Below are 108,677 nucleotides of genomic sequence, written 5' to 3'. Positions count from 1 at the left end.
GGGGCTCGGGCCTCAAAGCCCGCGGGTCGGGTCCGCGGTGGGGGCTCGGGCCTCAAAGCCCGCGGGTCGGGTCCGCGGTGGGGGCTCGGGCCTCAAAGCCCGCGGGTCGGGTCCGCGGTGGGGGTGGCCTCGGTGCTCGGGGCTGCGGCGCCGTCACCCTGGTCTGTCGGGCGTGGGTTCGAGGAGCGCCGCTCTGACGCCCCTTCGCATCCGAGCCCACCCCCACCGCTCGGCCGTCGGCCCACCACGGCCCGGCGATCGGCCGACCAGGCCGTCCCGGCAGGCCTAACTGGCGACCACAGCTCGACAGACACCAGGACGGACCGAGACCTGTTCGGCGGGATGTCGCGACGACAACGTCGCGTCGTGACCCACGACACGCAGCCGCGGGGGGCGGGGAGGCGGTGCGGCAGGTCGTGCCGAGGCCGGATGCAGCCCCGGGAACTTGGATCGCGAACGGACACCACGGGAAGTCGCCCGGGTGAGCGCCGACCGGGGCGAGACGACGCCGGTCGGGGTGGGTGGTGGTGCCGCGTCGTGGCGGGCCTGGAACGAGGGATCGTCCGGAGTGAGCTTGCGAACGCAGGATGATCCCGACCGAGAAACACGGGAGCCGCGAGGAACGAGCGGCGGATGGTAGACGCGGCAGCACCGCCCACCCCGACCACCCAAACCCGACCACACGCCGTCGAGCACAAGAACCACGGCTTTGTCTGACGCGACCAGGGCGCTACCTCGGCGGGGTGGCCGGGCGCCAGTGCTGGATCTTGTCGACGTCGCGGACGACGACGTCGAGGCGGGAGAGCTCGCGCCGCAGGTCGGCGGCGTCGGACGTCTTGTCGGCCTGGAGCATCGCCGCGCGGGCGCGCAGGACGGCGTCGGCGCTCGGCGGGAGCGACGGGTCGCCGGGGACCCAGCGCCGGAACTCCTCTGCCCACGGGTCGCCGTCGTGCCAGGGCCAGTCGTGCGACCGGAACGCGTCGGCGAGACGGTGGGTCGCGAGCTCGGTGCGGACGTTCAGGAGCTCGACGACCGGTGCGTCGTGAGCGTCGCCGTCCACGGTGTCGGCGGCGGCGCCGTCGGGTGCCGTGCGCGCCGCGGGCGACGTGGGCCGGTCGGTGGCAGGCGAGGTCCGACGGCCGAGCACGACGAGGTCCTTGCGGTCGACGAGCACGGCGGTGACGTGGTCCCGGTCCAGCGCGGTGCGGTCGCCGCGCCGGTCGACGGCTGCGTGCGCGGCGTCGAGCGTCACGACCGCGATGTCCCGCACCGCGTGCGCGGCGAACACGAGCCCGGCACCGACCCCGAAGGCGAGGCAGATCGCGACGCCGAGGGTTCCCCGCTCGCCGAGGAGCTCGTCGATGGCGCGCGCAAGACCCTGGAACGGCGCCCACGGCAGTCCCGCCATCCATCCGGCGAGGTGGAGCGCCCCGTACGCGAGCAGCGCCCCGAGGACCGGAGACCCGCCCCAGAGGAGCCAGCGGTCGAGCGCGGTCGGTCCGACGACGGTCGGCGCGTGCGGCGCCGCCGTCCCGTCCGGGGACGGGATCGGGGCAGGCGTCGGGGTCGGGGACGGCGTCGGGGCAGGTGTCGGCTCCGGGGCGGACTCGGTGAGGTCGGCCGGGACGAGGTCGGGCGCAGGGCGAGGGGCGGCGTCGGGCACCCGCCGATCCTCGCCTGCGCTGGCCGCGCGGGACGTCGCCCGGGAGGATGATCGCGAGACGCGCACGTCGGCCGTGCGGGGTATCCCCCGTAGAATCGAGGGCGGTGTGCCGGGAAGTCTGGTCGGCCACGGTCTCGCGTCCGCGGGCCGTGCGACTCGACAGCGACCCCGGGAGCACGATGACCCACGCCACCCCGCCCTCCGGCACCCACCCCACCCCGCCGGCCGATCGGCCGTCGCCCCGGGCGCGGCTGCGCCGCTGGGTCAGCAGGGAGACCACGGGCGGCGCGCTGCTCATCGGCGCGGCGCTGCTCGCGCTGCTGTGGGCGAACTCCCCGTGGCGCGACGCGTACACCACCCTCTCGGAGACGGTCGTCGGGCCGGCCTCGATCGGCCCGCTGCCCCTGCACCTCGACCTGAGCCTCGAGACGTGGGCCGCCGACGGGCTGCTCGCGATCTTCTTCTTCGTCGTGGGCGTCGAGCTCAAGCAGGAGTTCGTGGCGGGGAGCCTGCGGAGCCCGCGGCAGGCCGGGGTGCCGATGCTCGCCGCGGTCGGCGGCATGGCCGTGCCAGCGGTGATCTTCACGGTGGTGGTGCTGCTCGCGGGCGACGACGCCGCGCTGCACGGCTGGGCGATCCCGACGGCGACGGACATCGCGTTCGCGCTCGGCGTGCTCGCCGTGTTCGGGCGCGGGCTCCCCGCCGCGATCCGCACGTTCCTGCTGACGCTCGCGGTCGTGGACGACCTGCTCGCGATCGTCGTCATCGCGGTCTTCTACACGGAGGACCTGCGCATCGGGCTCCTCGGTCTCGCGCTCGTCGCGGTCGCCCTGTTCGCCGTGCTCGTCCGCGCCCGGCGCACGCGCTGGTGGCTCCTGCTGCCCGTCGCGGTGGTCGCGTGGGCGCTGGTGCACGAGTCCGGCGTGCACGCGACGATCGCAGGCGTCCTGCTCGGCTTCACGGTCCCCGCGCTCGCGCTGCACGGCGAGGCCGAGTCGCGCACCCACCGGTTCGAGCACGCCCTGCGCCCGTTCTCCCAGGGGATCGCCCTGCCCGTGTTCGCGTTCTTCGCCGCGGGCGTGACGTTCGTCGGCGGCGGGGGCGACGTCCTCGGCCAGCCGGTCGTGCTCGCGATCGTGCTCGGCCTCGTGCTGGGCAAGCTCGTGGGCGTGCTCGGGGTGACGGCGCTCGTCACGCGGTTCACCCCGCTGCGCCTGGCACCCGGCATCGGGGTGCGCGACCTGCTGCCCGTCGGCCTGCTGGGCGGCATCGGGTTCACCGTGTCGCTCCTCATCGCAGAGCTGTCGTTCCCGGACTCGACGCACACCGACGCCGCGAAGATCGCCGTCCTCGCCGCCTCGACGATCGCCGCCGCCCTCGCGGCGGTCGCGCTGCGCTGGGACGCCCGGCGCGCGCGCACGAACGACATGAACCTCGACGACCTGCCGGACGACGTCACCGACCACATCGGCGACGCGAAGGACCGCCTGGAGCACTGACCCGCGCGTCCCCGCCGCCCACCGAACCGAGGCCTCGGCCCTCTGTCTCGTCGCCGAACCCGGGGTTGCGGGCGAGGTGAGGGCCCAGCCCGCCGGTATCCCCGGGTTCGGCACCTGAAGGTTCCCGCTCAGCAGGTCGTCGCGACCTCGTAGCGGCCGGGCGCGGCCTCGCGCAGCGTCGTGACCGTCGTGTCGCCCTGGCCGAGGTACGCGAGCGAGCCCACCGCGTAGTACGGGTTGTACGGGTTCACGCCGTAGGAGATCGCGCGGCCGGCCGCCTGGTGCTGGGCGTTCGTCGCCGTCCCGCACCACGGGCCGGACGGCACATGGACCGTCACGGTGACCTGCGCCGTCGTCGCGTTGCCCGCGGCGTCGACCGCCCGTGCTGCGAGCACGTGCGTGCCCGCACCGAGCGCCGTCGTGTCCCAGTCGTCCGCGTACGGCGCGCTGCGCAGCGTCGCGAGCGCCGCGCCGTCGACGCTGAGCTCGACCCGGTCGACGCCACGGTCGTCCGCCGCCGCGACCCCGACCCGGACGGTGCCCGTCACGGTCGAGCCCGCGGCCGGCGACGTGATCGCGACGGTCGGCGCGACGACGTCGGGGTCAGGACCGGTGCCCGGGTCGCGATCGACCCGCCGGTTGTTCTCGAACAGGAAGTCCGTGAGGTAGGACGGGTAGTCGATGCTGTTCGTCGACACGTACGACCCGCCCGGGCCTCCGCCGGCCGGCCACGCGTGAGCGAGCCCGGTGTTCTGGACGAGCGAGACGCGCGGCCCGTCGGCGTCGGACCACAGCGACCCGGAACCCGCGGTGTTCGTCCCCGCGAGCCCGGCGAGAGAGAACGACGACGTCGTCCCGGCGCCGTAGAGGTCGGCCATGACCTGGGCGTTGAGCGTCCCGTACCCGGTCGCGACGGTCGTGTCGGCGCTGCCGAAGACGACGGACGCCACCTGCGAGCCGAAGCCTGCCGCGTGCGTCCCGGCGAACGACCGGCACGTCGAGCGCGCCTGCGCGAGCGTCGTCGCGACGCTCCCGATCTGGCCCGACGTCGTCCCGACCGTCGGACCTGCCGCGATCCCGACGCCGGCGAACACGTCGGGCGCGAGGCAACCCATGACCATGGCCTGGCCGCCGCCGGACGACAGCCCGCTGACGTAGACCTGGTCCGGGTCGATGCCGAGCGAGGTGTCGGCGAGCAGCGCCGAGACGAGGTCGAGCAGGTTGTCGTCGTGGCGCGCGGGGTTCGTGCGGCTGTGGTTCGCGTCGTAGTAGTCCCAGCAGCCGAGCAGCACGCCGCCGTTCGGCGCGGCGGGGACCGCGACGACCATGCCGTGGTCGTCGGCGGTGGCGGCCCAGTTGCCCGCGTTCTTGAGCACCTGCGAGGTCTGGACGCAGCCGTGCAGCGAGACCATGAGCGCCCGACCGCCGGGGAGCGCGGGCTCGGTCGTCGGCCGGTACAGCTCGACCGTCATGCCGCCCGCCGAGCGCTGGGACCAGGAGCCCGCCGCGGACGCGGGCGTCGTGACGAGCGGCGCGAGCACGACGGCGAGCGCCGTGCCGAGGGCGAGCGCGGCCGCGGACCGGCGGGCGCGGCCGTGCCGCCTGAAGGAGTGCCTGACCATCTGAACCTCCACGTCGAGGTCGGGTCGCCGTCAGCGCCGGACGCGCTGCGGCGCGCACCGTCGCGCGCCGGACCCGGGCGAACCGGACGTTACGTGTGACCTGAATCACCTGTCAACATCGCGTCGTCGGCCCCGTCGCCGGATCGTGACCGGCGCAGGTTGACACCGCGTCGGTCGCGGATCCATGATTCCCGCAACCTGAATCGCCTCTCATGTTCGAGCGGCGCTCCCCCAGGACCACCCAACGAAGGGCGAAGTCATGCGGACGAAGAAGTCCCAGCGGCCGGCACTCGCCGTCGCCGCGCTCGTGGCCGCGAGCCTCGTGCTCGCCGCGTGCGCGCCGACCGACGCGACCGGCGGCGACAGCACCGGAGGCGAGAGCAGCACGAGCTCCGACCCGGTCGACGTCGGCATCATCTACTCCAAGACCGGGCCGCTCGCGGCCTACGGCGAGGCCTACTACGAGGGTTTCCAGGCCGGTCTCGACTACGCGACCGACGGCACGGGCGAGGTGGACGGCCGCCCGGTCAACGTGACGTTCCACGACGACGGCGGCGACCCCGACAAGGCGGTCGGCCAGGCGAAGGACCTCATCGGCAAGGGCTACCAGATCCTCGGCGGCACGGTCGTGTCCGGCGTGGCGCTCAAGCTCGCCGAGCAGGCCGAGCAGAACAAGGTCCTCTACATCTCCGGCCCCGCCGCGGTCGACGCGCTCACCGGCATCAACGACTACACGTTCCGCTCGGGCCGCCAGTCGCTCCAGGACGTCGCGACGGCGGGGACGTTCGTCGACCCCGACGGCGCGAAGGTCGTCGTGTTCGCGCAGGACAACGCGTTCGGCCAGGGCAACCTCGCCGCGGTCGAGGCCGTCCTGGGTGCGCAGGGTGCCGAGGTGACGAGCGTGCTCGTGCCCGAGGACGCGACGGAGTTCACGCCGTTCGCGCACCAGATCGTCGACGCCGCGCCCGACCTCGTCTTCGTCGCGTGGGCCGGGGCGACGTCGGGCGCGATGTGGCAGGGCCTCGACCAGCAGGGCGTGCTCGACTCGACGACGGTCGTCACCGGCCTCGGCGACGTCGCCACCTACGGCGCGTACGGCGCCGCGGCGAGCAAGGTCGACTTCCTCAACCACTACTTCCCCGGCGCCGCGGGCACCGAGGTCGAGGCCGCGATGCTCGCGTCGGTCGAGGCGGCCGGCAAGCAGGCGGACCTCTTCACGCCCGACGGCTTCGTCGCGGCGCAGATGATCGTCCACGCGATCGAGGAGGGCGGCGACGACGTCGACGCCATGGTCGACGCGCTCGAGGGCTGGAGCTTCGACGGGCCCAAGGGCACGACGACGGTCCGCGCGTCCGACCACGCGCTGATCCAGCCGATGTACCAGGTCAAGCTCGTGGCCGACGGCGACGCCTGGGTCCCCGAGCTCGTCACCGAGGTGCCGGGCGAGGACGTCGCCCCGGCCGAGGCGGGCTGACGTGGGCGAGCCGCACACCCTCCCCGCGCTCGAGGTCCGCGACCTCGGCCTCCAGATCGGCGGGGCGCGCATCCTCCAGGGCGTCAGCCTCGCCGTCGGGCAGGGCGAGATGCTCGGGGTGATCGGGCCGAACGGCGCGGGCAAGACGACGCTGTTCAACCTGGTCTCGGGCATCCACCGCCCGACGAGCGGGTCGGTGCTCCTCGAGGGCGCGGACGTGACGACCACCTCGGTGGCCGCGCGCGCCCGCGCCGGGCTGGGCCGCACGTTCCAGACGTCGAGCCTGTTCCCGCGCCTGAGCGTCCGGGAGAACGTGCGGCTCGCCGCGCAGGGGCGCCTCGGCGGCGCCCTGTCCGTGCTGCGCTTCCCGCGTCGTGGCGACGCCGCGACGCGGGAGGCGGACCGGCACCTCGGGACCGTCGGTCTCACCCGTCGCGCCGAGGTCGCTGCGGGCGACCTGTCGCACGGCGACAAGCGCAAGCTCGAGATCGCGGTGCTCCTCGCGACGGAGCCGCGGGTCGTGCTGCTCGACGAGCCCATGGCGGGCGTGTCGTCGGCCGACGTGCCGGGCCTCGTCGAGGTCATCCGCGACCTGCACGCGACCGGCTGCACCGTCCTCATGGTCGAGCACCACATGGACGTCGTCCTGGGGCTCGTGGACCGCGTCGCCGTCATGCACCACGGCGAGCTGCTCGCGTGCGACACCCCGGACGCCGTCATGGCGGACCCGACGGTGCAGAGCGCCTACCTGGGCGTCACGGCAGGAGAGGCAGCATGAGCGGCCGCAGGAACGGCACCGCCCACGAGGGGGCGTCGAGCGACGTGCCCGTCCTCGAGGTACGTGGGCTGTCCGCGCGCATCGCGGGCCAGCAGGTCGTCGAGGACGTGACCTTCTCGGTCCCGTCGACGGGCGTCACGGCGGTACTGGGGCGCAACGGCGTCGGCAAGACGTCGACGCTCAAGGCCGTGCTCGGGCTGATCGAGCGCCGGGGCGAGGTGCTCCTCGCGGGCGAGCGGGTCGACGGCGACCGCACGGATCGCATCGTGCGCCGCGGCGTCGGGTACGTCCCCGAGGACCGCGAGGTGTTCGCCGGCCTCACGGTCGCGGAGAACCTGCGGCTCGCGGAGCGCGACGCGCACCCGCGCCGCGAGCTCGTCGCGGATCTGTTCCCCGACCTCGTGCAGCGCTCCGCGCAGCGCGCGGGCACGCTCTCGGGTGGCCAGCAGCAGATGGTGTCGCTCGCGCGCGCCCTGCTCAACGCCAACCGGCTGCTTCTCGTCGACGAGCCGACCAAGGGCCTCGCGCCCCGGATCGTCGGCGAGGTGTCCGACGCGCTCGCGGAGGCGGCGCGCACCGTCCCGATCCTGCTCGTCGAGCAGAACCTCGAGGTCATCGAGCGGCTCGCCGAGCGCGTCGTCGTCATCGACGCGGGCCGCGTCGTGCACTCCGGCCCCGCGCGCGAACTCCTCGACGACCCCGACCGCGTCCAGCAGCTCCTCGGCGTGCACGCCGGGGACGCACACCACGAGAACGAAGGGGCGGCTGCCCGGTGAGCACGATCGTCCTCCTCCTCGTCACGGGGCTCGGCCTCGGGGCGCTGTACTTCCTCGTCGCGTCCGGCCTGTCGCTCATCTACGGGCTCATGGGCGTCCTCAACTTCGCGCACGGCTCGTTCCTCACGCTCGGCGCGTTCGGCGGCTGGTTCGTCGCACGGTCGCTCGGCGCGGACTCGTGGGGCGTGTTCGCGCTCTCGCTCGTCGCCGGGGCAGTCGTCGGGGCCGCCGCCGCGGCGCTCACCGAGCTGCTGCTCATCCGGCCCCTCTACGAGCGGCACATCGAGCAGGTGCTCGTCACGGTCGGGCTCTCGCTCGCGTCCGTCGCGCTGTTCGAGGGCATGTGGGGCTCGGACCCCGAGTTCATCTCGGGCCCCGCGTGGCTCAAGGGCACGACCGACCTCGCGGGTGCCCCGGTGCCCAACGACCGGTTCGTCGCGATCGCCGCGGCGGCGCTCGTGCTCGGCGCGATCGTCCTGTTCCTCAAGCGCACGCGCTACGGACTCATCATCCGCGCGGGCGTCGAGAACCGGTCCATGGTCACGGCGCTCGGGATCGACGTGCGCAAGGCGTTCACGCTCGTGTTCGCCCTCGGCGGCGCCGCCGCGGGCCTCGGCGGCGTCCTCGCCTCGCAGTACTTCGGCTACGTCTCGCCGCACCTCGGCGGGTCGCTGCTCATCTTCGCGTTCATCGTCACCGTCATCGGCGGGCTGGGCTCGCTGACCGGGGCCGCGGTCGCGTCCGTGCTCGTCGCGGTCCTCCAGCAGTTCGCGAACTACTACCTCGGCTACGGCGACCTCATCGTCGTGCTGCTGCTCGCGCTCGTGCTCCTCGTCCGTCCCACCGGCCTCCTCGGGAGGGCAGCCGCATGACCACCCAGACCGCTCCCCCGGCCTCGGCCGCTCCCGCCGACGACGCGCCCCAGGTCGAGCGCCCGGCCCGCCGCGCGCCGTCGGGCACGCTGGTCCGCACCCTCGCGGGCGCCGCGCTCGTCGCGCTGCTCGCGTGCCTCCCGCTGCTCGCGATCCACGTGCCCGGCGTCCTGCCCGGCCCGACGTACACGCCCGGCGCGCTGCAGATGATGGCGCTGTGCTGGCTCATCGGCGCGCTCGCGCTGAGCTACCACCTGCTGTTCGGCGTCGCGGGGCTGCTGAGCTTCGGCCACGCGCTGTACTTCGCGGCGGGCGTGTACGGGCTCGCGATCGTGCTCGACACGACCGAGATCCCGCTCCTGCCCGCCGCGGCGCTCGTGCTCGTCGGCGGGATCGTCCTCGCGCACGTGGTCGGCGCGATCTCGCTGCGCGTCACGGGCATCTCCTTCGCGATGGTCACCCTCGCGTTCGCCCAGGCGGGCAACGTGCTCGTGCGCCGCAACCCCGGCGGCGCGACCGGCGGCGAGGAGGGCCTCGCGCTCGCGACCGGCAACGTCCCCGACGCTTTCGTGGGCGTGCTCAACACGCGCAACCTCTACTGGCTCGCGCTCGCCGTGCTCGTCGTGGTCTACCTCGTGGTGCTGTGGGTCGAGCGGTCGCGCGCCGGGCACGTCGCGGCGGCGACGCGCGAGAACGAGATGCGCGTGCGCGTCATCGGCGGACGCCCCTACCTCGTCAAGCTCCTCGTGTTCGTGCTCGCGGCGACGCTCGCGACGGTCGTCGGCATGGCCTACCTGCTGCTCCAGTCCGGCGCGGTGCCGCGCGCGACGTCCGCCGACTTCACGCTCACGCTGCTCGTGATGGTCGTGCTCGGCGGCGTCGGGTCCCGGTGGGGCGCGATCGTCGGCGGCGTGCTCTACACGATCCTCGACCAGCGGCTCGGGACGCTCGCGAGCTCCGCGGCGGTCGCCGACCTGCCGGCCGTCCTGCGCGTCCCGCTCAGCGAGCCGCTGTTCCTCCTCGGGACGCTGTTCATCCTCGTCGTGATGTTCCTGCCGGGCGGCATCGCCGGGGCCGCGTCGCGCCTCGCCGCGCGCCGCCGCCCGCGGGAGGATCGGGAGGGAGCCCGCGAGCGCCTCGAGGAGGTGGCATGACGACGACGCAGCACCGGCCCGGCGCGCAGGACGGCCTGCACACCCTCGGGCGCTGGACGCGCGACCGCGCCCTCGCGACGCCGGACCGCGTCGCGGTCGACGACCGGGGTGTCACCCTGCGCTACCGCGACCTGCACGAGCGCGCGAGCGCCCTGGCGGCGGCGTTCCGCGAGGCCGGGTACGGCGTCGGCGACCGCGTGGCCACGGTGACGGGCAACAGCGCCGACCAGGTCGTGCTGTTCTTCGCGTGCGCGCAGGCGGGACTGGTGCTCGCGCCGCTGTCGTGGCGCCTGTCGCCCGGCGAGCTCGCGGCGCAGCTCGAGCAGGCCGACCCGGCGCTCGTGCTCGTCGAGCAGGAGTTCTCCGCGCTGGCCGACGCCGCCCTGGACCGGCTCGTCCTCGCGCCGCGGCGCACCGAGCTCGGCCGGAGCGGCGTCGAGGCGCGGGTTCCCGCGCCGTCGCACCGCCCGCGGTTGACCGACGGCGCGCGTGGCACGGGCGGCGCGGACCGGGCCGCGGTCGCGCCCGCCCCCGAGCGCCGGGCCGTGCGCGACGACGACCCGCTGCTGCTCGTCTTCACGTCCGGGACGCAGGGCACGCCCAAGGGCGCGCTGCTCACGCACGCGAACTGCTTCTGGACCAACCTCTCGCTCTCGCGCACGGTCGAGCTGACGAGCCACGACGTCGTGCTGAGCGTCCTGCCGCAGTTCCACGCGGGCGGGTGGAACATCCAGCCGCTGCTCGCGTGGTGGACCGGCGCGACGGTCGTCCTGGAGCGGACGTTCGAGCCCGAGCGCGTGCTGCAGCTCGTCGCGGAGCGCCGCGTCACGACGATGATGGGCGTCCCGACCAACTACCTGCTCCTCGCGGAGCACCCCGGCTTCGCGGGCGCCGACCTGTCGTCGCTGCGGCACGCCGTCGTGGGCGGCGCGCCGATGCCCGAGCCCCTGCTGCGCTCGTGGCACCGGCGCGGCGTCGCGCTCTCGCAGGGGTACGGGCTCACCGAGGCCGGGCCCAACGTGCTGTGCCTGCCCGACGACCAGGCGCGCGAACGCATCGGGTCGGCCGGGACGCCGTACCCGCACGTCGAGGTCGCCGTCGCCGACCCGGTGACCGGCCAGCACCTCGACGGACCGGCGTCCGGCGAGCTGCTGGTCCGCGGACCCGGGGTGTTCGCCGGGTACTTCCGCGACGAGGCCGCGACGGCCGCCGTCCTGCACGACGGCTGGCTGCGCACCGGCGACCTCGTCGAGCGCGACGCCGACGGGTACTACCGCGTGGTGGACCGGATCAAGGACGTCTTCATCGTCGGCGGCGAGAACGTCACGCCGTCCGAGGTGGAGGCCGTGCTCCGGCGCCACCCCGGCGTCGCGGACGTCGCGGTCGTGGGCGTCCCGGACGACCGGTGGGGCGAGGTCGGCGCGGCCTTCGTCGTCCCGCGCCAGGGCTTCCCCACCGACGCCGAGGATCTCGAGGCGTTCTGCCGCCGCGAGCTCGCGCACTTCAAGGTCCCGCGCCGCTTCGACCTCGTCCCGTCCCTGCCCCGCACGTCGCTGCACAAGGTGTCACGCCGCTCGCTCGCCGAGCGCGTGACCGTCCCGGAGGACTCATGAGCACCCAGCCCCGCACCGCCCGCGGCAACCGCACGCGGGCCAAGATCCTCGCCGCGGCCGAGCAGGTGTTCGCCGAGGTCGGGTACCACGACGCGTCGATCGTGAAGATCACGGAGGCGGCGGGCGTCGGGCAGGGCACGTTCTACCTGTACTTCGAGTCGAAGATCGACGTGTTCGACGAGCTCGTCGACGACCTCAACCGCCGCGTGCGGCACGCGATGATCGAGGCGAGCTCCCAGGCGGGCTCGCGGCTGGCCGCCGAGCGCGCGGGCTTCGAGGCGTTCTTCCGCTTCACCGCCGAGCACCCGGCGCTCTACCGGATCGTGCGGCAGGCCGAGTTCGTCTCGCCAGGGGCCCTGCGCCGGCACTACTCGCGCATCGTCGAGGGCTACATGACCGGGCTCGACAAGGCGCGTGCGAACGGCGAGGTCGGCCACGACGTCGACCCGGAGGTCGCCGCGTGGGCGCTCATGGGGATCGGCGAGATCGTCGGCATGCGCTGGGTCCTGTGGGGCGGGCGCTGGGACGAGGGCGCGGAGCCGCCGTCGTACGACACCGCGGCCGCCGAGGTCCCCCCGCACGTCTTCGAGCAGACCATGCAGTTCATCGAGCGCGCGCTCGCCGCACCGCGACCCGCTGCCGAGGCCGGGACCACGACCCAGACCGGAACCACGACCGAAGGAGACGCGCAGTGACCGTCCCCGCCACCGTCCACGCCGCGTCCACGCCCGCGGCCCCCCCGCTCGCCGGGCGGCGCGCGCTCGTCACGGGCGGCGCGAGCGGCATCGGCGCGGCGTGCGCGCGCGAGCTCGCCGCGCGCGGCGCGCACGTGACCGTCGCCGACGTCGACCCCGACGGCGCGAAGCGTCTCGCGGACGAGCTCGGCGGCGAGGCGTGGGTCGTCGACCTCGCCGACACGCGTGCCCTCGACGACCTGAGCCTCGACGTCGACGTCCTCGTCAACAACGCGGGCGTGCAGCGCGTGAGCCCCATCGAGGAGTTCCGCCCCGACGACTTCCGCCTGCTCCACGCGATCATGCTCGAGGCGCCGTTCCTGCTAATCCGCGCGGCGCTGCCGGGGATGTACGCGCGCGGGTTCGGCCGCGTGGTCAACATCTCCTCGGTGCACGGGCTCGTCGCGTCGCCGTTCAAGTCGGCGTACGTGTCCGCGAAGCACGGGCTCGAGGGGCTGTCCAAGGTGACGGCGCTCGAGGGCGGGCCGCACGGCGTGACGAGCGTGTGCGTCAACCCCGGGTACGTGCGCACGCCGCTCGTGGAGAAGCAGATCGCGGACCAGGCGCGCGTGCACGGCATCCCTGAGTCCGAGGTGCTCGCGACCGTGCTCCTCGCCGAGTCCGCGGTGAAGCGGCTCGTCGAGCCCGAGGAGGTCGCGTCGCTCGTCGGCTGGCTCACCGGCCCGGACGCGTCGATGGTCTCGGGCGCCTCGTGGACGATCGACGGCGGCTGGAGCGCGCGGTGATGGCGGGAGCGACAGCGGGCACGACGGCGGCCCCCACGTCCGCACACCCGACGGCGGACGCCGCACCCGCACCGCACGACGTGACCGCCGCGACCCACACCTACGCGACGCTCGACGTGCCCGTCGCGGGCGGGCGGCTGCGCGTCGGCGTGTGGGACCCGGTCCCCGCACCCGGCGCACGGCTCGACGACGGTGCGCGCCGCCGCGAGCACGCGCGGCTCGACGACGCGGGGCCCGACGCGCGGCCGCATGCGAGGCCGGATGCGATGACCGTCCCGACCGTCCTCGCGGTGCACGGCATCACGGCGTCGCACCGCGCGTGGCCGGCCGTCGTCGCCGCGCTGCCGGGCGTGCGCGTGATCGCGCCGGACCTGCGCGGGCGCGGGCGCAGCAACGGGCTCCCCGGCCCGTACGGCATGGGGGCGCACGCCGACGACCTCGCGGCGGTGCTCGACGTGCTGGGGATCGAGAGCGTCGTCGCGCTCGGGCACTCGATGGGCGCGTTCGTGTCCGTCGTGCTCGCGCACCGCCACCCCGGCCGCGTGTCGCGGCTCGTGCTCGTCGACGGCGGGATCCCGCTCCCGCCGCCCGCGGGCCTGCCCCCCGACGCCGACCACGACCAGGTCCTGCGCGCCCTGCTCGGGCCGGCCGTCGAGCGGCTCGAGCGGACGTTCGCCGACCGCGAGGAGTACCGCGGCTTCTGGCGCGCGCACCCCGCGTTCGCGAGCGCGTGGGACGAGCCGTGGGGCGACGTCGTCGCGGGGTACGTCGACTACGACCTCGTCGGCGAGGCGCCCGCGCTGCGCCCGGCGTCGTCGGGCGCGGCGGTCTCCGCCGACTCGCTCGAGCTCTACGAGGGCGGGCCGCTCGCGGACGCGCTCGCGGGCGACCACCCGCTCGACGTGCCGCTCGTGCTGCTGCGCGCGCCGCGCGGCCTGCTCGACGAGCCCGAGGCCCTCTACTCCCCCGAGCACCTCGCGGCGTGGCGCGCGCGACTGCCGGGGCTGCGCACCCGCGACGTAGCGGGTATCAATCACTACACGATCATCATGAGCCCGCCCGGCGTCGAGGCCGTCGCGGGCGAGACCCTGCGGGCCCTGGCCGCCGTCACGAGCGGTGGACCGGGAACCGCGAGTGACGAGGAGGTCACGGCATGAGCCCCACGATCGCGTCCCCACGAGGGACCGGGCTGGACAAGGTGGTCGCGTCCGCGGCCGAGGCCGTCGCCGACGTGCCCGACGGCGCGTCGCTCGCCGTCGGCGGGTTCGGCCTGTGCGGCAACCCGATCGCGCTCATCGAGGCGCTGCTCGCCCAGGGCACGCGCGACCTGTGGGTCGTGAGCAACAACTGCGGCGTCGACGACTGGGGCCTCGGCGTGCTGCTCGGGGCGGGCCGCATCCGGAAGATGACGAGCTCGTACGTCGGGGAGAACAAGGAGTTCGAGCGGCAGTTCCTCTCGGGCGAGCTCGAGCTGGAGCTCACGCCGCAGGGCACGCTCGCGGAGAAGCTGCGCGCCGGCGGCGCGGGCATCGCCGGGTTCTGGACCCGGACGGGCGTCGGCACGCAGGTCGCCGAGGGCGGCCTGCCCCAGCGGTACGACGGCGCGGGCGGCGTCGCGCAGGCCAGCGCACCCAAGGAGGTGCGCACGTTCGGCGTCGGGCCGCGCGGTCGCGACGGGTCGTTCCCCGACGATGCCGAGTTCGTGCTCGAGGACGCGATCACCACGGACTACGCGCTCGTGCACGCCCTGCGCGGCGACCGGCACGGCAACCTCGTGTTCCACCGGTCGGCCCGCAACTTCTCCCCGCTCGCCGCGATGGCGGGCCGCGTGTGCGTCGCGCAGGTCGAGGAGCTCGTCGAGCCCGGCGAGATCGACCCCGACGAGGTCCACCTGCCCGGCGTGTTCGTGCACCGCGTCGTCGAGGTCGGTCCCGACGTGCCCAAGCGCATCGAGCGCCGCACGGTGCGCCCGGGCGCCGGACCCGACCAGCCCGCGCCCGCGCCGTCGGGCACCGCGACCAGCGTGAAGGAGGGCTGAGACATGGCGCTCACCCGTGACGAGATGGCCGCGCGCGCCGCGCGCGAGCTCCAGGACGGCTGGTACGTCAACCTCGGCATCGGCCTGCCGACGCTCGTGCCCAACTACGTGCCGGAGGACAAGCACCTCGTGCTCCAGTCGGAGAACGGCATCCTCGGCGTCGGGCCGTACCCCACCGAGGACGCGGTCGACCCCGACCTCATCAACGCCGGCAAGGAGACCGTCACCGTCCTGCCGGGCGCCGCGTTCTTCGACTCCGCGCTGAGCTTCGGCATGATCCGCGGCGGCAAGATCGACGCCGCGATCCTCGGCGGCATGCAGGTCTCCGAGACCGGCGACCTCGCCAACTGGATGATCCCCGGCAAGATGGTCAAGGGCCCCGGCGGCGCGATGGACCTCGTGCACGGCGCCGGGCGCGTCATCGTGCTCATGGAGCACGTCGCGCGCGACGGGTCGCCCAAGATCCTGCGGTCGTGCTCGCTCCCGCTCACCGGGCGAGGCGTCGTGCACCGGATCATCACCGACCTCGCCGTGATCGACGTGACGACCGACGGCCTCGTGCTGCGCGAGAGCGCGCCCGGCGTGAGCGTCGACGACGTGCGCGCCGCGACCGAGCCCGACCTCGCCGTCGCGCTCGACGACGCGCCGCTCGACGTCACCGACGCCGGGCCGGGACCGTCCACGCAGGCCGCCGGGACGCCGTCGTGACGCGCGACGCGCTGCCGCGTGACGTGCTGCACCGCGACGTCACGACCCCGCGCGGGCGCGAGCACGTGCGCGAGGTCGTCCCGGTCGACTCCGCGCGCGCGACGGTCCTGCTCGTGCACGGCAACTGCTCGTCGTCGGCGTTCTTCGACCCGCTGCTGCGTGCGCTGCCCGCCGACGTGCGCGGCGTCGCCGTCGACCTGCGCGGGTACGGCGACGCCGAGCCCCGGCCCGTCGACGCGACGCGGGGCGTGCGGGACTACGCGGACGACGTCGCGGCGGTCGTCGACGCGCTCGACCTCGCGCACCCGCTCGTCGCGGTCGCGCACTCCGCGGGGGCGGGGGTCGTGCTCCAGCTCGCGACGGACCGACCCGACCTCTTCGACGCGGTGCTCCTCGAGGCGCCCATGTCGCCGTACGGGTTCGGCGGCACGCGCGACGTGGACGGCACGCCGCTCTCGGCCGACTTCGCGGGCTCCGGCGGCGGGACGGCCAACCCTGCGTTCGTCGCGGCGCTCGCCGCGGGCGACCGCAGCGAGGACACCGGGTCACCCCGCGACGTGCTGCGCCGGTTCTACGTCGCCGACCCGGCCTCGCTCGGCGAGCCGCTCGGCGCCCTGGAGGAGCTGCTGCTCGACTCCGTGCTCTCGACGCGCACGGGCGACGGCAACTACCCGGGCGACCAGACGCCGTCGGACACCTGGCCTGGCGTCGCGCCCGGGACGCGCGGCATGAACAACGCGATCAGCGCGAAGTTCTGCGACCTGTCCGGCTTCGCGACGTCCGGCGCGACGGCGCCCGTGCTGTGGGTGCGGGGCGACGCCGACGCGATCGTCTCGGACACGTCGCTGTTCGACCTCGCGCAGCTCGGCGCGATCGGCGCCGTCCCCGGCTGGCCCGGGGCCGAGACGCACCCGCCGCAGCCGATGGTCGCCCAGACCCGCGCCGTCCTCGACGCCTACGCCGCCGCGGGCGGGCGGTACCGTGAAGAGGTGCGGCCCGGCGTCGGGCACAGCCCCCACCTCGAGGAGCCGGACGTGTTCCTCGGGCTCCTGCTCGGGCTCGTGGACGGCGCCGTCGCCAGCACGACCACCGTACGAGCGGTCGCCACACCCCCGGCGCCCGCGCAGACATCGCCGTCCGCACCCCTGGAGGTCCAGCCGTGAGCACCACCACCCCGCACTCCCCTGACGACGTCGTGGTCGTCGCCGCCGCCCGCACCCCGCAGGGGCGGCTCAAGGGCTCGCTCGCTGCGCTGACCGCGGTCGAGCTCGGCGCCGTCGCCGCGCGCGCCGCGATCGAACGCTCGGGACTCGGCGCGGACGCCGTCGACGCCGTGGTGTTCGGCCAGGTGCTCCAGGCCGGGGCGGGGCAGAACCCCGCGCGCCAGACCGCCGCGGGCGCCGGCGTGGGCTGGGACGTGCCCGCCGTGACGGTGAACAAGGTGTGCCTCTCGGGGCTCACCGCCGTCATCGACGGCACGCGCATGATCCGCTCCGGCGAGGCCGAGGTCGTGCTCGTCGGCGGCCAGGAGTCCATGACCAACGCGCCGCACCTGCTCCCCGGGTCGCGCGCCGGGTTCGCGTTCGGGGACGCGACGCTCGTCGACGCCGTCGCGCGCGACGGGCTCACCGACGCGTTCGACCGCGCCTCCATGGGCGTCTCGACCGAGCGCACCAACGTGGGCGACGTGTTCGTGTCCCGCGAGGAGCAGGACGCCGTCGCGGCGGCCTCGCACCAGCGCGCCGCGGCCGCGGCGAAGGACGGCCTGTTCGACGCCGAGCTCGCGCCCGTGAGCGTCCCGCAGCGCCGCGGCGAGCCGGTCGAGGTGCGCGACGACGAGGGCGTGCGCCCTGACACGAGCGTCGAGGGCCTCGCGCGCCTGCGCCCCGCGTTCGACCCCGAGGGCAGCATCACCGCGGGCAACGCGTCGCAGATCTCCGACGGCGCGGCCGCGCTCGTGCTCACGACGCGTGCCCGGGCAGAGTCCGCGGGCGCGCCGGTGCTCGCGACCGTGCGCGCCTGGGGTCAGGTCGCCGGTCCCGACACGTCGCTGCACTCCCAGCCGGCGCGCGCGATCCGCCAGGCGCTCGACCGCGCGGGCTGGACGGTCGAGGACCTCGACCTCGTCGAGATCAACGAGGCGTTCGCCACGGTCGTCGCGGTGTCCACGCGCGTGCTCGGCGTCTCGCCGGACGTCGTCAACGTGCATGGCGGCGGCATCTCGCTCGGCCACCCCATCGGGGCGTCCGGCGCCCGCCTCGCCGTCCACGCGGCGCACGAGCTCGCGCGTCGCGGCGGCGGGCGCGTCGCCGTCGGGCTGTGCGGCGGCGGGGGCCAGGGCGAGGCGCTGCTCCTGGAGGCCTGACGGTCGGCGACGGGGGCGCGGCCGGTTCGAGGGGACGGTTCGAGGCGCCTCGCCTACGCTCGCGATGTGCAGCCCACCGTGACGGAGACCCGCGCCCCTGAGCCCGTCGACGAGGAGCGGCCCCGGCACGGCGTGTGGGGGCGGTGGTTGCGGCGGTTCTCGGCGACCGGTCTGGTGCTCGCGCTGCTGTGGTTCTGCCTGTCGTTCACCCCGTCGCTCATCCCGCGCGCCTGGTACTACCAGGCCGTGATCTCGGGCGTGAGCGCGGTCGGCGGGTACGGGGTCGGGGCGTTCGTCGAGTGGTTCGCCGTGAAGGTCGGCCTGCGCATCCGCTGGACGGCGCGCGCGAGCCGCGTCGCGTGGTGGGTGCTCGCCGGGGCGACGGTCGTGCTCGTGCCCCTCTCGCTGGTCCTCGGCGCACGCCGCCAGATCGAGCTGCGGCACCTGTTCGGCATGTCCGAGGACGTCCCCGGGCGTGAGGTCGTCACCCTCCTCGTGGCGCTCGCCGTCGCGCTGCTCGTGCTGCAGGCCGGGCGGGGGCTGCGCCGCGTCGCGCGCTGGGTCGCCCGGCTGGTCGGCCGGGTCGTGCCTGCTCCGGTCGCGCGGTTCGTGAGCGGCGTCGCGGTCGCGGTCGTCGTGGTGCTCGTGTTCAACGGCGTCGTCTGGTCGGGCGCGATGAGCGCGCTCAACTCGATCTACTCGGCCGCGAACGCCGACGTCGACCCCCGTCTGTCTCACCCGGCCCAGCCCGAGCGGTCCGGGTCGGCGGCGTCCCCCGAGACGTGGGACTCGCTCGGCGCTGAGGGCCGCAAGTTCGTCGTGTCCGGCCCGACCGTCGACGAGCTGCGCGTGTTCGCCGAGGCGGGCGACGTCGTCGACCCCGCGGACGTGCGCGAGCCGATCCACGCCTACGCGGGCCTCGACGCCGACGGCGACCTCGACGCCACGGCGGCGCGCGTCGTCGACGAGCTCGACCGCACCGACGCGTGGGACCGGTCCGTCCTCGTCGTCGCGACCACGACCGGGACCGGCTGGGTCGACCCGGGCATGGTGGAGGCGCTCGAGCTCATGCACGGCGGCGACACCGCGATCGCGAGCATGCAGTACTCGTACCTGCCGAGCTGGATCAGCTTCGTCGGCGACCGCTCGACCCCGCCCGCGGCCGGCAAGGCGCTCTTCGAGGCCGTGTATGCGCGCTGGTCGGAGCTCCCCGAGGACGCCCGCCCGCGCCTGCTCGCCTTCGGCATCTCGCTCGGGTCGTTCGGCATGCAGGGCGCGTTCAGCGGGGTGCAGGACGTCGAGGCGCGCTCCGACGGCGCGATGTTCACCGGGACGCCCGGCTTCACCCCGATGTGGCGCGAGCTCACCGACGCGCGCGACCCCGGGTCGCTCGAGTACGCGCCCGTGCTCGACGACGGCCGGCAGGTCCGGTGGGGCGACCCGGTCGCGACCGGGGTGGCCGACCTGTGGGGCCCCGGCCCGCGGTGGGACGAGCCGCGCGTCGTCTACCTGCAGCACGCGTCCGACGGCGTGACGTGGTGGGGACCAGAGACGCTGTGGTCCGAGCCAGACTGGCTGCGCGAGCCGCGCGGCCCCGACGTGCTGGGCGACGTCCGGTGGTACCCGTTCGTCACGTTCTGGCAGCTCACGGGCGACCTGTTCGTCGCGGCGGCGTCGGACATCCCGCCGGGCCACGGGCACGTCTACAAGCTCGAGTACGCCGACGGCTTCGCCGCACTCCACGCCCCCGACGGCTGGTCGGACGCCGACACCGAGCGCCTCAAGGCCGCCATGGACGCGCCGACCGAGGGCGGCTCGATCGGCTGAGCCGACGCGCGCACGGGTCCCGCCGCTGCACGGAGGCGACGGCGTCGCTCGCTCGGTCCGTCACCCGGACCGCTGACGACGGCGCCCGAGACAGCGCTTCTCGGGCTCGTCGCCCGTGCTCGGGTGTCTAGAGGGTCAGGACCTCGGCACCGTCCTCGGTGATCGCGATGGTGTGCTCGCTGTGCGCCGTGCGGCAACCGGTCGCGCTGCGCAGCGTCCACCCGTCGGCGTCGGTCACGAGCCGGTCGGTGTCCGCCATCACCCAGGGTTCCAGAGCGAGGAGCAGGCCGGGGCGGAGACGGTACCCACGGCCCGGGCGGCCCGCGTTGGCCACGTGCGGGTCCTGGTGCATCGTCGACCCGATCCCGTGACCGCCGAACTCGAGGTTGATCGCGTATCCGGCGTCGGACAGGACGGTGCCGATCGCGTGCGAGAGGTCGCCGACGCGCGCGCCGGGGCGCGCGGCCGCGATGCCCGCGGCGAGCGCACGCTCGGTCGCGTCGATGAGCGCGACGCTCTCGCGCGGACGGGTCTCGCCGACGAGGAAGCTCACGGCGGAGTCGGCGGCGAAGCCGTCCTTGACGACTGCGAGGTCGAGCGTGAGCAGGTCGCCGTCGACCAGGTCGTGATCGTGGGGCATCCCGTGGAGCACGGCGTCGTTGACGGCGGTGCACACGTGGTGACCGAACGGTCCGCGCCCGAACGACGGCGCGTAGTCCACGTAGCAGGACCGCGCCCCGGCCTCGGCGATCAGCTCCCGCGCCCACCGGTCGATCTCCAGGAGGTTCGTGCCGACCGACACACGGCTCCGCAGGGTCCGCAGGACGTGCCCGACGAGCGCGCCGGCGCTCCGTGCGCGGGGCAGCTCCGCCGGGGTCAGGATCTCGATCACGTGCACCGTCCTCGCTCTCCGATAGATATACCGGTAATTCTATACCGGTACTATCATCGGAGGATGGTCCGGCTTCCTCTCACGCCCGCCGACGTCGACCGGGGTCGGCGCCTCGGCGCGCTGCTCCGGCGCGCGCGCGGCTCACGCTCGATCCTCGAGGTCGCGCTCGACGCCGGCATCTCTCCGGAGACGCTGCGCAAGATCGAGTCCGGGCGCATCGCCACCCCCGCGTTCTCGACCGTCGCAGCGATCGCCACGACGCTCGACCTCTCGCTCGACGCCGTCTGGGCCGAGGTCGGCGGGACGGCCGGGACCGACGACGGGCAGCTCGCCTCCTAGGAATACGCCGCACGCCGGCCGATGGCCGAGGAGACGCTCCTCGCCCGGCCCGTCGCGTCAGGGCGTCGGCGCGTGCGCCTCGAGGAACGAGAAGACCTCGGTCGTGTCCACGCCGGGGAACGCGCCCGTCGGCATCGCGGCGAGCATCGACGCGTGCGGCCGGGCGCTCGGCCACGACTGCCCGGCCCAGCGGTCGGAGAGCGCGTCCGGCGGGCGACGGCAGCACGCGCCGTCGGGGCACCGGGAGACCAGGCGCTCGGTCGTGTCGCGGCCCAGGAACCACTTCACGTGCGCGAACGGCACGCCGACGCTCACGGAGAACTCGCCGTCGGCGGACGCCTGGACGCGCGACGTGCACCAGTAGGTGCCGCTCGGGGTGTCCGTGTACTGGCTGAACGGGCTGAGCCGGTCCTCGACCGCGAACACCGTGCGCGCGGTCCAGCTCCGGCACACGTACTGCCCCTCGACGGCGCCGAGCGGGTCGGCGGGGAAGCGCACGCCGTCGTTCTCGTACGCCTTGTGGATCACCCCGGACTCGTGGACCTTCATGAAGTGCACCGGGATGCCGAGGTGCTTCGTCGCGAGGTTGGTGAACCGGTGCGCGGCGGTCTCGTACGACACGGCGAACGCGTCGCGGAGGTCCTCGATCGAGATCTCGCGCGCCTCCTTCGCGGCCCGCAGCGCCTTGACCGCGTGGCGCTCCGGCAGCAGGAGCGCCGCCGCGAGGTAGTTGGCCTCGACGCGCTGGCGCAGGAACTCGCGGTAGTCGCGCGGTTCCGCGTGCCCGAGCACGTGCGGCGCGAGCGCCTGGAGCAGCGCCGACGTCGCGTTGGACCGCCCGCGCATCCCGTCGCTCGGCAGGTAGACGCGGCGGTGGCGCAGGTCGAGCACCGAGCGGGTCGAGTGCGGCAGGTCCCCCACGTAGTGCAGCGTGAAGCCCAGGTGGGCGGCGATGTCCGCCGCGACGCGCTGGGGCAGCGGGCCGCCCGCGTGCCCGACGCCGTCGAGCAGCTCGGCCGCCGCGTCCTCGAGCTCGGGGAAGTAGTTGTCCTGCGCGCGCATGGTCGCGCGCAGCTCCGCGTTGGCGCGGCGCGCCTCCTCGGGCGTCGCGGCGCGCTCGGTGTGCAGCCGCTGGAGCTCGCGCTCCAGCGCGACGATCGTCTCGAGCGCGTCCGTGGGCAGCGACTTGCCGACCCGCACCGGACGCAGCCCGAGCGCGTCGAAGAGCGGGCCGCGCTGGGCGCGCTCCAGCTCGATCTCGAGCGCGTCCCGGCGCGACGGCGCCTCGGGCGACAGGAGGTCGTCCAGGCTCGCGCCGAGCGCCCGCGCGACGGCCTGGAGCTGGGCGAACTTGGGCTCGCGCTTGCCGTTCTCCAGGAGGGACACCTGGGACGGTGCGCGGCCGATGGCGGCGCCGAGCTCGTCGAGCGTCATGCCGCGCGCGGTGCGCAGGTGCCGGATCCTGCGGCCGATCGTCAAGGCGTCGGGCTCGCTCTCGAGCGGGATTTCCGCATGTTCCGCGATTCCGGCCGGTCGCGTCGTCGGGATAGCCATGACTGAGAGTGACACGCGCCACTCCTTCCGCACAAGAGAAGAAGTGCGATTCTTTCGCTCGATCTGGCTTGAGACGGGGTCGTCAGCGGGAGGAAGGTCGAAGCACGGACCTCGCCGAGGTCCACCGACCGGCCCGTCCGGTCCGCGCAGCGCGGACCGGCGCACCACCAGGAGGCACCCGTGAACAGGCCCACCATCGTCAGCCGCCGCTCCCCGTCCGAGTACGCGGGCGGCGCCCGTCCGCTCGGCGCCGTCGCGACGACGGCGGACGTCGCGGGCCGCACGCCGGGTCGCGCCGGAAGCGCAGGCCCCCGCCCCGGCGACCAGAACCAGACGGCCGCCGAGATCGCCGAGCAGTGGGCGACCGACCCGCGCTGGGCCGGGCTCGACCGCGACTACACCGCCGAGGACGTCGTCGCGCTGCGCGGCTCAGTGCGCGAGGAGCACACGCTCGCCCGTCGCGGCGCCGAGAAGCTGTGGGACCTCATCCACACCGAGGAGTGGGTCGCCGCGCTCGGCGCGTTCACCGGCAACCAGGCCGTGCAGCAGGTGCGCGCGGGCCTCCAGGCCATCTACCTGTCCGGGTGGCAGGTCGCGGCCGACGCCAACCTGTCCGGCCAGACGTACCCCGACCAGTCGCTCTACCCCGCCAACTCCGTGCCCGCCGTCGTGCGCCGCATCAACAACGCGCTCCTGCGCGCGGACCAGATCGAGACGGCGGAGTCGGGTGCGCCCGGCCGCGACTGGCTCGCCCCGGTCGTCGCCGACGCCGAGGCCGGGTTCGGCGGCCCGCTCAACGCGTACGAGCTCATGCACTCGATGATCGCCGCGGGCGCCGCGGGCGTGCACTGGGAGGACCAGCTCGCGTCGGAGAAGAAGTGCGGCCACCTCGGCGGCAAGGTGCTGGTCCCCACGAGCCAGCACATCCGCACGCTCAACGCCGCACGCCTCGCGGCCGACGTCGCGGGCGTGCCGTCGGTCATCATCGCCCGCACGGACTCGCTCGCCGCGGACCTGCTCACGTCCGACGTCGACGAGCGCGACCGCCCGTTCCTCACGGGCGAGCGCACCTCGGAGGGCTTCTACCGGGTGCGCCCGGGGCTCGACGCGGTCGTCGCGCGCGGCCTCGCGTACGCGCCGTACTCCGACCTCATCTGGGTCGAGACGGGCGAGCCCGACCTCGAGCTCGCGCGCAGGTTCGCCGAGACGATCCACGCGCAGTACCCGGACAAGAAGCTCGCCTACAACTGCTCGCCGTCGTTCAACTGGAAGAAGCACCTCGACGACGCCCAGATCGCGAGCTTCCAGAAGGAGCTCGCCGCGATGGGCTACGCGTTCCAGTTCATCACGCTGGCCGGCTTCCACGCCGTCTCGCACTCCATGTTCGAGCTCGCGCGCGGCTACAACGAGCGCGCCATGTCCGCCTACGTCGAGCTCCAGGAGGCCGAGTTCGCCTCCGAGGCCGACGGCTACACCGCCACCCGCCACCAGCGGGAGGTCGGCACCGGCTACTTCGACCGGGTCGCCACGGCTCTCAACCCCGACGCCGCCACCCTCGCGCTCGCCGGGTCCACCGAGACCGCCCAGTTCCACTAAGCCCTCCCCCTCCCGCGAGAGAGAACCCGCGCGCCCGAGATAGAGCTCGCAGCGCTCTACCTCGAAGCTCGGGGTTCTCTCTCGCGGGAGCACGACCTTCGGAGCACGCCATGACCACGCTGACCACGACCACCTCTCCCCCTCCGACGTCCCCCTCTGCGGCGAGCAGCCCGCGTGTCACCGGCACGCTGCGCGTCACCGGGACGCTGGGCGAGCGCTACCGCGAGATCCTCACGCCCGAGGCGCTCGACTTCCTCACGCTGCTGCACGACCGGTTCGTGGCCCGCCGCCACGAGCTCCTCATGGATCGCCAGCAGCGCCGGCAGGATGTCGCGGACGGGATCGACCCCGACTTCCGCGCCGCGACGCGGCCCGTGCGCGACGACCCGTCGTGGCGCGTCGCCGGTTCGACCGGTGCGCCCGGCCTCGAGGACCGCCGCGTCGAGATCACGGGCCCGACCGACCCCAAGATGACGATCAACGCGCTCAACTCCGCCGCCAAGGTCTGGCTCGCCGACGCCGAGGACGCCTCCAGCCCGACGTGGCGCAACGTCGTCGAGGGCCAGCTCGCGCTGCACGACGCGATCCGCGGGACGCTCACCCACACGACCGGCGCGGGCGACCACCGCAAGGAGTACCGCCTGCGCTCGACGACGCTCACCGACCTGCCGACGATCGTGTTCCGTCCGCGCGGGTGGCACCTCATCGAGAAGCACATGCGGTACGTCGACCGGGCTGGGGTCAGCGTGTCGGCGTCGGCGTCGCTCGTGGACTTCGGGCTCTACGCGTTCCACAACGCGCGCGAGCTCGTCGAGCGCGGCCGAGGGCCATACTTCTACCTGCCCAAGCTCGAGGGCTACCGCGAGGCCCGGCTGTGGAACGACGTGTTCGTGCTCGCCCAGGAGTACCTGGGGCTGCCGCAGGGCACGATCCGCGCCACGGTCCTCATCGAGACCCTGCCCGCGGCGTTCGAGATGGAGGAGATCCTCCACGAGCTGCGCGAGCACTGTGCCGGGCTCAACGCCGGGCGGTGGGACTACCTGTTCTCCGTCATCAAGGCGTTCCGCACGCGCGGCGACTCCTACGTGCTGCCCGACCGCGCGCAGGTCACCATGACCGCCCCGTTCATGCGGGCGTACACCGAGCTGCTCGTCGCGACGTGCCACAAGCGCGGCGCGCACGCGATCGGCGGGATGAGCGCCTTCATCCCCGACCGGCGCAGGCCCGACGTCACCGAGCGCGCGTTCGAGCAGGTGCGCGCCGACAAGCGCCGCGAGGCGACCGACGGGTTCGACGGCACGTGGGTCGCGCACCCGGACCTCATCGAGGTCGCGCGCGGCGAGTTCGACGCGGTGCTGGGCGACCGCCCACACCAGGTGTCGCGGCTGCGCGACGACGTCGAGGTGGGCCAGCACGAGCTGCTCGACATCGGCTCGGCCCGCCGCGCCGGGGCGACCGTGACCGCCGCGGGCCTGCGGTCCAACGTGTCCGTCGGCGTGCGTTACCTCGAGTCGTGGCTGCGCGGCGTCGGGGCTGCCGCGATCGACCACCTCATGGAGGACGCCGCGACCGCCGAGATCTCGCGCTCGCAGGTCTGGCAGTGGATCGCGTCCGGCACGCGCACGGAGAACGGCGTGCCGATCACGCGCGACCGCGTCGAGGCGCTCCTCGCCGAGATCGTGGACGACCTGCCGCGTACGCCGGGCAACCGCATCGACGACGCGGCGAACGTGTTCCGCGCCGTCGCGCTGGCCGAGGACTTCCCGACGTTCCTCACCATCGGGGCGTACTCGCAGTTCCTGGTGGGCTCGGACGCCGACCAGCCGTAACTCGGGCTCCGCCGAACACGACCTTGGTGTCGTTATCCGCGCGATAACGACACCAAGGTCGTTCTCGGGGGCTGGTGACGTCGTGGTCGACCGCGTGCCCCGGCGAGCGTGGTGGCGCGCGGAGGTCGCGGTGTGGGAGCATCCGGCCACGCGCGGCGACACACCTGTCGTCCGGGCGCTCGTCCGCAGGAGCCCGGAGCACCATGAGCAACCCCTTCGCGCCGCCGAACCAGTCGATGTCGGGCCCGTCCGGCCCGCCCCCGGCGGCTCCCGGATCACCCCCGCCTCCGCTCCCGGCGCCCGGGCACGCGGCCGCCCCGCTCGCCGCCGCACCGGTCCCCCTCGCGCCGACGCCTCCGCAGGCTCCTCCCGGGTACGGGCCCGCCCCGATCGGCCATGGCCCCGTCCCGCCGGGGACCGCGCCGACAGCACCGCTCCCTCCGGGCCCAGGCCCGACGTACCCGGTCGCCGGGCTCCCCGGCCTGCCCCCGCCCGCCGCACGCCGCGGGCTGTCACGCACCGCCGTCGGGCTGATCGTCGGCGCGGCGTGCCTCGCCGTGGGCGGCGGCGTCGGCTTCGCGGCTGGGGTCGCGAGCGACGCGGGCGGGCAGATCGCCGCGTGGTACACCGCGCCGACCGACGACTGGTCGGACGAGGACTGGTCCGACGAGGACTGGTCCGAGGGTGAGTGGGAGGGCTCCGGCACGCCCGACGACCCGTGGTTCTTCGACGGCTACACGATCGGCGGGGAGGAGTGGGAGGTCCTGCTCGACCCGCCGTACGAGGCGACAGCGGAGGTCCTCGCGCACAGCGACGTCAACGCCGCGCCGCCGGAGGGCACGGAGTACTGGATCGTGCCGGTCACCGCGACCTACCTCGGCCCGAGCTCACAGGTCACCGCGTCGGGCGCGATCGACCTCGGCTTCGTCGGCGACGACGGCGTCGTCGCCGACGGCCAGTGCGGCGCGGTGCCCGACCCGCTCGTCGGGACGGGCATCATCGGCACCGACGACACCGTGACGGGCAACGTCTGTCTCGCGGTCCCCTCGGGTGCCCCCGGGCTGTGGACGCTCTCGCTCGAGGGCTACGAGCCCTGGTACCTCACGGCGGACGACCCGCTCGCGAGCTGACCGGCGTCCGGGGCGCGGGCGTCGCCGCGTTGCTGTGGTCGCCCTGCCCCTGCCGTGCCAGAGTCTCCCCATGGCGCAGCCGCGGGAGACCCGATGAGCCTGCGGCCGGTGCGCGCCGTCCACGCCTGGTGGGACGGTGTCCGACCCGCTCCGGGGACGTTCTGGCGCTCGGCCGGCGCTGGTGTGCCGGGCGCCGTCGGCGGGGTTCCCGACGGCATGGCGACCGCGACGCTCGTCGGCGTCTACCCGATCCACGGCCTCTATGCGACGGCGATCGGCCGCATCGCGGGCGGTCTCACCGTCGACTCGCGTCTCATGATCGTCACGACGACGAGCGCCGCCGCCCTCGCCGCCGGATCGGCTCTCGAGGGCGTCGCCGACGAGGACCGGCTCGCGGCGCTCATCCTCCTCACGACCCTCGCCGGGGCGTTCATGGTCGTCGCCGGGATCGTGGGGCTCGGCCGCCTGACGGGCTTCGTCTCGCACTCCGTGATGACGGGGTTCCTCACCGGTGTCTCCGTCAACATCCTGCTCGGCCAGCTCGACGACCTCACGGGCGCGGACCCGACCGCGTCGCTCGCCGTCGCGCAGGCCTACCAGGTGCTCCGGTCTCCCGGGACGTGGGACCTGCCGACGGTCGCCGTCGGCCTGGGGTCGGTCGTCCTGCTCCTCGTCCTCGGCCGGACGCGTGTGGCCCCGTACGCCGCGGTCGTCGCGCTGGTGGCGTCGGCCGTCGGGGTGTGGTCCCTCGGCGCGACGTCGGTGCAGCTCGTCGGGGACGGGGGCGAGATCCCTGCCGGCCTGCCCTCCCTCGCGCTGCCCGACCTGGGCGTCGTCTCGGTCGATGTCGCCGTGGGCGCGCTCGCGGTGGCGGCGATCGTGCTCGTCCAGGGCGCGGGGGTCGCGGAGTCCGTCCCGAACCCCGGCGGGCGCCGCGCCGACCCGGACCGCAACTTCGTCGGGCAGGGCATCGCCAACCTCGCGGTGGGGTTCTTCCGCGGCATCCCGGTCGGAGGGTCGGTCGGCCAGACGGCGATCAGCACCTCCGCGGGGGCGCGCGACCGCTGGGCGGGGGTCATGTCCGGCGTGTGGGTGCTCGTCGTCCTCGTCGCGCTGTCCGGGCCGGTCGGGGCGGTCCCGTCGGCGACGCTCGCGGCGCTGCTCGCGGTCGCGTCGGTCGGGTCCATCCGGCTGTCCGCCATGGCGACGGCGTGGCGCACGGGCAGCCAGTCCCAGGTCGCGATGGCGACCACGTTCCTCGCGACCCTTCTCCTGCCGGTCGCGGCCGCGGTCGGCATCGGCGCCGCCCTCTCGATCCTGCTGCAGGCGAACCGCGAGTCCCAGGACCTGCGGATCGTCCGCCTCGTCCCCCTCGCGGAGGGCCGCTACCGCGAGGAGCCGGCGCCGAAGCGGCTCGACGACGCGACGGTCACCGTGCTCGACGTCTACGGGAGCCTGTTCTACGCCGGTGCCCGCTCGCTCGAGGCCGCGCTGCCGGAGCCCGCCGACGCGCACGACGCCGTCGTCGTGCTGCGCCTGCGCGGCCGTGCGAGCCTGGGCGCGACGGCCTTCACCGTGCTCGCGCACTACGCCGACCGGCTCGGCGAGGGCGGTGGCCGGCTGTACGTGAGCGGCGTCGACCCCGAGCTCGCGGAGAAGTTCGAGCAGGTCATCGACCTGCGCCTGCACGAGCGGATCGCGGTGTTCCCGGCGCGACCCGTGATCGGCGAGTCGACCGCGGACGCGACGCGGCACGCGGAGGCGTGGCTCGTGCGCGGTGTCGAGACGACCGAGATCCCCGTCGTGCGCCCGGACGGGCCGATGAAGCGGCTGTGGTCGCGCGTCCGGTCGGCCCTGCACCGCGACTGACCGGCCGGCGGCGGGGCCGCGGGGCGTCGCCGCAGGGCCCGGGGGCTCAGCCCGCGGCGGTGCCGCGCGCGTCGAACCGGTCCCGGTGGTCGCGGATGGTGGTCGTGTTCTCGAGCGCCCACTCGACGAGCGCGAGCACGGGCGGCAGGAGGGTCGCGCCGAGGTCGGTCAGCGCGTAGTCGACGCGCGGCGGCACGACGGCGTGCACCGTGCGGCTCACGAGCCCGTCCCGCTCGAGCTGGCGCAGGTTGAGGGTGAGCATGCGCTGCGAGATCCCGTCGATGCCGTGCAGGAGCTCGGTGAACCGCTGCGGGCCGCCCGAGAGCATGCCCAGGATGAGGACGCTCCACTTGTCCCCGACCCGGTCGAGCACCGAGCGCACCTCGCTCGTCGCCTCGGCCGCGGCGCAGCCGCGGTCGACCGGGATGCCGTGCCGCTCCGCGAGCTCGCGCACCACGGGGACGTCCGTGCTCGGCGTCGTGGTCATGGGGTCTCCGTCTCCTCGGCGTGCGGCTCCGTGTGCCTCACGCACACGGGTGTGCCTTTTGTAGCGCCGCCCATGGTTACCCATCATGTGCCCAGGCACAAAGAGTGACCGGCCGCCCTGAGCCGTCGCCGCCTCCCCCTCGAAGGACTCACGCATGAACGTCGCCCTGTGGATCGCCTCCGGTCTGCTCGCCCTCGCCTTCCTCGGCGCCGGGCTCATGAAGGCCCTGCGCCCGATCCCCGTGCTCCAGGAGCAGATGCGGTGGGTCACGCCGGAGCGCACCGCGGGCGTGCGCGCGATCGGCTGGCTCGAGGTCGCGGGCGCCGTCGGCGTGATCCTGCCCTGGGCGCTCAGCGTCGCGCCGGTCCTCACCCCGATCGCGGCGGTCGGGCTCGCGCTCACGCAGGTCGGCGCGATCCCGCTGCACGTGCGCCTCGGCGAGGCCAAGGCCGTGCCGGCGAACGTCGTGCTGCTCGCCCTGTCGGTGTTCGTCGCCGTGGGGCGGTTCGCCGCGCTCTGAGCGCCGAGCCGCCCCTGGGCGGCGCCCGCTCCACGCGGGACTCGCGCACGAGCATGCCCCGCCGCGCGCGGGGCACGCTCAGCGCAGCGCGCGCACGAAGTCGACCCGCTGGGCCGCGAACCACGCCTCGTCGTCGCGGATGGCGTCCCCGACGCCGTCGTCCCACATGCGCTGCCAGCCGCCGCCCCGCGTCTGTGCCGCGTGCCGCATCGCGTACCAGCTCCGCGCGAACCGCTGCGCCAGCACGTCGAGCAGCGCGAGCCGCTCCGAGCGGTCCAGCCCGTACGCCTCGGTGAGGATGCGCGCGCGACGTGGCGCGTCGAGGCCCCGCAGGACCTCCGGCCGCCTCTCGGGCGCGCTCGCCGGCGCCCAGTAGCGCAGGGTCGTCGCCACGTCGAGCAGGCGCGTGGTCGGTGCGGCGAGGTCGAAGTCGACCACGCCGACGAGCCGGTGCGGACCCCGCGGGTCGTCGCCGGCCGGGACGAACAGCGCGTTCTCGACCGTGAGGTCGTTGTGCCCGACGACGTCCGGCACGTCGAACACGTCCGGCACCTCCGGGAACTGCGCACGCTCCGGCCACGCGACGCCGTCGGGCAGGACGACGTCGCGCGACACGGCGTGCAGGTCCCGCAGCCACTCCCCGAGCTGGACGAGCACGTCCTCGTCGGTCGCCCACGCGTGCGGCGGGCGTCCACCCATCTCGCCCCGCAGGAACGTCACGACCTCCCGACCGTCGTCGTCGATCCCGAGGAACCGCGGCGCACGCTCGAAGCCCGCGCGCTCCAGGTGCAGCAGGTACGCCTCGACGGCCGGGCTGTGCGGGCCGCGCGGACGGCGGACCGTGTCGCCGCGCCGGACGATCCCGTCCGACACGTCACCGCCCAGCAGGGGGACCTCGACGTCGTCCGCGTCGTCGCGGTACGGGAGCAGATCGGTCATACCCGACACCCTCGCACGCGCGGCGGGCCCTTGACCAGGCCCGCCGCGCCGTCGCGCTACGCGACCGCCCCGAACGGGTATCTCCGACGCAGGACGAGCCGCTGCACGAGCGTCCACGTCACCGTCACGAGCAGGTACACCCCCGCGGCGAGCGGGACGAAGCACGCGATCACCGCGGTCATGAACTGCAGGACGCCGAGAGCGTTCTGCAGGGCGGGTCCCGACAGGGCGCCGGGCGTACCCGACGCGACGCCGGGGCTGGTCGGCGTCCGGGGCACGGCGAGGCGTCCACCGGGCAGGCTCGCCCGACGCGTCAGCTCCCCGACGAGCGCGATGAGGAGCACGACCGCGCCGGCGACCGCAAGGGTCGGGAGGGCCGCCGCACCCGCACCGAGCGAGCCGACGAGGCTCGAGCCGAGGGGCGCGCCCCACAGCGTGTGGCCCAGCAGCGCGTTCCCGTGCCCGGCGATCTGCGCGTGGAGGAACAGCGCGTAGACGACGCCGACCACCGGCGCCTGGGCGAGCATCGGCAGGCAGCCGGCGAACGGCGTCGTGCCCTCCGCGGCGTAGAGGTCGAGCGTCGCGCGCTGCAGCTTCTGCGGGTCGTCCCGGTGACGACTCTGGAGCTCGGCGAGCCGGGGCGCGAGGCGTGCGCGGTCGCGCTCCGCCTTGGCCTGCGAGACACCGACGGGGACGAGCAGCGCGCGGACGGCGAGCGTCAGCAGGACGACGGCGGCCGCGGCCGCGGCGCCTCCGGCGACGGGTTCGAGCAGGTCCGACAGGCCCATCAGGGCGCGGTAGGCGGCGTCGAGCACTGTGGCGACGAGTGGGAGGTCGAGCAGGTTCATGGTGGTGTCCTCGGTCGAACGTGCGGGGTACGCGTTCGCCGATCACCCTGCGCCGGGCAGGCAGGGGCACGCCGCGACGTGGAGCGCGCGGGGTGCGGTGGAGAGACCTCGGCCGGGTGATCAGCCGAGGGGTCGGCCGGGTGCCCGTGGCCGGGCACGGCCGGGGGCGTCCGGGTCGCTCTGCGTCACGGCAGGACCGACGTCGACCGTCGCGCGCAGTCGGCCCGCCGGCCGGGTGGCCACGCCGAGCACGAGGGGCGCGCCCCAGCGCGCGGACGCCGCGGCGACGGCCGCGACGAGGGCGGTGGCGCCGAGGAGGAAGAGCGTGGCCGTGAGGGTCGACGTGCCGAGCAGGAGCGTGAGCGCGGAGGCGAGGTCCCGCACGACGACGAGAAGGTCGTTCATCGCGCCCCTCCTCTCCGGTCACGGGCTGCCGTGGCCCCAGCCTAGGACACGTCCAGCGCCTCCCACTCGTCGTCGGTGAGCAGACGCGAGCGGATGATGAAGCGCACGCCCTCGGGCGCCTCCACGCTGAACCCGGCGCCCCGGCCGGGAACGACGTCGATCGTCAGGTGCGTGTGCTTCCAGTACTCGAACTGGGCGCGGCTCATCCAGACGGGCACGGTGAACGTGCGCGCGCCGCCGGGCTCGCCCGGTCCGCCGTCGTCCGGGACGACGGCCAGGTCGCCGAGGTGCACGTCGGCGTCGCCGAGCAGGAAGTCGCCCTGCGGGTAGCACATGGGCGACGACCCGTCGCAGCACCCGCCGGACTGGTGGAACATGAGCTCGCCGTGGACCGGCCGCAGCCGCGCGAGCAGCGCCGCGGCGTCGTCGGTGAGCGCGACCCGCCCCGCGGGCGGACGGGCCGAGTGGGGCGAGGGGACGTCGTCGGGCACGAGGAGACCTCCTGGGCACGGGACGAGAACGAGATTGCGAGCCGCCGAGAACGGGGTCGCTGTCGTTCCGGGCATCAGAGCGACAGCAACCCCGTGTTCGGCGGGGTCGGGGGTCGTGGTCTAGAAGAAGCCGAGGCGTTGCGCCGAGTAGGAGACGAGGAGGTTCTTCGTCTGCTGGTAGTGGTCGAGCATCATCTTGTGGTTCTCGCGCCCGACCCCGGAGCCCTTGTACCCGCCGAACGCGGCGGCGGCGGGGTAGGCGTGGTAGCAGTTGGTCCACACGCGCCCGGCCTCGATGGTGCGGCCCGCGCGGTAGGCGGTGTTGCCCGACCGCGACCAGACGCCGGCGCCGAGCCCGTAGAGGGTGTCGTTGGCGATGGTCATGGCGTCGTCGAAGTCGGAGAAGTCGGTGACGGCGACGACGGGACCGAAGATCTCCTCCTGGAAGATCCGCATCGAGTTCTTGCCCTCGAAGATCGTGGGCGTCACGTAGTACCCGCCCGCGAGGTCGCCGCCCAGGTCGGCGCGCGTCCCGCCCGTGAGGACCTTCGCGCCCTCGGCCTTGCCGATCTCGATGTACGACAGGATCTTCTCGAGCTGGTCGTTGGACGCCTGCGCGCCGATCATCGTCTCGGTGTCGAGCGGGTTTCCCTGCTTGACCGCCCGGGTCCGGGCCACGGCGTCGCCGAGGAACGCGTCGTAGATCGACGACTGGACGAGCGCGCGCGACGGGCACGTGCACACCTCGCCCTGGTTGAGGGCGAACATCGTGAACCCCTCGAGCGCCTTGTCGTAGAAGTCGTCACGCGCGTCGGCCACGTCGGAGAAGAAGATGTTCGGCGACTTGCCGCCTAGCTCGAGCGTGACCGGGATGATGTTCTGGCTCGCGTACTGCATGATCAGGCGGCCCGTCGTCGTCTCGCCCGTGAACGCGATCTTGCGGATGCGCGGGCTGGAGGCGAGCGGCTTGCCCGCCTCCACGCCGAACCCGTTGACGACGTTGAGCACGCCCGGCGGCAGCAGGTCCCCGATGATGTCGATGAGGAACAGGATCGACGCGGGCGTCTGCTCGGCCGGCTTGAGCACGACGCAGTTGCCCGCCGCGAGCGCCGGGGCGAGCTTCCACACGGCCATGAGGATGGGGAAGTTCCACGGGATGATCTGGCCGACGACGCCGAGCGGCTCGTGGAAGTGGTACGCGATGGTGTCCTCGTCGATCTCGGAGATCGACCCCTCCTGCGCGCGGATCGCGCCCGCGAAGTAGCGGAAGTGGTCGATGGCGAGCGGGATGTCGGCGGCCAGGGTCTCGCGGACGGGCTTGCCGTTCTCCCACGTCTCCGCGACGGCGATCCGCTCGAGGTTCTCCTCCATGCGGTCGGCGATCTTGTTGAGGATGTTCGCGCGCTCGGTCGCGCTGGTGCGACCCCACGACCGGGCGGCGCCGTGCGCGGCGTCGAGCGCGCGCTCGACGTCGTCGGCGTTCCCGCGCGCGACCTCGGTGAAGGTCCGGCCCGTGACCGGGCTGGGGTTCTCGAAGTACTGCCCGCTCGCCGGCGCGACGTACTCGCCGCCGATCCAGTGGTCGTACCGGGTCTTGTACTCGGCGATGGCCCCGTCCGTGCCGGGGGCTGCGTAGACCGTCATCGTCTGCCTCCTCGCAGTGCGACTCGCCGCGCTCCTGGGGAGGTGACCGACGGGCGGGGAGCGCCCGACGGCGGTGCGCGGCACGGCGCCTCGTCGCGCCGTGGGACGACGCTAGGCACCCGAGGGTTGCAGGACCGTTGCAGCGCCGGTCGCGGTCAGCCGAGCTCGTCGTCGAGCAGGTCGAGGTGCGCGCGGGCGCGGACCCAGAGCGGGCTGCCGTGGTCGGCGACGCGCTGGAGGCGCGTCCACGCGGCGTGGTCCTCGGCGCCGTCGTCGGTGCGGGTCCAGGCGTCGAGGACGTCGGCGTCGCCCGCCGACACGACGGCCGCGCGGAGCTCCGCCGCGAGCTCGGCGCGCAGGTGCTCGACGGCGGGCGCGCCGGAGCGCGGGAGGAGCGGTGCACGGTAGGCATCGACCGCCCCTCGGACGTCGCCGACCGCGAGCCGGTCGCGCACGACGTCGGCGTCCGTCCGCAGCGGTCGCGCGAGCCTGTAGGGGCGGGAGCCGGCGAGGAGCGGGCCGGCGACGCGGCGCAGGCGCGACACCTCCGCGCGCACGGTCACGTCCGAGAGCGCACCGGGGTGCAGGAGCACGGCGAGCTCGTCGGCGGAGAGGCCGCGGGGGTGCGCGGCGAGGAGCGCGAGGATCTCGGCGTGCCGCAGCGACAGCCGGTGCTCCAGCCCGTCGGGGGCGCGGAGCAGCGGCGTGGTGCCGAGCACGAACAGCTCGGGCCCCCTGTCGGGCGGCGCCGCGGGGACCGTTCCGGAGCGGTCGGTCGCCGTCGTCGCGGCAGCCGCACGCTCGGCCAGCTCGCGCTCGAGGCTCAGCACCGTGGCGCGCACGAGCGAGAGCACGACGCCCGAGGCGGCCGACTGCCGGCCGGTGACGTCGAGGACGCCGAGGACGCGGCCGGTCCCGGGCTCGTGGATGGGGACGGCGGTGCAGCTGAACGCCTGCACGGGCCGGGAGAAGTGCTCCGCGCCGAGGACCTGCACCGCCCGGCGCGCGGCGAGCGCCGTCCCGGGGGCGTTCGTCCCGACGCGCTCCTCGCGCCACACGGAGCCCTCGACGAACCCGACCCGCTCGACGGCGTCCCGCAGCGCGCGGCTGCCCTCGACCCACAGGAGCCGGCCCGCGTCGTCGGACACGGCGACGGCGAGGCCGTCGTCCGCCGCGGCGTCGACCACGAGCTCGCGCACGACGGGCATCACTCCCGCGAGCGGGTGGGCCTGGCGGTAGGCGACGAGGTCGTCATGGGCGAGCGTGGACTCCGTGCGCGGGCCCTCGGGGTCGACGCCGCTGTGCACGGACCGGCGCCACGAGTCGGCCACCACGGGGTGGATGCCGGGCGGGAGCACACCGTCGACGAGGAAGGACCGGTAGGCGGCACGCACCGAGCGGGCGTCGCGGCGCGCGTCAGGTCGACGCGGGTGCGCGTCCGAGCGCAGCGGCGGTGCGAGGGTGCGCGACACGGGACCTCCCACGTCGTCGTGCGGTGCTGGGCCCCAGTGTAGGGCGCGCCCGTCGCCCCGCTACCGCGGCTGCGGCGCGGTCGTCCGCCCTACCGCTGCCGTCACGCCCGTCGCGTCCGCCGCGACGCGCCGCAGCCCGGCGAGGACGACGCTCGTCGCCGCGGTGGGCGGGGCGCCGCGGCGCACCGCGGCGTACACCGGGCGCGTCCGGGGCGCCCGCAGCGGGCGGGCGACGACGTCGTAGCGCGGGTCGACGGCGAGGCCCGGCAGCAGCGCGACCGACAGCCCCGCCTCGACGTGCGCGAGCAGCAGCTCGTAGCTCGGCAGCCGCGCGACGACGCGCGGCTCGAACCCGGCGTCGCGGCACGCGCTCTCGACGAGGGTCGACAGGTACCGGCCGGGCAGGTCCGCCGCCCACCGCGCGGCGGAGAGACCGGCGAGGTCGACCGGCCCCTCCCGCGCTGCCTCGCCCGCCGACGCACCCGCCGGCGCGACGAGGACGACCGGGTCCTCGAGCAGCGGGACGGTCGCGACGTCGGGACCGGCGAGCCGGGCGCCGTCGAGCAGGTCGGCGGTCACCGCGACGTCGACGTCCGCGCGGCGGAGCGCGGGGCCGCTCTCGCGGGGGTCGAGCTCGACGACCTCGACCTGCACCCGGGGGTGCTCTGCCGCCAGCCGCCGAGCGAGGGGGATGACGAGGGCGCGGACGCCGCTGGAGAACGCCGCGACGCGCACGACCCCGGCGGGCTGCCCGTCGGGGTGGGCGAGCTCCGCCTCCGCGAGCGCCATCTGGTCGAGGATCACGCGAGCGTGTCGGGCGAGGGTGCGCCCCGCGGGCGTGAGGCGCACGCGCCGCCCGGTCCGCTCGACGAGGCGCGCCCCGGTCTCGGCCTCGAGCGCCGCGAGCTGCGCGGACACCGCGGACGGGCTCAGGTGCAGGGACGCGCCCACCGCGCGCACGGTCCCGAGGCTCTCGAGCCGGGCGAGGATCTGCAGCCGGGCGGCGTTGAGCACGCGGTCCTCCGTTCCGTGCGGCGGTCGTCGTCTGTGCAGGTTATCCGCACAGACTGTACGAGAACTTGTGCTGTACGCGCACAGCACTCCGTCCCTACGCTCGACCCATGACCGTGCCCTCCCCCGCCCTCACCTCGTCGTCCAGCGCCGGGCCCGTGCCCGAGCGCGCGGGGGGCGACGCCGCGACGTTCTGGGCCGACGCCGATCGGCACCTCGTGCGGTACGGCGGGCCGTTCACGCCGGAGATCGTCGAGAGCGCGTCGGGCAGCTTCGTCACGACGGCCGACGGACGCCGGGTCCTCGACTTCACGTCGGGGCAGATGAGCGCGATCCTCGGGCACAGCCACCCGGCGATCGTCGAGACGGTCCGGAGCCAGATCGGCACGCTCGACCATCTCTTCTCCGGGATGCTCTCGCGCCCCGTGGTCGACCTCGCGCGACGCATCGCGGGCACGCTGCCCGACCCGCTCGAGAAGGTCCTGCTCCTCACGACGGGCGCCGAGTCCAACGAGGCCGCGATCCGGATGGCGAAGCTCGTCACGGGTCGGCACGAGGTCGTCTCGCTCGCCGGCTCGTGGCACGGCATGACGCACGCCGCAGCCGCCGCGACCTACAGCGCGGGACGCCGCGGTTACGGCCCGACGGCGCCCGGCAACCTCGTCATCCCCGTCCCGAACGCATACCGGCCCGACCACGTCACGCCCGACGGCGCGCACGACTGGCGCCGCCAGCTCGACCTCGCGTTCGACCTCGTCGACGTGCAGTCCACGGGCAGCCTCGCGGCGTGCATCGTCGAGCCGATCCTCAGCTCGGGCGGGATCGTCGAGCTGCCGCCCGGCTACCTCGCGGCCCTGCGCGACAAGTGCCACGAGCGCGGGATGCTCCTCATCCTCGACGAGGCGCAGACGGCGCTGTGCCGGACAGGCTCCTGGTACGCGTTCGAGGGTCGCGACGGCGAGGAGCCGGTGGTGCCCGACATCCTCACGATCTCCAAGACGCTCGGCGCCGGCCTGCCCCTCGCGGCCGTCATCACGAGCGCCGAGATCGAGGAGCGCGCGCACGAGCGCGGGTTCCTGTTCTTCACGACGCACGTCTCCGACCCGCTCGTCGCGGCGGTCGGCAACACCGTCCTCGACGTGCTCCAGGCCGAGCAGATGGATGCCCGCGTGCGCGTGCTCGGCGACCGCCTGCGCGGCGGGCTGCTCGACCTCCAGGACCGTCACGCCACGATCGGCGACGTGCGCGGACGGGGTCTGCTCCAGGGCATCGAGCTCGTGCTCGACCGCGAGACGAAGGAGGGCGCCGACGCGCTCGGCGCCCTGGTCACCCGGCGGGCGCTGGACCTCGGGCTCCACATGAACGTCGTGCAGCTCCGTGGCATGGGCGGCGTGTTCCGCATCGCGCCCCCGCTCACGGTGAGCGAGGAGGAGCTCGACCTCGGGCTCGACCTCCTCGACCGCGCGCTCGGCGAGGCGGAGCGCGAGCTGCTCGGCTGAGCCGCTCCCGGGTCACCACCCGGCGGGCGAGCGGCGGGCACCGACGGCCACCGCGCGGTCGCGCACGACGAGCGGCGCGCCCAGCCCGGGGACGGCGAGCGACGCGCGGACGCCGTCGACGACGCGGCCGTCGTCCCCGCCCGGCGTCTCGTAGACCAGCCAGAGCGCGCCGCCCGGGACGAGCAGGGCCGCGAGCGCGCTCGCCTCCGTGCGCGCCGCGCGGGTCCAGAAGACGTTGACGTTCACGGCGAACGCGACGTCGAACGGGCCGCCGAGCGTGTCTGCGAGGTCGGGGTCCGCGATGTCGCCCTGTCGCACGGCGAGCCGGCCGTCGTCGACCGCCGCGCGGTTGCGCTCCGTCGTGCGGGCGACCGCCGTGGCGGACCGGTCGAGCGCGACGTACCGCACGCCGGGGTGCCGCGCGAGGACCAGCTCCACGGCCGCGCCGGGGCCGGGTCCGATCTCGAGCACGACCTCGTCGCCGCGCAGGTCGAGCAGCGCGACGGCACGCCGGACCCGCTCCGGGACAGCACCCACCACGCCGTCAGTCTGGACCGACGGGCGAGCCGCGGCGAACGGCGAGCACGGCGAGCGGCCCGGGCGTACGGTCGGAGGCATGGCCGGTGCCGGGGCCGTCGTCCTCGCCTACGCCGCCGCCACCGCCCTCGGGTCGTGGACGGCGGTCCGCCACGACCTGCACTCCGAGCCGTTCGGACGTGACCCGGTCCCGCTGCCGGCTGCCCGCACCGTCGCGCTGGGACTGGGCGGCGGGACCGCGATCCCCGTGACCGTGACCGCGCTCGTGGCCCTGGCCGCACCTCGCGCGGCCCGTGCGCGTGGCTGGGCGCGCACGTGCGTCGCGCTCGGCGCGACGTCCCTCGCGGGGACGCTCGTCGAGCCCGCGACGTGGGGCCGCCGGGCGGCCGGGGCGGACGTCGGCGCGTCCACCGTGCTCAACCTCGGGGCGTCCGTGCTCCTGCTGCGTCACGGCCTGCGGCACCTGGCGTAACACCGTCTCAGCATGCGCGACGGGCCTTCCGTGATGCGGACAGCCGACCTAGCCTGACGCTCGGACGGACCACCACCTCGGACACCCCAGCTCCCGCCGCACGGAGGACACCATGCCCGCACCGCTCGACACCACCGAGAAGATCACCCAGTACGCCCACCCGGACCGCCTCGTGAGCACGGACTGGCTCGCCGAGCACCTCGGTCAGCCGGGCATCGTCGTCGTCGAGTCCGACGAGGACGTGCTGCTCTACGAGACCGGTCACATCCCCGGTGCGGTGAAGATCGACTGGCACACGGACCTCAACGACCCCGACACGCGCGACTACATCGACGGCAAGGGCTTCGCCCAGCTCCTCGGCGACAAGGGCATCGGCCGCGACACGACGATCGTCGTCTACGGCGACAAGAACAACTGGTGGGCCGCGTACGCCGCGTGGGTCTTCACGCTGTTCGGCCACGAGGACGTGCGCCTGCTCGACGGCGGCCGCGGCAAGTGGATCGCGGAGGGTCGCGAGGTCACGACCGACGTCCCCGCGCCGGAGGCCGTCGAGTACCCCGTCGTCGAGCGCGACGACGTGACGATCCGCGCGTTCAAGGAGGACGTCCTCGCGCACATCGGCAACGGGCCGCTCGTCGACATCCGCTCCCCGCAGGAGTACACGGGCGAGCGCCTGCACATCCCGGACTACCCGGAGGAGGGCGTGCTCCGCGGCGGCCACATCCCGACGGCGCGCAACGTCCCGTGGGCGACCGCGGTCGCCGAGGACGGCACGTACAAGTCGCGCGAGCAGCTCGAGGCGATCTACCAGGAGGGTGGCCTCGGCCTCGCGACGGACGACGAGGTCGTCACGTACTGCCGGATCGGCGAGCGCTCGAGCCACACGTGGTTCGCACTGACCTACCTGCTCGGCTTCGACAAGGTCCGCAACTACGACGGCTCCTGGACCGAGTGGGGCAACGCCGTGCGCGTGCCGATCGTCAAGGGCGAGGAGGCCGGCGAGGCCCCCGCGTCGCTCAACTGACGCACCGCTCGTCCCTCACGCCCGACGGCGCGCGGCCGGCCCCTCGTGGGCCCGCCGCGCGCCGTCGGCGTCTGCCGCCGGGCATACGGCGAGCGCGCCGGGCGTTCCGCACGGTGGGACCGGGTCCCGGCCGCACGCCCCCGATGCAAGGATCGACACCATGAGCTCCTCGTCCGACGCCTCGTCCCTGCCCGCGGCCCTCGCGGAGATCCGCGAGGACTTCCTCGCGCTGCCCGAGCGCGAGCGCCTCCAGCTCCTGCTCGAGTTCGCGAACGAGCTCCCCGACCTCCCCGAGCGCTATGCGAGCGCGCCCGGCCTGCTGGAACGGATCGAGGAGTGCCAGTCGCCCGTGCGCGCGTTCGCGGAGGTCGACGGCGACGGCGTCGTGCACTTCTTCGCGACCGCGCCCGCCGAGGCGCCGACGACGCGCGGGTTCGCGTCGATCCTCGCGCAGGGCCTGTCGGGTCTGACCGTGCAGGAGGTGCTCGACGTGCCGGACGACTTCCCCATGTCGATCGGCCTCACGCGGGCCGTGAGCCCGCTGCGCATCGGCGGCATGAACGGCATGCTCACGCGCGCCAAGCGCCAGGTGCGCGAGCAGGTCACCGCGCGCTCCTGAGCGTCGCTCACTCACGGCCGAACGCCTTCCGCAGCTCGTCCTTCGCGCGTTCCAGCACGTCGAGCTGCTTCTTCGGCAGGTTCTTCCCGGCCCGGTTGACGTAGAACGTCAGCATCGACATCGCCGACCGGTACGGCGTGCCCTTGCGCCGGTCGCTCGCCTCGGCGGAGCGTTTGAGCGACGCAGCGATACGCGCCGGGTCCTCCCACGTGAAGACGTCGTCCTCGAGGTCGAGCGCGTCCGAGTGCTCGGTGACGTCCTGGGACCAGCGCTCCCCCGTGGCGCCGTGTCCGTGCTTCGTCTCCGCCATCCCCCGACGCTAGGCACGGCCGCCCGCACTCGCAGCGCCGAGCATGCGCCTGAAGCCGGCCGGGCATCCGGTTGCCGCCCGTCCGGACGTTCTGACGGGACGCAGCCGCATGCTCGGCGCGTCAGTCGCGGAGCGCGAGGCGGCGCGCGAGGACCGCGCAGACGACGAGCTGGAGCTGGTGGAACACGATCACCGGGACAGCGACGACGCCGGCGACCGCCACGGGGAACAGCACGCTCGCCATGGGCAGTCCGGTGGCGAGCGACTTCTTGGACCCGCACATGAGCAGCGCGATCCGGTCCTCGGTCGAGAGCCGCAGCGCGGCCCCTCCCCACCACGTGAGCGCGAGCATCGCGGCGAGGACGAGCGCGCTCACGACGAGCAGCGCGACGATCGACCACCCGGACACGCTCGACCACACGCCCGCCGAGGACGCGGCCGCGACGGCGCCGAACACGACGACGAGGATGGTGCCGCGGTCGACGCCGAGCGTGAGCCAGCGCCGCGCGCGGACCCAGTCACCGACCCACGGCTGGAGGAGCTGCCCGACGACGAACGGCAGCAGGAGCTGGAGCAGCACCGTGCGCAGGCCGCCGAGCCCGCCCGAGGGACCGTCGGCCCCCCCGGCCGCGCCGCCGGGACCGCTCATGAGCCACAGCACGAGCAGCGGCGTGACGACCATCCCGGCGACGTTCGAGACGGTCGCCCCGCAGATCGCCCCGGCGACGTTGCCGCGCGCGACCGACGTGAACGCGACGGACGACTGCACCGTCGAGGGCAGCAGGGACAGGTAGAGCACGCCTGCGGCCAGGGGTGCCCCGACGAGCGGCTCGATCGCCCAGGCCGTGACGAGCCCGAGCACCGGGAAGACGACGTACGTCGCCGCGAGGATGCCGCCCTGGAGCCGCCAGTTCCGCAGCCCCGCCCAGACCTCGCGCGTGGACAGGCGCATGCCGTAGACGAGGAAGAGGACCGTGACCGCGACGTCCGCGACGGCGTCGACCACGCGCTGCGCGCCCGGCCCCACCGGCACGACCAGCCCGAGCACGAGCACGACGAGCAGCGTGACGACGAACGGGTCGACCCACCGGCTCAGGACTGCGCGCACGGGGACCGAGCCTAGCCCGGCTCAGAACAGGGTGTAGCCGCCGTCGACGGTGACGACCGCGCCGGTCATGAAGCTCGACGCCGCGCTCGCGAGGAACACGACGGGCGGGCCGATCTCCTCGGGCTCGGCCCAGCGCCGCATGGCGGCGGGCGCGACGCAGTCGTCGTAGTACTCGGGCTGGTCGACGGGCGACGCCTCGGTGCGCACGTACCCGGGCGCGACGGCGTTGACGCGGATCCCGTGCGGCGCCCACTCGGCGGCGAGCCCCTTCGTGAGCTGGTGCACCGCCGCCTTGGACGCCAGGTAGGCCGGCTGCCAGCGGGGTCGGTTGACGATCGACGCCGACATCGAGCCGACGTTGACGATCGTCCCCGGACGGCCCGCCGCGACCAGGGCGCGGGCGACCGCGCGCGAGCAGTACCAGACGCCGTCGAGGTTCGTCGCGAGCGTGCGGTGCCACACATCGTCGTCGATGTCGAGCGCCGCCCCGCCGATCGAGATCCCCGCGTTGTTGACGAGCAGGTCGACCGTCCCGAGGTCCGCGGCCACGCACTGGACGACGTCGTCCACCTGAGCGCGGTCCGTCACGTCGAGCGCGTACCCGCGGGCATCGACGCCCGACCCGCGCAGCGCGTCGGCCGCCTCCTCGGCGGCCGACGCCGTGGTCGCGGTGAGCGCGACCCGCGCCCCGGCCTCGCCGAGCGCACGGGCGACGGCGCGCCCGATCCCGCGGCTCCCGCCGGTGAGCAGGGCCGTGCGGCCGGCGAGCGAGAACGAGTCGAGGACGGTCACGCGGGACAGTCGACCACGGGGCGCGTCAGAAGTCGAAGAGGTCCTCGAGCCACGACTCCTTCTTCTTCCGCTTGCGGTAGCGGGGGTCGTAGCCGTCGCGCCCGTCGTAGCGGCGGTCGCGGTCGTCGCGGTAGCGGTCGTCCCGGTACCGGTCGTCGCCGTACTGGCCGCCCTGGTAGCGGTCACGGTCGTCGTACCGGCGGTCGTCGCGGCGCTCGTCGCGGTGCCCGTCGCGGTGCCCGTCGTAGCCGGGCGTGCCGTAGTCCGCGGCGGGCGCCGGCGGGTACGACGTCGGTGCGGGGGCCGGTGCCGCGGGCGGCACGGGGGCCGGGGCGGGCGCGGCGGCGGCCGGACCCGCGGCCTCGGCGGCGATCTCGCTCTCCAGCGAGCGGTCGATGATCTTGTCGAGCTCGCCACGGTCGAGCCACACGCCGCGGCACGTCGGGCAGTAGTCGATCTCCACGCCCTTGCGCTCGGTCATGACGAGCACGGTCTGGTCGGTGGGGCACAGCATGAGGTCCTCCGCTCGGGTGGGCGTCGTCCGTCCGACTCGCGGCACGGGTGCTGGCAGTCCAACGCGCCACGTACGTCGAGGGTTCCCACGCGGCCGGGGCGCGCGCACGGACCGCCCGGGCTGCCGGACAGCGGCGGCGCGCCTCAGTCCTCGTCCGCCGCGAGCTGCTCGCGCAGCTCCTCGGCGAGGTGCCGCTCGTCGTCGAGGGCCTCGAGCGCGTCCGCGAGCAGGGGGAGCGCCTCGGCGCCCGCGAGGAACCGGGCCGCCCCGGCGTCGTCGTGCAGCCGCAGCGCGATGTCGGCGCGCAGGACGAGGGCTCGGAAGCGCAGGGGCTCGGAGACGGTGCGGGCACGGACGCCCTCGGCGTCGAACGCGCGGTCGAGGACCCGGGCGGCCCCGGCGGCGTCGCCCGCACCGCGCAGGATCCGCGCGTGCTCGACGGCTCGTGCCAGGTCAGGGGCGGGATCGACGCGCCGGCGAGGCAGGTTCGGCGCGAACGGCTCCCGTCCCGACACGTCCACCTCCCGAGCTGCCCCCACGACCGCTCGACCACCCTAACCCCGGCTCCCGCTGGGCGCCCGAGATGCCCCGAACGCGGAGAACGGGTGGTCACCACCACCGCGGGCACGGCCCGGACGCGGTACGGGCCGACGGCCGAGACCGGCCGTCGACCCGTGCCGCGCGATCGCGGTGTGCCGGTCAGCGCTGCACGCGCGCGCTGCCGCCCGAGGCGAGCTTGCGGACCTCGGCGAGAGACGCCGTCGAGGTGTCGCCCGGCGTCGTCATCGCCAGTGCGCCGTGCGCGGCCCCGTACTCGACCGCCTCGTGGATCGAGCCGAGCTCCATGAGCCCGTACGCGAGGCCCGACGCGAAGGAGTCGCCGCCACCCACGCGGTCGAGGATCTCCAGCCCGGGGCGGTGCGTCGCCTCGGCGAAGCCCTGCACGCGCGACCACGCGATCGCGCCCCAGTCGTTCACGGTCGCCGTCTTCACGCCGCGCAGCGTCGTCGCGATGACCTGGAAGTTGGGGTACTCCTCGGCGGCCCGCGCGATCATCGCGCGGAAGGCCCCGGTGTCGAGGTCGGTGAGGTTCTCGTCGACGCCCTCGACCTCGAAGCCCAGCGAGGCCGTGAAGTCCTCCTCGTTCCCGATCATCACGTCGACGTACCGGGCCAGGCGGCGGTTGACCTCCTGCGCGCGCTCGACGCCGCCGATGCCCGTCCAGAGCGAGGGGCGGTAGTTCAGGTCGTAGGACACGATCGTGCCGTGGCGGCGCGCCGCGGCCATGGCCGCCTCCGCGACGTCGGCGGACGACTCGGACAGCGCGGCGAAGATGCCGCCGGTGTGGAACCAGCGCACGCCGCGGCCGAACACGTCGTCCCAGTCGACGTCCCCGGGCCGGAGCTGGGCGATCGCGGTGTTGCCACGGTCGGAGACGCCGACCGCCCCGCGCACGCCGAACCCGCGCTCGGTGAAGTTGAGGCCGTTGCGCACGGTGCGCCCGATGCCGTCGTACTCGCGCCACTGCACCCAGCGCGTGTCGAGGCCACCGGTGAGCATGAGGTCCTCGACGAGCCGGCCGACCTCGTTGTCCGCGAGCGCGGTGACGACCGCGCCGCGCAGCCCGAAGGCGCGGCGCAGCCCGCGCGCGACGTTGTACTCGCCGCCGCCCTCCCAGGCGTCGAAGCTGCGGGCGGTCTTGATGCGGCGCTCGCCCGGGTCGAGACGGAGCATGACCTCGCCGAGGGCGACGACGTCGTAGGCGCACTCGGCCGTGGGGCGGACGGCGAGCGGGGGCTGGTTCTGCGTCGTGTCCGGCACGGGTCAGGCTCCTTCGGCGGGGTGGGGGGCCGTGGCGGCGAGCTCGACGGCCTCGCGCGTCCGACGGGTGATCTCGGCGGTGTCGCCCGCGCGCACGAGGGCTGCGTCGACCATCCACGAGCCGCCGGCAGCCAGGACGGGGGGCAGCGCGAGGTAGTCGAGCAGGTTGGCGGCGCTCACGCCGCCGGTCGGGACGAAGCGCAGGCCCGGGAAGGGTGCGGAGAAGGCCTTGACCGCCGCGGGGCCGCCGACGACGTTCGCCGGGAAGAGCTTCACGGCGTCGAGGCCCAGGTCGAGCGCCGCGATGACGTCCGAGGGCGTCGCGACGCCGGGCAGGACCGGCACCCCGACCTCCTGCGCGCGGCGCACGACGGCGGCCGAGAGGCCGGGAGAGACGAGGAAGCGGGCGCCGGCCTCGACGGCCTCGTCGACCTGGGCCGCGTTGACGACGGTCCCCGCACCGACGAGCACGTCCGGCGCCTCGCGCGCGATCGCCTCGATCGCGGCGCGGGCACCCGCGGTGCGGAAGGTGACCTCCGCGACGGGAAGGCCGCCGTCGCGCAGCGCGGTCGCGACGAGCACGCCCTGCTCCGCGTCGTCGACGACGACGACCGGCACGACGCGGGCGCGTGCGATCGCCTCCAGGGGTCCGTGGGATGACATCCTCGCTCCGTTTCGCTATGGTGAACGTCTGTTATTCACTACGGAACGCACTCTAGGCGAAGGAGCGACGATGGCGGAAGCCGGGACCACGCCGTCGGGCACCCTGACGGGTGACGAGCACGAGACGACCGGTCCGGGCGGCAGCCCGCTCGGGAGCGTGGACAAGGCGCTGACCGTGCTCGAGGCGCTCGCCGAGGCCGGTCCTGCCGGGGTCGCGCTCGGCGACCTCTCGCGCTCGCTCGGGCTGCACAAGGCCTCGCTGCACCGCACGCTCGCCGCGCTGCGCTACCGCGGCTACGCCGAGCAGGACGCCGCGACGGGCGACTACCGGCTCGGGCCGGCGGCGACCGCCCTCGCGACGGTGTACCTCGGCGAGGAGAACCTGCCCGCCCTCCTGCACCCCGTGCTCGTCGCCGTGTGCCGGGCGACCGACGAGCTCGTCCACCTCGGCGCCCTCGCCGGGACCGAGATCGTCTACCTCGACAAGGTCGAGCCCGCGCGCGCCGTCCGGGTCTGGTCGGCCGTGGGCCGTCGCCGCCCCGCGGCCACCACCGCGCTCGGGCGTGCCCTGCTCGCCCACCGTCCGCTCGACGACGGCGCGCTCGCCTGGTACGCCGCGGCGGCCCCCGCCGAGCACCCCGTCTCGCCCGCCGCGCTCCGCGCGACGTGCGACGCGACGCGGGCGAGCGGGTTCGCGACGGAGACCGAGGAGAACGAGCCGGGCATCAGCTGCGTCGCCCTCCCGATCCTGCGGGGCGGGCAGTCCGTGGCCGCCGTGAGCGTCACCGCACCGGCCGAGCGCCTGGGCGCGCGCCGGCGGCGCGAGATCGAGGCGGCCCTGCGCGACGTCGTCCCGCCCCTGCTGCCCCCGACGCTCGCCGTGCCCGAGGCGGCGCTCGGCCGGCTCGGCGCGCCGGTCGCCGCGGGCACCCGTCGACCGGCGACGGGGCGCGCCCTGTGAGAGAGTTCAACCGCAGCACGACGGAATGACGGAAGGGCCCGCGCGATGACCGTCCTCGTGGCGTACAACGACTCCCCGCAGGGCGAGACCGCGTTCCGTGCGGCGGTCGCCGAGGCGGTCCACCGCTCGACCGCCCTCGCGGTCCTCGTCCTCACCCCGCAGGACGCCGACGCGGGCGTCCCCGCGACCCTCGCGCACCTGCTCGACACGCTCCCCGCCGAGGTCGCCCACCCGGAGATCTCCTACCGCTCGGAGCACCTCGACCCGGCCGAGGCGATCATCGACGCGGCCGAGCGCACCGGCCCCGACCTCGTCGTCGTGGGCGCACGCAAGCGGTCACCGGTCGGCAAGTTCCTCCTCGGCAGCACGACGCAGCGTGTGCTCCTCGACTCGCCCGTCCCGGTGCTCGTCGTCAAGGCGTCCCACTGACGCCGTCCTGACGGGTGCCGCCGCCGCGGCCGCCCGGCCTTCCGGACGGCCGCGTCGCGACCTCCCTCAGCCCTGCGCGACGGCGGCGCGCAGCCCGTCGACGAGCGGCGTCGTCGGGCGGCCGAGCAGCCGCGCGAGCTCGCCCGACGTCTCGCCGAGCAGCCCGGCGCGCGTGTCGCCCTCGAGTGCGACGACGAACCCGGCCGTGCCCTCGTCCAGGCCGATCGCGACGAGACGCGCACGCTGCTCGTCGGGCGACACGCGCCGCAGGGCGACCGGGCGGCCCAGGACCTCCGACGTCGCCGCGGCGAGGTCGTCGAACGTCCACGCGACGTCGCCGCTCAGCTCGTAGACGGTCCCCGCGTGCGCGGAGCCGTCCGCCTGCGCGGCGAGCGCGACGACCGCGGCGGCCTCGGCGTAGTCGGCGCGGCTCGCGCTCGCGACCCGACCGTCGCCGGCGCTCGACACGAGCTCGCCGGACTCGCGGGCGCCCAGCACGTCGCCGACGTAGTTCTCGGTGTACCAGTTGTTGCGCAGGATCGTGGTCGCCACCCCCGAGGCCGCCAGGAGCTCCTCCGTGGCCTTGTGCTCGGGCGCGAGGACGAGTGCGGAGGTCGTCGCGTGCGGGGCGCTGGTGTAGATCACGCGGGAGACGCCGGCCGCGACGGCCGCGTCGACGACGTTGCGGTGCTGCGGGACCCGCTGCCCCACCTCGGAACCCGACACCAGCACGAGGACGTCGACGCCCGCGAGCGCCGCGGCGAGGGTCTCCGGGCGCTCGTAGTCGGCCTCGCGGACCTGGACGCCGCGGTCGGCGAGGTCGGCGACCTTGGCGGTGGTCCGCGCGGTGGCGACCACCTGCGACGGGTCGGCGCCGCGGGCGAGGAGGGACTCGACGACGAGGCGGCCGAGGTGACCGCTGGTTCCGGTGACGGCGATGGACATGCGGGGGCTCCTTCGGTGCGTGGGCACGACCGGGTCGGCCGCGCCGTCCCAGCATGCGCTAACTTTTTGAAAGTGCCAACTGTTTGCCTGTGCGTTCTACATCACAGTGCTGCTTGCCGTCGGGCGCCGTATCCTGGGGCGATGACGACCGACGCCCGTCCCGTGGAGGACCCCGGACCCACCGACGCGATGGTCGCCGACGTCTTCCAGCGCGGCTGCACGTCGCGGCACGTCCTCGAGGCCGTGACCGGGCGGTGGGGCGTGCTCACGGTCGCCGGGCTGCGCGACGGCGCGGTGCGCTTCAACGCGCTGCGGCGCCGCATCGACGGGGTCAGCGAGAAGATGCTCGCCCAGACCCTCCAGTCGCTCGAGCGCGACGGCATCGTCGTGCGCGAGGTGCGCGCGACCATCCCGCCGCACGTCGAGTACTCCCTCACCGACCTCGGGCGCCGCGTCGCCGACAGCCTGACGGGGCTGCTCGACGTCCTCGAGGGCTCGGTCGCGGAGGTGACGGCGTCCCAGCACGCGTACGACGCGCGCCGGGACGCCTGAGGCTCACGTCTGCGAGCGCAGGTACCAGAACACGAGCGCGGCGACGACGAGCAGCCCGGCCAGCACGGCAAGGACGATCTTGCCGACGCTGTACGGGCGCCGCCCGATCACCTGGCCCGTGTTGGCGTTGACCATGACCTGCCACTGCTTGCCCGCGTACACGTACGTCGCGATCCACAGCGGCAGCAGCACGAGCTTGAACATGACGTCCGCGTAGGCGGTGCGGATCGAGCCGACCCGCTGCTCGTCACCGCCGATGTCGCGCTCGACGTCGTCCCGGATGACCGGCGCCATCTTCTGCTGGGCGCGGTCCAGCCCCGCGGGCGGCTCGACGTCGTAGCGCGCCGCCGAGAACCCCGCGAGGTACTCGGCGCGGAACGGCACGGCGTGCCCGAGCGGCCACGGCCCGAGCCTGGACAGGTCCCGCTCGGCGACCTGGGAGGACGCTGGCACCAGGACGTCGTCGAAGTCGCGGGCGACGTGACCGGACACGGGCGTCCAGGCCACGCGCCGCTCCTGGCGTTCCTCGTCGCCGTGCTTGACGGTCACGTAGTAGGCGTCCCCGCGCTGGCCCGAGTACGCCGACGACGTGCGCGCGTCGAACGTCCAGTGCGGCACGTACGAGCCGTGCAGGGACTCCGTGTCCCCGACCTTCTTCAGCTCGCCCGGCGCGAACCAGCGCGAGCGCACCCAGCGCCGGAACGCGTCGCGCGCCTGCGCCTGCTCGACGCCGAACGGCACGACCGCCTCCGGCTGCACCAGGCCGTCGGTCTCGGCCGCGGCGACGAGGTGGCCCCCGCAGAAGCGGCACGCGACCGACAGGTCCGTGCCCTGCGTCGTCGCGCCGCACCCGTCGCACGTGAGGACCCGCGCGTCGAGGATCCCGGCGCGCACGCCGCCCTGCGCGGCGGCCCACGCGTCGAACGAGTGCTCGTCGACGGCGTCGCCCGGTGCGTGCACGATCGCGACCGTCCCGCCGCACGCCACGCACCGCAGGTGCTGCGTCCCCGGCGCGTACGCGAGCTGCGACCCGCACGCCTCGCAGCGCGTGCGGACGAGCTCTCCCTGCGCGTCGCTCACCGTCAGCCCGCCACCGGTCCGGTCGGGTCTCCGGTCGGGGCGCCTGTCGGCGGCAACGGCGGCGGTGTCGCGGCGAACAGCGCCGCGAGCGCGGGCACCTCGCCCGCGGCGGTCCACGCGGCCATGCCCTCCTGCCACACGAGCGACGCGCGCGTCACCTCTCCGGACCGGACGCGGCCCGCGAGGTCCGCCGTCGTGCCGGGACCGGCCTGCGTGCCGCCGACCGCCCAGTACCAGGGCGACTCCGCGGCAGGCAGGGGCGGCGGACCTGCGGGCGGCGTCGGGGCCGGGGTCGGCTGGGGGGCCGCCGTCGTCCCGAGCGACTGCGCGAGCTGCTGCCCCATGGCCGCGCCGAGACCCATGCCGGCGCCGAGCCCCAGCCCGTCGCCCGCGCCTCCGGGGTTGGCCGCGGCGGTCTCGATCGCGTTCGCCGCCTGGAACTTGGTGTACTGGTCGAGGTTCCCGACGACGGCCATCTGCGTCCGCTTGTCGAGAGCCGCCTCGACCTCGGGCGGGAAGGAGACGTTCTCGAGGACGAAGCGCGGCACGGCGATGCCGTACTCCGACAGGTCCTCCGAGAGCTGGCCCGCGAGCCGCGTGGCGATCTCGCGCTGGTTCGCGGCGAGGTCGATCGCCGCGACGCCGGCCTCCGCGAGCGCCGGGCCGAGCTGGCCGACCACGAGGCGGCGGAAGTAGTCGCCGATCTCGTCGGTGCGGAACTGCGGGTCGGTCCCCACGAGCTGGCGGAGCAGCGCCGACGGGTCCACGACCTGCAGCGCGTACGTCCCGAACGCGCGGATGCGGACCGCGCCGAGCTCGGGGTCACGCAGGATCACGGGGTTCTGCGTGCCCCACGTGAGGTCGGTGAACTGGCGCGTCGCGACGAAGTACACCTCCGCCTTGAACGGCGAGCTGAACCCGTACTTCCAGCCCTGGATCGTCGACAGGATCGGCAGGTTCTTGGTCTCGAGCGTGTACGTGCCCGGCCCGAACACGTCGGCGAGCCGGCCCTCGCTCACGAAGACGGCGCTCTGCCCCTCGCGCACGACGAGCTTCGCCTGGTTCTTGATCTCGTTGCCCTGGCGCGGGAAGCGCCAGACCATCGTGTCCCGGCTCTCGTCGAGGAACTCGATGATGTCGATCAGCTGGCCGCGCAGCTTCTCCATGAAGCTCATCCGGACTCCTTCGCTCGTCGTGCGGGACGGCCGCGAGCGCCCGCACGCGCGGGCGCGTCGCCCGCCCTGGCGCGCCGAGCATAGCGGCACCCCTGCCCGCCGATGAAACCCCCAAGGTTTGGTAAAACCGACTGGTTGGCGGCGGGGTCCCGCTCACGCCGTCGAACCCGGGGTCGCTCCCCACGGAGGGGGCCGTCCGGGGAGGACCCCGAGCTCGGCGGCGACCTATCCTGGCCGGGTGCCGAACCCGCCGACGCCCGCGCCCGCGACGCCCACCGTCGCCGTCCTGCTCGCCGCGGGTGCCGGGACCCGGCTCGGGCGCGGGCCCAAGGCGCTGCTCCCCCACCGCGGCGGGACGCTCGTCGAGCACGGGGCCCGGGTGCTGCTCGCGGGCGGGTGCGACGCCGTCGTCGTGGTCCTCGGTGCCGAGGCCGAGCGCGTCCGCTCCGGGTCGAGGCTCGACGACCCCCGGGTCCACGTCGTCGACAACCCCGGGTGGTCGTCCGGCATGGCGTCGTCCCTGCGCGTCGGCGTCGCCGCCGCGCTCGACCTCGCTCCCGCCCGGGTCGTCGTCGCGCACGTGGACCAGCCCGGCGTCGTGCCCGACGACGTCGCGCGCCTCCTCGCCGCCCACCGCCCCGGCCGCGTGGCCGCGTCCCGCTGGGCGACGAGCCCCGGACGTCGAGCACGACCTGGAGGTCGTCCTGAGGCGGAGAACGACCCTCATGTCGTGGTCGGCGTCGAACGGACCCCGCGCTGGGCCCACCCGCTCGTCCTCGACGTCGCGCTCGCCGAGCCCGCCGCGGCGAGCGCCCACGGCGACCACGGCGCCCGCGACTTCCTGCGCGCCCACGCGGACCTGATCGACGTCGTCGACCACCCGGGCGACGGCCGCGACCTCGACACCGAGGCCGACCTCGACCTCCTCCACCCACCCCCCGCCCACCGCTGAGTACGTGAGATGGTCGCGTCCGAGGCCGATCGACGCGACCCCTCCATGCACTCAGCGGATGGTGGTGGCCTTCAGACCCAGGTAGACGCGGTCGCGGGCCAGCGGGAGCTCGGTGAACCGCACGCCCGTCGCGGCGCGGATCGCGTTGGCGAGCGCGGGGGCCACCGGGTTGAACGGGCTCTCGCTCATCGACTTCGCCCCCAGGGGCCCGACCGTGTCCGACGTCCGCGCGAAGTAGACCTCGCTGCGCGGGGTGTCCGCGAAGGTCGGCAGGTGGTACTGGCGGAAGATGTCGGTCGTGACCCGGCCGGTGTCGTCGACGATCACGTTCTCGTAGAGCGCCGCGCCGAGAGCCTGCGCGATGCCACCCTCGACCTGACCGCGGCACTGGCGGGGGTTGACGACCTCGCCGGCGTCGGCGGCCTGGACGGACTGCAGGATGCGGATCTCCCCCGTCCCGCGGTGCACGGCGACGCGGAAGCCGTGGACGTTGAACGCGACGGAGCGCGGGGTGCCGCCCCAGCGCCCCTCGGCGACGAGCTCGATCCCGGCGTCGGTGGCGGCGCGCGCGATGTCGGCCAGCGGCAGGACGGTCGTCGCTCGGTCGCTTCCCGTGCAGTCGACGCCCCCGGGCACGAGCCGGCAGTCGTCCGGCGCCGCGCCGGCCATCCCGGCCGCGACCTTGAGCACCACCTCCGCGAGATCCTGCGCGGCAGCGAGCGACGCCTTGCCCGCGACGACCGTGCCCGTGGACCCGAACGCGCCGGTGTCGTGCTCGAGCAGGTCGGTGTCCGACTGCCGCACGACGACGTCCCCGGCGTCCTGCCCGAGCGCGCTCGCGACGAGCTGGGCGTGGACCGTCGTCGTGCCGTTGCCGAACTCGGCGGTGCCGACCTCGGCCTCCACCACGCCGTCGGCGCGCAGCCGCACGCGCGCGTGGGAGTAGTGCCCGCGCGGCGGCACGGTGTCGATCATCGACAGCGCGGTGCCCTCGCCGACGCCCCACTCGGGGCCGAGGTCGGGCAGCACGTCCGGCCCCGACCCGACGCCCGCCCCGTACGCGGCGACGTCGCGGGCCCGCCCGCGCGCGAGCGCGTCGGCGGCGAGGTCGAGGCACTGGTCGAGTCCGTAGCTGCCGTAGAGCACGTCCTCCTCGGGCGTCGGGCGCGTGGAGAGCATGGGGTCGCCGTCGAGCACGACGTTGCGTCCTCGCAGCTCGAGCGGGTCCATGCCGAGCTGCCGCGCGAGCTCGTCGACCGCCGACTCGACGGCGAAGATCATCTGCGACAGCCCGTAGCCGCGGAACGCGCCCGCGGGCACGGTGTTCGTGTAGACGCAGTGCGCGTCGACCTTCTTGTTCTCGCACCGGTACACCGCGAGCGACTCGCCGCACCCGTGGAACATGACGCCGGGGCCGTGGTTGCCGTACGCGCCGGTGTTGCTGAGCACGTCCAGGTGCAGCGCGGTGAGCGTCCCGTCGCGACGCGCGCCCGCGCGCACCCGGATGCGGAAGGGGTGGCGCGTCGTCGTGCCGACGAACTGCTCGGTGCGCGTGAGCTCGAGCTGGACCGGGCGCCCGAGCCGCAGCGTCGCGAGCGCCGCGACGTCCTCGGTGAGCACCTCCTGCTTGCCGCCGAACCCGCCGCCCACGCGCTCGCAGTGCACGCGCACGCGCTCCGGGTCCAGGTCGAGCACGCGCGCCAGGTGGCGCCGCGCGAGGAACGGCACCTGCGTGGACGACCGCACGACGAGCCGGCCGTCGTCGTCGAGCGACGCGATGGCGCAGTGCGTCTCCAGCGCGGCGTGCTGCACGCGGTGCGTGCGGTACGTGGCCTCGTGCACGACATCGGCCTCCGCCAGACCGCGCTCGACGTCGCCGAGCTCGCTGTGCACCTCGGCGACGACGTTCGCCTCGGGCCGCGAGACGCGCGCGTCGGCGGCGTCCAGCTCGGGGTGGACGAGCGGCGCGCCGGGCGCCATCGCCACCTCCGGGTCGACGACGGCGGGCAGCAGCTCGTACTCGACGCGCACCTGGCGCACGCCCTCCTCGGCCGCCGCGACCGTGTCCGCGACGACGGCCGCGACGCGCTGCCCGACGTGCCGCACGACGTCGTCGAGGACCCGCGTGTCGTCGGGGTCGTCGGTGAACAGCTCGTGCTGCGCAGTCGAGAAGCGGGTCGCGGGCGCGTCCTCGTGGGTGAGCACGGCGTACACGCCCGGCACGGCGAGCGCCGCGGACGCGTCGATCGCGACGACCCGCGCGTGCGCGTGCGGCGACCGGACGAGCTTGAGGTGGAGCAGCCCCGGGTAGTCGGAGGGGTCGACGTCGAGCGTGTACCGCACCGTCCCGGTGACGACGCCGCGCCCGGCCGGCGCGGGCACGTCCCGCCCGAACGCCGAGGTAGAGGCGTGGTCACCCTGGGTAGAGGCGTGGTCGCCGCCCGACGACGCGCGCTCCCCCGTGCCCGGGGCGGTGCCCGTCGTGTCGCCCCGGCCGAGGACGGCGTCCTCGATCGCGCGGTAGCCGGTGCAGCGGCACAGGTTCCCCTTGAGGCTGCGCGGCAGGTTCGCGCGCTGCGCGTCGTCGAACGTCGCGGCGGTCATGATCATCCCCGCCGTGCAGAACCCGCACTGGAAGCCCTGCGCGTCGAGGAACTGCTGCTGCACGGGGTGCAGCGTCTCCTGGGGACCGTGCGGGTCGTGGTCGCACGCGGCGGTCTCCTCGTCCCCGGCACCGCTGCCGTGGCACGCCGTCGCGGCAAGGCCCTGGACGGTCGTCACCTCGTGACCCGCCGCGCGCCGCGCCGGGTAGACGCACGAGTGCACGGGGACGCCGTCGACGTGGACCGTGCACGCGCCGCAGTCGCCTCCGTCGCAGCCCTTCTTCACTCCGAGCGCGCCCTGCTCGCGCAGGTACGTGCGCAGGCACTGGCCCGCGCGCGGCTCGGTCTGCGCCGTGCGGCCGTCGATCGAGACGGGCGGGGTCGGGCGGGGGTCGATCGCGGTCATCGGGGGTCTCCGTCCGTGCCGTCGCCGAGCTCGGCGAGGACGTCGGCGAGGAGCTCGGAGCGGATCTCCTCGCCGAGGCGGTAGGTCATGTCCCGGCGCCATGCCGGCAGCCCGTGGATGTCGTCGTGGTAGAGGTCGACGGGGATCGCGGCGTCGAGCGCGGCGGCGAGCTCGACGGCGGTCGGCAGGGTGTCCGCGGCGAACCGGAGCTGTACGGGCCGGCGCGTGGAGGCCGTCACCGTGAGGACGAACCCTCCCCCGGCGTCCGGCGGGCCGACCCGGCCGATCAGCAGCACGCCCGAGCGGCCGAGGTTCGAGAGGGACAGGCGCCGGAACGCGGTGCGCGACCGCAGCGCGTGGTCGGGCACGCGGATCGCGCGCAGGAGCTCGCCCGGCGCGAGCGTGTTGGCCAGCTCTCCCGTGACGAGCTCGGCGACCGGCTGCTCCCGGCGGGTGCCACCCGGTCCCCAGACCTCGGCGACGCCGTCGAGCGCGGCGGTGAGGGAGATCATCGGTCCCGCCGGGAGGGACGTGCAGACGTTGCCCCCGACGGTCGACGTGTTCCAGATCTTGAAGGACGCGACGAAGCTGTCGCAGCACGGGCGCACGAGGTCCAGCGCTCGCCACCGCCCGCGCACCGGCGCGGCCTGCGCGCTCTCCTCGAAGGCCCACAGCTCGGCGACCGTGCAGGTCGCCGCGATGTCGAGCCCGTCGTCGGTCACGGTGAGCGCGGGCCAGCCGGCGCTCGTCACGTCGAGCAGGCGACGCAGCGTCTGGCTGCCGTACGAGAACAGGACGGTGCCGCCCGCGAGCCAGGCGTCGCCCTCGCGCCAGTCGCCGGGATCGACGGTCGGGACGAGGTCGGTGACGGTGCTCAGGTCCATCAGGAGGCCTCCTCGGGGGTCGGCGCGGCCGTGGCCGCGGGGTGGGGGTCGGACGACGCGGCGGCAGGGTCGGCGTGGATCGGCCCGTCGGTGCCGCTCAGCGGGACGACGGCGGCCCGCCCGTGGCGGGTCGCGACGAGCTCCGCGGTGATCGAGACCGCGACCTCCTCGGGCGTCACCGCCCCGAGGTCCAGGCCGATGGGCGAGCGCAGGCGCGCGAGCGCCGCCTCGGTGACGCCCTCCGCGCGCAGCGCGGCGACGCGCTGCGCGTGCGAGCGGCGCGAGCCCATCGCCCCGACGTACGCGAGCGGCAGGTCGAGCGCGAGGTGCAGGAGCGGCACGTCGAACTTGGCGTCGTGCGTGAGGACCGCGACGGCGGTCCGCGGGTCGACGCGACCGGCGGCGGCCTCGGCGGCGAGGTACCGGTCCGGCCACTCGACGACGACCTCCGCCTCGGGGAACCGGCGCGCGTCGGCGAACACCTCGCGCGCGTCGACCAGCGTCACGCGGTAGCCGAGCAGGCGCACGTGCCGCACGAGCGCTCCGGCGAAGTCGTTGGCCCCGCACACGAGGAACCGCGGTGCGGGCAGGCGGGTCTCGACGAGCAGCGTGACGGGCTCGGTCTCGTCGCACGCGGCCCCGCCGTCGTGCGTCGCTGCGCCGGCCGCTGGGTCGAGCGCCGTGCCGGGCGTCGGGGCCTGCGGCGCTCCGTGCGCCGCGTGGACCGTCGCCGTCCCGCCCGCGCGCAGCACGGCGACCACCTGTGCCGCCGCGGCGTCGAGGGCGGCCGGACCGACCAGGTCGCGCAGCGCCCGGGCGACGCTCCGCTCGTCCGCGGCGCCGGGGTCCTCGACGAGGACCGCGGTGCGCCGCGCCCCGTCGATCCGGCGCACGAGCGCCGCGGCCCCGAGCCCTGCGGCCTCGGCGTCACCGTCGGACGAACCCGTGCCAGGACGCGGCGGGACGCCCGAGCCCGCGCGCGTTCCGCCGGCGGGCGGTGCCGTCAGCGCGACGAGCACGCGGGCGACGTCGTCCCCCGGGAAGACCGGTTGCACGTGGACGTCGAGCGTGCCGCCGCAGCTCAGCCCGACGGCGAACGCGTCGTCGTCGCTGTAGCCGAACGTCTCGCGGTGGCTCGCGCCGGTGGCGATCGCGTCGAGCGCGGCGGCGTGCACCGCGCCCTCGACGCACCCGCCGGACAGGCTGCCGAGGACGGCGCCGTCGGCGCGCACGGCCATCGCGGTGCCGACCGGTCGCGGCACGGAGCCGGACGCCGCGACCACCGTCGCGACGGCGAACGGGGGCTGCCCCGGGCCGAGCCACGGGGCGAGCTGGTCGACGATCTGGAGCATCGTGGGCCTCGCTTCCGCCAGGGTGCCGGCGAACCGGCGTCCTTCCAGTGAACCCTTGCGGTGAGTCCCCTGCGTGTCCGGGGACGCGTCGGCTGTGACGCGCCGGAAACACAGGGCTTGAATCCGCCCTTGGACCGCTCTCCCATCAGAGGAGAACTGTTCCGCTGAATGGAATTCAACTTCCATTCGATGGACTCCACGCTAGCACGCGAGCGGACGTGGGTCACGGGTCCGCGAGCGGGAACGTCTACGATCGGCCCATGACCGCGGTCTCGCTCGGGATGCCCAGGCTGCGCTCGGCCGCGCCCGGCGACGGCTCGCCAGACCTCGACCCGGGTCGCCCGACGACCGACGCGCTCGTCGACCGGTACGGCCGCGTCGCGCGCGACCTGCGGATCTCGATCACCGAGAAGTGCTCGCTGCGCTGCACCTACTGCATGCCCGCGGAGGGCCTCCCCGCGATCCCCCGGGAGGACCTCCTCACGCCCGACGAGATCGGCCGGGTCGTGCGCGTCGCTGTGGGGCGGCTCGGCATCACCGACGTCCGGTTCACGGGCGGGGAGCCGCTCATGCGCCGTGACCTCGCCGACATCCTGCACGCCGCGCGCGCGGCCGCGCCCGACGTGTCGCTCTCGCTGACGACCAACGCGATCGGGCTCGACAAGCGCGTCCACGAGCTCGTCGCCGCCGGTCTCGACCGCGTGAACATCTCGCTCGACTCCGTCGACCGGGCCGACTTCGCGCGCCTCACGCGCCGCGACCGGCTGCCCGACGTGCTCGCCGGGATCCGCGCCGCGCTCGCCGCCGGGCTCGCGCCGGTCAAGCTCAACGCGGTCCTCATGCCCGAGACGCTGGCCGGCGCCGCGGACCTGCTGGCGTTCGCCGTCGACCACGGCTGCCACCTGCGCTTCATCGAGCAGATGCCGCTCGACGCCGACGGGCACTGGACGCGCGACGACCTCGTCTCCGCGACGGACCTCCTCGCCGTGCTCGGGAGCCGCTTCGACCTGCTCGCGGTCGGCCGCGACGACCCGTCCGCGCCCGCCGAGGAGTGGCTCGTCGACGGCGGACCCCAGACCGTCGGCATCATCGCGTCCGTCACGCGCTCGTTCTGCGGCGCGTGCGACCGCACGCGCCTCACCGCCGAGGGCACGGTCCGCTCGTGCCTCTTCGGCGACGACGAGACCGACCTGCGCGCGATCCTGCGCTCCACGGACCTCACCGAGGACGAGCGCGACGACGCCCTCGCCCGCGCGTGGCAGGGCGCCATGTGGCGCAAGCCGCTCGCCCACGGCAGCGACGCCCCGACGCTCGCTGCCGACGCCTTCGCGCCGACGTCGCGCAGCATGGGCGCGATCGGCGGCTGAGCGTCGCGACGGTGGCGCAGATCATAGGGTGAAGCCGGTCACCACGACGCGTCTGCCCAGGTCACGCGGGACGCACCTTCCTACCATGGATGCCGTGACGACGATCTCCCCTGCACCCACGAATCACCCCGCAACCTCCTCCTCCGACGCGACCACGACGCCGGACAACAGCACCTCCGCGCTGCCGATCTACCGCACCGACGAGCGGTCCGGCACCTGGAAGGCCGGGACCAAGAGCGTCCTGGGCGCGACGATCGGCGCCGTCGTCGGGACCGTCGTGCTGAGCTGGTTCGGCCTGGTCCTCGGCACCGCCGTCGGCCTGGGCATCGGCATGCTGCTCGACAACCGCCCGACCGCGCGCTGACCCGACCCCTCCACCCCGGCCCCGCGCGACGAGCGCGAGACCGGGAGCGTCCCGCCCGACATCGTCGTCGCACGGCGGATCCCGCAGCCCGACGCACGAGAGGCGAGAAGTGGCCCCTCCCCGGCCGTTGCCGGGGGCCACTTCTCGCCTCTCGTCGTACGCCGGCGCAGCCGTGAAGCCTGCCGCTACAGCCCGACCCACTCCGAGACGCCGTCGTCGAAGTGCTGCCGCTTCCAGATCGGCACCTCGGCCTTGATGCGCTCGACGAGCAGCGAGCACGCCTCGAACGCCTCGCGGCGGTGACCCGCGGCCGCGGACGCGACGAGCGCGACGTCGCCGATGCCCAGGGTTCCGTACCGGTGGACGGCGGCGACGCGCAGTCCGGTCTCGGCCGCCACACCGGCCACGCACCGCCGGATCACCGCGGTGGCGTCGGGGTGCGCCTCGTAGTCGAGCCGGCTCACGCTGCGGCCGCCGTCGACGTCGCGCACGACCCCGCGGAACGTCACGACGGCGCCGCACTCCGGGCCCGCGACCGCGTCCTCGACGGCGCGCGACACGGCGTCGTCGAGCACGTCCGTCGTCACGCGGCTCACGTCCTCGGACGTCCCACCCTGGGCAGCGCCCGGGGACCCGCCCTGCGTCTCGCTCACAGCTCTCGTACCTCCACCTCGGTCCCGGCGTCCCACTGTGTCACGTCGGCGGGGACGTCCACGAGCACGTCCGCCCGCGCCATCGACGCGACGAGGTGCGACCCCGCTCCCCCGACGACGCGGACCGTGCCGTCGGGTCCGGTCGCGCCGCGCAGCAGCTGTCGCTTCCCCGCGGGCGAGGTCAGCGGCTCGGCGAGGACCGCCGTGCGCACGCGCTCGGCCCCGGGAAGACCCGCCGCCCGCTCGAGCGGCTCGCGCAGGAACATCGCGAACGACACCTGGGCGCTCACCGGGTTGCCGGGGAACGTGAGCACGGGCGTCCCGTGCACGGTGCCGAACCCCTGCGGCCCACCCGGCTGCATCGCGACCGACCGGAACGTGACGGCCGGCGCCACCGGCCGGCCGACCTCCTGGCCCGCGCCCTGGTCAGCGCTCCGACCGTCGACGGCGCCGGAGCCCGCGAGCACGTCCTTGACCACCTCGTACGCACCCTGCGACACACCGCCCGACGTGACGACGAGGTCCGCGACCGCGGTCGCCTCGGCCAGCACGGCGGCGAACCACGCGGCGTCGTCGCCGCAGCGGGCCGTCCGCACGACGTCCCCGCCCGCGCGCCGCACGGCGGCGCCGAGCGCGTCGGCGTTCGCGTCGAAGACCTGCCCGGGCCCCGGCGTCTCCCCGGGGCCCACGAGCTCCGACCCGGTCGACAGGACGGCGACGCGCGGCCGGGCGACCACCCGCATGCTCCCGATCCCGCACGCCGCGGCGGCGGCCAGGTGGTGCGGTGCAAGGACGGTGCCGTCCGGCAGGAGCACGTCCCCGGGCCGGACGTCGGAGCCCGCCTCCCGGACGAAGTCCCCCGCCGACCGCGGGACACGGACCTCGACGGCGTGGCTCGCACCGGGACCGGCAGGGTCGTCGCCCGCCGGACCTGCGGCGTCGGGTGGTGGCGCGCTGGCGAACGTCCCCGCGACGGTGTCCTCGACGGGGACGACGGCGTCCGCGCCGTCGGGCACGGGCGCGCCCGTCATGATGCGGGCCGCGGTGCCCGGCGCGAGCAGTGGAGGGACGCCCGGCGCCGCGGGGATCTCGGCGGCGACGACGAGCCGGACGGGCGCGTCCGCGCGCGCCCCGGCGACGTCCGCGGCCCGGACGGCGTAGCCGTCCATCTGGGAGTTGCGGAACAGCGGGACGGCCACCGGCGCGACGAGGTCGGCCGCGAGGACCCGGCCGAGCGCGTCGGCGAGGACGACGTCCTCGGTGCGCGTGCGCCGTCGGGACGCCTCGACGAGAGGCGCGAGGAGGGCCGCGACGTCCGCGCGGTGCTGGTCGACGCTCACGCGTCCGGTCCCGGCCATGCCTGCCCTCCCACGTCCCGTGCACGCCGACGGGCCACCCGGAGGAGCGGGCGACCCGTCGGCCGTGCGGTCGATGTCGAGGCTCAGCCTCCCACGACCGCGGTCAGGGGACCGCGCACGAAGTACACGACGAACCCGGCCGCCACCACCCACAGCAGCGGGTGGACGTCGCGCGCCTTGCCGCACGCGAACCGCAGCAGGACCCACGTGACGAACCCGATCCCGATGCCGTTCGCGATCGAGTACGTGAGCGGCATGGTCACGATCGTGAGGAAGACCGGCAGCGTGACCGTGAAGTCGGTCAGGTCGATCTCCTTGATCTGGCCCATCATCATCGCGCCCACGACGACGAGCACCGCGCTCGCGACCTCGATCGGCACCACGGCGGTGAGCGGCGTGAGGAACATCGCGACGAGGAACAGCCCGCCGGTGACGACCGACGCGAGACCCGTCCGCGCGCCCTCGCCCACGCCCGCGGCCGAGTCGACGAACACCGTGTTCGACGACGACGACGTCGCGCCGCCCACGACCGCGCCCACGCCCTCGACGACGAGCGCCGACTTGATGCGCGGGAAGTTGCCGTCCGCGTCGGCGAGGCCGCCCTGCTTGGCGAGCCCCGTCATCGTGCCCATCGCGTCGAAGAAGTTCGTGAAGAACAGCGTGAACACGAGCATCGTCGCCGCGAGCGCCCCGATCCGGTCGAACGCGCCGAACGAGAACTGCCCGAACAGGCTGAGGTCCGGCACGGAGACGAGGGAGCTCGGCAGCGTGGGGACGGTGAGGTGCCAGCCGCCGGGGTTGTCGTCGGACGCGGGGCCGAGGTGCAGCACGGACTCGGCGACGATCGCGACGACGGTCGTCGCGACGAGCCCGATGAGCAGGCCGCCCTTGACCTTGCGCGCCACGAGGATGCCCATGGTCAGCAGGCCGACGACGAACACGAGGGTCGGGACCGACGTGATCGACCCGCCGTCGCCGAGCTGGACCGGCGGCCCGCCCGGGGTGCGCGTGACGAACCCGGCGTCGACGAACCCGATGAACGCGATGAACAGGCCGATGCCGACCGTGATCGCGGCCTTGAGCTGGCGCGGGACGGCGTTGAAGATCGCCGACCGCGCGCCCGTCACGGCGAGCAGCACGATGAGCAGGCCGTTGACGAGCACGAGCCCCATCGCCTCGGGCCACGTGACGTCGCCGATGACGGCGACGGCGAGGAACGAGTTGATGCCCAGCCCGGCCGCGAGCGCGAACGGGAGGTTCGCGACGAGGCCGAACAGGATGGTCAGACCACCGGCGGCGAGGCTGGTCATCGCGCCGACCTGCGCCGTCTGGAGCCACCCGCCCGCGACGTCGACGGGCGCGTTCTCGGCGCTCGTCCCGCCGAGGATGAGGGGGTTGAGGATGACGATGTACGCCATCGCGAAGAAGGTCACCAGGCCGCCGCGGAGCTCGCGCCCCGTGGTCGAGCCGCGCTCGGTGATCTTGAAGAAGCGGTCGAGCCGGCCGGTGGCCGTGCTGGTGCCGCGTGCGTCGTCGTTCTCGGCGGTCTCCCGCCGCATGCCGAGGAGGGTCACGTCCTTGTGTCCTTTCGGTGCGAGATCGCGGTGCTGATCGGCGCGCCGGCCGGTCAGTACTCGATCCGGGACTCGAGGACGCGCCACGCGTCGAAGGGCGCGGTGGCGGTGGCCGTGCGCTCGTGCACGACCTGCATGCTCCGGTCGGCGGGGTCGGCGGCGAAGAAGTCGTAGAACTCCGCGTCGTCGAACCCGGCGCTCGCGGCGTCGTGGCGGTCGGCGGCGAAGTACACGGTCTGCACGCGGGCCCAGAGAGCCGACGCGAGGCACATGGGGCACGGCTCGCAGCTCGAGTAGAGCGTCGCGCCGGTGAGATCGAACGTGCCGAGCGCGGCGCACGCGCGCCGGATCGCGGTGACCTCGGCGTGCGCGGTGGGGTCGTTGTCCTGCGTGACCCGGTTGTTGCCCTCGAACACCTGCCCGTCGGCGGTGACGATCACGGCGCCGAAGGGTCCTCCGGCGTTCGCGACGCTGTCGACCGCGAGGGCGACGGCTCGGTCCAGGTGTGCTGCGTCCACGACAAGAGTGTCCATGGTGAGTCTCCACGGTTCGGGCAGCGACGCCGGGTGCTCCGCCTCCGGCTTCCGGCGGGCCGCTGCAGGCGAGTTGGTGCTCTTCCGCCTGGTTGGTAGCTGCCGGTGTCGGATCGATCGCGTCGACCACCGAGCGTGTCGCTCGGCCCGGGCCCGCCGTTGGCACGCACGACGCTAGCAGCGCGTGACCGAGGACACAAGAGATTCGGAAGAACTTTTCCACACTGTGGACAAGGTGGTGGAGAACTCCGCCGCACGCGGCCCGTTGCGGAAGGAACTCCCGCCCGGAAGAGTTGTCCCAGCGCAGGGCCGACCCAGGGTCGGCCCGAAGATCCCCGCTCTCACGTCCGACGCCCGGGGGCGTCGCCCGTCCCCGACCACCCGGAGGCCCCGTGACCGAGCCCGCTCCGCCGTCGTCGTTCCCGATCGTCCGCGTCCCCGCCCGGCCGGGCCCGCCGCTGCGCTTCCAGCTGCGTCCCGTCGCGCCCTCGCTGCGCTCGTTCCTCGCGACCGAGGCGGGCGGTGCCGTGCTGCTGCTCGTCGCGACCGTCGTCGCGCTCGTGTGGGCCAACTCCGCCTGGTCGGGCGCCTACGACGACCTGTGGTCCGCGACCGCGGGCTGGCACGTCGGGCCCTGGTCGTTCGAGATGGACCTGCACCACTGGGTCAACGACGCCGCGATGGCCGTGTTCTTCCTCGTCATCGGGCTCGAGATCAACCGCGAGGTGACGAGCGGCGAGCTGCGCAACCGGCGGACCGTCGCGGTGCCCGCGCTCGGTGCGCTCGGCGGCCTCGCCGTCCCCGCCCTCATCTACGTCGCCTTCAACGCCGGCTCCCCCGCGCAGCACGGCTGGGGCATCGTCATGTCGACCGACACGGCGTTCCTCGTGGGCATCCTCGCCCTGTTCGGACCGCGCTGCCCGGACCAGCTCCGGCTCTTCCTGCTCACGCTGGCCGTCGTGGACGACATCGGCGCCATCACCGTCATGGCGCTCTTCTACACCGACGACCTCTGGCTCCCGGGGCTGCTCGTCGCCGCCGTGCTCGTCGTCGTCATCCTCGCGCTGCGCTGGCTCGGCGTCTGGCGGCTCACCCCGTACGCGCTCGCCGGGATCGCGCTGTGGGGCGCGGTCTACGCGTCCGGCGTCCACGCGACGCTCGCGGGTGTGCTCGTGGGCCTGCTCGTCCCGTCGCGCTCGTCGCGGCCCGTGGACGTCGCCGTCGTGCCGAAGTACGCCAAACGCCTCGCCCAGGAGACGACGGCGGAGCGCGAGCACCTCACCGAGCTCGCCGCACGCGCGGCCGTGCCCACGAGCGAACGCCTCCAGCGCGTCCTGCACCCGTGGAGCGCCTACGTCGTGGTGCCCGTGTTCGGCCTCGCCAACGCGGGCGTGCAGCTCGACGCCGAGTCGCTCCGGACCGCGGCGACGTCGCCCGTGACCATCGGCGTCGCCGTCGCGCTCGTCGTGGGCAACGCCGTCGGCATCTTCGGCGCCGCGACGCTCGCCCTGCGCCTCGGGCTCGGCGACCTCCCCGGTCGCGTGCGCTACTCCCACCTGCTCGGCGGCGCGATCCTCGCCGGCATCGGCTTCACCATCTCGCTCTTCATCGCCGAGCTCGCGTTCGACGACGAGGCGCTCATCGAGCAGGCCAAGATCGGCATCCTCGCCGGCTCGCTCGTCGCGGCCGTGCTCGGCTCCCTCGCGCTGCGGTTCGTCGGCGAGCGCTGGCCCCTGTGCTCCCCCGGCGCCGACGGCCCCCCGCCCGAGCTCCCGCCCCTCCCCTGGCACCCACCCACGACCGCCTGAGCACCCCAGCCCTCGTCGAGACAGAACCCTGGTCCACCGAGGCAGAAGGTTCTACCTCGACGGGGCGGCGGCCTCGATCGCGGTGCGGAGGCCGTCGGCGGTGACGCGGCCGCGGTAGCGGACGCCGTTGACGAACAGGGTCGGCGTGCCCTGGACGCCCGCGGCGAGAGCGTCGGCGTAGTCGCGCCGCACGGGCGCGGCGTGCTGCTGCGCGGCGTCCCCCACGACGGACGCGCCGTCGAGGCCGAGCTCCTCGGCGCGGTCGGCCAGGCCGGCCTCGCCGAGCTGGTCCTGGTGCTCGAACAGCGCGGCCTGCATCTCCCAGAACCGCCCCTGCGCCGCGGCGGCCTCGACCGCGAGCGCCGCGGAGAGCGCGTGGGGGTGGATCTCGAAGAGCGGGAAGTGCCGGAACACGAGGCGCACCTGACCGCCGGACGACTCGACGACCTGTCGGAGCACGGGCGCGGCGGCGGCGCAGTACGGGCACTCGAGGTCGCCGAACTCGACGATCGTGACCGGCGCGTCCGGGTTGCCGAGCACGTGCGCGTCGGCGGGGACGAGCTGGTCGGCCGGGATCGGGACTGCGGTCTGCTCGCTCACGTCGCCCAGCATGGCACGGGGTCGGCGCGTCGCACCCGGCGAACGGACGACGTCGTCCCCCGCAGCCACGCGAGCGTCGCAGGGTGTCCGCGGCCGGGCTGTCGTCGGCCGTGCGCGACCGCTCGCTCCCTACGCGAGGACCAGCGGCCGGTCCTCCCTCGTGCCGCCCGGGATCGGCTCGACGAGGTGCTCCAGGCCGGGCCCGGCGCTCTCGCGCCACCACGTGACGTTCCGGGCGTGACGCGCGTACTCGGAGGACGGGTCGGCCGTGAGGTACGCCGCGGTCTGGGCGAGGTACACGGCGTCGACGGTGTCGGGCGGCGTCGGGACGCCGGCCAGGACGCGCCGGTCGCCGCGGAAGCGCGGGCGCGGGTGCATGCGCTTGAGGAGGTTGAGCGCGCCGAACAGCAGGCCGGGCCGGAACCGGCACACGAACTCGTCCTCGTGGTGGAGCTGGGCGAACAGCCGGTCCTCGTCGAACGTGAGCCCGCGCGCGATCGCCTCGCCGACCATCCACAGGAGCGCGGTGTCGGAGAGCGCGCGGGCCCGGGCCCCGCCCCCGACGTCGCTGTGCCCGCCGGGGAACCACACCTGCTTGACCCGGGCCGCCATGGCGACGGGGACGTCCCAGAGGCAGGGCTCGAACGTGATGCGGCGGTCGTCGATCGCGAGAGCCTGCCGGGCGCACTCGACGTCGGTCGACAGGCGCAGGTCGTGGAACCGGCTGCGGCGGCGCGACAGCCCGGGGACCCCGAGCGCGCCGACGGTGTCGAACACCCCGAGGAACGCGACCGGGACGTGGTCGTGGCAGTGCTCGGCGCGGAACGCGGCGGCCTGCTCCGACCGCTGGGCGGCGTCGCGCACGCGGTAGATCCGCTCGGCGTCGCACAGGTGGTCGCGCGCGAGGGAGTCCTGGGTGAGCAGGCCGACGGTCGCGACCATGCCGACGATGCTGCGGGCCGTGTACGCGCCGCGGCTGAAGCCGAACACGTAGATCTCGTCGCCGGGCTCGTAGTTGAGCGCGAGGTGGCGGTAGCCGGCGACGACGTTGCGCGTCAGCCCGTACCCGAACGCCCCGCCGAGCAGGCGGTCGACGAGGTAGCCCTGCGCCCCGACCCCCTCGACGGAGAACACCATCTGCTGCACGCCGTCCGGTCCGATGCCGGTGCGGACCGAGCGCGCGATCTTCTCGATGTTCGACACGCTCGCGTTCACCGGCGAGTTCCACGTGCCGTCGCAGCACAGCACCAGCCGCTTCATGGCCCCTCCCCACCTCGCCCCGGCACCGTCACCGGGATCACCATCTGGGGAGGGTCCGGCGGGGATCGTGATACTTCGGTGAGCGTGTCCACGCTCACCCGGCGTACGGTCTCAGGGCACCTGCGGGGTGGCGTAGGTTCTGGCGGTGTGACCGTCACGAGCACCCCACCCTCCACCGACCCCTCGGGCTACCCGACCGGGCGGGAGCGGCGGCACGCCCGGGGGACGCGCCGGCACCGCGGCGCGTGGGTCGCGGTCGTCGTGACGCTGGCGCTCCTCCTCGGCGCCGGCGGCGGCGGGCTGGTCTGGTACCGGGGGTCGACGTACGACGACCTGGCCGCGCAGACCACCACCGCGCAGGCGCTGCTCACGACGTCCGACGGGAAGGTCGCCGACCCCGCCGTCCGGGACGACCTCGCCGCCGAGGTCGACGACGCGCGCGACCTCCTCGGGGCGTCCTTCCTCGACCGGATGACGACCGGCACGACGGGTGCGACCGCGTCGCTGGAGCAGGCGTCGCGGGCCGTGCACGCCTCGATGCTGGACCACGCGCGGGCCGAGGTCGAGGCGGCCCGGACGAGCCTCGCGCCCGTCCAGGAGCAGGGCGAGAAGATCTACGCCGCCACGGAGGGCCTGGGCGCCGACGAGGCGGTGCGCACGCGGCTCCGGGAGGCGCTCGACGCGGCCGCGACGACGTCGGAGACGGCCGGGAGCGGTGCGTCAGCCGACGACCTCGCCGCGCTGGGGCAGGCCGTGCTCGACCTGGAGGCGGACCTGGCGACCGTGGCCACGTCCACGGAGGAGATGTCGACCGCGCAGGACGCCGTCTCCTGCCCCGCGCCGGACCAGGTGTGGGACCCGGACGGCGGTCGCGTGCCCGACTCCGCCCTGGCCGCGATCCCGTGGTCGCCGTCGGACCGCGTGCGTGCCGACGTGCTCGACGGCCTCGTCGCCCTCGACGCGGCCTACGCCGAGCGGTTCGGCGTGCACCTGACGATCAACTCCTCCTACCGCACGTACGAGGAGCAGGCGGGCCTCTACGACCCGTCGTCGCCGATCGCCGCGCCGCCCGGCTGCTCGAACCACGGTCTGGGGTTCGCCGTCGACCTGGGTGGCGGCGTGCAGGCGTTCGGCACGCCCCAGTACGACTGGCTCAAGCAGAACGCCGAGGCCTTCGGCTGGACGCACCCCGACTTCGCCGAGCCGGACGGGCGCGTTCCCGAGCCGTGGCACTGGGAGTCGGTCCTGGCCCGCGCGGACTCCTGAACCGCCGCCCGTCCCGGCGTCAGCCCCCGCCCGGGTCGACGTCCACCCGGGTGACGTGGCCCGGCGTCGGGCCGTCGCGCAGCCACGCCACGAGCCGGTCGACGGCGTCCCGCGGCCCGGTGGCGACCACCTCGACCGTGCCGTCGGGACGGTTCGTCGCCGCCCCGTCGAGTCCCAGCACGGCGAGCCGCTCGCGCGTCGCCCAGCGGAACCCGACGCCCTGCACGCGCCCGTGCACGACGACTCGCAGGGCCACCGGCGCGTCGGGTGCCCCCGTCACAGGTGCACGTGCGCCGGGACGCCCGTCGACGACTCGATGTCCGACTCGGCGTCGTCCAGCAGCCGGTCCGCGAGCCGCCGCAGCGCGCGCCCGACCGCGATCTCGTCGCCGATGAGCGGGACGTCCAGGTCGTGCGGGTCCCGGCGTGCGCGCCCGACCGTCCGGACGTGGCCGGGCGCCTCCGCGACCAGCACGGCCTCCGCCGTCGTCCGACCCTCCGACTCGACGACGCTCACCTGCACGCGCCACACCTTCGTCGTGCCGGTCCCGCCCCCGGTCTCCGCCCCGGGGACGTGCTCGACGTAGCTGTCCGACCCCGGGTAGACGAGCGTGCGCTCCCCCGTGTCGGTCCACTCGACGAGGTACGGGGGTGACCCGTCCTCGTGCCGCAGCTCGACCACCACCCCGTCGCGCACCGCTCCGCCGACGACCCCCGAGGCGGTCACGATCCTGTCCCCGACCGATGCCCTCATGGCTCCTCCTCGTGCCGCACCGCTCTTCCATCATGCGACCGGCGCGTGCGCCCTGCACCCCCGGGCCAGCCCGGCTACCCGCCGAGCTGGACCCGGAGCGCCTCGGGGTCGTGCGCCGGGAGGCGGCACACGAAGTCGGCGCACAGGTACGCGCCGGGTCCGCGACCGGCGAGCAGCCCGACGCCGTCGACGGCGAGCGCCGCAGCGTCGCCGGGCGTCGCGGCGAGCAGCAGGCCGTTCGGGTGATACCAGACCCGCGCGACCTGCCGGAACGCCTCGCGCAGGCCCGGGTCGGCGACGAGCACGAGCTGGTGGGGCGGCTCGGCGAGCCCGACGGCGACCCGCAGCACCCCGGCCGCGCCGAGCGGGTGCTCGCTCGCCGTCGGGGACGCGGCGACGTGCGCGCGGGCGGCGTCCCGGTAGCGCGGCTCTCCCGTGGCGAGGTGGGCCAGCAGCGCGGCCCGCGCGGCCGCCGTCGTGCCGGACAGGACGGCGCCCTCCGACGCGTCCGCGGCGGCGCCGGCCGCGAGCCCGAGGTCGGTGAGCACGGGGTCGGTGCCCTGCGGGGGCCGCAGCTCGCCGTCCGCGCCGACGGTCGCGTCGACGAGCCGCAGGCCCTCGCGCACGTACCGGGCCTCTCCCGTCAGGCCGCCGAGCACGAGCAGAGCGGTCGCGAAGGCGCCGTGGTCCTCGAGCGTCGCGACGGCGTCCGAGGCGACGCCGCCCTCCGACGCGCGCACGAGCGTCCCGTCGGCCCGCACGTGCGTCGTGAGGAGCCGGTCGGCGGCCGTGCGCGCGGCGTCGGTGAGGTCGGGGAGGTCGAGGTGGTGGCCGGCGCGCGCCAGCGCCTCGATCGCGAGGCCGTTCCAGCCGGTGAGCACCTTGGTGTCGAGCCGGGGCGGCTCGTGACGCGCGCGCTCGGCGGGCGGGAGCAGGTAGTAGCCGCCCTCGACGCGCTCGCCGCCGACGACGGACTCGGAGTCCTGCGCGCTCGCGAACGCGCCGTCCGCGAGGCGCAGCACGCGCAGGAGGAAGCGCCCGACGTCGGCCGCGACCCGTGCGACGCCCTCGCCCGGGTCCGGGGTGCCGGGGGCGGGTGCGGGCGTGCGGAGCGGGCCGTCCACCGGCCCGGTGCGGCGGAGCACGGCGAGGGTCGTCGCGGCCGAGAGGAGCTGCGCGTTGTCGTAGAGCATCCGCTCGTAGTGCGGCTCCGACCAGTCGGGCCGGGTCGCATACCGGAAGAACCCGCCGTCGACGTCGCGCAGCGGGCTCGCGGCCATCGCGTCGACCGTGCGCCCGGCCAGGACGAGCGCACGCCGGGCGACCTCGGGGTCCACGACCGACGACGCCGCCACGTCGAGGAGGAGCTCGAGCGTCGGCGCGACGGGGAACTTCGGCGCGCCGCCGAACCCGCCGTGCACGCGGTCCTCCGCCGCCTCCAGCTGGTCGACGACGGTCCGCGCGTGGTCGGCGAGCCGGCCGACCGGCCCGTCGTCGGTCGCGCCGGGGGCGCCCGGCTCCCCGGGGGCGGCGACCGCCGTCGCCGCGGCGGACGGGACCCCTGTCCGCCGCCCCGCCGCCGCGTCCCGGAGCGCCACGCGGATCGCCTCCCCGGTGTCGACGACCTGGTCGCGCCGCTGCTCCCAGGCCTGCACGACGGCGTCGAGCACGTCCCGGAACGCGGGCCGCCCCGCCACGGGGACCGGCGGCCAGTACGTGCCGGCGTAGAACGGCGCGCCGTCCGGCGTCGTGAACACGGTGAGCGGCCAGCCCAGGTCGGACGTGAACGCGCTCGCGGCGGCGAGGAGGCTCGCGTCGACGTCGGGGTGCTCCTCCCGGTCGACCTTCACGGCCACGAAGCCGCGCGCGAGCTGCGCGCCGATCGCGGGGTCGGAGAAGCTCTCGCGCGCCATGACGTGGCACCAGTGGCACGTCGCGTACCCGACCGACACCATCACGGGCACGTCGCGGCGGCGTGCCTCGTCGAACGCCTCGGCGCCCCACGGGTACCAGTCGACGGGGTTGTCGGCGTGCTGACGCAGGTACGGGCTCACGGCGTCGGCGAGGCGGTTGACCATGCGTCCCAGCCTGCCAGGTGGCGGCGCGGCGGCGAGCGGAGTCCAGAACCGGTTTGTCTGCTACGTCCAGCACGTGCGCGCTTGTAACGTTGCGCCCATGCCCGGCCCCGAGCAGTCCGTCCTCGCGGCGGCGACCGACGACGACACCCACCCGAGCCCGCCGTCGCCCGCGCCGCTGCCCCGGCGACCCGTCCGTCAGGTGCCCGCGAGCGGTGACCGCCGAGGCCCGTTCGCCCTGAGCGAGGTGCTCGGGCACGGCGGGTTCGCGCACGTCTACCGCGCCACGGACGCGGACGGCACGGAGGTCGCCGTGAAGGTGCTCACGGGACTGCAGGAGGGCTCCCGCGAGCGCTTCACGCAGGAGGCGCGGCTGCTGGAGGCCGTGGGCGGGCGCGGCTTCCCCGCGTTCGTGCGCGCGGGCCTGGACGACGACCAGCCGTGGTTCGCCATGGAGCTCGTGCCGGGCACCACGCTGCGCGAGCAGGTCCGCGCGACGGGGCCGCTGGACGGGCGCCAGGCGCTGCGGCTGGCCTCGGACGTCGCGGAGGCGCTGCTCGTGCTCCAGGAGCAGCACTGCGTGCACCGCGACCTGAAGCCCGCCAACATCATGGTCGACGGCGACCGCGCGGTCCTCATCGACCTCGGCATCGCCAAGCTGTTCGACACGGCGACGTCCACCCAGCCGGTCGGGACGCTCGCGTACATGGCGCCGGAGCTGTTCGCCCGCCGCGTGCACCCCCGCTCGGACGTGTACGCGCTCGGCCTGCTCCTGATCTTCGCGAGCACGGGAGTCGTGCCGGCGGACCTGAACTTCCTCGGTCGCGACCTCGAGGCCGAGGACCTCGTCCGGGAGGTGCCGGACGACCTCGTCGGGGTCCCGGCCGGGATGGAGCTGGCCCCGTCCCCCGCCGAGCTGCCGGAGATCGACCCGCACCTGCAGGACCTGATCCTGTCGATGACCCGCTACCAGCCGAACCATCGCCCCGCGCTGGAGAGCGTGGTCGCCGTGCTCCGCGCCCGGCTCGCTGGGGAGGCCGGCGACGACACCCTGCTCCTCACGCAGCGGATCGTGGCGGACGGCGCCACCGCGGCGGAGCGCGCGCTCGGTCCCGTCGCCGGGCTGGGCGCCGCGACCGGCGCACCCGTCCGGGGGGTGCGGCCGGTCGACGTCGGCGCGGTCGGCCCGGACCTCGACGCGGGCTCCGGCGCGGCGTCCGGGCGGGACACCGCCCGCGCCCGGGAGCCGTGGCACGCGCTCGTCTACGACGCCACGCTCATGAGCGTGCTCTCCGAGGTGCACGGGGACGGGTTCGACGGCGCGGCCTCCGAGGTCATCGCCGACCACGTGGCGAGCATCGGCGCGCACGTCGCCGACGGCCGGACCCCCGCCGAGCTCAAGGACTGGCTCTGGCAGGCGATGCAGTGGCAGGCCGCCACCCCTCCGGCCGGGCACCCGGACACCCTGCGCGGGTGGCGGGCGTACCGTCGCCCACCGCACGTGGTGCCGGGCGGGCCCGAGCCCGTGCCCCACGGCGCCCGGCTGCGATCGGACGAGCCCGACGCTCTCCCCGCGCGAGGCGCCGCGGGCGGACGCGCCTGGCCGGTGCCCGTCCGGCGGGTCTCCACGCTGGGTCGGCCGCCGGCGACGTCGTCCGCGGCAGATCCGACGCCCGCGGCCGTCGTGCGCACGCGGGTCCTGGACTCCCCCGACCTCGTCGCCACCCAGGTCGGGCGACCCGTCCCGCCGTCGGTCCCACCACGCCGGAGCCCCGTCCAGCACCTCGGGCCGACGCCGCGGACGGGCCGGCCGCGCATCACGGGCGCGGCCGTCACGAGCGCTCCGGCCCCGCACCCCTCGATCGCGCAGCAGAACGCTCCCACGTTCCCCGCGGCCCCGCCGCGGGGGGCAGCCCCGGCGTCCGCGCCGGCGTCCCCGTCCACGGCGCCGTCGACGCCACGGTCGCGCTCCGCCGCGTCGTCGACCGGGCACCGCTCCCGGGTCGGGGGCGCGCTCCTGCGCGCGCTGCCGCTCCTGCTCGCGGTCCTGGCGGTGCTGCGCACGCTGTGGCTCGTGCCCGACGGCGCGGCCCGGCAGAGCGAGCCCTTCGTCCCCCTGCCGCCGCAGCTCCTGGAGTCCCTCCGCGTCTCGGTCGACCTGGCCCCGCTCGTCGACGGTCCCGTGCTCGCCCTGGCGGCGCTCGCGGTGGCCGTGGTGCTGCGCGTCGCCGGGCTGCGCACGTGGACGTGGCCGTACACGCTCGTCGCGTGCGCGTCCGTCGTGACCACGGTGGTGCTCGTCCTGCGCGGCTGAGCAGCGCTCAGAGCGGCCCGAGCACGTCGTCGCGCGACGCCCCGAGGTCGAGCGCAGCGAGGACCTCGCCGAGCGCCCGCTCCTCGTACCTGAAGTGCGACTCCATGATCGCGCCCACCCCGTCGAGGTGGCGCCCGACGGCGTCGCGCGACGCCTCGGGGTCCGCCGCCCGGTCGAGCGCGTGCTCGAGGTCGGCGATGAGGTACGCGATCATGCCGTGGTCCTGGCGCAGGCGCCGCAGCACGTCGGCCAGGTCCGGGTGACGACGCTCCAGCTCGGGGAAGAGCACCGCGTCCTCGGCCGTGTGGTGCCGGGTCAGCGCGGTGCAGAACCCGCGGCACCACACGAGCAGGTCCGTGGTCGCGGCAGCGCCGGACCGGTCCGCGGTGACCGCCGCCGACTCGCGCACCAGCGCCAGCGCGCGCCGCAGCCGGTCGTGCACCGCGAGCATCTCGTCGTACCAGGCCACGAGCCTGGTCTTCTCGCCCTCACTCACCGGTGAGGAACGAGGAAAGGGTCCGTGCGTGCACGGCTCCCCCTTCCGGGTTCGGCGCCTCCATGCCTGACGTGGTCCGCCACCGGCACGCGACGCTGGGCGCGACCCTAGCACCCGGTCGCGGCCCACCGCGTGGCGTCGGCACCGCCCCCGCCGTCCGCGCGCGAGCGGCCGAGAACGACACCACGCGCCGTCGAGCACGTGGTTGCTGTCGTTCTGGGCGTCAGAACGACAGCAAGGTCGTGTTCGGCGCGGCGCGGGGGCGGCCGTCAGGCGTGGAGACGGCGGAGGAAGGTGCGGGTGCGCTCTTGCTGCGGGTCGCCGAGCACCTGCTCGGGGGTGCCGCGCTCGTGGACGCGGCCCTCGTGGAGGAAGCAGACCTCGTCGGCGACGCGGCGGGCGAAGCCCATCTCGTGCGTCGCGACGAGCATCGTGCGTCCCTCGGCCCGCAGCTCGGCGAGCAGGTCGAGCACCCCGCCGACGAGCTCCGGGTCGAGCGCGGAGGTCACCTCGTCGAGCAGGAGCAGCTCGGGGCCGTTGACGAGGGCGCGCGCGATGGCCGCGCGCTGCTGCTCACCACCCGAGAGCTGGTCGGGGTACGCCGTCACCTTGTGGCTCAGCCCCACCCGCCCCAGCATCTCGACGGCGGCCGCCTCCGCCTCCGCGCGCGCCCGCCGGTGCACGAGGCGGGGCGCGAGCGTCACGTTGTCGAGCACGGTGAGGTGCGGGAAGAGGTTGTACGCCTGGAAGACCATGCCCATGCGCGCCCGGACGCGGTTGGCGTCGAGGCGCGGGTCCGCGACGTCCTCGCCGTCGAGCAGGATCTGCCCGTCGTCGACCTCGTCCAGGAGGTTGACGACGCGCAGGAGCGTCGACTTCCCGGACCCCGACGACCCGACGAGCACCACGCACCGGTGCGCGTCGACGTCGAGGTCGATGCCGTCGAGCACGACCCGCCGCCCGCCCGGGACGCCCGGGGCGGGGAACGTCTTGCGGACGCCGCGCAGCGCGAGCAGGTGGTCCGCGCCCGTGTCCTGCGGGGTGGCGCCGGAAGGCAGGACGACCCCGCTCATCGGATGTCCCCCGCCCCGCTCACGGTCGCGAGCGACCGGCCCCAGCCGCGGCGCGCCTGGTACGCGTCGACCGCGCGCGTCAGCGGGAACGACACGAGGAAGAACAGGATCCCCGCGACGACGTAGGGCGTGAAGTTGTAGCTGCCGGTCGTCGCGATCTGCGCGGCACGGATCGCGTCGACCGCGCCGAGCACGGAGATGAGGCCCGAGTCCTTCTGCAGCGAGACGAGGTTGTTCGCGAGCGGCGCGGTGACGTTGCGCACGGCCTGCGGCAGCACGACGCGGCGGGTCGTCTGCGCGCGCGTCAGACCGAGCGAGCGCGCCGCAGCGACCTGCGAGGGGTGCACCGACTCGATGCCCGCCCGGAACACCTCGGCCAGGTAGGCGGTGTAGGTGAGGACGATCGCGAGCGCCCCGAGGAACGCACCCGACGTCGGCAGCCACTCCAGCCGCAGCGCGGGCAGCCCGAAGCCGACGAGCAGCAGGACGAGCAGGAGCGGCACCCCACGGAAGAGGTCGACGTAGCCGATCGCGAACGCGCGCAGCGGGAACAGCGCCGGGATCCGGCTGGTGCGCGCGATCGCCAGGCCGAGACCGAGCAGCGTGCCGACGACGCCCGCCACGACCCACACGCGCAGGTTGAGCCACAGCCCCTCGAGGATCGCCGGCAGCGACTCCCACGCCATGGCGGGGTCGAAGAACGCGGTCCGCGCGCGCTCCCAGCCGGGCGCGTTGACGACGACGAGCACGACCGCCGCCACGACGAGCACCGTGCTGACGAGCGCGACGAGCAGCGAGCGCCGGCGCTGCGCGCGTCGGAACGCCGCGCGGTCGAGCGCGAGGGGCGACGGCGACCACGCGGCCCCCTGGACGCCGTCGGGCATCCCGCGCCCGGGCGGGCGCGCGTCGTCGGGCACGGTCACGGCCGGGTCACTCGAGGACGGGGATGTCGTCCGACTTGAGCCACGTCGTGCGCAGCTCGGCGAGCGTGCCGTCCGCCTCGAGCTCGTCCACGGCCTGGGTCACGCAGTCGGTCAGCGCGGAGTCCAGGTCGAGCACGAGCCCGTACTGCTCGACGACGCCCTGGTCCGGCAGCGTGCCGATGACCACGGAGTCCGGGAAGTACTCGGTCGAGGCCGCGACGCCCTGGTCGACGTCCATGACCATCGCGTCGATCGTCCCGGACTGGAGCGCCTGCATGCCGTCGCCCGCCGCGTTGTACGGCGAGATGTCCGCGTCCTCGCCCCACGCGGCCTCCGCGAGCGTGAGGCTCGTCTGCGCGGCCGTGACGCCGATGCGCGCGCCGTCGAGCTCGGCGAGCGTCGTCGCGCCCGCGTAGGGGCCGTCCTCCATGACGATGACGCCCTGGCGCGTCGTGAGGTACGGGCTGGAGAAGTCGACGGCCTGCTTGCGCTCGTCGGTGATCGACGTCTGGTAGGCGGCGACGTCGAACGGCTTCACGGCCGGGCTGATGATCTGCTCGAACGTCACGGTCTCCCAGACGACGTCGTCGGCCGCGTAGCCGAGGCGGTCCGCGACCGCGTAGATGAGCGCCGACTCGAAGCCCTCGCCCGAGTCGTGCTCGCCGATGTACCACGGCGCGTACGCCTCGCCCGCGCCGACGGTCAGCACGCCGTCGGTGAGCGTCGGGAGCGCGCCGGGCTCGCACTGCGCGGCGTCGCCCGAGGCGCTGCCGCTCGGGCTCGCGGCGTCGCCGCCGTCGGAGCCTCCCGACGAACAGGCCGTCAGCGCGAGCGCGGCGACCGCCGTGACGGCGGTGAGGACGGCGGGACGGGGACGCAGACGGCGCATGGTGACCTTCCGGGTGTCGGGCGCCCGCGGGAGTGGTGGGCGCCGGCCACTGACGATAACGCCGGGCCGTGGGCCGTGGCTTCCCCCGGCCGGTCCTCGGCGGGGTGGGGCGCGTCACAGGCGACGGCGCATCGACGCGGACGATGGCACGACGGAAGGACCTCGTGACACGACGAAGGCCCTCGATCATCAGATCGAGGGCCTTCGCCTTCTGAGTAGCGGGGGCAGGATTTGAACCTGCGACCTCTGGGTTATGAGCCCAGCGAGCTACCGAGCTGCTCCACCCCGCGTCGGTGATCACTACTCTACGTGAGGTTCCGGACCAGGCCAAATCGGGTGGACGAGACGTGGGTCACGCCAGGACCTCGACCCCGAACGCGAACTCGCGCACGGCCCCCGGCTCCAGCCGGACGTCCGTCGCGCAGTCGGGGCGGTTGAAGGCATCGGTCAGCGTCTCGACGGGCTCGACCGCGACCGCGGTGCGCTCGCGCCGCGCGAGGCCGTCGCCGGTGTAGACGTGCACGAGCCCGCGGCGCTGCCAGACGGCGAGCCCCTGCCCCGTGGCGGGGTCCCGCAGGACGGTGCGGGCGCGACCGTCGGCGCCGGCCCGCAGGGCGCCGAACGCGTGGTCGAGGCGGACGCCCGCGAGCGGCAGCGGCCCGAGCCCGTCGACGGCGGCGAACGCCTCCGCCCCCGCGAGCGGGAGCAGGCCCGGGTCCGTCACGACGGCGCGCCCGGCCGGGACGGTGAGCTCGAGACGGTCGATCGTCTCGTGGCCCGGGACGCGCAGGTACGGGTGCCAGCCCAGGGCGACGGGGGCTGCCGTCGCCCCGACGTTGCGGGCCCGCATCGTGACGTCGAGCGCGCGCGCCCCGAGCACGTACTCGACCTCGAGCGCGAGCGCGAACGGGTACCCGGCGTGCGTGTCGGCGGCCACGGTCGCCGCCAGCCGGACGGACACCGGGGGCGCGTCGCCCTCGTCAGCAGCCTCCGCCGGTCCCTCGACCCGCTCGACGACCGCCCAGTCGAGCGTGCGGGCGAAGCCGTGCATCGTGACGGGCTCCCACGGCAGGACGGGTGGCATCCGGTGCCGTACGCCGTCGAACAGGTACTCCCCGCCGGCGAGGCGGTTGACGAAGGGAGCCATGAGCGCAGACCGCGCGGCGTCGTGCGCGGCGACCTCCGCCTCGTCCGCGTACCCGTCGACGAGGTCCTCGACGCGCTCGACCCCGTCCGCCCCGCGCCACGGCGCACGCCAGGCGAGCACGGCCGCACCGCGCAGCGCCACGACGAGCTCGCCCCCGGACGGGTGGTGCAGGCGCACCGCGGGGACGGCCGGGGTCGCGTCGCTCGCCGCGCTGAAAGCGTTGCTGCAAACCGTTGCAGAAGTCACGAGGAGCGATCCTTCCGCCCGGCGGACGAAAAGACAACTCCGGCACGACGACGGGCGGGTCGGGCCCCCCGAAGGTTGTCCCGACCCGCCCGTCGTGCGTCGCGCCGCGTGGGGCCTCGTCAGCCCGCGGACGGCTCCGTGTCGAGCGACTGCTCGGCCGCCAGCGCCGCCTCGAGCGCCTGCTGCAGCCGGTCCTGCGCCTCGCCGTACGCCGCGAAGTCACCCTCCGCGAGGGCCGCCTGGCCGTCCTCGATGGCCTGCTGCGCCTGGCGCAGCGCCTGGTCGAGCTCGGCGCGGGCGCCGCCGTCGACCGTGCCGCCGTCGGCCGGCGGCGCCGGCTCCTCGGTGGCCGGCGGCTCGGTGCCGAGGTCGGTCGTCCCCGGGTCGGTGGTCTCGCCGTCGGCCGGCTGGTCCGGGACCTCCGTCTCGACCCCGCCGTCGGCGTCGCCCGCGTTCGCGCCCGAGTCGCCGCCGAACACCTGGTCCAGCGCCTCGTCGAGCGTGTCGGCGAAGCCGATCTCGTCGCCGAAGGACACGAGCACCTTGCGCAGCAGCGGGAACCGCGTGCCCTCCGTCGACTGCACGTAGACCGGCTGGACGTACAGCAGGCCGCCGCCCACGGGGAGCGTGAGGAGGTTGCCGTTGATGACCGTCGAGTCACCGCGGCGCAGCGCCAGCAGGCCGTCCGCCGCGGTCGGGTCGGTGTTGAAGTTGTTCTGCACCTGACCCGGCCCGGGCACCGTCGCGTTGCGCGGCAGCTCGAGGAGCCGCAGCGTGCCGTAGTCCTCCGAGCGCACGCCCGCCTCGTTGCCCGGCTCGGCGTCCACCGCCAGGAAGCCCGTGAGGATGTTGCGGTCCGAGCCGCCTCCCGGGATGTACGTCGACATGAGCGAGAACGTCGGCGCCTCCTGGCTCGGCATCTGCAGCGTGAGGTAGTACGGCGGCTGCAGCGGCTTGACCTGCCCGCTCGCCGTCGGGTCCTCGGGGCTGCGCCAGAAGTCCTGACCCGAGAAGAACTCGTTCGCGTCGTCCACGTGGTAGCTCGCGAGCAGCGTGCGCTGCACCTTGAACAGGTCCTCGGGGTAGCGCAGGTGGCTCATGAGGTCGCCCGAGATCTCCGAGATCGGCTGGACCGAGCTCGGGAACACCTGGGTCCACGCCTGGAGCACCGGGTCCTCGGCGTCCCACGCGTACAGGTCCACGGAGCCGTCGTACGCGTCCACGGTCGCCTTGACCGAGTTACGGATGTAGTTCACCTGCTGCGGCGCGAGCGCCTCGACCGAGTTCGCCGCGACGAGCGAGTCGCGCGTCGAGTCCTCGAGCGACTCGGACGTCGAGTACGGGTACGCGTTCGAGGTCGTGTAGCCGTCCACGATCCACTTGACCCGGCCGTCGACGACCGCCGGGTACACGCGCCCGTCGAGCGTCAGGTACGGCGCGACCTTCGCGACGCGGTCGCGCGGGCTGCGGTCGTAGAGGATCTGCGACTCCTCGGTGACGCGGTCGGAGAAGAGGATCTGCTCGGAGCCGAACTTCAGCGCGTACAGCACCTTGTTCATGAACGACCCGACGCTCGGGCCGCCCTCGATCTCCTGCGTCGGGAACGTGTTGTTGACCTGGCCGCCCTCGTCGTCGACGGGGTAGTCGAGCTCCCACGCGTCGCGGCCCTCAGGGGCGCCCACGATCGAGTACTGCGGCGCCTCCGGCGAGAAGTAGATGCGCGGCTCGTAGCCGCCCGCGTCGGTGAACGCGCCGGTGGACGGGATCGAGCCCTCGTAGAACGCCGGCCGACCGTCCGGACCGATCTGGTTGCCGTACGCGGCGACGACTCCGAAGCCGTGCGTGTAGACCGTGTGGTCGTTGACCCAGTTGCGCTGGTCGGCGCCCAGGCCGTCCTGGTTGAGCTCGCGCACCGCGATGACGGTGTCACGGCTCTCGTCCTCGATCGTGTAGCGGTCGACCGACAGCGACGGCGAGAACTGGTAGTACTGCTTGTTCTGCTGGAGCTGGCTGAACGACGGGCTGACGATCTCCGGGTCGAGCAGGCGGATCGACGCCGTCGTGTCGGCGTCCTCGCGCAGCGCGCCGGCCTCCGCCTCCGTCTTCGCGTTGTACGGCTCGGTCTGGACGTCGTCGATCCCGTAGGCGGCCTTCGTCGCGTCGATGTTGCGCTGGATGTACTCCTCCTCGAAGTCCTGCGCGTTCGGCGTGACCTGGAAGCGCTGGACGACGCTCGGGTAGATGCCGCCGATCGCGATGGCCGACACGACCATCAGACCCACGCCGATCGCCGGGAGGCGCCAGTTGCCGCGCACCGCGGTCACGACGAACAGCGCCGCGACGAAGAGGGCGACGACCGTGAGGATCGCCTTGGAGGGGATGACGGCGTGCACGTCGGCGTACGACGCGCCGTCGAACTTGGCCCCGCCCGAGGTGAGGATCGAGTACCGGTCGAGCCAGTAGTTCGCCCCGATCAGGACCAGGAGCAGCGCGGCGGTCACGGAGAGCTGGACGCGCGCGGCCTTCGTCGTGCGCGGGCCCGCGTCCGAGCCACCACCGATACGCAGGCCGCCGTACAGGTAGTGCGTCGCGACCGCGGCGATGCCCGCGATGATGACGACCGCCATGAGGAAGCTCACGACGAACCGGAGCGCGGGCAGCGTGAAGACGTAGAACGCCAGGTCGATGCCCCACTGCGGGTCCGTCGTGCCGAAGGGCACGGAGTTGAGCGCCAGCAGCACGGTCTGCCACTGCGAGGCCGCCGCCGCGCCGGCGAAGAAGCCCACCAGCGCGGGCGCGACGATCATGACGACCTTGCGCAGCGGCTCGATCGCCTCGCGGTACTGGTCGAGCGTCGCCTGCTCGGGCGTCGAGGGCGCGTAGATCGGCCGTGACCGGTACGCGATCGAGAACGACAGGAAGACGAGGCCGCCCATCACGAGGAACCCGCCGACGAAGAGGGCGATGCGCGCGCCCCACTGCGTCCACAGGACGTTCGCGAAGTCGAGCTGCCGGAACCACAGCACCTCGGTCCAGAACTGGGCGAGCAGGAGCAGCAGGACGACGAGGGCGCCGACGACGGCGATCGCGATCCCGATCGGGCTCCGGCGCCGGGCGGGCCGCCCCCCGGAGGACGGCCGGCGGGGCGCTGCGGCGAATGACACGGTGGGTATACCTCTTCGGTCGTGGCTCGGGCGTGCACCGGGGACAACGCCCGGTCCTCCCCCAAGGTTCCCACGGTCCGCGGCCCCGTGGGGGACGGCACGGCCGGTCGCCGCCGTCCACCGCCGGTCGGCGCCCGATGGGGGACGATGGGGGGCATGCCCCAGCCTGACGACGCAGCGTCCTCGCCCGCCCCCGACCTCGTCGCACCCGGCGGCCCCACGCCCCAGCACGCCCTCGCTCTCGCCGTCCACGAGATCGAGGTGCACGCGGGCGACGCCGGCTGGGACGCGCCGCCGCGGCTCTTCGCGCTCGTCGCGACGGCCGGTGCGCTCGCGGCGGACCCGACGCTCGCCGACCGCCTGCCGCCCGACGTCGTCGCCGCGGCCTCCGCCGACCCGCACCACCTGCTCTCCATCGAGCAGGAGGGCTTCGCCGTGGACGGCGACCTCGAGGACGGGCTCGCGCGCGTCGCCTGGCCGGCGACGGTCGACGGCGCCGCGCTCGTCGTCGAGCGGATCGTCCTGCCCCCGGCCGCGGAGGAGGGTGTGCCCGACGACCCGGACGCCGCGCTCGACTACCTCACGTCGCACCCCGACCGGCAGGACGTGCGCCTCGCCGTCGGCGTGCTGCGGGACGGCCCGTCCTGGTGCGCCGTCCGGTCGCGCGCGCACGACGCGGCCACCGACGTCGCCGGCGGCCCCGACCTCGTCCCCGGCCTGGTCACCGCGCTGCGCGCGACGCTCGAGGACTGACGCGCGCGGCCGTCGTCAGCCGCGCGCCTCGCACGTCGCGAGCGTGTCCCCCTCGCCCGCCCCGATCGCCTCCATCGCCGCGCGGGCGTCGGCCAGCGTCGAGACCGCCGCGACGTGCAGGCCGTCCGGGACGTTGCCCACGACCTCCGGGCAGTTGGCCTGCGGCGCGAGGAACCACGTCGCGCCGTCGCGCAGGGCGCCGTACAGCTTCTGCTGGATACCGCCGATCGGGCCCACGTCGCCCTCGACGCTCATCGTGCCCGTGCCCGCGATGACGACGCCGTTCGCCTCGTCCTCGGGCGTGAGCTGGTCGACGATGCCGAGCGCGAACATCGTGCCGGCGCTCGGGCCGCCGATGTCCTCGATCTGGATCGACACGTCCACCGGGAAGTCGAACGTCGGGTCGATGAACACGCCGAGCAGCGCGGTGTCGCCGCCGTCCGTCGTCGTCACCGTGAGGTCGGTCTCCGCGCCGTCGCGCAGGACGCCGAGCGTCACGTCGGCGCCGGGCTCGACGGCGGCCAGGCCGTCGATGAGGTCCTGGTACGTCGGGACCGGCGCCCCGTCGAGCTCGACGATGACGTCCCCCGGCTCGACGACGCCGTCCGACCCGCTGTCCGGGACCGCGGCCTCGACCGTGAGCGTGGCCGGCACCTCGTACCCGAGCTCGGTGAGCGCCGCGACCGTCGCGTTCTCCTGCGAGGAGATCATCTCGGCCTGGCCCTGCTGCTCCGTCTCCTCCTTGGAGCGGCCGGTCGGGAAGACCTCCTCGACGGGGCGCACGCTGCGCGACCGGTCGAACCAGCCCTGGACGACCTGGGCGAGGTTCACCGGGTAGCCGGGTCCGCCCGCGACCGAGACCGTCGTCAGGCGCAGCTCGCCCGTCGAGTCGAAGGTCTCGGCGCCCGTGATGGAGATGAGCGGCGTGCCGTCCTGCTCGCCGAGCGTGTCCTCCGTCGGCCCCGGCGACCGCACGGCGTAGGGCGCGGGCAGGATCGCGAGGCCCGCGACGAGCAGCGTCGTCGCGAGCAGGGAGATGCCGAACGTCAGGGACCGCCGCGTCACCGGCGGCGGGACGTGCTCGTCCTCGGTGAGGAGGGCGTCGAAGGAGGGGGCGTCGCTCACCGGGACATCATCCCCGAGGATGCTGGGATCTCCCTGCCGACGGCGCCCGCGCGCCGCACGCGCTCGCGACCGGCGCACCGCGTCGGACGTCACGGGCGACGGGACCGCGCCTGCCGCCAGACCGCCGCGGTCCCCAGGACCGCGACCGCCGCACCCGCGGCGCCGAGGGCGGCCGCGTCGCGGCCGCCGAACCGCAGCCCCGCGACACCGACCCGGCCGCGCACCTCCGCGAGCAGCACCTCCAGCGCCGCCGCACCCGACCAGGTAGGAGACCACCCGGCGTCGTGCAGGCGCCCTGCCGAGACCGACCACGGGTGCACGACGAACGCGAGGTCGCCCGCCGGGGACGGCAGCACCCCGACCCGGTGCAGCCGCTCGGCGGCGCCGAACGCGGTCGCGGGCGGGAGCTGGACCGTGCGCAGGCCGGCTGCTGCGGCCACCGTCTCGGAGTCGAGCACGTCGGGCAGCCCGCCGCGCAGCGGACCAGCCGTGAGCCCACCGACGAGGCCCTGGTCGAGCGCGACCCGCACCGCCGCGACGACGTCCTCGACGTGCACGAGGTGCCACGTACGCTCCCCGCCGCGGACGGTGAGCAGGCGCGGTGCCTCGAAGTGCCGCGTGAGGAGCGTGTCGATCCCCGGCCCGACGACGACGGCCGGCCGCACGAGCCCGAGCGGCACCCCGCCCAGCGCCTCGCGCAGCGCGCCCTCGAACGCGGCCACGTCCCCCGCGAAGCCGGGTCCGTCGTCGACCGCGACCGGGTCGTCGTCCTCGATCACCGCGCGACCGGCCGTCGCCCCGTGCACCGCGGCCGACGTCACGGCGACGACGTGCTCGATCCCCGCGGCGACCGCCGCCTCGCCCGCGCGGCGCCCGAGGAGCGCGAGCCGGGCGCGCTGCTCGGCGTCGGTCTTCGCGCGCGGCGCCCCGAACTCCCCGGCCGGGGCGACCACGACGAGCCTGCGCGCGCCGTCGGGCCACCCGTCCGCGTCCACGGGCGACGCGTCGGCGGCGCCCAGCCCACGACGCACGGCGGCCGCGACCTGGCCGACGCCGACGACCACGGCGGGCTCGCCCGACGGCGTGCCCGGCCCGCTCGTCGGGGCGTCCCCCGGGTCGCCCGTCGGGGCCTCCCCGGGGTCCCCCAGGGGGCGTCCCCCGGCGGGGACCGTGTCGCTGCGCCGTGAGCGAACCCGGCCCTCGGACATGGCTCAGCCCCCGTTCTCGGCGGTCGATCGTGGTTACGGTGAGCACCGACGCTACCGTGAGGAGTCGCCATGAGCAGCCTTCCCCCCGACCGCACGCCCGGACCGGACGACGACACACCCTTCGACCCGCGGTTCGAGGAGCTGCTCCGCTCGATGCTCGGACCCGACGCGGACGAGGCGCTGCGCGAGCTGCGCGCCCGTGGCCTCGACCCGCAGGCGCTCGCCGCCGGGGGCGCGGCGGACCCCCAGCTCTTCCAGCACGTCCTCGCGCAGGTCCAGCGGCTGCTGTCGACGCCGAGCGACGGCCCCGTGAACACGGACGTCTCGCACGACGTCGCGCGCCAGGTCGCCGTCGCCGAGGGCGACCCCTCCGTCACCGCGGCGCAGCAGCGCGCCGTGACGGAGTCGCTGTCCGTCGCCGAGCTGTGGCTCGACGCCGTCACCGACCTCCCGCCGTCGGGCGGACGTTCCCAGGCCTGGAGCCGGTCCGAGTGGGTCGAGCACACCCTCCCCGCGTGGAACGAGCTCGTCGCGCCCGTCGCGGCGTCCGTCGCCGACGCGCTGGCGACGGTCCTGCGCGACCAGCTCCCGGAGGGCCTCGGCGACGACCCGTCGGCGCTGCCCGGGGTCGGGTTCACGCTCCCGGGCCAGGTGCCCGGGCTCCCCGCCGGCGCGCTCGGGCTGCCGGGCGATCCCGCAGCGCTCATGCAGCGCCTGGGCTCGGCGGTGTTCGGCATGCAGGTGGGCCAGGCGGCGGGCACGCTCTCGCGCGAGGTCTTCGGGGCCACCGACGTCGGGCTGCCGCTGCTCGACCAGCCCGGGACGGTCCTCCTGCCCACGAACGTCGAGGCGTTCGCCGAGGGCCTGGACGCCCCCGCCGACGAGGTCCGCCTGTTCCTCGCGCTCCGCGAGGCAGCCCACGCGCGCCTCTTCACGCACGTCTCGTGGCTCCGCGGCCACCTGCGCAGCCTCGTCGACGCGTACGCGCGCGGCATCACCATCGACCTCTCGGCGCTCGAGTCGCAGCTCTCCGACGTCGACCTCACCGACACGGACGCGCTCCAGCGCGCCCTGTCCGGCGGCGTCTTCGGGCTCCAGAACACGCCCGAGCAGCAGGCCACCCTCCTGCGGCTCGAGACGACGCTCGCGCTCGTCGAGGGCTGGGTCGACGAGGTGACGGCCGCCGCGGCCCTCCCCCACCTGCCGCACGCGGTCCCGCTGCGCGAGATGCTGCGGCGCCGACGCGCGGCCGGTGGTCCCGCCGAGCACACGTTCGCGACCCTGGTCGGGCTGGAGCTGCGCCCCCGGCGCTCCCGCGACGCCGCGGCCCTGTGGGCGCTCATCGCCGCGCAGTCCGGCCCGAGCGCGCGCGACGGCGTCTGGGACCACCCCGATCTACTGCCCGACGCGACGGACCTCGACGACCCCGCGGGCTACGAGAGCCGGCGGGCCGTGACCCGCATCGAGGAGGCCGACGTCGACCGCGCGCTCGAGGAGATCTTCCGCGCAGCCGAGGGGACGGGCGGCGCCGAGCCCCCGACCGGGACGGCGGACGACACGACGACGGACGACGCGACCGACGACGGGCCGACGGACGGCGGAGGCACCACGCGCTGAGCCTCCGGCGCCGCCCGTCAGGAGGCGCCCGACGACCCCTTTGCCGCGAGCCCGGCGTCCTCCACGGGGGCGCCGGGCTCGTCGCCGTCGGGCTCGAGCTCCGCGTCCCGCGCGAACGAGAAACCCTCCAGGAAGCCGCGCGCCCGGTCCGTCCGCGGGTACGACTCGAGCAGCTTCCAGAACCCCGGGCCGTGGCCGGCGTGGAGCAGGTGCGCGAGCTCGTGCAGCAGCACGTAGTCCAGCACCCACGGGGGCATCCCCCGCACGCGGGTCGAGATGCGGATCGTCCCGTCGATGAGGGTGCACGACCCCCACCGCCGGTCCTGGCTCCCGGACCAGCGCACGCTCGTCGGGTGCGCGCGGCCGTCGAGGTACTTCTCGGACAGCTCGACGGCACGACGCTCGAGCTCGTCGTCGGAGGGGCGCCGCCGGCGCTCGGAGTCGGCCAGACGGTCGAGCATGCGCTGGACCCACTCGCGCTCCTGCGCGCGGGTGAACCGCGCCGGGATCGCGACGATCGTGCGCTCGCCGTCGCGGTAGGCGCTCACCGTGCTCTTGCGTCGGCGGCTGCGCCGAACCTCCACGATCGTCTCCCGGACCACGCTCAGACCGTAGTGGTTCTCGCCACGAAAAGGCAGGGGCCCACGCCGCGTGGTGCGGTTTCTCGCGACGTTCGGTCGAGAGGACGACGGGACAGGCTGTGCTCCAGGTCAAGGAACACCCCTCGAACTGCCGCTGAGGTCTGCCTGTGGACAACTCCGACCGGAGGTCAACCCCGTGCCACGCTGACCGCGGTCGGCCGAACGCGCCGCCCGCCCCACGACCCGCGGAGGACACGTGCAGCGACGACGCGTGCTGCGACCCGAGGCCCCGCTGCTGCGGCGCGCTCCGGGCGAGGTGCAGGTCGGCACCGACCCGCGGTGGTCGGTCCGGCTCGCCGGGCTCGAGCCCGGCGAGGAGGAGTGGCTGCACGCGCTCGCCTCGCCGTCGGCGCGGCGAGGTGACGGGCGCGAGGCCGCGACACCCACGGCGCCCGCCCGCCGGGCCGCGCTCGTCCGGCTCCTCGAGGAGGCGCACCTGCTCGTCCCCGCCCGCCGGCGACGCCCCGCCTCCCCCGCCCCGGGGCACGGCGAGGCGGACGTGGGCGTGCTCTCGGCGCTGCGGCCCGACGGCGCCGGGCACCGTGTCCTCGCGGCCCGCGCCCGGGCGACCGTCGCCGTCGTCGGGCTGGGCCGGGTCGGGGCCGCGCTCGCCGTGCACCTCGCGACCGCCGGCGTGGGCACGATCGCCCTGGAGGACCACGGCACCGTCCTCGCCACCGACGTCGGGGTGGGCGCGTACCGGCTGCGCGACGTCGGGACGTCCCGCGAGACCGCGGTGCAGCGGCTCGTCGAGGAGGTGGCGCCCGGGGCCGTCATCGCCGCGGGTGGGGACGCACGCCCGCCGGCGGACGCGTCCGCGGCGACGCGGGCACCGGGCCGGCCTCCGGACGTCGTCGTCGTGGTCGAGCACGGCGCGGCGGACCCGGAACGGGTCGCGAGGCTCGTGGGAGAGGGGGTGGCGCACCTGTCGGTCGTGGTGCGCGAGGCCGACGTCGTCGTCGGACCGTTCGTCCGGCCGGGCCTCGACCCGTGCCTGACGTGCGTGGACCTGCACCGCGCGGACGCCGACCCGTGCTGGCCCCAGCTCGCACGGCAGCTGCGCGAACGTGGCGTGCGTGCAGGCGAGGAGTCGTCGCTCGCGGCGTCGGCCGCCGCGGTCGCGCTCGGTCAGGTCCTGGCAGCCCTGGACGGGCTCGTGCCCCGCGCAGCCACGGCCTGCATCGAGATTCCTGCTCCCGATGCGGTGCCGCGGCTGCGCGAGACGGGTCGCCACCCGCGCTGCGGGTGCGACGAGCTGGCGCGCACGCCCCCGGACGGGGCGCCGCTCACCATGTCAGGCCGCCGTCGAGGCGCCGACTGACGCCTCGGCCTCGGCGCGCGACGCCTCCTGCGCCTGGCGCTCGGCCTCGCGGGCGAGCACCTCGGCCTTGCTCGGACGGCCGCGGCCGCGCTTGCGCGCGACGACGGCACCGTCCACGAAGACCTCGCCGCCCCAGACGCCCCAGGGCTCGCGACGCTCGATCGCGCCGGCGAGGCAGCCCTCGACGAGGGGGCACGTCCGGCACAGGGCCTTGGCCTCCTCGACCTCGGCGGACCGCTCGGCGAACCAGAGCTCCGGGTCGTTGGTGCGGCAGGGCAGCAGACCCGCGAGGAGACGGTCGAACTCCGCGGAGTCCTTCTCGCCGAGGGGTGTGGCCAGCGGTTGGTGGGGGACCCAGGGGCCGGATCCGCCCTGGGCAGTGATGTTGTCGAGCAGCGCGGTGAGCCGCACGATGTCCTCCAGTGATGTCCTGTCGTGGGTGTGAACGTCGTCGTCACAGGACCCCGAGGACAGCGGTCCCCGTCAGAAGGGAAGACGGGAGAGACCGGTGATCCTCATCGGCGGACGTGCTCTGGAGAACACGAAGGCCACGGGTCCGAGACGGACTCCGCGGCCTGGAAGGTTCTGGTCGGTCAGACCAGACGTGTCCTGGAGGCGGAGTCGGGAGCGGAGCGGGTGACGAAGGTGCCGCCGCGGTGCGCGATTGCACGCGGACGGAGTCCTCCTGGCGTGCCCGTGTAGACGGACGCGTTATCCAGCAGGTTCGCCATGGCGATCTGGTTCTTCATCAGCTTTCCCACCCCCTCTCTCCGTTCGAGGCCCGCCTCCCGGCGCGCCCCTCTCCAACAGGACTCGTCGACCATATGTCGCGCGTCGCGGGACGCACAACTTATTTACGAGAATTTCTTCGACGAGTTTCCCGGGCCCTCGTCGCGCCCGGGAACGGCGCGTCGTCACCGCTCCGCGCGGCCCACGATCTCCAGGATCGCCGCGCCGTACCGCTCGATCTTCGCGGGCCCGAGCCCGTTGATGCGGGCCAGCGCGGCCGTGCTGGTGGGCCGGGACTCCGCGATCGCCGCGAGCGCCGTGTCCACGAGCACCGTGAACGCCGGCTTGTCCGTCTCCTGCGCGACCTGGCGCCGCCACTCGCGCAGGCTCTCGAACAGCTCGCGGTCGTACTCCCCCGTGAGCCGCAGCTTCGCCTGCCCGGCACGCGGACGGCGCGTCCCGTGCGCGCCCGGCTCGTCCGGCCACAGCCCGTCGAGGAACCGGGTCCGGCGCCGTGTCGCACGACCGCCCGGGTTGCGTGACCGCGCGAACGACAGCTCGAGGTGCTCGCGGGCGCGCGTGATGCCCACGTAGAGCAGCCGCCGCTCCTCCGCGATCGCCTCGTCGGTCTCCGCGAGAGAGATCGGCATGAGGCCCTCGCTCACGCCGGCGAGGAACACCGCGTCCCACTCGAGGCCCTTGGCCGCGTGCAGCGACGCGAGCGTCACGCCCTCCACGGTCGGTGCGTGCTGCGCGGCGGCGCGCTCGTCGAGCTCGGCCACGAACGTCGCGACCGTCGGGGCCGGTCCCTCAGCCTCCTGCGCGAGCGCCGCGACGTCGTCGGCGAGCGCGACGAGCGCCTGCGTGGACTCCCACCGCTCGCGCGCCGCACCCCGTGCAGCGGGAGGCGCCGGAGCCCACCCGGCGGCGGCGAGCACGTCGCGCACCGTCTCGGGCATCGCGACGTCGGGATCGGCCGACCGGGCCGCCCCGCGCAGGAGCACGATCGCGTCGCGCACCTCCTTGCGCTGGAAGAAGCGCTCGCCGCCCCGGACGAGGTAGCCGATACCCGCGTCGGCGAGCGCCGACTCGAACGCCTCCGACTGCGCGTTGGTCCGGTACAGGACCGCGATCTCGCTCGCGCGCGTCCCCGCGGCGAGGAGCCGCGCGATCCGCTGGGCGATGCCGGTGGCCTCCGCCTCGTCGTCGTCGTACGCGGTGAACGCGACCGGCGGTCCCGCGGGACGCTGGGCGACGAGCTCGAGCGCCTGGTGCGCGCCGCCCGCGCGCCCGGCGCGCGCGAGGAGCTGGTTGGCGAGGTTCACGACCTGCGGCGTCGAGCGGTAGTCGCGCACGAGCCGGATGACCTGGGCGTCCGGGTGCGTGCGCGAGAACGTGAGGAGGTGGTGCGGCGTCGCGCCCGTGAACGAGTAGATCGTCTGCGACGGGTCCCCGACGACGCACAGCTCCTCGCGGCCCCCGAGCCACTGGTCGAGGACGAACTGCTGGAGCGGCGAGACGTCCTGGTACTCGTCGACCACGAAGTGCCGGTACTGGCGCCGGACCTCGTCCGCGACCCCGCCCTGCGTCGAGAGCATGTCGCCGAGCATGAGGAGCACGTCCTCGAAGTCGATGACCGACCTCTCGGTCTTCACGTCCTCGTAGGCCGTGATGAGACGCGCGACCGTCTGGTGGTCGTAGCCGGCGGGGGGCTCGCGGTCGATCGCCTCGCACGCCCGGACGTAGTCGTCCGCGGTGACGAGCGAGACCTTGGCCCACTCGACCTCGGACGACAGGTCGCGCACCGCGACGCGGTCGACGCCGACCCCGAGGCGGCGCGCCGACTCGGCGATGACCGGGGCCTTGTGCTCGAGGATGCGCGGCGGCGCGCCGCCGACGACCTTGGGCCAGAAGTAGCCGAGCTGACGCAGCGCCGCGGCGTGGAACGTCCGCGCCTGGACGCCCGTCGCACCGAGCTCGCGCAGGCGCGTGCGCATCTCCCCCGCGGCCCGCGCGGTGAACGTCACGGCCAGCACGCTCGTCGGCGCGTACACACCGGTGCGGACGCCGTAGGCGATGCGGTGCGTGATGGCGCGCGTCTTGCCCGTCCCGGCACCCGCGAGCACGCACACCGGGCCGCGCAGCGCGACCGCGACGTCGCGCTGGTCGGGGTCGAGCGCGTCGAGGATCTCGTCGGCGGTGCGCAGGGACGGCGGACGTGAGACCGGTGGCGTGGACATCACCCGCGATTCTCGCAGGCGCCGGTGACACGCGGGTGACGACCGGGGGCCCTGCGCAGGGAACAGCGCGCGGGCCGCCGGTGTTACCGTCACGACCGATCGCCCGCGGCACGCGCCGCCCGGAACCGCACCAGGAGAGCCCTCGATGAGCACCGCCCCGACCCTTCCCGACCCCGGCTCGATCGTCATGTACTCGACGAGCTGGTGCGGGTACTGCCGCCGCCTCAAGACGCAGCTCGACTCCGAGGGCATCGGCTACACCGAGGTGAACATCGAGGAGACCCCGGGGACCGCGGAGTTCGTGGAGTCGGTGAACGGCGGCAACCAGACGGTCCCGACCGTCGTCTTCCCCGACGGCTCGGCCGCGACCAACCCGTCGCTCGCGGAGGTCAAGCAGCGCCTCGCCGCCTGATCCCACCCCGTTGTGGGCATGAAATGGGCCCGGTTCGGACGTCCGAACCGGGCCCATTTCATGCCCACAACGTCTGGGGCGCTCAGGCGTCCGGGAGACGGTCGCCGAACCAGTCCTCGACGAGCGAGCGCGCGATGGACGCCCGGCCCGGGAGCAGCACCTCCTCCGCGCGCACCGCGGCGGCGAGCTCGGTGCGCGTGAACCAGCGCGCGTCGGTGAGCTCGACGCCGTCGACGTGCACGTCGGTCGTCAGCGCCCGGGCGGCGAAGCCGAGCATGAGCGACGCCGGGAACGGCCACGGCTGGCTCCCGCGGTAGGCGACCTCGCCGACGACGACGCCCGCCTCCTCCGCGACCTCGCGCCGGACCGCGCTCTCGAGCGACTCCCCGGGCTCGACGTACCCGGCGAGCGTCGAGAAGCGCCGCTCGGGCCAGTGCGCGGCGTGGCCCAGCAGCAGCCGCTCGTCGGCGCCCTCGCCGTGCACGACCGTCATGATGACCGCCGGGTCCGTGCGCGGGTACAGCTCCACGCCCTGCGCCACGCAGCGCCGCGTCCAGCCGCCGTTCTCGACCGTCGTCCGGCCGCCGCATCGCGGGCACCGGGTGTGGCTCGCGTGCCACGCCGCGAGCGCGACGGCCTCGGTCGCGAGCCCCGCCAGCGGCGCCTCGAGCCCGCCGACGAGCTCGCGCAGCCCCGACCACGACCGCTCGCGCGCGAGGACGGCGAACGGGTCGGACGCGTCGACTCCCTCGATGTCGACCTCCTCCGCGTCCGCGTCGTCGGGCAGGACGAGCGCCAGGTACGTCGTGCCGTCCCCCTCGCCGAGGAAGAGCCAGCGCGCCTGGTCCTCGTCGGCGGCGGCACCGACGTCGGACAGGGCCGCCGGGTCGATCAGCGCGACGCCGTCCGTCGGGCTCGCCCCGGCGAGCGCGAGGCGGCCGCGGTGGACGAGGACGACGCGCGTCGAGGCCTCGCCGCGCAGCGTCCGCACGAGGTCGGGCTCGCCGCGCCGGTGGGCCGCGCGGTCCAGGACCGCCCCGTCGAGCGGCAGCGGGAGGTCGAGGAGGGTGGTCCTGGGGAGCGTGCCCGACGACGGTCGGGCGGCGGGGGTGGTCACCCTCCGACCGTAGGGCACGCGACCGGCGTGGGTGCCCCGGGCGGCGGGCGGAGAGCGACTACCGTGGTCGGGTGCCTCGCTCACCGCTGACCCTCGCCGCGCTCGCGACCGCCGCCGTGCCGGGTCTCGACGCCCGCAGCGCGCTGGCCGTCGAGGACCCGGGCGACTACGACACCGCCGTCGTGACCGACGCCGACGGCGCCCGGTGGACCGTGCGCGCCCCGCGCAGCCTCCAGGCCGGGGCGGCGCTCGAGGCCGAGGCCGAGCTGCTCACCTCGCTCCAGCTCTACGCGGACACGGGCGTGCTGTCGTTCGCGGTGCCCCGCATCAGCGGCACCGCCCTCCTGCCCGAGGGCGGACGTGCGATCGTGCACCCGGCGCTCGACGGGACGACGCTCGACGTCGACGTGCTGCGCCCCGGGCCCGGGCTCGCCGCCGACCTCGGCCGTGTCCTCGCGTCGATCCACGAGCTGCCGCGCACGATCGTCGACGACGCCGGGCTGCCCGGGTACGACGTCGAGGAGTACCGGGCCCGGCGGATGGCGGAGCTCGACGAGGCCGCGGCGACCGGGAAGGTGCCGTCGGCCCTCCTGCGACGCTGGGAGACGGCGCTCGAGGACGTGTCGCTGTGGCGGTTCCAGCCGGTCGTCGTGCACGGTGACCTCGGCCCGGAGCAGGTCCTCGTCGCGCGCGGCCGCGTCGTCGCCCTCACGGACTGGGCCGGCGCGCGCGTCGCGGACCCCGCGGACGACCTCGCGTGGCTGCTCGTCTCCGCACCGCCGGAGGCGATCGACTCGATCATGGAGGCGTACCAGCTGCGCCGCACCGAGCTCACCGACAAGCACCTCGTGGACCGCGCGCTCCTCGTCGGCGAGCTCGCGCTCGCGCGCTGGCTCCTGCACGGCGTCCGGCACGGCCTCGACGACGTCGTCGCCGACGCGCTCGACATGCTCGCCGACCTCGACGACGCCACGCAGGACGCCGACGACTGACACGACGCGGCGCGCCGGCGCAGGTCGACCCCACGCCGGAGCACCCACGTCTGCGGCCGGTCCCATCGCTCAGCCCGCCAGCAGCGCCTCGATCTCCGCCTCGCCCAGGAGCCGGCGGGGGCGCACGGTCTCGTCGGACGCGACGTAGTAGAACGCGGCGTTCACCTTCTCCAGCGGCAGCCCCGTCCACCGGGACCACGCGAGCCGGTAGACCGCGAGCTGCACCTCGCGCACGCTGCGCGCCGCAGGGTCCGACGGCGCCCGCCCCGTCTTCCAGTCGACGACCACGACGGCGTCGCGCGCCCCTCCGGCGTGCTCCGGTCGCTCGGGGAACACCGCGTCGATGCGCGAGCGCAGCACCGTGCCGCCGACCGGGGTCTCGACGTCGACCTCGACCGCGACGGGGGTCCTGGTGGCCCACTCGGACGCGAGGAACGTCCGCTGCAGGGTCTCGAGGTCCGCGTCCGGGTCGAGGTCGTCGTCGTCCGCGCCGGGGAGGTCCTCGACGTCCAGGAGCGACGACGTCGTGAAGTAGCGCTCGGCCCACAGGTGGAACCGCGTGCCGCGGCGCGCGTGCACCGTGGGCTCGACCGGGACCGGGCGCCGCAGGTGCAGCGCGTACTCGTCGCGGTCGGCCGCGAGCCGCACCAGGCTCGACGCCGAGACGTGCGCCGGGAGCTCGACCTCCCGGCCCGAGCGCTCGGCCCGCTCCGCGAGCAGGACCCGGGCGAGCGCGACGAGGTCGCGCCCCTCGGCGTCGACGAGCACACCCGTGGGCGCGGTGAGCCCCGCGGGGCCGCTCCGGCCCGTGCGGACGAGGGCCGCACGCTCGACCGCCGCCGCGGTGTCGCGCAGGACGGCGCGCGCCGACCCCTCGGGCGCGTCGTCGGGAGCGGGCCACTCCCCCGTGACCTCGACGTCCTCGAGCGGGTTGGTGTCGTCGGGTCCGGGCGGGGCCGACCAGCCGTCGGCCGCCACGACCCCGGACTCCACGAGCTCGAGGAGGAACGGCGAGAGCACGCGCGGGCGGGAGCCCGTCTGCCACCACGACGCCGTGAGGTACAGCTCGCGGCGCGCCCGGGTGAACGCGACGTACGCGAGCCGGCGCTCCTCCGCGAGCTGGTGCTCGCCGCTCGCCGCGCGGAACTCGTCGCGCCGCGCCACGAGCTCCTTGGTGTCGGACGCGAGGTCGAAGCGGAACTCCGGCAGGTCGGCGGCGTCGCCGCGCAACGGGTACGGGAGCTGGCTCACGTCGGTGAGCCACCCGCTGTCCGCGCGCACCCCCGAGGACGACTGCGCCGTCGTCGGGAACACGCCGTCGACGAGCCCGGGGACGACGACGACGTCCCACTCGAGCCCCTTCGCCGCGTGCGCGGTGATGACCTGCACCGCGTCCGGGTCCGGCTCGCGCACGGGCAGGTCCAGCCCGTTCTCACGCGTCGAGGCGACCCCGAGCCACGCGAGGAACGCACCCAGGGTCACGACGTCAGCCGTCTGGGTGAACGTCGCGGCCACGTCGCGGAACGCGTCGAGGTGCTCGCGCGCGCGGTCGCTCACGGCCTCGGGGTCCACGAGGCGGCGCGACGCGAGCAGCGCCTCGTTCGTCACGGCCTCGACGTCGAGACCGAGCGCGCGCTCCGCCTCGACGACGAGCTCCGGCAGCGACAGGTAGGTGAGCCCGCGGAGCGCGCGCAGGGTCCGGGCCAGCGCCGACAGGCGGGCGTGCCCCTGCGGCGTGAGCGTGCGGCCGTCGGCGGCGGGCTCGCCCGGGCCCGGCAGGTCGTCGAGGGCGTCGACGATCGACCGGTGGTCGGCCACGTCGCCCTCCACGACCACGAGCTCGGCGCCGTCGGCCGTTCCCGCGGTGCGACGGCGCGACCCGAGGGCGCCCTCGTGCCGCGCGAGGTCCGCCGCGCGGCTGCCCAGGGCGTGCAGGTCCGCCGACCCGAGGTTGAGCCGGGGACCCGTGAGGAGCCGGACGAGCGCGTCGCCGCGCGAGGGGTCGTGCACGGCCTCGAGGAGGGCGACGACGTCGACGACCTCCGGCGTCGTCAGGAGGCCGCCGAGGCCCACGACCTCCACCGGCAGGCCGCGGCGCCGCAGCGCCACCTCGACCGCGGCGAACTGGCTGCGCTTGCGGCACAGGACCGCGGCCGTGACGCGCCCACCGGGGGCGCTCGCCGGTCGCCAGCGCGCGGCGACGAGCTCCGCGACGGCCCCTGCCTCCTCCTCGGCGGTGGCCGCGACGTGCGCGGACACCGTGCCCGGCCCCGCGCCCGGGCGCAGCGCGAGCGCGGGCACCTCGACCCGGTCGCCGCCACCCGCTCCCGCCGTCCCACGCAGCGGGCCCGCGGTCACGTTGGCCGCGGCCAGCACCGCGGCGTCGTTGCGCCACGACGTCGACAGGAAGCGCACCGCCGACCGGTCGCCCGTCGACCGCGGGAACCGGTCGGGGAACCGGGCGAGGCCGCCCGCGCTCGCGCCGCGCCAGCCGTAGATCGACTGGTGCGGGTCGCCGACGGCCGTCACGGGGTGCCCGCCGCCGAACAGGCCCGCGAGGAGCTCGACCTGTGCGTGCGACGTGTCCTGGTACTCGTCGAGCAGGACGACCCGGAACCGGGCGCGCTCCGTCTCCCCCACGACCGGCACCTCGCGCGCGAGCCGGGCCGCGAGCGCCACCTGGTCGCCGAAGTCGAGGGAGTCCGTGGCGCGCTTGCGCCGTCGGTACTCCGCGACGACGTCGAGCAGCCGGACGCGCTCCGCGACGTCGCCGACGAGCTTCTCGACCTCCTTGGTCCGGGCCTTCTGCCGCGGCCCGAGCGGCAGCGCGTCGAGCTGCTCGACGATGCCGGCGAGGCGGTCACGGGCGTCGGCGGGCTCGAGGAGGTGCTCGCCGAGCGCGCCCGACAGCCCGAGCACCGCCGCGACGACCGTGCTGAGCGCGCGGTCGGTGCCGAGGTCGTCGTCCCACCCCTCCACCACCTCGGACGCGAGCTGCCACTGCTGCGCCTCGCCCAGCAGCCGCGCCCCGGGCTCGACGCCCACGCGCAGACCGTGGTCGCCCACGAGCGACGCGGCGTACGCGTTGTACGTGGCGACCGTCGGCCGGTCGAGCAGCGACAGGGCGGACGACGCGCCGCCGCGGGCGCGCGCGAGCTGCGCGAGCCGCACCTGGACGCGCTCGGACAGCTCGCCCGCCGCCTTGCGCGTGAAGGTCAGGCCGAGCACCGCGTCCGGCGCGACGAGCTCGTTCGCGATGAGCCAGACGACGCGCGCCGCCATGGTCTCCGTCTTGCCCGACCCGGCACCGGCGACGACGAGCGTCGGCTCGAGCGGCGCCTCGATCACCTCGACCTGCTCCGGGGTCGGGCGGGGTCGGCCCAGCAGGTCCGCGATCCGCGTCGCGGACAGCGTCGGGCGCGGCGGCTCGACCGTGCCGGACGTCGTGGACTCGGGCGCGACCACGACGCCGTCGGCGGCGACCAGCCGGACCGACGGCGTCGGCTCCGGGAGCTCGAACAGCTCGCTGCTCACGCCACGACCCTCCTGCCCTCGGGCTGCACCGGGCACGCGCGCCGCACCGGGCACATCTCGCACAACCCGTTCTGGCGGGCCGTGAACGTCGCCGCCGACATGGTGCCGGCGGCGTCCTCGACGAGGTCGCGCGCCCAGCTCGAGCCGTCGGGCGCCGGGTCGAGGGCGGGCTGCGGCACGACGGCAGGGCCGACGTGAGTGCTCCCCACGTAGACGAGCTGCGCCCCCGCGCTGCGCGTCCCTTCGGGCACGTCGAGCGCGCCCGCCTCGACCGCGAGCTGGTAGGCGCCGAGCTGGGGGTGCTCCGCGCCCTCCGCCTTGGTCGCCGTACGGCGCCCCGTCTTGAGGTCGACGACCCGGACCTTGCCGTCCCCCGCGGCCTCGACCCGGTCGATGGTCCCCCGCAGGCGCGCGCGTCCGACGGTGACGTCGAACGTCGGCTCGACGAGGAGCGGCTCGCCCGCCTGCGCCACGTAGGCCGCGAGCTTCTCGATCATGCGCTCCGCACGACGGCGGAGCTGGCGCGTCGGCCAGCCCTCAGGCAGCGCGAGCTCGGCCCAGCGCCGGTCGAGCTCCGCGCGCAGCTCGGCGAGCGACCCCGACGGGTGGGACTCCGCGATCGAGTGCACGAGCGTGCCGAGGCTCTGGTGCGTCGCGTCCGGCGCGGTGCCGCCCGCGGCCTCGAGCGACCACCGCAGCGGGCAGGTCGAGACGGTCTCGACCTTCGACGGCGACACCGTCACCATCTCCTCTGCACCGCGCAGGGGTGCGGCGCTCGACACGCCCGCGACGCCGTACCAGGTCTCGGGGCGGGCCTCCGCGACACCGAGCTCGCCCAGGTCGGCCAGGAGCGTGGCCGCGGCGACCGCGCGCGCGTCCGGTACGCCGTCGTCGGCGCGAGCACTGCCGCGGTCGGCACCGGGCGCCACGCGATCGGAGCTCTCCCCCGGGGCGCCGGCGGACGCGCGGGCCTCGCGCGCCGCCGCCTCGACGAGCACGCCGCGCGCGGCGGCGACGAGCCCCCGCAGATCGAGCGGGGCACCGACGCGCACGTGCCGGCGCGCGTCCGGGTCCGCGCCGGGTGCCGGGGCGGCGCTCGTCCCACCGCCCGCGGTCGGCTGCGGAGGCCCGTCGTCGGGCCCGTCCGGGCCCGCGTCCGGCCCCTCGGGAGCGGCGGGCGGGACGACGAGGTCGCAGAACACCGACGGCGCCTCCTCCGCGTCCTGGACGGCCGTCACCACGAGCCGCCGGGTCGCGCGCGACGTCGCGACGACGAACGCGCGCAGCTCGTCCGCGAGCACCTGGGCCCGCGCCTGGGACCCCACGCCGTGCGCGTCGTGCGCGCGGCCCGCGAGGAGCTCGACGAGCGCCTGCGACCCGAGCAGCGAGTCGCGCAGGCGCAGGTCGGGCCAGACGCCGTCCTGCACGCCCGCGACCACGACGACGTCCCACTCGCGGCCCGCGGCGCCCGCGGGCGTCAGCGCCGCCACGGCGTCGGCGCCGCTCGCGCTCGCCGCGAGCGAGTCGGCCGGCAGGTCCTGCGACGCCAGGTACTCGACGAACGCCTCGGCCGGCGCGCCGGGCATGCGGTCCACGAACGTCTCCGCCGCGCGGAACAGCGCGAGCACCGCGTCGAGGTCGCGGTCCGCGCGCGCCCCGGCCGGGCCGCCGTCGAGCGCCGCCGACCGCCACCGCTCCGCGAGACCGGTCGCCGCCCACACCGCCCACAGCACGGTCTGCGCCGTCGCGCCGGTCTCGGCCGCTGCCGTCCGGCCCGCCGCGAGCGCTCGCGCGACGGCGACCGGGCCGCGGCGCACGGTCGGGGCCAGCGTCGCCGCGCGTGCCGGGTCCTGCAGCAGCTCGACGAGCAGCGCGTCCGACGAGCGTCCGCCCCCGCCCTCGAGCTCCTCGGCCCGCAGCGCCCGCCGCAGCCGGCGGAGCGCGACGACGTCGAGCGCGCCGACGGGCGACGTGAGCAGGGCCGCCGCGGTGAACGGGTCCAGTGCCTCGGCGTCGTCCGGGTCCGCGACGCACACGCGGACCGCGGCGAGCAGCGGTGCGACGGCCGGCTCGTCGCGCAGCGGGACGTCGGAGCCGAGCAGCGTGACCGGCACCGAGGCGGCGACGAGCTCGCGGCGGAGCGCCGCGAGGCGGGTCCCGGTGCGGGCGACGACCGCCATCCGGTGCCACGGGGTGCCGTGCAGCAGGTGCTCGGCCCGCAGCTCGCGCGCCACGAACGCGGCCTCCTGCGCGACGGCGGACAGCACGGCGACCTGGACGGGTGGCGTGCCTGCACCGGCGTCACCGTCCGAGCCTGCTCCCTGCGGCGCGTCGACCTGGCGAGACGCGCCGTCCGCCGCCGCGTCCCCGACCGCCACCTCGGCAACGTGCGCGTGCCGGGGCGAGGCACCGCGGTGCACGGCTCCGGCGACGGTGCCGACCTGCGCCGCGACCCGGCGCGTCACGTCCCGCAGCGCGGAGTCCTGCCGCCACGCGGTGCCGAGCACGGCCACGCGTGCCCCGAGCTCGCCGCGCCGGGCACCGTCCTTGCGGGCGGGCGCCGAGGCGCGGCCGACGAGGCCCGGGCTCGCGCCACGGAAGGTCTGCACCGCGGAGTCGGGGTCGCCGAGCAGCACGAGCCGTGCGCCGTCGTCGTGCAGCACGTGCAGCAGCCGCGCGGTCGCGACCGTCGCCTCCTGGTAGTCGTCCACGACGACGAGGTCCCAGCGCGGCCGGGCGGCGTCGGGCACCTCGTCGTCCCACGCGAGCAGGGCCTCGGCCGCCTCGTCGACCACGATCGCCGGGTCGAACCGGGCGCCCGCGTCCGGCGTCCCCGAGCGCAGCGCCGTGACGTCGAGGTACTCCGCGAAGAGCTGGGCGCCGAGCGTCCACTCGGGGCGCTCGTAGCGGTCGCCCAGCGCGGCGAGGTCGCCGGGCGTCAGCCCGCGCTCGGCGGCGCGCATGAGGAGGTCGCGGAGCTCCTGGCGCAGGCCCCGGAGCCCGAGCGCCTCCTCCGGCAGCCCCGGCGGCAGGACCAGGGGCGAGCCCAGGTGCGCGAGGTCGCCCTCGAGGTGACCCTCCAGCAGCTCGGAGAGCACGAGGTCCTGCTCCGGTCCGGAGATGAGCGTCGGGACGGGCTCCCCCAGCGCGGCCGCACGCTCGCGCAGCACGGCGAAGGCAGCCGAGGCCGCGGTGCGCACCATCGGCGCCCCGACGGTACGGCGCGCGCGCGCCGACAGGCGGTCCCGGAGCGCCGCCGCCGCGCGGCGCGACGAGGCGAGGAGCAGGATGCGCTCGGGGGCGAGGCCGTCGGCGAGCGCAGCGAGCACGACCTCCTGCGCGACGAGCGTCTTCCCGGTGCCGGGCGCCCCGACGACGAGCGTCGCGCCCGGCCCGGCCGCCGCGGCGAGCGCCGCGCGCTGGGAGTCGTCGAGCGTGACGTCGGCCTCGTGGTCGCGAGGCCGCGCGACGAGGCGAGGGGCGGTCGTCCGGGGCACGGACCCGATCCCATCACGTGCCACCCACACCGCCGGCGTCGCCGACGGCGCGGCGAGAACCGCCGCTACGGCACGGGCCACCCGTTGGTCAGGCACCCCTGGGCCGAGATCGACTGCTGCACCATCACCGGCGCGACGGCCCCCGGGGCCGGGCAGTCCTCGTGGCCGTGCCCGAGCACGTGACCCACCTCGTGGTTCACCAGGTACTGGCGGTACGTCGCGACGTCGTCACCGAAGTCGGGGGCGCCGAGCACCCAGCGCTCGAAGTTGAGCACCGCGACGCCGGACACGGAGTTGCCGCACGAGTACTTCCCCTCGGTCGCGAGCGGGGCGCACATCCGGTCGGTCGTGGCGGGGCTCGCGAGCACGACGCGGATCGACGCGTCGTCGGCAGCCGTCCGGGAGAACGTCACGCCGTCGGGGCCGGACCACCCGCGCGGGTCGTTGAGCGTGGCGAGCACCGCCGTCGCGAGGACCTCGCCGTCCACCGGCAGGCCCTGCTCGACCTCGACCCGCACGGAGCGCACGGTGCCCGCCCCGGGCGCGGGGGCCTCCCCCGGGACGACGACGAGCGCGCCCCCGAGGTCCGGCGCGACGACGACGTCGCCCACGAGCCCGGAGCCGGGTTCGGCGACCGGGGCCGCGGGCGCCGTCGGCGTGGGCTCCGGCACCGGGTCCGCGGCCGGCGTCGTCGGCGGGGCCGCAGGAGCGAGCGGCGCGACCACGTCCGGGCGCGGCGCGACGAGCTCCCGCAGGTCCGGCCCCTGCGCGACGTCGCCCGCGCGCTCCGCCCCGGACCGGCTCACCGCGTCGGGCTCGTCGCGGACCGGGGCGGGCGGGTCCTGGCGGTCCGCCGAGACCGGCGCGGTCGCGCCCGGGACGTCCCAGACCTCCGCCGTCGCGGCGCCGCCGCCGAAGCCGACGACGAGGCACGCGGCGACCGCCGCACCGTGCCGCAGACCCCGTGAGGAGCGCTTCACGCGCGCTGTCGACGGGCGGTTCGGGGGGGTATGTCTGTCGGGCACCCGCCCATCGTCCCACTCCTCGCGACGCCCGGTCGACACCGCCCTCCGTTTCCGTATCCTCCCCCCATGACGGGAGCCAGCGAGGGACGCACGCGCGGCACGGCCGGGCCGCCCGTCGCCGCGCGCACCCGGATGCCCCGGGACGAGCGGCGGACGCAGCTCTTGACGATCGCCGAGGAGCTCTTCGCCTCCCACGGGTACCACCACATCTCGATGGACGACATCGCGGACCGCGCCGGGGTCGGCAAGCCCGTGCTCTACCGGCACTTCCCCTCGAAGCTCGACCTCTACCTCGCGCTCATCGACGACCAGGGCGACCGCCTGGTCCGCGCCGTCCACGTCACGCTCGACCCGTTCCGCGAGCCGGCCCCGGGGATCTCCGCGAGCGACCTCGACGCGCTCGCGGTCGACGGGCTCGCCGTCATCGAGGGCATCGTCCGGGCGTACGTCGCCTACGCGCGCACGGCCGGCAGGTCCGCGGCGCTGCTCTTCGAGTCCGACGTCATGCGCGACCCGGTGGTGCGGGCGCGCGTGCTCGCCCCCGACGCCCGCATCGCGGGGGCGTTCGCCGACGTGCTCGTCCGGATCACGGACCTCGACGCCGACGAGGCGCTCGTCGTCTCGCGGACGTGCACCGCCGTGGGCCGCGCGGCGGCGACCGAGGCCGTGCGGCCGGACGGGACCGCGTCGGCCGACGACGTCACCCGGCTCGTCCCGCGCCTCGTCTGGCGCGGCGTGCACGGGATGCTCCGCCGACCGCGGGCCGGGGCGCCGGACGCCGCGGGGACGTCGACGAGCGGCGTCGCCCCCGAACCGGGCGCGGACGCGGCGCTCGACGGGTCGACCGCGGGAATCTGACTACTATCGAACGCGTTGTCGCCGGTGGGACGCCCACGGGCGGCCCGAGACCCGTCGTCGCTGCGCCTGGCGCAGCCGCTGTGAGGAGATGCTGTGGAAGTCACGATCGGTGTGCAGAACCTGGCCCGTGAGCTCGTCGTCGACACGGACCTGTCCGCCGACGCCGTGGCGACCGCCGTCGCCGACGCCCTCGGCGGCGCCCCCGCCCTCGAGCTCACCGACTCGCGCGGTCGCCGCGTGATCGTCCCGACCGCGTCGCTCGGCTACGTCGAGATCGGCACCGAGGAGCAGCGCAAGGTCGGTTTCGGCTCTCTCTGACCGCCACGACCAGACCGTCGACGACGCCGCCGTCGCGCCCCGGGCGCGGCGGCGGCGTCGTCATGCCGCCAGACCCAGGCGGTCCATGCGCCGGGAGTGCTCCGCCGTGAGGCGCGAGAAGACCCACGACTGGGTCGCGGGCGCCGGGCCGCTCGACGCGGCGTCGGCCGTCGCGTCGACCCCTGCCGCGACCAGGCGCGCGAGCGCGGGCCGCTGAGCGAGGACGACGCCCACGACGCCGAGCGCCTCGCCGACGAGGCGCCGGCCCCACAGCGCGAGGCGGGACGCGAGCACCGGGTCCGCGGCGGCGGCGTCGGCGATGACGGGGGCGTAGCGCTGGGACGGCGTGTCCTGCGTGAGCGCGTCCACGACGACGGCGCGCGAGCGCTCGTCGAGCCCCTGGGCGGCGAGCAGGCAGAAGTCGTCCGCGACGCCCTGGCCCACGTACCCCTTGAGGATCCCCTCCCACCAGGTGCTCGGACGGGTGCGGGCGTCGAAGTCGTCGAACAGTCCGTCGAACGCGGTCATGCAGTCGGCGGGGTCGCCGCCCAGCTCGTCCACGCGGACGAGCACGCGCTCCTGGCGGTCCAGCATGGCTGCCGCGAGGCGCGAGAGCGCCTGGCGCTGGCGCAGCGTGGGCGCGTGCGCGGCGTCACCCGCGAGGCGGCCGAAGCTCGCGAGCTCGGTGTAGGCGACGAGGCCGAGCAGCTCTACCGCGTCCGCGTGGTCCGCCGTGGGCAGGGTCAGGGGGCTCGCGTGCTCGGCGTCGCTCATCGGGCCAGGATAGTTCTCCGATATCATGGCGGACGTACATCGGTTGCCCGGTCGTCCAGACCTCACGCTCGTCACGCGAACGACGACGGCACGGCACGGTCCGCGACGCGGGCCGGGCCACGACATTCACGATCGGCTGCCGGCCACGAGGTGCGTACGACCGCGACCGGGAACCTCCCGGGACCGGGCCCCGTCGGGCCCGCCGACGGTCGCGCGTGCCCGAACGAGACAGAGGCACCAGTGACCACCACAGACGCCACCAGCACCGACGCGACGCCGGACGTGAGCGCCGACGCGACCGCGGTCGCCGCGAGCGTGCACGCCGAGAACACGTCCTTCGCCGACTTCGGCGTGCGCCCCGAGATCGTCGACGCGCTCGCCGACGCCGGGATCACCCACCCCTTCCCCATCCAGGCGATGACGCTCCCGGTCGCGATGTCGGGACACGACATCATCGGCCAGGCCAAGACCGGGACGGGCAAGACCCTCGGCTTCGGCGTGCCGCTCCTGCACCGCGTCGTCGCCCCGGGCGAGCCCGGCTTCGACGAGCTGCCCTCCCCCGGCAAGCCGCAGGCGCTCGTCGTCGTCCCCACGCGCGAGCTCGCCGTCCAGGTCGCGAACGACCTCGCCACGGCTTCCAAGCGCCGCTCGGTGCGGATCGTCCAGCTCTACGGCGGCCGTGCGTACGAGCCGCAGGTCGAGGCGCTGACGCGCGGCGTCGAGGTCGTCGTCGGCACCCCCGGCCGCATGATCGACCTCATGAACCAGGGCCACCTCAACCTCACGCGTGCCGCGACCGTGGTGCTCGACGAGGCGGACGAGATGCTCGACCTCGGGTTCCTGCCCGACGTGGAGAAGATCCTCGCCCGCACGCCCGCGCAGCGGCACACGATGCTCTTCTCGGCGACCATGCCGGGCGCCGTCGTCTCGATGGCGCGCCGCTACATGAAGCAGCCGACGCACATCCGCGCGAACGACCCGGACGACGGCGGCCAGACGGTCAAGAACATCGAGCAGGTCGTCTACCGCGCGCACGCCCTGGACAAGGTCGAGATGCTCGCGCGCATCCTCCAGGCCGAGGGCCGCGGTCGCACGATCGTGTTCGCCCGCACCAAGCGCACCGCGGCCAAGGTCGCCGACGAGCTCGTCGACCGCGGCTTCGCGGCCGGCTCGATCCACGGCGACCTGGGCCAGGGCGCGCGCGAGCAGGCGCTGCGCGCGTTCCGCAACGGCAAGATCGACGTGCTCGTCGCGACCGACGTCGCGGCGCGCGGCATCGACGTCGAGGACGTCACGCACGTCGTGAACTACCAGTGCCCCGAGGACGAGAAGACCTACCTGCACCGCACCGGCCGCACGGGCCGCGCGGGCAACAAGGGCACCGCGGTCACGTTCGTGGACTGGGACGACATGCCCCGCTGGTCGCTCATCGACAAGGCGCTCGGCCTCGACATCCCGGAGCCGGTCGAGACGTACTCGAGCTCGCCGCACCTGTACACGGACCTGCACATCCCCGCGGGCACCAAGGGCCGCCTCCCCAGGGACCGGCGCACGCTCGCCGGGCTCGACGCGGAGGAGATCGAGGACCTCGGCGAGACCGGCAAGCGGCACACGCCGGCCGGGGGTTCGCGCGGTCGCCAGGGCGGCCGGTCCGACGGCGGTCGCAGCCGGGGCGAGCAGGGTGACCGCGGACGGTCGGGCGGCCAGGGCCGTTCCGGCGGGCGTCGCGCGGAGGGCGAGCGCGCGGGCGGTCGCCCCGAGGGCGAGCCGACCGACGCCGCGGGCACGCCGTCCGAGAACGCGCCCTCGGAGGGCGGCGAGCGCCGCCGTCGGTCCCGCAACCGTCGCCGCACGCGCGGCGGCCGCCCCGTCGAGCAGGGCGGCGCCGAGGCGACCCAGCCCGCGGAGTAGCCCGCGCGACGGGGCCTCGTCCCGAGCCCGACGACGAACCCCGGGTCGCTCCTCACGGTCACCACGCCGTGGGGAGCGACCCGGGGTTCGTCGCGTCCGGGACCGTCAGTGCACGTGCGCGTCCCGGCCAGCGAACCACACCGCGACGCCCTGGACGGCGGCCGCCGCGACGAGCAGGAAGAGCGGCAGCGTCCACGCGCCCGTGGCGTCGTGCGCGAGCCCGAGGCCGAGCGGCCCGGTCGCCGCGAGCAGGTACCCGGCGCTCTGCGCCATGCCGGAGAGCTCGGACGTGTGGGCGGCGTCGCGGGCCCGCAGGGCCATGAGGGTGAGCGCGAGGCTGATGCCGCCGCCCTGGCCGAGACCCACGAGCACGACCCAGAGCGCTGCGGCGCCGGGGGCGAGGGCCAGCCCGAGCAGGCCCGTCCCGACGAGGACGACGAGCGCGACCCCGATGCCCCGCTGGCGGCGCATGCGTCCGGCGAGGATCGGCGTCACGAACGACCCGAGGATGCCGGCGAGGTTGCACAGCGCGAGGAGCCAGCCGCCCGCCTCCGGCGTCCTCCCGAGCGCGACCATGATCTCCGGGAGCCATGCGTTGACGGCGTAGAACGACAGCGACTGCATGCCCATGACGACCGTGACCGCCCAGGCGAGCGGGCTCCGCCACACCGCGGAACGGGCGACCCCGGCGCCCGCGCCCGCGCCGAACGCCGTCGACCCGGCCGGGTCGGGCCGCAGCGCGCGCGGCACCCACACGAGCACGCCGAGGACGGCGAGCACGCCCCACGTCGCGAGCGCCCCGCGCCAGTCGAGACCGGCCGCGGTCGCGACCGGGAGCGTCAGCCCTGCGGCGAGCGCGGCGCCGCCCGACAGCGCCATCGAGTACAGCCCGGTCATGAGGCCGATGCGGTCGGCGAAGTCGCGCTTGATGAGCGCGGGCAGCAGGACGTTCCCGAGGCCGATCGCGCACCCGGCGACCACGGTCCCGGCGAAGAGCCCCCACGTCTCGGGGACGAGCCGGAGGGCGAAGCCGACGCACAGCACGACGAGGCTGACGAAGAGCGCACGCTCGAGCCCCCAACGCCGCGCGAGCACGGGCGCGAGCGGCGCGAGGAGCCCGAAGCACAGGACGGGCAGCGTCGTGAGCACGCCCGCCGCCGTCGCGCTGAGCCCCAGGTCCGCCCGGATCTCGCCGAGCAGCGGCGAGATCGCGACGACGGCCGGACGCAGGTTGAGCGACGCGAGGACGATCGCGACGACCGCCCCCACGCCCAGCGGTCGGCGCAGCCCGCTCACGCGTCGGCCTCCGCGGCCCCGGCCTGCTCCGTGGCGGCCGCCACGAGGTGCGCGCGCACGGCGTCGATCGTCGCGGCGACCGCGCTCTCGGCGGCGTCGGCGTCGCCCGCCCGGATCGCGGCCACGACCTCCTCGTGTCCGGGGACGTCCCGGTGGTGCCGGCGCTGCTCCCCCGAGGGGAAGGTCCGGACGAGCGCGTGGTCGAGGCCGTCGTACAGGTCGGCGAGCAGCGGGTTGCCGGCCGCGCGCACCACCTCGGCGTGGAACGCGACGTCGGCGGCCTGGAACGTGTCCTCGTCGGCGTCGCGGGCTGCGGCCTGCGCCGCGAGCGCGGCATCGAGCCGGGCGAGCGCGCCCGCGTCGTGCCGTCCCGCCGCCGCCCGCGCCGCTCCGCGCTCGAGGATGCCGCGCACGTCGAGCACGTGGAAGGCGTCGGTCGTCCGTGCGCGACGGGCCAGGGCGGCGTCGAGGCCGTCGGCCGCGCGGACGTAGGTACCGTCGCCGCGCCGGGGCTCCAGGACGCCCGCGTGCTCGAGCGCGCGCACCGCCTCGCGCACGGTGTTGCGGCCCACGCCCAGCTCGGCCACGAGCTCGGGCTCCGGCGGGATCCGGGAGCCCACCGGCCACTCTCCCCGAGCGATGCGTTCGCTGAGCCGTTCGACGACGAGCTCGGACACCTTGCGGGGCGGGACGATCGGCTGATTCACCGAAAGAACCTAACATCCCCTGTTTGGCCTCGGTGACGACGGGAGGCCGTACGGGGTCTCTCGTACGGGGATTGACCAGCACGCGCCGCCGGGAGCACCTTGCGCGGGACCGCTCCTCGATGACGAAAGCGAGACCCACCATGTCCCCCACCACCCCACGACGCCGACGGCTGAGCAGGCTGCTCGCGCTCGTCGCCTCGGCGACGCTCGTCGGGACGCTGCTCTCCGGGACCACCACCGCCACCGCCGCGGACACCGAGCTCGCCGTCAACGGCGGGTTCGAGTCGGGGCTGTCGGGGTGGACCTGCTCCGGCTCGACGGGCCAGGCGACCGCGAGCCCGGTCCGCACCGGCAGCGGGGCCCTGCGGGCCACGCCCGCGGGCGCCGACAACGCGCGCTGCTCGCAGTCCGTGGCGGTACGGCCGTCCTCGACGTACACGCTCAGCGCGTGGGTCCAGGGCGCGTACGTGTACCTCGGGGCGAGCGGCGCGACCGCGCAGGACGTCTCGACGTGGACGCCGTCGGCCTCGACCTGGCAGCGCCTCAGCGTCACGTTCACCACGTCGGCGACGGCCACGACGGCGACGGTGTTCCTGCACGGCTGGTACGGCCAGCCGGCCTACGTCGTCGACGACGTGAGCCTCGTGGGCCCGGGCGGCGGCACGACGCAGCCGCCCGCCACCCCCACCGGCCTCACCGCCGGCACGCCCACCGCCAGCAGCGTGCCGCTCACCTGGGGTGCCGTGACCGGCGCGACCGGCTACGCCGTCTACCGCGACGGCACCAAGGTCGCCACCACCACGAGCCCGTCCACGACCGTCACCGGGCTCGCCGCCTCCACCGCCTACTCCTTCCAGGTCACCGCCACCAACAGCGCCGGCGAGTCCGCCCGCTCCACCGCCGTCACCGCGACCACGACCGGTGGCACCACGCAGCCACCCGCCACCCCCACCGGCCTCACCGCCGGCACGCCCACCGCCAGCAGCGTCCTCCTCACCTGGGGCGCCGTGACCAATGCCACCGGGTACGCCGTCTACCGCGACGGCACCAAGGTCGCCACCACCACGACCCCGTCCACGACCGTCACCGGGCTCGCCGCCTCCACCGCCTACTCCTTCCAGGTCACCGCCACCAACAGCGCCGGCG

97 protein-coding genes and 1 tRNA gene are annotated in these 108,677 nt (G+C 75.1%); 43 read left to right on the top strand and 55 right to left on the bottom strand.

The features are described from left to right. Positions 1-730 precede the first annotated feature (730 nt). Complete coding sequence (locus NF338_RS17010) at positions 731-1,663, bottom strand: hypothetical protein (protein ID WP_264031878.1); 933 nt, start codon at positions 1,661-1,663, stop codon at positions 731-733. A gap of 179 nt (positions 1,664-1,842) precedes the next feature. Between NF338_RS17010 and nhaA (NF338_RS17005) the strand changes: the two genes are divergently transcribed. Then, entirely contained in the window at positions 1,843-3,162 is a 1,320-nt protein-coding gene (gene nhaA, locus NF338_RS17005; RefSeq protein ID WP_264031877.1) for a Na+/H+ antiporter NhaA, read from the top strand. Positions 3,163-3,290: 128 nt separating this feature from the next. Here the strand turns inward: nhaA (NF338_RS17005) and NF338_RS17000 are convergent, their stop codons facing one another. Further along, positions 3,291-4,784 carry a PHB depolymerase family esterase gene (locus tag NF338_RS17000; RefSeq protein WP_264031876.1) on the bottom strand — a complete coding sequence of 498 codons (1,494 nt, stop codon included), beginning with the start codon at positions 4,782-4,784 and terminating at the stop codon, positions 3,291-3,293. Positions 4,785-5,043: 259 nt separating this feature from the next. Here NF338_RS17000 and NF338_RS16995 point away from each other — a divergent pair, with 259 nt between their 5' ends. From NF338_RS16995 to NF338_RS16930, 14 genes are all read left to right on the top strand, one after another. Next, complete coding sequence (locus tag NF338_RS16995) at positions 5,044-6,258, top strand: substrate-binding domain-containing protein (protein ID WP_264031875.1); 1,215 nt, start codon at positions 5,044-5,046, stop codon at positions 6,256-6,258. Between the two features lies 1 nt (position 6,259). Then, positions 6,260-7,036, top strand: a complete 777-nt coding sequence (locus NF338_RS16990) for an ABC transporter ATP-binding protein (RefSeq protein WP_264031874.1) — start codon at positions 6,260-6,262, stop codon at positions 7,034-7,036. Further along, a complete protein-coding gene (locus NF338_RS16985) occupies positions 7,033-7,812 on the top strand; it encodes an ABC transporter ATP-binding protein (protein ID WP_264031873.1) in 780 nt (259 codons plus the stop codon). Before NF338_RS16990 ends, NF338_RS16985 begins: the two co-directional genes overlap by 4 nt. After that, complete coding sequence (locus NF338_RS16980) at positions 7,809-8,684, top strand: branched-chain amino acid ABC transporter permease (RefSeq protein WP_264031872.1); 876 nt, start codon at positions 7,809-7,811, stop codon at positions 8,682-8,684. The genes NF338_RS16985 and NF338_RS16980 overlap by 4 nt, the downstream gene beginning before the upstream one ends. After that, positions 8,681-9,838, top strand: a complete 1,158-nt coding sequence (locus NF338_RS16975) for a branched-chain amino acid ABC transporter permease (RefSeq protein ID WP_264031871.1) — start codon at positions 8,681-8,683, stop codon at positions 9,836-9,838. The genes NF338_RS16980 and NF338_RS16975 overlap by 4 nt, the downstream gene beginning before the upstream one ends. Then, on the top strand, positions 9,835-11,451 hold the full coding sequence (locus NF338_RS16970; RefSeq protein ID WP_264031870.1) for a class I adenylate-forming enzyme family protein: 1,617 nt from the start codon (positions 9,835-9,837) through the stop codon (positions 11,449-11,451). Before NF338_RS16975 ends, NF338_RS16970 begins: the two co-directional genes overlap by 4 nt. Beyond that, complete coding sequence (locus NF338_RS16965) at positions 11,448-12,146, top strand: TetR/AcrR family transcriptional regulator (RefSeq protein WP_264031869.1); 699 nt, start codon at positions 11,448-11,450, stop codon at positions 12,144-12,146. Before NF338_RS16970 ends, NF338_RS16965 begins: the two co-directional genes overlap by 4 nt. Further along, on the top strand, positions 12,143-12,931 hold the full coding sequence (locus NF338_RS16960) for a 3-hydroxybutyrate dehydrogenase (RefSeq protein WP_264031868.1): 789 nt from the start codon (positions 12,143-12,145) through the stop codon (positions 12,929-12,931). Before NF338_RS16965 ends, NF338_RS16960 begins: the two co-directional genes overlap by 4 nt. Further along, positions 12,931-14,088 (top strand): alpha/beta fold hydrolase, encoded by a 1,158-nt coding sequence (locus NF338_RS16955; RefSeq protein WP_264031867.1) that lies wholly within the window; start codon positions 12,931-12,933, stop codon positions 14,086-14,088. The genes NF338_RS16960 and NF338_RS16955 overlap by 1 nt, the downstream gene beginning before the upstream one ends. After that, complete coding sequence (locus NF338_RS16950; protein WP_264031865.1) at positions 14,085-14,969, top strand: CoA transferase subunit A; 885 nt, start codon at positions 14,085-14,087, stop codon at positions 14,967-14,969. Before NF338_RS16955 ends, NF338_RS16950 begins: the two co-directional genes overlap by 4 nt. 3 nt (positions 14,970-14,972) lie before the next feature. Beyond that, entirely contained in the window at positions 14,973-15,677 is a 705-nt protein-coding gene (locus NF338_RS16945) for a CoA transferase subunit B (RefSeq protein WP_264031864.1), read from the top strand. Beyond that, positions 15,674-16,840: an alpha/beta hydrolase gene (locus NF338_RS16940; RefSeq protein ID WP_264031863.1), complete on the top strand. Its 1,167-nt coding sequence runs from the start codon at positions 15,674-15,676 to the stop codon at positions 16,838-16,840. The genes NF338_RS16945 and NF338_RS16940 overlap by 4 nt, the downstream gene beginning before the upstream one ends. Continuing rightward, positions 16,837-18,042, top strand: coding sequence for an acetyl-CoA C-acyltransferase (locus NF338_RS16935; RefSeq protein ID WP_264031862.1), 1,206 nt, complete (start codon positions 16,837-16,839; stop codon positions 18,040-18,042). The genes NF338_RS16940 and NF338_RS16935 overlap by 4 nt, the downstream gene beginning before the upstream one ends. Positions 18,043-18,108: 66 nt before the next feature. After that, entirely contained in the window at positions 18,109-19,869 is a 1,761-nt protein-coding gene (locus tag NF338_RS16930) for an alpha/beta hydrolase (RefSeq protein WP_264031861.1), read from the top strand. Positions 19,870-19,996: 127 nt separating this feature from the next. Here NF338_RS16930 and map read toward each other — a convergent pair whose 3' ends face one another. Continuing rightward, positions 19,997-20,761 carry a type I methionyl aminopeptidase gene (gene map / locus NF338_RS16925; RefSeq protein WP_264031860.1) on the bottom strand — a complete coding sequence of 255 codons (765 nt, stop codon included), beginning with the start codon at positions 20,759-20,761 and terminating at the stop codon, positions 19,997-19,999. Positions 20,762-20,824: 63 nt separating this feature from the next. On the opposite strand from map, the gene NF338_RS16920 reads away from it, so the two are divergent. Continuing rightward, positions 20,825-21,100, top strand: a complete 276-nt coding sequence (locus NF338_RS16920) for a helix-turn-helix domain-containing protein (RefSeq protein ID WP_264031859.1) — start codon at positions 20,825-20,827, stop codon at positions 21,098-21,100. Between the two features lie 57 nt (positions 21,101-21,157). Here the strand turns inward: NF338_RS16920 and NF338_RS16915 are convergent, their stop codons facing one another. Continuing rightward, positions 21,158-22,654, bottom strand: coding sequence for a helix-turn-helix transcriptional regulator (locus NF338_RS16915; protein WP_264031951.1), 1,497 nt, complete (start codon positions 22,652-22,654; stop codon positions 21,158-21,160). Between the two features lie 180 nt (positions 22,655-22,834). Here NF338_RS16915 and aceA point away from each other — a divergent pair, with 180 nt between their 5' ends. The 4 genes from aceA (at position 22,835) to NF338_RS16895 (ending at position 29,078) form a co-directional block, all read left to right on the top strand. Next, a complete protein-coding gene (aceA, locus tag NF338_RS16910) occupies positions 22,835-24,250 on the top strand; it encodes an isocitrate lyase (protein ID WP_264031858.1) in 1,416 nt (471 codons plus the stop codon). Between the two features lie 110 nt (positions 24,251-24,360). Further along, positions 24,361-26,079 (top strand): malate synthase A, encoded by a 1,719-nt coding sequence (aceB, locus tag NF338_RS16905; RefSeq protein WP_264031857.1) that lies wholly within the window; start codon positions 24,361-24,363, stop codon positions 26,077-26,079. Between the two features lie 203 nt (positions 26,080-26,282). Beyond that, complete coding sequence (locus NF338_RS16900; protein WP_264031856.1) at positions 26,283-27,209, top strand: hypothetical protein; 927 nt, start codon at positions 26,283-26,285, stop codon at positions 27,207-27,209. Between the two features lie 93 nt (positions 27,210-27,302). After that, positions 27,303-29,078, top strand: a complete 1,776-nt coding sequence (locus NF338_RS16895; RefSeq protein WP_264031855.1) for a SulP family inorganic anion transporter — start codon at positions 27,303-27,305, stop codon at positions 29,076-29,078. Positions 29,079-29,124: 46 nt separating this feature from the next. Here the strand turns inward: NF338_RS16895 and NF338_RS16890 are convergent, their stop codons facing one another. Continuing rightward, on the bottom strand, positions 29,125-29,565 hold the full coding sequence (locus NF338_RS16890) for a winged helix-turn-helix transcriptional regulator (RefSeq protein ID WP_264031854.1): 441 nt from the start codon (positions 29,563-29,565) through the stop codon (positions 29,125-29,127). A 154-nt stretch (positions 29,566-29,719) separates the two neighbouring features. Between NF338_RS16890 and NF338_RS16885 the strand changes: the two genes are divergently transcribed. Further along, entirely contained in the window at positions 29,720-30,085 is a 366-nt protein-coding gene (locus tag NF338_RS16885; RefSeq protein ID WP_264031853.1) for a DoxX family protein, read from the top strand. A gap of 78 nt (positions 30,086-30,163) precedes the next feature. Here the strand turns inward: NF338_RS16885 and NF338_RS16880 are convergent, their stop codons facing one another. From NF338_RS16880 to NF338_RS16850, 7 genes are all read right to left on the bottom strand, one after another. Continuing rightward, positions 30,164-31,024: an aminoglycoside phosphotransferase family protein gene (locus NF338_RS16880; RefSeq protein ID WP_264031852.1), complete on the bottom strand. Its 861-nt coding sequence runs from the start codon at positions 31,022-31,024 to the stop codon at positions 30,164-30,166. 56 nt (positions 31,025-31,080) lie between these two features. Next, on the bottom strand, positions 31,081-31,872 hold the full coding sequence (locus tag NF338_RS16875; RefSeq protein WP_264031851.1) for a YidC/Oxa1 family membrane protein insertase: 792 nt from the start codon (positions 31,870-31,872) through the stop codon (positions 31,081-31,083). Positions 31,873-31,992: 120 nt separating this feature from the next. Next, the gene (locus NF338_RS16870) at positions 31,993-32,277 is read right to left on the bottom strand and encodes a DUF6412 domain-containing protein (protein WP_264031850.1); all 285 of its coding nucleotides are present in this window, start codon (positions 32,275-32,277) and stop codon (positions 31,993-31,995) included. Between the two features lie 41 nt (positions 32,278-32,318). Continuing rightward, positions 32,319-32,768 (bottom strand): DUF779 domain-containing protein, encoded by a 450-nt coding sequence (locus tag NF338_RS16865; protein ID WP_264031849.1) that lies wholly within the window; start codon positions 32,766-32,768, stop codon positions 32,319-32,321. A 120-nt stretch (positions 32,769-32,888) separates the two neighbouring features. Next, positions 32,889-34,412 (bottom strand): aldehyde dehydrogenase, encoded by a 1,524-nt coding sequence (gene adh / locus NF338_RS16860; protein WP_264031848.1) that lies wholly within the window; start codon positions 34,410-34,412, stop codon positions 32,889-32,891. Positions 34,413-34,567: 155 nt separating this feature from the next. Continuing rightward, a complete protein-coding gene (locus NF338_RS16855) occupies positions 34,568-35,884 on the bottom strand; it encodes a helix-turn-helix domain-containing protein (RefSeq protein ID WP_264031847.1) in 1,317 nt (438 codons plus the stop codon). 60 nt (positions 35,885-35,944) lie between these two features. Further along, positions 35,945-36,898, bottom strand: coding sequence for a LysR family transcriptional regulator (locus NF338_RS16850; RefSeq protein ID WP_264031846.1), 954 nt, complete (start codon positions 36,896-36,898; stop codon positions 35,945-35,947). Between the two features lie 107 nt (positions 36,899-37,005). Between NF338_RS16850 and NF338_RS16845 the strand changes: the two genes are divergently transcribed. Continuing rightward, on the top strand, positions 37,006-38,394 hold the full coding sequence (locus tag NF338_RS16845) for an aspartate aminotransferase family protein (protein ID WP_264031845.1): 1,389 nt from the start codon (positions 37,006-37,008) through the stop codon (positions 38,392-38,394). Positions 38,395-38,406: 12 nt separating this feature from the next. Here NF338_RS16845 and NF338_RS16840 read toward each other — a convergent pair whose 3' ends face one another. Further along, positions 38,407-38,934 carry an SAM-dependent methyltransferase gene (locus NF338_RS16840; protein ID WP_264031844.1) on the bottom strand — a complete coding sequence of 176 codons (528 nt, stop codon included), beginning with the start codon at positions 38,932-38,934 and terminating at the stop codon, positions 38,407-38,409. 76 nt (positions 38,935-39,010) lie between these two features. Here NF338_RS16840 and NF338_RS16835 point away from each other — a divergent pair, with 76 nt between their 5' ends. The 3 genes from NF338_RS16835 (at position 39,011) to NF338_RS16825 (ending at position 41,046) form a co-directional block, all read left to right on the top strand. Continuing rightward, a complete protein-coding gene (locus tag NF338_RS16835) occupies positions 39,011-39,403 on the top strand; it encodes a hypothetical protein (RefSeq protein ID WP_264031843.1) in 393 nt (130 codons plus the stop codon). Between the two features lie 112 nt (positions 39,404-39,515). Beyond that, positions 39,516-40,427: a sulfurtransferase gene (locus NF338_RS16830; protein WP_087471482.1), complete on the top strand. Its 912-nt coding sequence runs from the start codon at positions 39,516-39,518 to the stop codon at positions 40,425-40,427. Between the two features lie 160 nt (positions 40,428-40,587). After that, positions 40,588-41,046 carry a SufE family protein gene (locus NF338_RS16825; protein ID WP_264031842.1) on the top strand — a complete coding sequence of 153 codons (459 nt, stop codon included), beginning with the start codon at positions 40,588-40,590 and terminating at the stop codon, positions 41,044-41,046. A gap of 7 nt (positions 41,047-41,053) precedes the next feature. Here the strand turns inward: NF338_RS16825 and NF338_RS16820 are convergent, their stop codons facing one another. The 7 genes from NF338_RS16820 to eda form a co-directional block, all read right to left on the bottom strand. Next, positions 41,054-41,356: a DUF3175 domain-containing protein gene (locus NF338_RS16820; protein ID WP_087471480.1), complete on the bottom strand. Its 303-nt coding sequence runs from the start codon at positions 41,354-41,356 to the stop codon at positions 41,054-41,056. 121 nt (positions 41,357-41,477) lie between these two features. Then, positions 41,478-42,464, bottom strand: coding sequence for a bile acid:sodium symporter family protein (locus tag NF338_RS16815; protein ID WP_264031841.1), 987 nt, complete (start codon positions 42,462-42,464; stop codon positions 41,478-41,480). Positions 42,465-42,485: 21 nt separating this feature from the next. Further along, positions 42,486-43,256 (bottom strand): SDR family NAD(P)-dependent oxidoreductase, encoded by a 771-nt coding sequence (locus NF338_RS16810; protein ID WP_264031840.1) that lies wholly within the window; start codon positions 43,254-43,256, stop codon positions 42,486-42,488. A 25-nt stretch (positions 43,257-43,281) separates the two neighbouring features. Beyond that, entirely contained in the window at positions 43,282-43,770 is a 489-nt protein-coding gene (locus NF338_RS16805) for a zf-TFIIB domain-containing protein (RefSeq protein WP_264031839.1), read from the bottom strand. A gap of 143 nt (positions 43,771-43,913) precedes the next feature. Beyond that, positions 43,914-44,285 (bottom strand): hypothetical protein, encoded by a 372-nt coding sequence (locus NF338_RS16800; RefSeq protein ID WP_264031838.1) that lies wholly within the window; start codon positions 44,283-44,285, stop codon positions 43,914-43,916. 184 nt (positions 44,286-44,469) lie between these two features. Beyond that, positions 44,470-45,591 (bottom strand): sugar kinase, encoded by a 1,122-nt coding sequence (locus NF338_RS16795; protein ID WP_264031837.1) that lies wholly within the window; start codon positions 45,589-45,591, stop codon positions 44,470-44,472. 3 nt (positions 45,592-45,594) lie between these two features. Further along, positions 45,595-46,254: a bifunctional 4-hydroxy-2-oxoglutarate aldolase/2-dehydro-3-deoxy-phosphogluconate aldolase gene (gene eda, locus NF338_RS16790; protein ID WP_264031836.1), complete on the bottom strand. Its 660-nt coding sequence runs from the start codon at positions 46,252-46,254 to the stop codon at positions 45,595-45,597. Between the two features lie 70 nt (positions 46,255-46,324). Between eda and NF338_RS16785 the strand changes: the two genes are divergently transcribed. Then, positions 46,325-47,215, top strand: coding sequence for an IclR family transcriptional regulator (locus NF338_RS16785; RefSeq protein ID WP_264031835.1), 891 nt, complete (start codon positions 46,325-46,327; stop codon positions 47,213-47,215). Between the two features lie 45 nt (positions 47,216-47,260). Further along, positions 47,261-47,644, top strand: coding sequence for a universal stress protein (locus NF338_RS16780; RefSeq protein ID WP_087471473.1), 384 nt, complete (start codon positions 47,261-47,263; stop codon positions 47,642-47,644). Positions 47,645-47,710: 66 nt separating this feature from the next. Here NF338_RS16780 and NF338_RS16775 read toward each other — a convergent pair whose 3' ends face one another. Next, entirely contained in the window at positions 47,711-48,589 is an 879-nt protein-coding gene (locus tag NF338_RS16775; RefSeq protein ID WP_264031834.1) for an SDR family oxidoreductase, read from the bottom strand. Between the two features lie 141 nt (positions 48,590-48,730). On the opposite strand from NF338_RS16775, the gene NF338_RS16770 reads away from it, so the two are divergent. Beyond that, positions 48,731-49,141 carry a winged helix-turn-helix transcriptional regulator gene (locus NF338_RS16770; protein WP_264031833.1) on the top strand — a complete coding sequence of 137 codons (411 nt, stop codon included), beginning with the start codon at positions 48,731-48,733 and terminating at the stop codon, positions 49,139-49,141. A 3-nt stretch (positions 49,142-49,144) separates the two neighbouring features. On the opposite strand, the gene NF338_RS16765 is transcribed toward NF338_RS16770, so the two are convergent. Both NF338_RS16765 and NF338_RS16760 read right to left on the bottom strand, forming a co-directional pair. Then, entirely contained in the window at positions 49,145-50,221 is a 1,077-nt protein-coding gene (locus tag NF338_RS16765; RefSeq protein WP_264031832.1) for a hypothetical protein, read from the bottom strand. 2 nt (positions 50,222-50,223) lie between these two features. Continuing rightward, entirely contained in the window at positions 50,224-51,396 is a 1,173-nt protein-coding gene (locus NF338_RS16760; protein ID WP_264031831.1) for an SPFH domain-containing protein, read from the bottom strand. 238 nt (positions 51,397-51,634) lie between these two features. On the opposite strand from NF338_RS16760, the gene NF338_RS16755 reads away from it, so the two are divergent. Continuing rightward, a complete protein-coding gene (locus NF338_RS16755) occupies positions 51,635-52,348 on the top strand; it encodes an NTP transferase domain-containing protein (protein WP_264031830.1) in 714 nt (237 codons plus the stop codon). Between the two features lie 51 nt (positions 52,349-52,399). Here NF338_RS16755 and NF338_RS16750 read toward each other — a convergent pair whose 3' ends face one another. From NF338_RS16750 to NF338_RS16740, 3 genes are read right to left on the bottom strand one after another with little or no spacing between them, the layout of a single operon-like run. Next, entirely contained in the window at positions 52,400-55,357 is a 2,958-nt protein-coding gene (locus tag NF338_RS16750) for a molybdopterin-dependent oxidoreductase (RefSeq protein ID WP_264031829.1), read from the bottom strand. Next, complete coding sequence (locus tag NF338_RS16745) at positions 55,354-56,241, bottom strand: FAD binding domain-containing protein (RefSeq protein ID WP_264031828.1); 888 nt, start codon at positions 56,239-56,241, stop codon at positions 55,354-55,356. Before NF338_RS16745 ends, NF338_RS16750 begins: the two co-directional genes overlap by 4 nt. Further along, a complete protein-coding gene (locus NF338_RS16740) occupies positions 56,241-57,593 on the bottom strand; it encodes an XdhC family protein (RefSeq protein ID WP_264031827.1) in 1,353 nt (450 codons plus the stop codon). Before NF338_RS16740 ends, NF338_RS16745 begins: the two co-directional genes overlap by 1 nt. A 260-nt stretch (positions 57,594-57,853) precedes the next feature. On the opposite strand from NF338_RS16740, the gene moaA reads away from it, so the two are divergent. Both moaA and NF338_RS16730 read left to right on the top strand, forming a co-directional pair. Further along, positions 57,854-58,960: a GTP 3',8-cyclase MoaA gene (gene moaA / locus NF338_RS16735; protein ID WP_264031826.1), complete on the top strand. Its 1,107-nt coding sequence runs from the start codon at positions 57,854-57,856 to the stop codon at positions 58,958-58,960. A gap of 94 nt (positions 58,961-59,054) precedes the next feature. Continuing rightward, positions 59,055-59,324 (top strand): DUF456 domain-containing protein, encoded by a 270-nt coding sequence (locus NF338_RS16730; protein WP_264031825.1) that lies wholly within the window; start codon positions 59,055-59,057, stop codon positions 59,322-59,324. Between the two features lie 185 nt (positions 59,325-59,509). On the opposite strand, the gene NF338_RS16725 is transcribed toward NF338_RS16730, so the two are convergent. From NF338_RS16725 to NF338_RS16710, 4 genes are all read right to left on the bottom strand, one after another. Then, positions 59,510-59,977 (bottom strand): molybdenum cofactor biosynthesis protein MoaE, encoded by a 468-nt coding sequence (locus NF338_RS16725; RefSeq protein ID WP_264031824.1) that lies wholly within the window; start codon positions 59,975-59,977, stop codon positions 59,510-59,512. Beyond that, a complete protein-coding gene (gene glp, locus NF338_RS16720; RefSeq protein WP_264031823.1) occupies positions 59,974-61,335 on the bottom strand; it encodes a gephyrin-like molybdotransferase Glp in 1,362 nt (453 codons plus the stop codon). The genes NF338_RS16725 and glp overlap by 4 nt, the downstream gene beginning before the upstream one ends. A gap of 83 nt (positions 61,336-61,418) precedes the next feature. Continuing rightward, complete coding sequence (locus tag NF338_RS16715; RefSeq protein WP_264031950.1) at positions 61,419-62,894, bottom strand: NCS2 family permease; 1,476 nt, start codon at positions 62,892-62,894, stop codon at positions 61,419-61,421. Positions 62,895-62,962: 68 nt separating this feature from the next. Further along, positions 62,963-63,442 (bottom strand): nucleoside deaminase, encoded by a 480-nt coding sequence (locus tag NF338_RS16710; RefSeq protein WP_264031822.1) that lies wholly within the window; start codon positions 63,440-63,442, stop codon positions 62,963-62,965. A 392-nt stretch (positions 63,443-63,834) separates the two neighbouring features. On the opposite strand from NF338_RS16710, the gene nhaA (NF338_RS16705) reads away from it, so the two are divergent. Further along, complete coding sequence (gene nhaA / locus NF338_RS16705) at positions 63,835-65,250, top strand: Na+/H+ antiporter NhaA (RefSeq protein WP_264031821.1); 1,416 nt, start codon at positions 63,835-63,837, stop codon at positions 65,248-65,250. Positions 65,251-65,301: 51 nt separating this feature from the next. On the opposite strand, the gene NF338_RS16700 is transcribed toward nhaA (NF338_RS16705), so the two are convergent. Both NF338_RS16700 and NF338_RS16695 read right to left on the bottom strand, forming a co-directional pair. Continuing rightward, positions 65,302-65,850 carry a DsbA family protein gene (locus tag NF338_RS16700; protein ID WP_264031820.1) on the bottom strand — a complete coding sequence of 183 codons (549 nt, stop codon included), beginning with the start codon at positions 65,848-65,850 and terminating at the stop codon, positions 65,302-65,304. A 129-nt stretch (positions 65,851-65,979) separates the two neighbouring features. Continuing rightward, the gene (locus NF338_RS16695) at positions 65,980-67,110 is read right to left on the bottom strand and encodes a DUF2235 domain-containing protein (protein WP_264031819.1); all 1,131 of its coding nucleotides are present in this window, start codon (positions 67,108-67,110) and stop codon (positions 65,980-65,982) included. Between the two features lie 147 nt (positions 67,111-67,257). Between NF338_RS16695 and NF338_RS16690 the strand changes: the two genes are divergently transcribed. Continuing rightward, positions 67,258-68,376, top strand: a complete 1,119-nt coding sequence (locus tag NF338_RS16690; RefSeq protein WP_264031818.1) for a M15 family metallopeptidase — start codon at positions 67,258-67,260, stop codon at positions 68,374-68,376. Between the two features lie 19 nt (positions 68,377-68,395). On the opposite strand, the gene NF338_RS16685 is transcribed toward NF338_RS16690, so the two are convergent. From NF338_RS16685 to NF338_RS16675, 3 genes are all read right to left on the bottom strand, one after another. Next, positions 68,396-68,656, bottom strand: coding sequence for an acylphosphatase (locus tag NF338_RS16685; RefSeq protein ID WP_264031817.1), 261 nt, complete (start codon positions 68,654-68,656; stop codon positions 68,396-68,398). Continuing rightward, positions 68,653-69,129: a dsRBD fold-containing protein gene (locus tag NF338_RS16680; protein WP_204540486.1), complete on the bottom strand. Its 477-nt coding sequence runs from the start codon at positions 69,127-69,129 to the stop codon at positions 68,653-68,655. The genes NF338_RS16685 and NF338_RS16680 overlap by 4 nt, the downstream gene beginning before the upstream one ends. A 74-nt stretch (positions 69,130-69,203) precedes the next feature. Beyond that, entirely contained in the window at positions 69,204-71,207 is a 2,004-nt protein-coding gene (locus NF338_RS16675) for a thioredoxin domain-containing protein (protein ID WP_264031815.1), read from the bottom strand. Between the two features lie 97 nt (positions 71,208-71,304). Between NF338_RS16675 and NF338_RS16670 the strand changes: the two genes are divergently transcribed. Further along, positions 71,305-73,518, top strand: a complete 2,214-nt coding sequence (locus tag NF338_RS16670) for a serine/threonine-protein kinase (RefSeq protein ID WP_264031813.1) — start codon at positions 71,305-71,307, stop codon at positions 73,516-73,518. A 7-nt stretch (positions 73,519-73,525) separates the two neighbouring features. On the opposite strand, the gene NF338_RS16665 is transcribed toward NF338_RS16670, so the two are convergent. From NF338_RS16665 to NF338_RS16635, 7 genes are all read right to left on the bottom strand, one after another. Then, on the bottom strand, positions 73,526-73,987 hold the full coding sequence (locus tag NF338_RS16665) for a hemerythrin domain-containing protein (protein ID WP_264031812.1): 462 nt from the start codon (positions 73,985-73,987) through the stop codon (positions 73,526-73,528). 296 nt (positions 73,988-74,283) lie between these two features. Next, positions 74,284-75,087: an amino acid ABC transporter ATP-binding protein gene (locus tag NF338_RS16660; protein ID WP_264031810.1), complete on the bottom strand. Its 804-nt coding sequence runs from the start codon at positions 75,085-75,087 to the stop codon at positions 74,284-74,286. Then, positions 75,084-76,010, bottom strand: coding sequence for an amino acid ABC transporter permease (locus NF338_RS16655; protein WP_264031809.1), 927 nt, complete (start codon positions 76,008-76,010; stop codon positions 75,084-75,086). The genes NF338_RS16660 and NF338_RS16655 overlap by 4 nt, the downstream gene beginning before the upstream one ends. A gap of 7 nt (positions 76,011-76,017) precedes the next feature. After that, positions 76,018-76,899, bottom strand: coding sequence for an ABC transporter substrate-binding protein (locus tag NF338_RS16650; protein ID WP_264031808.1), 882 nt, complete (start codon positions 76,897-76,899; stop codon positions 76,018-76,020). Between the two features lie 216 nt (positions 76,900-77,115). After that, positions 77,116-77,189 (bottom strand) — tRNA-Met (locus NF338_RS16645). Between the two features lie 62 nt (positions 77,190-77,251). Continuing rightward, a complete protein-coding gene (locus NF338_RS16640; RefSeq protein WP_264031807.1) occupies positions 77,252-78,292 on the bottom strand; it encodes an aldose 1-epimerase in 1,041 nt (346 codons plus the stop codon). 119 nt (positions 78,293-78,411) lie between these two features. Further along, positions 78,412-81,456: a UPF0182 family protein gene (locus NF338_RS16635; protein WP_264031806.1), complete on the bottom strand. Its 3,045-nt coding sequence runs from the start codon at positions 81,454-81,456 to the stop codon at positions 78,412-78,414. 156 nt (positions 81,457-81,612) lie between these two features. Between NF338_RS16635 and NF338_RS16630 the strand changes: the two genes are divergently transcribed. Continuing rightward, positions 81,613-82,209, top strand: coding sequence for a PPA1309 family protein (locus tag NF338_RS16630; protein WP_264031805.1), 597 nt, complete (start codon positions 81,613-81,615; stop codon positions 82,207-82,209). A gap of 15 nt (positions 82,210-82,224) precedes the next feature. Here NF338_RS16630 and NF338_RS16625 read toward each other — a convergent pair whose 3' ends face one another. Next, on the bottom strand, positions 82,225-83,334 hold the full coding sequence (locus NF338_RS16625) for a PDZ domain-containing protein (RefSeq protein WP_264031804.1): 1,110 nt from the start codon (positions 83,332-83,334) through the stop codon (positions 82,225-82,227). Between the two features lie 89 nt (positions 83,335-83,423). Continuing rightward, entirely contained in the window at positions 83,424-84,542 is a 1,119-nt protein-coding gene (locus tag NF338_RS16620) for an NAD-dependent epimerase/dehydratase family protein (RefSeq protein ID WP_264031803.1), read from the bottom strand. Positions 84,543-84,611: 69 nt separating this feature from the next. On the opposite strand from NF338_RS16620, the gene NF338_RS16615 reads away from it, so the two are divergent. Beyond that, positions 84,612-86,159 (top strand): zinc-dependent metalloprotease, encoded by a 1,548-nt coding sequence (locus NF338_RS16615; protein WP_264031802.1) that lies wholly within the window; start codon positions 84,612-84,614, stop codon positions 86,157-86,159. A 17-nt stretch (positions 86,160-86,176) separates the two neighbouring features. On the opposite strand, the gene NF338_RS16610 is transcribed toward NF338_RS16615, so the two are convergent. Then, on the bottom strand, positions 86,177-86,761 hold the full coding sequence (locus NF338_RS16610; RefSeq protein WP_264031801.1) for a YgjP-like metallopeptidase domain-containing protein: 585 nt from the start codon (positions 86,759-86,761) through the stop codon (positions 86,177-86,179). 250 nt (positions 86,762-87,011) lie between these two features. Between NF338_RS16610 and NF338_RS16605 the strand changes: the two genes are divergently transcribed. Further along, the gene (locus tag NF338_RS16605) at positions 87,012-88,121 is read left to right on the top strand and encodes a ThiF family adenylyltransferase (RefSeq protein ID WP_264031800.1); all 1,110 of its coding nucleotides are present in this window, start codon (positions 87,012-87,014) and stop codon (positions 88,119-88,121) included. Here NF338_RS16605 and NF338_RS16600 read toward each other — a convergent pair. The 3 genes from NF338_RS16600 to NF338_RS16590 form a co-directional block, all read right to left on the bottom strand. Next, positions 88,095-88,532 carry a WhiB family transcriptional regulator gene (locus NF338_RS16600; RefSeq protein WP_087471443.1) on the bottom strand — a complete coding sequence of 146 codons (438 nt, stop codon included), beginning with the start codon at positions 88,530-88,532 and terminating at the stop codon, positions 88,095-88,097. The two genes, NF338_RS16605 and NF338_RS16600, sit on opposite strands and share 27 nt — an antisense overlap. 182 nt (positions 88,533-88,714) lie before the next feature. Beyond that, positions 88,715-88,870: a hypothetical protein gene (locus tag NF338_RS16595; RefSeq protein ID WP_264031799.1), complete on the bottom strand. Its 156-nt coding sequence runs from the start codon at positions 88,868-88,870 to the stop codon at positions 88,715-88,717. 165 nt (positions 88,871-89,035) lie between these two features. Further along, positions 89,036-91,090, bottom strand: coding sequence for an ATP-dependent helicase (locus NF338_RS16590; protein ID WP_264031798.1), 2,055 nt, complete (start codon positions 91,088-91,090; stop codon positions 89,036-89,038). 145 nt (positions 91,091-91,235) lie between these two features. Between NF338_RS16590 and NF338_RS16585 the strand changes: the two genes are divergently transcribed. Then, complete coding sequence (locus NF338_RS16585) at positions 91,236-91,502, top strand: mycoredoxin (RefSeq protein WP_087471442.1); 267 nt, start codon at positions 91,236-91,238, stop codon at positions 91,500-91,502. Positions 91,503-91,584: 82 nt separating this feature from the next. Here NF338_RS16585 and nudC read toward each other — a convergent pair whose 3' ends face one another. Then, positions 91,585-92,619 carry an NAD(+) diphosphatase gene (nudC, locus tag NF338_RS16580; RefSeq protein WP_264031797.1) on the bottom strand — a complete coding sequence of 345 codons (1,035 nt, stop codon included), beginning with the start codon at positions 92,617-92,619 and terminating at the stop codon, positions 91,585-91,587. Between the two features lie 71 nt (positions 92,620-92,690). Here nudC and NF338_RS16575 point away from each other — a divergent pair, with 71 nt between their 5' ends. Continuing rightward, the gene (locus NF338_RS16575) at positions 92,691-93,611 is read left to right on the top strand and encodes a phosphotransferase (protein WP_264031796.1); all 921 of its coding nucleotides are present in this window, start codon (positions 92,691-92,693) and stop codon (positions 93,609-93,611) included. Between the two features lie 69 nt (positions 93,612-93,680). Here NF338_RS16575 and NF338_RS16570 read toward each other — a convergent pair whose 3' ends face one another. The 3 genes from NF338_RS16570 to NF338_RS16560 all read right to left on the bottom strand — a co-directional run bounded on the left by NF338_RS16570 (position 93,681) and on the right by NF338_RS16560 (position 101,622). Beyond that, complete coding sequence (locus tag NF338_RS16570; RefSeq protein WP_264031949.1) at positions 93,681-97,076, bottom strand: ATP-dependent DNA helicase; 3,396 nt, start codon at positions 97,074-97,076, stop codon at positions 93,681-93,683. A 65-nt stretch (positions 97,077-97,141) separates the two neighbouring features. Further along, positions 97,142-100,642, bottom strand: a complete 3,501-nt coding sequence (locus tag NF338_RS16565; RefSeq protein WP_264031795.1) for a UrvD/REP family ATP-dependent DNA helicase — start codon at positions 100,640-100,642, stop codon at positions 97,142-97,144. A 65-nt stretch (positions 100,643-100,707) separates the two neighbouring features. Further along, positions 100,708-101,622: a DUF3152 domain-containing protein gene (locus NF338_RS16560; RefSeq protein WP_264031794.1), complete on the bottom strand. Its 915-nt coding sequence runs from the start codon at positions 101,620-101,622 to the stop codon at positions 100,708-100,710. Between the two features lie 111 nt (positions 101,623-101,733). Here NF338_RS16560 and NF338_RS16555 point away from each other — a divergent pair, with 111 nt between their 5' ends. Continuing rightward, positions 101,734-102,525, top strand: coding sequence for a TetR/AcrR family transcriptional regulator (locus NF338_RS16555; RefSeq protein ID WP_264031793.1), 792 nt, complete (start codon positions 101,734-101,736; stop codon positions 102,523-102,525). A gap of 93 nt (positions 102,526-102,618) precedes the next feature. Beyond that, a complete protein-coding gene (locus NF338_RS16550; protein WP_205205335.1) occupies positions 102,619-102,843 on the top strand; it encodes a DUF3107 domain-containing protein in 225 nt (74 codons plus the stop codon). Positions 102,844-102,903: 60 nt separating this feature from the next. On the opposite strand, the gene NF338_RS16545 is transcribed toward NF338_RS16550, so the two are convergent. Next, complete coding sequence (locus tag NF338_RS16545; RefSeq protein WP_264031792.1) at positions 102,904-103,617, bottom strand: ferritin-like domain-containing protein; 714 nt, start codon at positions 103,615-103,617, stop codon at positions 102,904-102,906. A 240-nt stretch (positions 103,618-103,857) separates the two neighbouring features. Here NF338_RS16545 and NF338_RS16540 point away from each other — a divergent pair, with 240 nt between their 5' ends. Next, the gene (locus NF338_RS16540) at positions 103,858-105,528 is read left to right on the top strand and encodes a DEAD/DEAH box helicase (RefSeq protein WP_412847073.1); all 1,671 of its coding nucleotides are present in this window, start codon (positions 103,858-103,860) and stop codon (positions 105,526-105,528) included. 105 nt (positions 105,529-105,633) lie between these two features. Here the strand turns inward: NF338_RS16540 and NF338_RS16535 are convergent, their stop codons facing one another. Further along, positions 105,634-106,824, bottom strand: coding sequence for a CynX/NimT family MFS transporter (locus NF338_RS16535; RefSeq protein WP_264031791.1), 1,191 nt, complete (start codon positions 106,822-106,824; stop codon positions 105,634-105,636). Then, a complete protein-coding gene (locus NF338_RS16530; RefSeq protein WP_264031790.1) occupies positions 106,821-107,531 on the bottom strand; it encodes a FadR/GntR family transcriptional regulator in 711 nt (236 codons plus the stop codon). The genes NF338_RS16535 and NF338_RS16530 overlap by 4 nt, the downstream gene beginning before the upstream one ends. Positions 107,532-107,671: 140 nt before the next feature. Between NF338_RS16530 and NF338_RS16525 the strand changes: the two genes are divergently transcribed. Next, positions 107,672-108,677 (top strand): carbohydrate binding domain-containing protein (locus NF338_RS16525; RefSeq protein WP_264031789.1); only part of this gene is annotated, 1,006 nt, incomplete at its 3' end.

The sequence above is a fragment of the Cellulosimicrobium sp. SH8 genome, assembly GCF_025818875.1.
Taxonomy (GTDB): Bacteria; Actinomycetota; Actinomycetes; order Actinomycetales; family Cellulomonadaceae; genus Cellulosimicrobium; species Cellulosimicrobium cellulans_D.
Note: the sequence above shows the minus strand (reverse complement) of the source record. Positions and strands in the feature narration are given on the sequence as shown.

Excerpts from the sequence above, each read along its gene's own strand:
- nhaA (WP_264031877.1), top strand. The coding sequence starts at position 1,843 with ATGACCCACGCCACCCCGCCCTCCGGCACCCACCCCACCCCGCCGGCC.
- NF338_RS17000 (WP_264031876.1), bottom strand. The coding sequence starts at position 4,784 with ATGGTCAGGCACTCCTTCAGGCGGCACGGCCGCGCCCGCCGGTCCGCG.
- NF338_RS16995 (WP_264031875.1), top strand. The coding sequence starts at position 5,044 with ATGCGGACGAAGAAGTCCCAGCGGCCGGCACTCGCCGTCGCCGCGCTC.
- NF338_RS16985 (WP_264031873.1), top strand. The coding sequence starts at position 7,033 with ATGAGCGGCCGCAGGAACGGCACCGCCCACGAGGGGGCGTCGAGCGAC.
- NF338_RS16975 (WP_264031871.1), top strand. The coding sequence starts at position 8,681 with ATGACCACCCAGACCGCTCCCCCGGCCTCGGCCGCTCCCGCCGACGAC.
- NF338_RS16970 (WP_264031870.1), top strand. The coding sequence starts at position 9,835 with ATGACGACGACGCAGCACCGGCCCGGCGCGCAGGACGGCCTGCACACC.
- NF338_RS16965 (WP_264031869.1), top strand. The coding sequence starts at position 11,448 with ATGAGCACCCAGCCCCGCACCGCCCGCGGCAACCGCACGCGGGCCAAG.
- NF338_RS16955 (WP_264031867.1), top strand. The coding sequence starts at position 12,931 with ATGGCGGGAGCGACAGCGGGCACGACGGCGGCCCCCACGTCCGCACAC.
- NF338_RS16950 (WP_264031865.1), top strand. The coding sequence starts at position 14,085 with ATGAGCCCCACGATCGCGTCCCCACGAGGGACCGGGCTGGACAAGGTG.
- NF338_RS16945 (WP_264031864.1), top strand. The coding sequence starts at position 14,973 with ATGGCGCTCACCCGTGACGAGATGGCCGCGCGCGCCGCGCGCGAGCTC.
- NF338_RS16920 (WP_264031859.1), top strand. The coding sequence starts at position 20,825 with ATGGTCCGGCTTCCTCTCACGCCCGCCGACGTCGACCGGGGTCGGCGC.
- NF338_RS16915 (WP_264031951.1), bottom strand. The coding sequence starts at position 22,654 with ATGGCTATCCCGACGACGCGACCGGCCGGAATCGCGGAACATGCGGAA.
- aceB (WP_264031857.1), top strand. The coding sequence starts at position 24,361 with ATGACCACGCTGACCACGACCACCTCTCCCCCTCCGACGTCCCCCTCT.
- NF338_RS16900 (WP_264031856.1), top strand. The coding sequence starts at position 26,283 with ATGAGCAACCCCTTCGCGCCGCCGAACCAGTCGATGTCGGGCCCGTCC.
- NF338_RS16895 (WP_264031855.1), top strand. The coding sequence starts at position 27,303 with ATGAGCCTGCGGCCGGTGCGCGCCGTCCACGCCTGGTGGGACGGTGTC.
- NF338_RS16890 (WP_264031854.1), bottom strand. The coding sequence starts at position 29,565 with ATGACCACGACGCCGAGCACGGACGTCCCCGTGGTGCGCGAGCTCGCG.
- NF338_RS16885 (WP_264031853.1), top strand. The coding sequence starts at position 29,720 with ATGAACGTCGCCCTGTGGATCGCCTCCGGTCTGCTCGCCCTCGCCTTC.
- NF338_RS16880 (WP_264031852.1), bottom strand. The coding sequence starts at position 31,024 with ATGACCGATCTGCTCCCGTACCGCGACGACGCGGACGACGTCGAGGTC.
- NF338_RS16875 (WP_264031851.1), bottom strand. The coding sequence starts at position 31,872 with ATGAACCTGCTCGACCTCCCACTCGTCGCCACAGTGCTCGACGCCGCC.
- NF338_RS16870 (WP_264031850.1), bottom strand. The coding sequence starts at position 32,277 with ATGAACGACCTTCTCGTCGTCGTGCGGGACCTCGCCTCCGCGCTCACG.
- adh (WP_264031848.1), bottom strand. The coding sequence starts at position 34,412 with ATGACGGTCTACGCAGCCCCCGGCACGGACGGGGCCATCGCCGAGTAC.
- NF338_RS16845 (WP_264031845.1), top strand. The coding sequence starts at position 37,006 with ATGACCGTGCCCTCCCCCGCCCTCACCTCGTCGTCCAGCGCCGGGCCC.
- NF338_RS16835 (WP_264031843.1), top strand. The coding sequence starts at position 39,011 with ATGGCCGGTGCCGGGGCCGTCGTCCTCGCCTACGCCGCCGCCACCGCC.
- NF338_RS16830 (WP_087471482.1), top strand. The coding sequence starts at position 39,516 with ATGCCCGCACCGCTCGACACCACCGAGAAGATCACCCAGTACGCCCAC.
- NF338_RS16825 (WP_264031842.1), top strand. The coding sequence starts at position 40,588 with ATGAGCTCCTCGTCCGACGCCTCGTCCCTGCCCGCGGCCCTCGCGGAG.
- NF338_RS16820 (WP_087471480.1), bottom strand. The coding sequence starts at position 41,356 with ATGGCGGAGACGAAGCACGGACACGGCGCCACGGGGGAGCGCTGGTCC.
- NF338_RS16805 (WP_264031839.1), bottom strand. The coding sequence starts at position 43,770 with ATGCTGTGCCCCACCGACCAGACCGTGCTCGTCATGACCGAGCGCAAG.
- eda (WP_264031836.1), bottom strand. The coding sequence starts at position 46,254 with ATGTCATCCCACGGACCCCTGGAGGCGATCGCACGCGCCCGCGTCGTG.
- NF338_RS16785 (WP_264031835.1), top strand. The coding sequence starts at position 46,325 with ATGGCGGAAGCCGGGACCACGCCGTCGGGCACCCTGACGGGTGACGAG.
- NF338_RS16780 (WP_087471473.1), top strand. The coding sequence starts at position 47,261 with ATGACCGTCCTCGTGGCGTACAACGACTCCCCGCAGGGCGAGACCGCG.
- NF338_RS16775 (WP_264031834.1), bottom strand. The coding sequence starts at position 48,589 with ATGTCCATCGCCGTCACCGGAACCAGCGGTCACCTCGGCCGCCTCGTC.
- NF338_RS16770 (WP_264031833.1), top strand. The coding sequence starts at position 48,731 with ATGACGACCGACGCCCGTCCCGTGGAGGACCCCGGACCCACCGACGCG.
- NF338_RS16760 (WP_264031831.1), bottom strand. The coding sequence starts at position 51,396 with ATGAGCTTCATGGAGAAGCTGCGCGGCCAGCTGATCGACATCATCGAG.
- NF338_RS16750 (WP_264031829.1), bottom strand. The coding sequence starts at position 55,357 with ATGACCGCGATCGACCCCCGCCCGACCCCGCCCGTCTCGATCGACGGC.
- NF338_RS16745 (WP_264031828.1), bottom strand. The coding sequence starts at position 56,241 with ATGGACCTGAGCACCGTCACCGACCTCGTCCCGACCGTCGATCCCGGC.
- NF338_RS16740 (WP_264031827.1), bottom strand. The coding sequence starts at position 57,593 with ATGCTCCAGATCGTCGACCAGCTCGCCCCGTGGCTCGGCCCGGGGCAG.
- moaA (WP_264031826.1), top strand. The coding sequence starts at position 57,854 with ATGACCGCGGTCTCGCTCGGGATGCCCAGGCTGCGCTCGGCCGCGCCC.
- glp (WP_264031823.1), bottom strand. The coding sequence starts at position 61,335 with ATGGCCGGGACCGGACGCGTGAGCGTCGACCAGCACCGCGCGGACGTC.
- NF338_RS16715 (WP_264031950.1), bottom strand. The coding sequence starts at position 62,894 with ATGCGGCGGGAGACCGCCGAGAACGACGACGCACGCGGCACCAGCACG.
- NF338_RS16710 (WP_264031822.1), bottom strand. The coding sequence starts at position 63,442 with ATGGACACTCTTGTCGTGGACGCAGCACACCTGGACCGAGCCGTCGCC.
- NF338_RS16695 (WP_264031819.1), bottom strand. The coding sequence starts at position 67,110 with ATGAAGCGGCTGGTGCTGTGCTGCGACGGCACGTGGAACTCGCCGGTG.
- NF338_RS16680 (WP_204540486.1), bottom strand. The coding sequence starts at position 69,129 with ATGAGGGCATCGGTCGGGGACAGGATCGTGACCGCCTCGGGGGTCGTC.
- NF338_RS16675 (WP_264031815.1), bottom strand. The coding sequence starts at position 71,207 with ATGGTCAACCGCCTCGCCGACGCCGTGAGCCCGTACCTGCGTCAGCAC.
- NF338_RS16670 (WP_264031813.1), top strand. The coding sequence starts at position 71,305 with ATGCCCGGCCCCGAGCAGTCCGTCCTCGCGGCGGCGACCGACGACGAC.
- NF338_RS16660 (WP_264031810.1), bottom strand. The coding sequence starts at position 75,087 with ATGAGCGGGGTCGTCCTGCCTTCCGGCGCCACCCCGCAGGACACGGGC.
- NF338_RS16650 (WP_264031808.1), bottom strand. The coding sequence starts at position 76,899 with ATGCGCCGTCTGCGTCCCCGTCCCGCCGTCCTCACCGCCGTCACGGCG.
- NF338_RS16630 (WP_264031805.1), top strand. The coding sequence starts at position 81,613 with ATGCCCCAGCCTGACGACGCAGCGTCCTCGCCCGCCCCCGACCTCGTC.
- NF338_RS16620 (WP_264031803.1), bottom strand. The coding sequence starts at position 84,542 with ATGTCCGAGGGCCGGGTTCGCTCACGGCGCAGCGACACGGTCCCCGCC.
- NF338_RS16615 (WP_264031802.1), top strand. The coding sequence starts at position 84,612 with ATGAGCAGCCTTCCCCCCGACCGCACGCCCGGACCGGACGACGACACA.
- NF338_RS16595 (WP_264031799.1), bottom strand. The coding sequence starts at position 88,870 with ATGAAGAACCAGATCGCCATGGCGAACCTGCTGGATAACGCGTCCGTC.
- NF338_RS16590 (WP_264031798.1), bottom strand. The coding sequence starts at position 91,090 with ATGTCCACGCCACCGGTCTCACGTCCGCCGTCCCTGCGCACCGCCGAC.
- NF338_RS16585 (WP_087471442.1), top strand. The coding sequence starts at position 91,236 with ATGAGCACCGCCCCGACCCTTCCCGACCCCGGCTCGATCGTCATGTAC.
- NF338_RS16555 (WP_264031793.1), top strand. The coding sequence starts at position 101,734 with ATGACGGGAGCCAGCGAGGGACGCACGCGCGGCACGGCCGGGCCGCCC.
- NF338_RS16545 (WP_264031792.1), bottom strand. The coding sequence starts at position 103,617 with ATGAGCGACGCCGAGCACGCGAGCCCCCTGACCCTGCCCACGGCGGAC.